Annotated in this window: 79 protein-coding genes, 1 tRNA gene and 1 pseudogene (2 of these 81 running past the window's edge); 50 read left to right on the top strand and 31 right to left on the bottom strand. The window is 41.8% G+C overall.

All coding sequences use genetic code 11. The features are described from left to right. Positions 1-551: the 3' portion of a hypothetical protein gene (locus F2B13_RS11670; protein ID WP_149304278.1), read on the top strand. The gene continues 76 nt to the left of window position 1, outside the view; the window shows 551 of its 627 coding nt (coding positions 77-627); its start codon lies off the left edge, out of view; it ends in the stop codon at positions 549-551. 38 nt (positions 552-589) lie between these two features. After that, a complete protein-coding gene (locus tag F2B13_RS11665) occupies positions 590-1,249 on the top strand; it encodes a lipoprotein signal peptidase (protein WP_149273221.1) in 660 nt (219 codons plus the stop codon). Here F2B13_RS11665 and F2B13_RS11660 read toward each other — a convergent pair. Next, positions 1,237-1,797, bottom strand: a complete 561-nt coding sequence (locus F2B13_RS11660; protein ID WP_149304277.1) for a 5-formyltetrahydrofolate cyclo-ligase — start codon at positions 1,795-1,797, stop codon at positions 1,237-1,239. The two genes, F2B13_RS11665 and F2B13_RS11660, sit on opposite strands and share 13 nt — an antisense overlap. Before the next feature lie 494 nt (positions 1,798-2,291). Here F2B13_RS11660 and uvrC point away from each other — a divergent pair, with 494 nt between their 5' ends. From uvrC to F2B13_RS11615, 9 genes are all read left to right on the top strand, one after another. Beyond that, positions 2,292-4,079: an excinuclease ABC subunit UvrC gene (uvrC, locus tag F2B13_RS11655; protein ID WP_149304276.1), complete on the top strand. Its 1,788-nt coding sequence runs from the start codon at positions 2,292-2,294 to the stop codon at positions 4,077-4,079. A gap of 164 nt (positions 4,080-4,243) precedes the next feature. Continuing rightward, positions 4,244-6,511 (top strand): patatin-like phospholipase family protein, encoded by a 2,268-nt coding sequence (locus F2B13_RS11650; protein WP_149304275.1) that lies wholly within the window; start codon positions 4,244-4,246, stop codon positions 6,509-6,511. A gap of 852 nt (positions 6,512-7,363) precedes the next feature. Continuing rightward, positions 7,364-8,143 (top strand): DUF3108 domain-containing protein, encoded by a 780-nt coding sequence (locus tag F2B13_RS11645; protein WP_149273213.1) that lies wholly within the window; start codon positions 7,364-7,366, stop codon positions 8,141-8,143. A 7-nt stretch (positions 8,144-8,150) separates the two neighbouring features. Continuing rightward, a complete protein-coding gene (locus F2B13_RS11640) occupies positions 8,151-9,122 on the top strand; it encodes a tryptophan 2,3-dioxygenase family protein (RefSeq protein WP_149304274.1) in 972 nt (323 codons plus the stop codon). A 1-nt stretch (position 9,123) separates the two neighbouring features. Further along, positions 9,124-10,422: a M23 family metallopeptidase gene (locus F2B13_RS11635; protein WP_149304273.1), complete on the top strand. Its 1,299-nt coding sequence runs from the start codon at positions 9,124-9,126 to the stop codon at positions 10,420-10,422. Positions 10,423-10,584: 162 nt separating this feature from the next. Next, the gene (gene pgi / locus F2B13_RS11630; protein WP_149304272.1) at positions 10,585-12,222 is read left to right on the top strand and encodes a glucose-6-phosphate isomerase; all 1,638 of its coding nucleotides are present in this window, start codon (positions 10,585-10,587) and stop codon (positions 12,220-12,222) included. A 171-nt stretch (positions 12,223-12,393) separates the two neighbouring features. Next, complete coding sequence (locus F2B13_RS11625) at positions 12,394-15,102, top strand: TonB-dependent receptor (RefSeq protein ID WP_149273205.1); 2,709 nt, start codon at positions 12,394-12,396, stop codon at positions 15,100-15,102. 90 nt (positions 15,103-15,192) lie between these two features. Then, a complete protein-coding gene (locus F2B13_RS11620; protein ID WP_149273203.1) occupies positions 15,193-15,633 on the top strand; it encodes a hypothetical protein in 441 nt (146 codons plus the stop codon). A 72-nt stretch (positions 15,634-15,705) separates the two neighbouring features. Next, positions 15,706-16,296 (top strand): 3-keto-disaccharide hydrolase, encoded by a 591-nt coding sequence (locus F2B13_RS11615; protein WP_149273201.1) that lies wholly within the window; start codon positions 15,706-15,708, stop codon positions 16,294-16,296. 11 nt (positions 16,297-16,307) lie between these two features. On the opposite strand, the gene F2B13_RS11610 is transcribed toward F2B13_RS11615, so the two are convergent. Continuing rightward, entirely contained in the window at positions 16,308-17,369 is a 1,062-nt protein-coding gene (locus F2B13_RS11610; protein ID WP_149273199.1) for an endonuclease/exonuclease/phosphatase family protein, read from the bottom strand. A 109-nt stretch (positions 17,370-17,478) separates the two neighbouring features. Between F2B13_RS11610 and F2B13_RS11605 the strand changes: the two genes are divergently transcribed. Next, positions 17,479-20,208, top strand: coding sequence for a TonB-dependent receptor (locus F2B13_RS11605; RefSeq protein ID WP_149304271.1), 2,730 nt, complete (start codon positions 17,479-17,481; stop codon positions 20,206-20,208). A gap of 51 nt (positions 20,209-20,259) precedes the next feature. Continuing rightward, entirely contained in the window at positions 20,260-21,624 is a 1,365-nt protein-coding gene (locus F2B13_RS11600) for a DUF5689 domain-containing protein (RefSeq protein ID WP_149304270.1), read from the top strand. 18 nt (positions 21,625-21,642) lie between these two features. On the opposite strand, the gene F2B13_RS11595 is transcribed toward F2B13_RS11600, so the two are convergent. Together F2B13_RS11595 and F2B13_RS11590 are read right to left on the bottom strand one after the other, a co-directional pair. Further along, positions 21,643-22,035, bottom strand: a complete 393-nt coding sequence (locus F2B13_RS11595; RefSeq protein ID WP_149304269.1) for a response regulator — start codon at positions 22,033-22,035, stop codon at positions 21,643-21,645. Between the two features lie 293 nt (positions 22,036-22,328). Then, positions 22,329-25,286, bottom strand: a complete 2,958-nt coding sequence (locus F2B13_RS11590; protein ID WP_149304268.1) for a PAS domain S-box protein — start codon at positions 25,284-25,286, stop codon at positions 22,329-22,331. A 312-nt stretch (positions 25,287-25,598) separates the two neighbouring features. On the opposite strand from F2B13_RS11590, the gene katG reads away from it, so the two are divergent. The 4 genes from katG to F2B13_RS11570 all read left to right on the top strand — a co-directional run bounded on the left by katG (position 25,599) and on the right by F2B13_RS11570 (position 29,807). After that, positions 25,599-27,842 carry a catalase/peroxidase HPI gene (katG, locus tag F2B13_RS11585; RefSeq protein WP_149304267.1) on the top strand — a complete coding sequence of 748 codons (2,244 nt, stop codon included), beginning with the start codon at positions 25,599-25,601 and terminating at the stop codon, positions 27,840-27,842. A 75-nt stretch (positions 27,843-27,917) separates the two neighbouring features. Continuing rightward, on the top strand, positions 27,918-28,391 hold the full coding sequence (locus F2B13_RS11580; protein WP_149273187.1) for an ankyrin repeat domain-containing protein: 474 nt from the start codon (positions 27,918-27,920) through the stop codon (positions 28,389-28,391). A 7-nt stretch (positions 28,392-28,398) separates the two neighbouring features. Then, positions 28,399-29,022 carry an NUDIX hydrolase gene (locus F2B13_RS11575; RefSeq protein WP_149273185.1) on the top strand — a complete coding sequence of 208 codons (624 nt, stop codon included), beginning with the start codon at positions 28,399-28,401 and terminating at the stop codon, positions 29,020-29,022. A gap of 8 nt (positions 29,023-29,030) precedes the next feature. After that, positions 29,031-29,807 carry an amidohydrolase gene (locus tag F2B13_RS11570; RefSeq protein ID WP_149304266.1) on the top strand — a complete coding sequence of 259 codons (777 nt, stop codon included), beginning with the start codon at positions 29,031-29,033 and terminating at the stop codon, positions 29,805-29,807. On the opposite strand, the gene F2B13_RS11565 is transcribed toward F2B13_RS11570, so the two are convergent. Both F2B13_RS11565 and F2B13_RS11560 read right to left on the bottom strand, forming a co-directional pair. Beyond that, on the bottom strand, positions 29,791-31,386 hold the full coding sequence (locus F2B13_RS11565; protein WP_232625224.1) for an Ig-like domain-containing protein: 1,596 nt from the start codon (positions 31,384-31,386) through the stop codon (positions 29,791-29,793). The genes F2B13_RS11570 and F2B13_RS11565 overlap by 17 nt on opposite strands. 54 nt (positions 31,387-31,440) lie before the next feature. After that, a complete protein-coding gene (locus F2B13_RS11560) occupies positions 31,441-32,160 on the bottom strand; it encodes a ComF family protein (protein ID WP_149304264.1) in 720 nt (239 codons plus the stop codon). A gap of 42 nt (positions 32,161-32,202) precedes the next feature. Here F2B13_RS11560 and F2B13_RS11555 point away from each other — a divergent pair, with 42 nt between their 5' ends. Together F2B13_RS11555 and F2B13_RS11550 are read left to right on the top strand one after the other, a co-directional pair. Next, on the top strand, positions 32,203-33,099 hold the full coding sequence (locus F2B13_RS11555; protein WP_149273176.1) for a hypothetical protein: 897 nt from the start codon (positions 32,203-32,205) through the stop codon (positions 33,097-33,099). 38 nt (positions 33,100-33,137) lie between these two features. After that, complete coding sequence (locus F2B13_RS11550) at positions 33,138-34,697, top strand: glycine--tRNA ligase (RefSeq protein WP_149304263.1); 1,560 nt, start codon at positions 33,138-33,140, stop codon at positions 34,695-34,697. Here F2B13_RS11550 and F2B13_RS11545 read toward each other — a convergent pair. Then, on the bottom strand, positions 34,694-36,184 hold the full coding sequence (locus tag F2B13_RS11545; RefSeq protein WP_149304262.1) for an aminotransferase-like domain-containing protein: 1,491 nt from the start codon (positions 36,182-36,184) through the stop codon (positions 34,694-34,696). The genes F2B13_RS11550 and F2B13_RS11545 overlap by 4 nt on opposite strands. 83 nt (positions 36,185-36,267) lie before the next feature. On the opposite strand from F2B13_RS11545, the gene F2B13_RS11540 reads away from it, so the two are divergent. Next, on the top strand, positions 36,268-36,942 hold the full coding sequence (locus F2B13_RS11540; protein WP_149304261.1) for a pyridoxamine 5'-phosphate oxidase family protein: 675 nt from the start codon (positions 36,268-36,270) through the stop codon (positions 36,940-36,942). A 78-nt stretch (positions 36,943-37,020) separates the two neighbouring features. On the opposite strand, the gene F2B13_RS11535 is transcribed toward F2B13_RS11540, so the two are convergent. Continuing rightward, on the bottom strand, positions 37,021-39,099 hold the full coding sequence (locus F2B13_RS11535; RefSeq protein WP_149304260.1) for a TonB-dependent receptor family protein: 2,079 nt from the start codon (positions 39,097-39,099) through the stop codon (positions 37,021-37,023). A gap of 402 nt (positions 39,100-39,501) precedes the next feature. Between F2B13_RS11535 and F2B13_RS11530 the strand changes: the two genes are divergently transcribed. Beyond that, entirely contained in the window at positions 39,502-40,266 is a 765-nt protein-coding gene (locus F2B13_RS11530) for an exodeoxyribonuclease III (RefSeq protein ID WP_149304259.1), read from the top strand. A gap of 62 nt (positions 40,267-40,328) precedes the next feature. Here F2B13_RS11530 and F2B13_RS11525 read toward each other — a convergent pair whose 3' ends face one another. Then, positions 40,329-41,048, bottom strand: a complete 720-nt coding sequence (locus F2B13_RS11525; RefSeq protein WP_149304258.1) for a hypothetical protein — start codon at positions 41,046-41,048, stop codon at positions 40,329-40,331. 331 nt (positions 41,049-41,379) lie between these two features. Between F2B13_RS11525 and F2B13_RS11520 the strand changes: the two genes are divergently transcribed. After that, positions 41,380-42,420, top strand: coding sequence for an NADP(H)-dependent aldo-keto reductase (locus tag F2B13_RS11520; RefSeq protein WP_149304257.1), 1,041 nt, complete (start codon positions 41,380-41,382; stop codon positions 42,418-42,420). Between the two features lie 103 nt (positions 42,421-42,523). Here the strand turns inward: F2B13_RS11520 and radA are convergent, their stop codons facing one another. From radA to panC, 6 genes are all read right to left on the bottom strand, one after another. After that, the gene (radA, locus tag F2B13_RS11515; protein WP_149304256.1) at positions 42,524-43,885 is read right to left on the bottom strand and encodes a DNA repair protein RadA; all 1,362 of its coding nucleotides are present in this window, start codon (positions 43,883-43,885) and stop codon (positions 42,524-42,526) included. Between the two features lie 100 nt (positions 43,886-43,985). Continuing rightward, complete coding sequence (locus F2B13_RS11510; protein ID WP_149304255.1) at positions 43,986-46,214, bottom strand: polysaccharide lyase family 8 super-sandwich domain-containing protein; 2,229 nt, start codon at positions 46,212-46,214, stop codon at positions 43,986-43,988. A gap of 236 nt (positions 46,215-46,450) precedes the next feature. After that, positions 46,451-47,593 carry an alpha/beta hydrolase gene (locus F2B13_RS11505; protein ID WP_149273155.1) on the bottom strand — a complete coding sequence of 381 codons (1,143 nt, stop codon included), beginning with the start codon at positions 47,591-47,593 and terminating at the stop codon, positions 46,451-46,453. A gap of 27 nt (positions 47,594-47,620) precedes the next feature. Continuing rightward, positions 47,621-48,586 (bottom strand): lysylphosphatidylglycerol synthase transmembrane domain-containing protein, encoded by a 966-nt coding sequence (locus tag F2B13_RS11500; RefSeq protein WP_149304254.1) that lies wholly within the window; start codon positions 48,584-48,586, stop codon positions 47,621-47,623. 2 nt (positions 48,587-48,588) lie between these two features. Continuing rightward, entirely contained in the window at positions 48,589-48,939 is a 351-nt protein-coding gene (gene panD, locus F2B13_RS11495; RefSeq protein ID WP_149304253.1) for an aspartate 1-decarboxylase, read from the bottom strand. Between the two features lie 17 nt (positions 48,940-48,956). After that, the gene (panC, locus tag F2B13_RS11490) at positions 48,957-49,799 is read right to left on the bottom strand and encodes a pantoate--beta-alanine ligase (protein WP_149304252.1); all 843 of its coding nucleotides are present in this window, start codon (positions 49,797-49,799) and stop codon (positions 48,957-48,959) included. A 102-nt stretch (positions 49,800-49,901) separates the two neighbouring features. Here panC and F2B13_RS11485 point away from each other — a divergent pair, with 102 nt between their 5' ends. From F2B13_RS11485 to F2B13_RS11460, 6 genes are all read left to right on the top strand, one after another. Beyond that, complete coding sequence (locus F2B13_RS11485) at positions 49,902-50,711, top strand: glycogen/starch synthase (protein ID WP_149273146.1); 810 nt, start codon at positions 49,902-49,904, stop codon at positions 50,709-50,711. 14 nt (positions 50,712-50,725) lie between these two features. Further along, positions 50,726-52,564 carry a DUF4270 domain-containing protein gene (locus F2B13_RS11480; RefSeq protein WP_232625223.1) on the top strand — a complete coding sequence of 613 codons (1,839 nt, stop codon included), beginning with the start codon at positions 50,726-50,728 and terminating at the stop codon, positions 52,562-52,564. A gap of 159 nt (positions 52,565-52,723) precedes the next feature. Continuing rightward, positions 52,724-54,571, top strand: a complete 1,848-nt coding sequence (gene glmS / locus F2B13_RS11475) for a glutamine--fructose-6-phosphate transaminase (isomerizing) (protein WP_149304250.1) — start codon at positions 52,724-52,726, stop codon at positions 54,569-54,571. Between the two features lie 196 nt (positions 54,572-54,767). Beyond that, on the top strand, positions 54,768-57,554 hold the full coding sequence (locus F2B13_RS11470; protein ID WP_149304249.1) for a TonB-dependent receptor: 2,787 nt from the start codon (positions 54,768-54,770) through the stop codon (positions 57,552-57,554). Positions 57,555-57,738: 184 nt separating this feature from the next. Further along, positions 57,739-59,247, top strand: coding sequence for a F0F1 ATP synthase subunit beta (atpD, locus tag F2B13_RS11465; protein WP_149304248.1), 1,509 nt, complete (start codon positions 57,739-57,741; stop codon positions 59,245-59,247). Positions 59,248-59,318: 71 nt separating this feature from the next. Next, positions 59,319-59,597 carry a F0F1 ATP synthase subunit epsilon gene (locus F2B13_RS11460; protein ID WP_149273136.1) on the top strand — a complete coding sequence of 93 codons (279 nt, stop codon included), beginning with the start codon at positions 59,319-59,321 and terminating at the stop codon, positions 59,595-59,597. Between the two features lie 130 nt (positions 59,598-59,727). On the opposite strand, the gene F2B13_RS11455 is transcribed toward F2B13_RS11460, so the two are convergent. The 4 genes from F2B13_RS11455 to F2B13_RS11440 all read right to left on the bottom strand — a co-directional run bounded on the left by F2B13_RS11455 (position 59,728) and on the right by F2B13_RS11440 (position 65,512). Next, a complete protein-coding gene (locus tag F2B13_RS11455) occupies positions 59,728-60,897 on the bottom strand; it encodes an FG-GAP repeat domain-containing protein (RefSeq protein ID WP_149304247.1) in 1,170 nt (389 codons plus the stop codon). Position 60,898: 1 nt separating this feature from the next. Then, a complete protein-coding gene (locus tag F2B13_RS11450) occupies positions 60,899-63,793 on the bottom strand; it encodes a PVC-type heme-binding CxxCH protein (RefSeq protein WP_149304246.1) in 2,895 nt (964 codons plus the stop codon). Between the two features lie 40 nt (positions 63,794-63,833). Continuing rightward, positions 63,834-64,451: a 3-keto-disaccharide hydrolase gene (locus F2B13_RS11445; RefSeq protein ID WP_149273129.1), complete on the bottom strand. Its 618-nt coding sequence runs from the start codon at positions 64,449-64,451 to the stop codon at positions 63,834-63,836. 251 nt (positions 64,452-64,702) lie between these two features. Continuing rightward, the gene (locus F2B13_RS11440; RefSeq protein ID WP_149273126.1) at positions 64,703-65,512 is read right to left on the bottom strand and encodes a hypothetical protein; all 810 of its coding nucleotides are present in this window, start codon (positions 65,510-65,512) and stop codon (positions 64,703-64,705) included. Between the two features lie 255 nt (positions 65,513-65,767). On the opposite strand from F2B13_RS11440, the gene F2B13_RS11435 reads away from it, so the two are divergent. The 4 genes from F2B13_RS11435 (at position 65,768) to F2B13_RS11425 (ending at position 71,821) form a co-directional block, all read left to right on the top strand. Next, positions 65,768-66,703 carry a pyridoxal-phosphate dependent enzyme gene (locus F2B13_RS11435; protein WP_149304245.1) on the top strand — a complete coding sequence of 312 codons (936 nt, stop codon included), beginning with the start codon at positions 65,768-65,770 and terminating at the stop codon, positions 66,701-66,703. Positions 66,704-66,963: 260 nt separating this feature from the next. Then, the gene (locus F2B13_RS20445) at positions 66,964-67,134 is read left to right on the top strand and encodes a DUF6747 family protein (RefSeq protein ID WP_198439679.1); all 171 of its coding nucleotides are present in this window, start codon (positions 66,964-66,966) and stop codon (positions 67,132-67,134) included. 379 nt (positions 67,135-67,513) lie between these two features. Further along, a complete protein-coding gene (gene dinB / locus F2B13_RS11430; RefSeq protein ID WP_149273122.1) occupies positions 67,514-68,728 on the top strand; it encodes a DNA polymerase IV in 1,215 nt (404 codons plus the stop codon). An 81-nt stretch (positions 68,729-68,809) separates the two neighbouring features. Beyond that, complete coding sequence (locus F2B13_RS11425; protein ID WP_149304244.1) at positions 68,810-71,821, top strand: DNA polymerase III subunit alpha; 3,012 nt, start codon at positions 68,810-68,812, stop codon at positions 71,819-71,821. 123 nt (positions 71,822-71,944) lie between these two features. Here the strand turns inward: F2B13_RS11425 and F2B13_RS11420 are convergent, their stop codons facing one another. Next, positions 71,945-72,520, bottom strand: coding sequence for an RNA polymerase sigma factor (locus tag F2B13_RS11420; RefSeq protein WP_149304243.1), 576 nt, complete (start codon positions 72,518-72,520; stop codon positions 71,945-71,947). Positions 72,521-72,881: 361 nt separating this feature from the next. On the opposite strand from F2B13_RS11420, the gene F2B13_RS11415 reads away from it, so the two are divergent. From F2B13_RS11415 to F2B13_RS11370, 10 genes are all read left to right on the top strand, one after another. Beyond that, positions 72,882-74,051, top strand: coding sequence for a FecR family protein (locus F2B13_RS11415; RefSeq protein ID WP_149304242.1), 1,170 nt, complete (start codon positions 72,882-72,884; stop codon positions 74,049-74,051). 123 nt (positions 74,052-74,174) lie between these two features. Then, positions 74,175-77,579, top strand: coding sequence for a TonB-dependent receptor (locus tag F2B13_RS11410; protein WP_149304241.1), 3,405 nt, complete (start codon positions 74,175-74,177; stop codon positions 77,577-77,579). Positions 77,580-77,597: 18 nt separating this feature from the next. Next, complete coding sequence (locus F2B13_RS11405) at positions 77,598-79,106, top strand: RagB/SusD family nutrient uptake outer membrane protein (RefSeq protein ID WP_149304240.1); 1,509 nt, start codon at positions 77,598-77,600, stop codon at positions 79,104-79,106. Between the two features lie 131 nt (positions 79,107-79,237). Further along, positions 79,238-82,072 carry a DUF1549 domain-containing protein gene (locus tag F2B13_RS11400; RefSeq protein ID WP_149304239.1) on the top strand — a complete coding sequence of 945 codons (2,835 nt, stop codon included), beginning with the start codon at positions 79,238-79,240 and terminating at the stop codon, positions 82,070-82,072. 59 nt (positions 82,073-82,131) lie between these two features. Continuing rightward, a complete protein-coding gene (locus tag F2B13_RS11395) occupies positions 82,132-83,592 on the top strand; it encodes a DUF1501 domain-containing protein (RefSeq protein WP_149304238.1) in 1,461 nt (486 codons plus the stop codon). A 20-nt stretch (positions 83,593-83,612) separates the two neighbouring features. Continuing rightward, positions 83,613-86,384 carry a DUF1553 domain-containing protein gene (locus tag F2B13_RS11390; RefSeq protein ID WP_149304237.1) on the top strand — a complete coding sequence of 924 codons (2,772 nt, stop codon included), beginning with the start codon at positions 83,613-83,615 and terminating at the stop codon, positions 86,382-86,384. 3 nt (positions 86,385-86,387) lie between these two features. Then, a complete protein-coding gene (locus F2B13_RS11385; RefSeq protein WP_149304236.1) occupies positions 86,388-87,845 on the top strand; it encodes a DUF1501 domain-containing protein in 1,458 nt (485 codons plus the stop codon). Positions 87,846-87,975: 130 nt separating this feature from the next. Then, entirely contained in the window at positions 87,976-89,070 is a 1,095-nt protein-coding gene (locus tag F2B13_RS11380) for a 6-bladed beta-propeller (RefSeq protein WP_149304235.1), read from the top strand. A 285-nt stretch (positions 89,071-89,355) separates the two neighbouring features. After that, a complete protein-coding gene (locus F2B13_RS11375) occupies positions 89,356-89,823 on the top strand; it encodes a (2Fe-2S)-binding protein (RefSeq protein ID WP_149273098.1) in 468 nt (155 codons plus the stop codon). Positions 89,824-89,826: 3 nt separating this feature from the next. Further along, positions 89,827-92,016: a xanthine dehydrogenase family protein molybdopterin-binding subunit gene (locus tag F2B13_RS11370; protein WP_149304234.1), complete on the top strand. Its 2,190-nt coding sequence runs from the start codon at positions 89,827-89,829 to the stop codon at positions 92,014-92,016. Between the two features lie 350 nt (positions 92,017-92,366). Here F2B13_RS11370 and F2B13_RS11365 read toward each other — a convergent pair whose 3' ends face one another. Continuing rightward, on the bottom strand, positions 92,367-93,545 hold the full coding sequence (locus F2B13_RS11365; RefSeq protein ID WP_149304233.1) for an acyl-CoA dehydrogenase family protein: 1,179 nt from the start codon (positions 93,543-93,545) through the stop codon (positions 92,367-92,369). Between the two features lie 164 nt (positions 93,546-93,709). Here F2B13_RS11365 and F2B13_RS11360 point away from each other — a divergent pair, with 164 nt between their 5' ends. Continuing rightward, positions 93,710-94,216, top strand: a complete 507-nt coding sequence (locus F2B13_RS11360; RefSeq protein WP_149304232.1) for a hypothetical protein — start codon at positions 93,710-93,712, stop codon at positions 94,214-94,216. A gap of 3 nt (positions 94,217-94,219) precedes the next feature. Here the strand turns inward: F2B13_RS11360 and F2B13_RS11355 are convergent, their stop codons facing one another. After that, positions 94,220-94,918, bottom strand: a complete 699-nt coding sequence (locus F2B13_RS11355; protein WP_394348969.1) for a tRNA1(Val) (adenine(37)-N6)-methyltransferase — start codon at positions 94,916-94,918, stop codon at positions 94,220-94,222. Positions 94,919-95,037: 119 nt separating this feature from the next. After that, positions 95,038-96,474, bottom strand: a complete 1,437-nt coding sequence (locus tag F2B13_RS11350; protein WP_149304230.1) for a sulfatase family protein — start codon at positions 96,472-96,474, stop codon at positions 95,038-95,040. Positions 96,475-96,577: 103 nt separating this feature from the next. Here F2B13_RS11350 and F2B13_RS11345 point away from each other — a divergent pair, with 103 nt between their 5' ends. After that, a complete protein-coding gene (locus F2B13_RS11345; protein WP_149304229.1) occupies positions 96,578-97,615 on the top strand; it encodes a sugar phosphate isomerase/epimerase family protein in 1,038 nt (345 codons plus the stop codon). Positions 97,616-97,645: 30 nt separating this feature from the next. On the opposite strand, the gene rimM is transcribed toward F2B13_RS11345, so the two are convergent. The 3 genes and pseudogenes from rimM to F2B13_RS11330 form a co-directional block, all read right to left on the bottom strand. Then, the gene (gene rimM / locus F2B13_RS11340) at positions 97,646-98,176 is read right to left on the bottom strand and encodes a ribosome maturation factor RimM (protein ID WP_149304228.1); all 531 of its coding nucleotides are present in this window, start codon (positions 98,174-98,176) and stop codon (positions 97,646-97,648) included. Between the two features lie 164 nt (positions 98,177-98,340). Further along, a pseudogene (locus F2B13_RS11335) lies at positions 98,341-98,949 on the bottom strand (30S ribosomal protein S16); the annotation flags it as partial. A gap of 153 nt (positions 98,950-99,102) precedes the next feature. Further along, positions 99,103-100,527: a sulfatase family protein gene (locus F2B13_RS11330; RefSeq protein ID WP_149304226.1), complete on the bottom strand. Its 1,425-nt coding sequence runs from the start codon at positions 100,525-100,527 to the stop codon at positions 99,103-99,105. 231 nt (positions 100,528-100,758) lie between these two features. On the opposite strand from F2B13_RS11330, the gene dnaE reads away from it, so the two are divergent. The 5 genes from dnaE (at position 100,759) to F2B13_RS11305 (ending at position 108,315) form a co-directional block, all read left to right on the top strand. Then, on the top strand, positions 100,759-105,144 hold the full coding sequence (dnaE, locus tag F2B13_RS11325) for a DNA polymerase III subunit alpha (protein ID WP_149304457.1): 4,386 nt from the start codon (positions 100,759-100,761) through the stop codon (positions 105,142-105,144). 156 nt (positions 105,145-105,300) lie between these two features. Next, positions 105,301-105,618 (top strand): thioredoxin, encoded by a 318-nt coding sequence (gene trxA, locus F2B13_RS11320; RefSeq protein WP_149273074.1) that lies wholly within the window; start codon positions 105,301-105,303, stop codon positions 105,616-105,618. Positions 105,619-105,746: 128 nt separating this feature from the next. Continuing rightward, positions 105,747-106,676, top strand: a complete 930-nt coding sequence (locus tag F2B13_RS11315; RefSeq protein WP_149304225.1) for a DUF58 domain-containing protein — start codon at positions 105,747-105,749, stop codon at positions 106,674-106,676. Positions 106,677-106,752: 76 nt separating this feature from the next. Further along, a tRNA-Asp gene (locus tag F2B13_RS11310) sits at positions 106,753-106,826 on the top strand. Between the two features lie 253 nt (positions 106,827-107,079). Beyond that, positions 107,080-108,315, top strand: coding sequence for a site-specific integrase (locus tag F2B13_RS11305; protein ID WP_149304224.1), 1,236 nt, complete (start codon positions 107,080-107,082; stop codon positions 108,313-108,315). Between the two features lie 141 nt (positions 108,316-108,456). Here F2B13_RS11305 and F2B13_RS11300 read toward each other — a convergent pair whose 3' ends face one another. The 5 genes from F2B13_RS11300 to F2B13_RS11280 form a co-directional block, all read right to left on the bottom strand. Continuing rightward, the gene (locus F2B13_RS11300) at positions 108,457-109,476 is read right to left on the bottom strand and encodes a reverse transcriptase domain-containing protein (protein ID WP_149304223.1); all 1,020 of its coding nucleotides are present in this window, start codon (positions 109,474-109,476) and stop codon (positions 108,457-108,459) included. A gap of 171 nt (positions 109,477-109,647) precedes the next feature. Further along, entirely contained in the window at positions 109,648-109,962 is a 315-nt protein-coding gene (locus F2B13_RS11295; RefSeq protein ID WP_149304222.1) for a hypothetical protein, read from the bottom strand. Then, positions 109,959-110,813 carry a phosphoribosyltransferase-like protein gene (locus F2B13_RS11290; RefSeq protein WP_149304221.1) on the bottom strand — a complete coding sequence of 285 codons (855 nt, stop codon included), beginning with the start codon at positions 110,811-110,813 and terminating at the stop codon, positions 109,959-109,961. The genes F2B13_RS11295 and F2B13_RS11290 overlap by 4 nt, the downstream gene beginning before the upstream one ends. A 19-nt stretch (positions 110,814-110,832) precedes the next feature. Further along, a complete protein-coding gene (locus F2B13_RS11285) occupies positions 110,833-111,702 on the bottom strand; it encodes a hypothetical protein (RefSeq protein ID WP_149304220.1) in 870 nt (289 codons plus the stop codon). A gap of 273 nt (positions 111,703-111,975) precedes the next feature. Beyond that, positions 111,976-112,344 carry a helix-turn-helix transcriptional regulator gene (locus F2B13_RS11280; RefSeq protein WP_149304219.1) on the bottom strand — a complete coding sequence of 123 codons (369 nt, stop codon included), beginning with the start codon at positions 112,342-112,344 and terminating at the stop codon, positions 111,976-111,978. Positions 112,345-113,126: 782 nt separating this feature from the next. On the opposite strand from F2B13_RS11280, the gene F2B13_RS11275 reads away from it, so the two are divergent. Next, on the top strand, positions 113,127-115,343 hold the 5' portion of the coding sequence (locus F2B13_RS11275) for a SusC/RagA family TonB-linked outer membrane protein (RefSeq protein ID WP_149304218.1). 816 nt of this gene lie beyond the right edge of the window; 2,217 of the gene's 3,033 nt are visible here — the first part of the coding sequence; its start codon is at positions 113,127-113,129; its stop codon lies off the right edge, out of view.

The following is a 115,343-nucleotide window of genomic DNA, read 5'->3' as shown; positions in this document are numbered from 1 at the left end:
AAACCTATGTCAATCCAGAAATCAGCGCAGTAAATATCGACGCAGCGCAATTTTTCGAACTTTCGGTAGAAACAAGTGCGGGCGACGAAATGATCATTGAGGCCACTATAGATGGCGAATATAGAAAAGATTTGCTCCTGAGGGTGACGGAAGAAGGTCATACGATCTTTGTCGGCAGTGACTTTCAACCCAATTTCAGTAACCCGAACGATAAACTGTCCGCTCATAAGGTGATATCCATTCAAGTTCGAATGGTATTACCTCGATATAAAGATGTCGTGATTTATGGCCAAAGTTGTAATGTTAAGGTTCAAGGTATCTATAGTGATCTTTCGGTATCCTTGAATGATGGTCAGTGTATTTTATATGAGGTTTCGGAATCGGCAAGCGTTCAAACCCAGAGCGGAAATATTTTTGTGCACACTTCAAAAGCTAAAATCAGGTCGATCAATAAATACGGAAAGATTTTCAAAGATGATATTCAAGCAGGGGATGACCACTTTTTGCTCAACACCGTTACGGGCAATATCTTCCTAAGGAAAACCGAATAATATACCTATTTTTGCCCATTCAAAACAGTAGTAAAAACATGACCTTAAAGAAATCATTGTTGATTATCGTGGTGGTTTTATTAGTAGATCAACTAAGTAAGATTTACATAAAGACCCATTTTGTCCTTGGAGACTCCATTGATGTTTTGAGTTGGTTTAAAATACTTTTTATTGAAAATTCAGGTGCCGCTTGGGGTGCAAAACTTAGTGATTTTTTACCCATATCAGAGCCCGTCGGTAAACTGATTCTCACAGTTTTTAGGCTTTTTGCCGTTGGAGGGATCGGATATTGGCTCTACGATACCATAAAGAAGAATTCTACTAGAACTTTGATCTTGGCAGTTTCCCTAATCTTTGCCGGTGCTGTTGGAAATATTATTGATTCGGTTTTCTATGGTGTCATTTTCAGTGATAGCTATCAAGAGGTGGCCACCGCATTTTCATCAGAGCCTTACGGAGGTTTTTTTCATGGAAAAGTAGTAGATATGCTTTACTTTCCTATTATAGATACGAGATGGCCCGATTGGGTCCCCTATCTTGGAGGCTCTACCTTTAGATTTTTCGAACCTGTTTTTAATATCGCCGATATGGCGATAAGTACTGGAGTTGGAATCTTAATCGTTTTTAATAAAAAGGCATTCGGTAAAAAGGAAGACCATGCTATTGAAGAGGAGTATCAGACCAATCAGAAAGAGTAAATGTTATTGGGGGTGATACAATAATCCAACGGAATATCGTTCTCGCTGACATCGGTAATAGCTTCTTCCGCTTCGAAGAGAGAAAGACCTATTTTCTTTACATCTGCACGACATTCACTTAAGAACCGGTCATAGAATCCTTTGCCATATCCCACGCGATTTCCTAAACGGTCAAAGGCGATAAGAGGTACGAAGACGATGTCGATTTTACTCAAAGCTACTTCGCAACCTTTCACAGGCTCGGGAACATTCCATCGATTTTTTTGCAATATGGTCGAGTTGGTGAGCAAATAGTGCTTTAGAATCCCTTTGCCAACGACCTTAGGAACTACAATATTTTTGTTTTTCCCCTGTAGGATGGATAGGATGAAGGAAGTATTTATTTCCTTTTGCTCTGAAATAGTAAGAAACAAATGATAATATTGGTGTGACCATATGGGAAGTTTTAAAGAGGCCTTTGCGATGCTCAAGCTTGAACTCAGGAGTGCGATATCGGAGATGGAAGCTCTACGAAGTTTATAGTGCGATCTTAAATCTTTTTTTAGCATGGATTCATTGATCAAACACCGATAAGAAAAAGGCCAAGGCTCGTCTAATCTTTAGCGTAGACGGTATAATATATCTTGAAAGAAATCATCAAGATCAGGTACAAACCTAAGGTAATTATGTATTTATCCATGTGGTAAATGATTTTGACCTTTTAAAAATAATTAAAAAAACATTAATTAAACTTTAAAAAACAACTTTTTATCGACGAACTGCATCTTTTAGTCTTTTTTTAACAATATATAAGATGTATATCACAAATTTAACGATTGTACATAGGTGCAATAAGTACTTGATACCGACCATAAAGTAGTACAAACCAATACAGCATTTAAAGCGCGTTAGGTTATTTAGGCTCTCGTCTCTGGGAAAAAGAGACTATTCGCCTTGCAACGTTAAAAATAAAATAAAAGCCCATTGCCTTTTAGTAAAACATAGTAATTTAACTTATCAAAAGAATTGCCGCCGAGGTCTAATTTGATTAATGTCCTACTGAATGTCCCACATTCCCGTTGAATTACAGTTGAGTACGTTGCCCAGTAATCCTGGGGTGTACCAATTCTATGATTCTGATGACAAAATGCTATACGTAGGCAAGGCAAAAGATTTAAAGAAACGTGTAGCCTCTTATTTTAACAAAAAACATGAACATGGCAAAACCCGTGTCATGGTAAAAAAGATAAGCCGAATCAAACACATTGTTGTTCCAACGGAGTCGGATGCCCTTCTATTGGAAAATAACCTGATCAAAAAGTATCGACCTAGGTACAACGTGTTGCTAAAAGACGATAAGTCCTATCCATGGATTTGTATAAAAAACGAACGTTTCCCCAGAATTTTCCCTACTCGAAAATTAGTCAAGGATGGTTCTGAATACTACGGCCCCTACACAAGTATGAAAACGGTCAGAACCTTACTGGATTTGATCAAAAGTGTATATCCGTTGCGAACTTGCAATTATGACCTATCTCAAGACAAAATAGATGCTGAAAAGTATAAGGTTTGCCTTGAATATCATTTAGGGAATTGTAGGGCCCCCTGTGAAGGAATGCAGACCGCGGAAAATTATCATGCGCAAATCGAAGATATTCGTCAAATCATCAAGGGCAACTTCAAATCTTCATTGCATTATTTTAAGGCGCAAATGAAATATTTGGCCTCCCAAATGCAATTTGAGGAAGCTCAACGAATGAAGGAAAAAATTGAAGTTTTAGAAAACTATCAAGCGAAATCTACTATTGTCAATCCTAAGATTAATAATGTTGATGTATTTACCATAGTTTCTGATGAGTCCCATGCTTATGTGAATTTTTTGCAGTTGTCGCACGGATCTATTGTTCGATCACATACGCTTGAAATAAAAAAGAAGCTAGATGAAACGGATCAACACCTTTTGTCTTTGGCCATTTTGGAAATACGGGAACGGTTCAATTCACAATCCAGAGAATTATACTTGCCTTTTGAGATTGCGATTTTCCCAGATTTAAAGATAACGGTACCGAAATTAGGAGATAAAAGAAAGATTCTCGACTTATCGGAACGAAATGCAAAATTCTACCGACAAGAACGGTTTAAACAAATAAAAATTATTGACCCTGACCGACATACTAACCGTATTATGGCACAAATGAAGAAGGACTTAAGATTGCAAGAAGAACCTCGCCATATCGAATGCTTCGACAATAGTAATATTCAGGGGAGCAATCCAGTAGCGGCCTGTGTCGTGTTCAAAAATGGCAAACCCGCTAAAAAAGAATATCGTCATTTTAATATTAAAACGGTTGATGGCCCTGACGATTTCGCATCAATGGAAGAGGTCGTATTTCGACGGTATAAGCGACTTGTGGCCGAAGGGGAGCCGTTACCCCAATTGATTGTCATCGACGGCGGCAAGGGTCAGTTGTCTTCTGCGCTGAAGAGCCTCGATATTCTAGGTCTTCGTCGTAAAATTGCAATCATTGGTATTGCCAAACGGTTGGAGGAGATTTATTTTCCGGAAGATCCAATACCATTGTACCTTGACAAGAAGTCCGAAAGCCTTAAAATTATACAGCAGCTACGCAATGAGGCCCATCGCTTTGGAATTACGTTCCATCGTAATAAAAGGAGTAAGGCTGCAATAAACTCCGAGCTGCAAAGTATTGAAGGTATAGGAGATAAGACCGCTGAAGAGCTTCTAAAAAGTTTTAAATCGGTAAAAAGAATTAAGGAGGCGTCCATTGAAACCTTGGCGAAGGCCATCGGTATTTCAAAGGCCAAGAAAATTTATGAGACATTTCACTGACCTCTAATTATCACGCGATGATCCAGTTTGAATTGATTTTTGTATGATTTGGTCGGTTAAAAGGAATTGAGAAAGTAATTGGAATCCCAAATGCGACGAAAGATGAAGAAACGAAGAATAAAGACCTTGACAGAAGTCGACAGGTAAGCTAATTGGCAAAGAGGATGCAAAAACTGGTCGTTATCTTGTTATTTTTATTTGTGGGAGCCTTCTCGATGGCACAAAACCAAGGTCTGGAAAATAAGGACCTCAAGGTAGGTTTGGTCCTAAGCGGAGGAGGAGCAAAGGGTATGGCTCATATAGGTGCTTTGAAAGTCATCGAGAAAGCCGGTATCGAAATCGATTATATAGGTGGTACAAGTATGGGAGCCATTGTAGGTGCACTCTATGCTTCTGGCTTTTCCGCATTTGAGCTTGATTCCATTTTTAAGAATACCGACTTTACAGACTTGATTGAAGATACACTTCCAAGAGGAGCAAAAACCTTTTATGAAAAGGAAAATTCTGAGCGCTATGCCATAACCCTGCCGTTCAAGAAATTCCAGGTTTCAGTACCTCAAGCGTATTCTGGAGGACAGAATGTATATAATGAACTCGTTCGTTTATTATACCCGGTTAGAGATGTAAAAGACTTTAAGAATTTGCCCATTCCTTTTCTATGCATTGCCACGGATATCGAATCGGGTGCAGAAGTATTACTTGATAAAGGGTACCTGCCAGAAGCGGTCATGGCCAGTGGGGCATTGCCTTCTCTATTTGATCCTGCCATTGTTGATGGTCGAGTACTTATTGATGGTGGGGTGGTAAACAATTATCCCGTTGAAGAGGTACGGGCGATGGGTGCCGATGTCATTATCGGCGTCGATGTTCAGCACGGCTTAAGAGACCGAGAGGCCCTATCATCGGCGACGGAAATCTTACTTCAAATAAATAATTATAGAACCGCATTGGATATGGAAAGGAAGTCTGAGCGTACCGATATCTATATAAAACCCGATATGAGCGAGTACAGTGTCATTGATTTTAATCTTTATGAGGCCATTATTGCGAGTGGGGAAAATGCTGCGATGCAAAAATATGAAGAGCTAGAGCGGCTTGCACCACATAGTGAACTTAAAAGGAGTAAATCGATTCGAAAGGTACAGACTCAAGATTCGCTTACCATAAACAAAATGGTGATTACAGATGCGGAAAATTATACCCGTGGCTATGTCAAGGGTAAGTTGAGGTTTGAACTCGACGAACCGACCACATTTGGTAAGCTGCAACAGGGAATCAGCAATCTATCCGCCACCGGCAATTTTCAGACGATACGATATAGGTTGTCTACCAGAAACAATGAGGAAGAGTTGACCTTGAAGCTGATAGAAAACCAGAATAAGACTTTCATCCGTTTAGGCGCTCATTATGATAATCTTTACAAAACTGCGGGAATCATCAATTTGACCCAGAAGAACTTTCTTATGCGCGATGATGTTACATCCTTTGATTTTATCATTGGCGACAACATTCGTTATAACTTTCAATATTATGTGGATAAAGGGTCCTACTGGAGCTTCGGTATCAGCTCACGTTTTAATGAGTTTGGAAAAGATATCAACTTTGACTTGATACGGAGTAATTTTGAAATACCTTTTGGCGCAAATATCAATACGATAAATCTCGATGTGAAGGACTTTACGAATCAAATGTACGTACAGACTGTATTACGTGAAGAGTTTGCATATAGAATGGGTATAGAATACAAATTTTTAAAGTACAGTACAAAGACGCTAAGGCAAAACGGCGAAGACGATTTTCTAGGCCTCACCATCGAGGATGACCGAACCCTTTTTGAGAAAAGCAATTTTTATAGTGCTTTTGGGCAACTTACATTGGATACGTACGACGACCGATATTTTCCTTCCAAAGGCTTATTTTTTGATGGGGATTTTCATTTTTATGTGCTGTCATCTGACTTTAACGATAATTTCAAGGAATTTTCTATTGCGAAAGCCCGAATGGGCACAGCTTTTCCTTTGTTTTCGAATTTATCAATGAATATTGAGACGGAAGGAGGCTTTAAACTGGGCACCTCGAATGTGACTTCCTTCGATTTTGTATTGGGAGGCCTTGGTGCCGACTTGATAAATAATTTTACCCCATTTTTAGGATATGATTTTTTAAGCTTGCCAGGAAATAGTTTCGTCAAAGCCTATGGTAGGTTGGATTTTGAATTTATACCTAAAAATCATTTTATGTTTTCGGCGAACTATGCCAATGTCGACGATGACCTTTTTAGAACGGGGGATTGGTTTACGAGCCCTGATTTTTCAGGGTATGGTGTCGGTTATGGATGGGAATCATTTTTGGGTCCTTTACAAGTGCATTATACGTGGTCTCCAGAAGGCAAGTCCAGTAATTTCTTTTTTAGCCTCGGATACTGGTTTTGATAGAAAAGAACCAGTTTTCCTTTTTCCGAATATTTGTAATACTGATGTTCAATGAATGAAGAGACATAACGGCCATTCTTTGGGCCATATAGTAAAACGCTAGACCATTCGTTTCATTCTTTTGGAGAATTCACTACACAGCAAGATCCAAGAATAAAATTTAAATTCAAGAAATAACTCCTTCTTTTTTATGACGTTCAAAAGCTAATGGATATCATGTCGAATTTAGATAATTGCTCATTATCAATACCCAATGTGGTTCCCAATACTATTTTAAATTCAGGAATCAAAAGATGAACAAGGCGAAATGGTGCTGTCGGGTGTCTTATCTTAGGGCGAAACCATTTTATACAACTAAATATGTTTATTGAAATTATTCGGGAAGTGAAATTTTAAGGCTTTGTTTGAATCTATTGAATGGGAACTGTAATCACTAGGAACGCTTCATGAAAAAAATGAAATTGGATTGACGATCTGCCTCTGAAATAAGGTTCATCTAGTCGGTTCTACCGTTTTCTCTTAACAAATTGCCAATTTTTTTCTTGTAAGTAAAAAGAACTGTTAATGTAATAGTTAAAGTAAGTTAAAACCGTTTGCTATGAAAAAGTATGGTTTAAATTTGTTGGTGTAAGGGGTGGTTCCCTTACAACTTTAAGTATTGGTTTTTCATAATTTAAAGTTTGGTTGGTTATTTAGGAAAAGCCTTGACAACATTGTCAAGGCTTTTTTTTATTTGCCCTCTTTTATAGGTATGTCATAGGCATACAATACTTTGGAATAAATTTTGTTTAAGTAATGTACTTTAAATCATGTTTAGACAGGCATTTTGTAATTTTGCTCTAACGTATCGCTATGAAAAAAGTCGTAACGCTATTATTATTACTATCTCTCTTTTCCTCGTTAGCGCAAGGAGGTGATTCGGCCTTTGAGCCTGGCGAATGGCTAAAATTCCGTATGCATTATGGAATTTTAAACGCTAGCTATGCTACTTTACATGTAAAATCGGCCAGTATAGATGGCGTACCTGTGTATCATGTGGTTGGCAAAGGGCGCACAACAGGTTTCGCAAGTGTTTTTTTTAAGGTAGATGACACCTATGAAAGCTATTTCGGAATGGAAGATGGCAAGCCCTATAAATTCATTCGGAAGATTAACGAAGGTGGCTATACCAAAGATTATGACATTCGTTTTGATCATAAAAAAGATGAGGCGATTTTAAATGATAAAAAACACAATAAGAAGTATAATTTCGAACTACAGGATAGTATTCAAGACTTATTATCCGCGTTCTATTATCTAAGAAATAATTACGACCCTGATGATTTGATCAAAGGGGAGGCGATTACACTTAAGATGTTGTACGATGATGATGGTATTTTCAATTTTAAGCTAAAATATTTGGGCACTGAAATTTTGAAAACGAAGTTTGGTAAAGTAGAATGTTATAAATTTAGGCCTTACGTGCAATCGGGCCGGGTTTTTAAAGAGCAAGAGAGCCTTTCCCTTTGGGTGTCTGCCGACGACAATAAAATCCCCGTACGTATTCAGGCCGATTTAGCGGTCGGATCGATCAAGGCCGACCTGGATGGTTACAACGGTTTGAAGCATCAATTTAAAATTATAATGGACTAGGTCTAGAATGAACGACAAAGAGCGTATTGATTCCCAAATATCCAGGCTTGAAGAGAAATATAAAGACTCAGGCCAAGATCTGAGCTCTTATTTAGATGGTTTGCTGTACCAGAGATATCTTACCTACTGGGATTACATACACCTTGATACCTTGCTGAGCCTTCAAGTGCCACGTACATACTTTCCCGATGAGGAAATTTTTATCATGTACCATCAGATCACCGAGCTATATTTTAAGCTCATACTCCATGAGCAAAAGCAATTGGTTGACGATAAATCACAAAACCTTGATTTCTTTATTGAGAAAACCAGACGGATCAACAGTTACTATAAGGCTTTGATCTCATCTTTCAGTATCATGATCAAAGGCATGGAGAAGGAACAATTTTTACAATATAGGATGGCCTTACTTCCTGCAAGCGGATTTCAGTCTGCACAGTTTAGAATGATAGAACTTTACGCTACACCATTGGAAAACTTGGTGCACGAAAGTGAAAGGCATCATTATTCATCGAAAAACAGTATTGAAGAACTCTACGAGAATATCTACTGGAAAAAGGGCGCTACCGACTTATCTACCGGTGAAAAAACATTGACCTTAAAGCAATTTGAATATCGGTATACCCCTCGTTTAATACGTATTGCGAAGCAGGTTCAAAATAATACGATTTACCATAAATATCTACGCTTAGAAGCACATAAAAAAAATAATAAAGAGCTGATCGGTGCGTTAAAGAAGTTAGACATAAACGCAAACGTGAACTGGCCTTTGATGCATATGGGCTCTGCACATCGTTATCTTGGAAAGGATAAAGATCAAGTAGAGGCAACCGGGGGTACTAATTGGAAAGAATATTTGCCGCCAAGTTTTCAGAAAATCGTTTTTTTTCCGGAAATTTATTCGAAACAAGAGTTAAATAATTGGGGAAAGCAATGGGTAGACCATATCTTTAACCCCGACAAAACAACAGGAGATTAAAATGCAAAAATACTGGGGCCTAATTTTAATGCTATTTCTTTCACTTTCCTGCAAAGACGGAAAAACCGTGAATCAGGAACTCTCCAAAAAGAAGATTGCGTCAATTGTGCCCATAAAAAAGCCTATCGTAAAACAATTTGGTTTTAATCTCGACGAGTTTACAGTCAAACAGGATACTGTTAAACGGGGAGACAGTTTTGGTGAATTAATGTTACAGCACAAGGTGGAATATCCTAAAATTGCAAAGATAACTGAAGAGTTCAGAGATACTTTTGATGTACGGAGAATACGTGTTGGAAAACCGTATCTGATTTTAAAATCAAAAGATACTACGGAAACGGCACAAGTTTTTATTTATGAAAATGACCCTATCAATTATACGGTTGTTGATTTGAGGGACAGTGTGGTGGCCTATAAAGAGAAGAAAGAAGTCAAATATAAGGAGCGCGAGGCTTCGGGGGTTATAGAAACTTCACTTTCCGAGGCTATTTTAGACCAAGGTATAGACTATAACGTAACGAATAACCTATCGGAAATTTATGCTTGGACGATTGATTTCTTTAGATTGCAAAAAGGTGACAAGTTCAAGGTTATCTACAAAGAAAAATATATCAACGATTCGATATACGCGGGTGCAGGACCTATAGAGGCGGCCTATTTCGAACACGAAGGACGACCCATTTATGCCTTTGCATATGAAAACGATTCCCTTAAAAGTATCGTAGATTATTTCGATGAGGAAGCCAATAATCTAAGGAGGACCTTTTTAAGGGCCCCGGTTCAATTTAGCCGTATTTCATCCCGATACAATTTGAAAAGAAGAATTCGATATTACGGCAATAAAGTTAGACCACATAAGGGAACCGACTATGCCGCTCCTTTGGGCACCCCCATTATGGCTACTGCAGACGGAACGGTTACCGAATCTACACGGCGTGGAGGAAACGGAAAATATGTTAAAATACGACATAATGGTACCTACTCGACCCAATATCTGCATATGAAAAAGCAGAACGTAAAGAGGGGAGATTACGTCCGGCAAGGCGATATCATCGGTTGGATAGGGATGACTGGTAATACAAGTGGCCCTCATGTATGTTATCGGTTTTGGAAGAATGGTAGACAAGTAGACCCTCTTCGTGAAGAATTACCGAAGGCCGAACCCTTGGCCGAAAGCCTTCAACCCGCCTATTTTGAGTATATCACACCAAAAAAGGATCAGCTTGACTGCATACTGTATCCTGAAATGCCTGTAGAAGAAGACTTTCCTTCGGAGGATATGGTTTCTTTGAACAAGTGAATACTTGTTCGTTTGGGGGCAATTCTACTTTCTAGAAAGGGATAATTATGGTGGTGGCCCAAATTGAATTTCTTAACCTTCATTTTTTAATGCAGCTTGCTATTAGACCGTTTATGGTTTAAATTCGCCATTCAATTAGTCGAATCGCTATAAATAATCAAAATGGCATTGCAACATACAAACCCCACAACTACCCAGGCTTGGAAAAAACTGAGCCAACACTTCGAAGAAAATAAAAATGCCCATTTAAAAGATCTTTTTAAGTCGGACGGTGACCGAGCTAATAAATTTTCCTTACAATGGAACGATTTTTTGGTTGATTTTTCAAAGAACCGAATATCTGAAAAGACCCTTCAGTTGCTCTTAGAACTAGCCAATGAGGTAGGGTTGGGTGATGCAATTCAAAAACAGTTCGACGGCGATCTTATTAATCAGACTGAAGGGAGGGCAGTACTCCATACGGCCTTGCGGGCTAAAGAAGATGACGTAATTCGGGTCGATGGGAAAAATGTAGTGCCAGAGGTGTATGAAGTTAAGGCGCATATGAAGAAGTTTTGCGATTCCGTTATTTCCGGAAATAAGAAAGGATTTACGGGAAAGGCCTTTACCGATGTGGTCAATATTGGTATTGGGGGCTCTGATTTAGGTCCGGCAATGGTCACTGAGGCTCTGAAATTCTATAAGAATCGGCTAAAGGCCCATTTTGTCAGTAATGTCGATGGCGACCATGTTCATGAGATACTAAAGGAACTTAATCCTGAGACTACTCTTTTCGTGGTGGTGTCTAAAACCTTTACCACCCAAGAAACTTTAAGTAATGCGACCACTATAAAAAAATGGTTTTTGAAGCATGCCACGCAAAAGGATATCGCTTTGCACTTTGCGGCAGTTTCGACAAATACACAGGCCATATCCGATTTTGGTATTTCGGCGGAAAATGTTTTTCCTATGTGGGACTGGGTCGGGGGAAGGTTTTCATTATGGAGTGCCGTAGGGCTCTCGATAGCTCTAGCAGTCGGGTTTGAAAACTTCGATGCCTTGCTGGATGGGGCCCGGGCTATGGACCAACATTTCAAGTCTGCCGAATTTGCTGACAATATACCTGTAATGCTTGCACTTTTGAGCGTGTGGTACAATAATTTTTATGGTGCCGAAACGGAGGCGATTATTCCCTACACCCAGTATTTGAGCCGATTTTCGGCGTATCTACAGCAGGGTATAATGGAGAGTAACGGTAAAAGTGTCGATCGAAATGGAGACCGAGTGAATTACCAAACAGGAACAATTATATGGGGAGAGCCCGGCACCAATTCTCAGCACGCTTTCTTTCAGTTAATACATCAAGGGACTAAACTAATTCCTGTAGATTTTATAGGGTTCAAGAGTTCGTTACATGGCGATTTAGATCATCATCATAAATTAATGGCCAACTTTTTTGCACAGACCGAAGCGTTGATGAACGGAAAAACGGCGACAGAGGTACGAAGCGAACTCGAAGAGAAAGGTATGAATGAAGCTAAAATTCAAAAGTTGTTGCCATTTAAAATATTTGAGGGCAATCGGCCAACCAATACAATATTGATAGACAGGCTTACCCCCAGCAGTTTGGGTAGTCTTATAGCCCTCTATGAACACAAAATATTTGTGCAAGGTGTTATCTGGAATATTTTCAGTTATGACCAATGGGGCGTAGAATTGGGCAAACAATTGGCAGGCACGATACTAGAGGATATCAAAGGTTCTGAAATTGCCAATCATGATGCTTCTACACTGCAACTTCTTCAATCTTTTAAGAGTTGAAATAGTAATTTGTCAATTCTTGATAATATTTCATAACTCCTTGTCCGCCAGTCCTTGTTTTCACAATTTTAGGTTAATTTTGACATCGACTAATTTAACGTTGTCTTAATATTCGGGTGCCAAAAATAAGGCACTTTTGCGGCAACATCGAAAACGAAAAACACTCAAAAAATGAAAAATCTATACCTATTTGGGGTCGCCTTCTTTATGGCGGCCTTGGCCTTTTCTCAAGGAACGATTTCTGGAACTATAATTGACGAACAAATTGACCAGCCGTTAGCCGGTGCCAATATTTTGGTTAAAGGAACTACTAATGGGGTTTCGACCGATTTCGACGGTAATTTTTCAATCGAGGTTTCCGAAGCATCGGGTACATTGGTCATTTCCTATATTGGCTACATCAGAAAAGAGGTTCCTTTCAATGGTCCGGGCGAGCTTGGGCAAATTACATTGCTTGAAGATGCGGAAAGTTTGGATGAGGTCATTGTGACTGGGGTACAAGATATTGCTAGGGATCGGAAAACGCCAGTTGCCGTCTCTACCATTAAAGCAGCAGAGATCCAGGAAAAGTTGGGTTCTCAAGAATTCCCTGAAATTCTAAATACTACACCATCTATTTACGCTACCAAGACCGGTGGTGGTTTTGGTGACTCCCGTATCAATATTCGTGGTTTTGATACCAACAATTCGGCCGTAATGATAAACGGTGTACCCGTTAATGATATGGAAAATGGCCAAGTCTATTGGAGCAACTGGGCCGGCTTGGCCGATGTAACCTCTGCAATACAAGTGCAACGCGGTCTTGGGTCTTCTAAACTGGCCGTTTCCTCTGTAGGTGGTACAATCAACGTAGTAACGAGAAGTGCCACAAATGTAGAAGGTGGTACGATAGCCGGAACAGTAGGTAACGATGGTTATGTAAAGACCTTGGCGTCGTATTCTACGGGATTGTTAGACAATGGCTTTTCAACTTCCTTGTTACTGAGTAGAACCGGGGGTAATATGTATGCTGATGGAACTAAATTTGAAGGATACAATTTTTTCTTGGCTTTAGGCTACACCACGACGAACCATAGTTTGGAATTCACCGTTACTGGGGCTCCCCAGTGGCACCATCAGAGGGATTTTGCTCCCTCCATCGAAGATTATCTGGAGTATGGAGAGAATGGAGAACCAAACAGACGTTACAACAGTGATTGGGGATATTTAAACGGTAAAGAATTTAGTTTTCGCAGAAACTTTTATCATAAACCGGTAATTAGTCTGAACTGGGCTTGGACTATTAATGATGTTTCTACCCTAGAAACTTCTACCTATGCCTCCTTTGGTCGTGGTGGAGGAACCGGCGAAATTGGCGAAATCAATGGCCAAAGACAGTTCCAGTTACCCAGGTCTTCAGATGGTCTTGTACGTATAGATGATATCTTTGCCTACAATAGCGGGCAGTTGGTGCCAGATTTCAGTCCAACTCCTAGGGAACAGATAGATGGGCTGTATTTAAATAACAGTGATACAAATCCTAACGAGAACAATACCAATGGCATTACTCGAAGGGCATCGGTCAACTCCCACAACTGGTATGGTATTCTTGCTAATTTGAACAATCGGATAAGCGATAAATTGGTTGTCGATTTCGGGATAGACTTGAGAACTTACAAAGGTTTTCATTATAGAAGGGTCAACAATCGACTTGGAGGCGATGCCTATCTGCAGACCGATAATCGAAATAACGACCCCAATCCCATATTTTTTGAGACCTACGAAGCTAACCAACCATGGTGGGTATTTGGAAACATCGATGATGAAGAGAAAATAGATTACTACAATACAGGAATTGTAAACTGGCTGGGCGTATTTGGTCAAATAGAGTATAACTTTACCGATGATGTGACGACTTTTATTCAGGGAGCCCTTTCGAACCAAGGTTTTGCAAGAGAAGAATTTTTTGGGGAAACCCCTCCTGAAAAAACTGATTTTGAGAATATTCTTGGTGGTAATATAAAGGGCGGTATTAACTGGAACATCAATGCTAACCACAATATTTTTGCCAATGCTGGCTATTATTCCAAACAACCACTTTTTGATGCCGTTTACCTAAATTTTGGCAACAACCTCAATCCTAATCTGACCAATGAAAAGATTGTTGGTTTCGAATTGGGTTATGGATATAGAAGTGCTTCCTTTAGAGCGAATGTGAACCTATATCGTACAAGTTGGAAAGATAGGTTTGAAAGCGTCAATGCAACTTTTAATGCGGATACTCCTGAGGAAATACGGGGCAATGCTAACCTTTTGGGGATTACGCAAGTACATACCGGTATTGAGTTCGATGGACGCTTACAGGTAAACAATCGTCTGGCATTTACTGGGATGTTATCTATAGGTAATTGGGAATATCAAGATGATGTGAGCGCTACTTTCTTCGATAACGATCAAGAGCCTATTATCGTTGATGGACAGCCCCAACAGGAGATATTGCCTTTAGATGGTGTTAAAGTGGGCGATGCGGCGCAGTTTACGGCATTCATAGGAACCGATATTGGAATCATAGAAAATTTGAGTATTGATGCTGGATACCGTTTTGCCGATAACCTCTATGCCGACTTCGATGCCACCGACGTTACCGATCAGGGTGCTTTGAAATTACCCTCTTTTGGTCTCGCTAACGCCGGTCTGTCATACGGATTACCATTGGGTGAGAACCTGCTCAGCTTTCGGATAAATGTCAATAACGTATTCGATACTATTTACATTGCAGAATCAGATACTAATGATTTCGTCGAACCAGGTGATGTCACCTACGATGGTATCAATGTGAGTAACCGGGTTTTCTTTGGTTTCGGAAGAACTTGGAATGCTAGTGTTCGATTCAACTTTTAAAAATGTAATATTTTGTACATTAGCCCTGACTTTGAATCAGGGCTTTTTTATGCTCAAAAATCAGTACATTTAGAAGCTAAAATCAACATTATGTACGAAATCATTCAGACCGTTCATTCCTATTTGGCTTATATCGTATTGGCACTTCTGTTTTTTGCCGTCGCCAACGCAATAATTGGGTGGATCGGAAATAAAATGTTTACCATGCAGAAAGATTTGCGGCTCAGTCTATTTACACTGATACTGGCCCATATCCAATTGTTGGTAGGCCTTGTCTTGTTTTTTATTTCTCCAAGTGGCCTGCAGGCCATACAGACCCTCGGAATGGGAGGGCTCAATTCGGCATCCCGTTTGTTGGCTGTAGAACATCCGTTTATCAATATAATTGCTATAGTACTGATTACCATAGGTTGGTCTAGGCACAAGAAATTTGTCGAGGGAGATAAGAAGTTCAAGAGTATAGCTATTTTTTATGGGCTGGGTCTTGTCTTGATTTTAAGTAGAATACCTTGGGGCCAATGGTTTAATTAGGGCCTTTTCTTATTTTGAGTAATGGTCTAATCTAGAGATACGAGTATATTATTAATAACAAAAATTTGCTAAATGAAGTACATTTTAATCTTGGGGATTGTCTTACTGACAACTACAACTTATGCACAAAAAAAAGACCTTTTTAATGGCCGAAATCTTGATGGCTGGTCTATTTACGGCACTGAAAAGTGGTATGTAGAAGACGGTCTTCTTATTTGTGAGAGTGGGCCTGACAAGGGCTATGGCTATTTAGCAACAGACGCCGAATACAAAGACTTTGAACTCACTTTGGAGTTCAAACAAGAAGCCAATGGAAATAGCGGCGTATTTATTCGTTCAACTATTGAAGGCACGAAAATTAGTGGATGGCAGGTAGAAGTAGCCCCACCAGGGCATGATACCGGAGGTGTTTATGAATCGTATGGGAGGGGATGGTTGATCAAACCAGACCCTAAGAAAGATAAATATCTTAAAATGGGAGATTGGAATACAATGAAAATAAGGGTGAAAGGTGATAAAATTACCTCTTGGCTGAATGGAAAGAAAATGATCAGCTTGGTCGATGAAAAAATTGGACAAGGAGAAGGCTCAGTGGCCCTACAGATTCATGATGGGGGCGGAATAAAGGTTAAATGGCGAAATATCGAAATCAAAGAGCTATAGAGCCACCAAAATTACTCCCCCTTTCCGTGCTGAATCGGGGAGTTTCTTATTAAATAGATGAAGACTGGAAAATGGTCGGAATAACCTCCGGCGTAGCTACCTCCTGAATAGGTTCGAAAAGGATATCCCTTGTATTTTCCTTTTTTAGAAACTAAATAGTGCTTATTGAACACTTTTGCTTTCCAAAAGCGATAGCTGGTTAAAGGTGCTTCTAAAACATTCTCGGTAAAATAGATTTGGTCGAACAGGTTCCAACTGTCGCGATAGGCCAATGATCCGATTCCTTTTCTAAAGAGTTTTTCCATCGGGTTATATAGATCCCCTGTTTCAAGATTATTTTCTTTTCCGACGGTCTTAAGTACTTTTTTAAAGCTGTCGTTAATTGGGTCGTCGTTGAAATCGCCCATGCTGATAATACGGGCATCTACGTCTAATGATCGAATTGAATCAATGAGATGCTGATTCAATTTGGCAGCTGCGATTCTGTTAGGTCTACTTCGCGCTTCGCCACCGCTTCGAGAAGGCCAATGGTTGACGATAAAATAGAACTTTTCGTTGTCTAAAAGACCTGCAACTATCAGTTGGTCTCGAGTATAATTTCTAACCCCATCCTCATCGAAAAGCAATAACCGACGGCTGGCAAAGGAAATAGGTAAAAAGATGTTTTTCTTAAAAAGTAGGGCTACATCTATGCCTCGCTCATCAGGAGATTCGAAATGTACAATACCATAGTTTTTACCCTTTAAATTTTCACTATGCACCAAATCTTCGATTACGCGTAGGTTCTCAACTTCACAAAGGCCTAAGATATCTGGAGATGTTCCGGTAAGGGTCGAACCAATCTCGGAAAGTACCTTAGAAATGTTGTCGATTTTCTTTCTGTAGCGTTCGGGACTCCAATGATCCTTTCCCTCAGGCGTTCGGTCGTCGTCGAAAGTGAGTGAATCGTCTTTTGTATCAAAAAGATTTTCCACATTATAAAAGGCTATCGTTCGTATTTCATAATTTTTCTCCTTTTGGGCATTACATGTGAGTATTGCAAAAATGAGTATGCTCAAAAGACAGGTTCTCATATCAACGAATGGTACTCCAATTAACACTTTATAAAGATTTTACGTTAAAAAATAGTAAGATAATACTTATTATTTATATTTTGCAAAGCACTGCCCCACACCCTATGACATGCGATTTTTTTTCGTACTTATGAGTATTTACGTCCTACACCCTAGTCTTAAGGCTCAGAATCGCATTCAGGTTGCAGGAACGATATTTGACGCGGCGACCAAAGAACCCCTAAAGGAGGCGAAAGTTTCTATTGAAGGATTAAAAATTGTCGCCTATACCGAATTGAATGGAAATTTTCAGGTGGAGCGCCCGACCCAAGGAGAATATATTCTTCAGGTTTCCCAAAACGATTTTAATACCAAACGTATCCCAATTTCTGGCGGGGCAACTTTGTTGAACCTTGGTATTATTTATCTGGAACGTGATATTACTCTTGAACAAACCAACAATTTAGTGACGCTAACAGATGCTCAGTTGCTCGATGATGAAGTAAGTTCAAATTCTTTAGCTCTGCTTCAAGCTACCCGGGATGTTTTTCTTAATCGTGCCGCCTTTGATTTTGGCCAGACTTTTTTTCGGGTTCGAGGGTATGATTCACAAAACAGTACCGTGTCCATTAATGGTATCCCTATGAATAAATTTCATGATGGGCGACCCCAATGGAATAATTGGGGCGGGCTCAATGATGTGACCAGAAACCAGCAGTTTACGAACGGTCTTGAAGCTTCTGATTTTACTTTTGGTGGAATTATGGGAAATACCAATATAGATACCCGCCCTTCTGGATTAAGAAGTGGAACGAGGCTTTCTGCTTCCGTTTCGAATCGAACATATGCTGGTCGCCTTATGGCCACTTATAATTCAGGGCTACAAAAAAATAGGCTTGCCTATGCAGTCTCAGGTTCTAGAAGATGGGCGGAACACGGTTATATTGATGGTACTTTATATGATGCTTTTTCACTTTTCGGAGCAATAGAATATAAGCTGAACAAAAACCATGGCATCAACCTTACGGGGCTAATTGCATCGAATAGAAGAGGACGTTCCTCGGCAATTTCTGAGGAAGTGGTTGAAATGGTAGGGAAAAGATACAATCCGTACTGGGGTGAACAAGATGGAAAGGTTAGAAACGCCAGGGAACGTACCATCGAAGAACCCTTTATTACGTTCAACCATTATTACAAGACCGATCGATTTCGTTTGAATACAGGTATCGCCTATCAGTTCGGAAATTTCTACAAAAGCCGTTTGGGCTATTATAATGCGCCTAATCCCGATCCAACGTACTATCGCTATTTGCCCAGCTTCTATATTAACAGTCCTATTGGAGCCAATTTCATGAGTGCTGTGTCATCGTCTGAAGGTTTTAGAGACGATCCCCAATTAAAATGGGCAAATATATATCGGGCTAATAGCGGGGTCGAGGCGGCTTATGTATTAAGTGATGATAGAACCGATGATCGCCAGATCACTTTGAACACCATCGGAAACTTTTACGTGAACCATAATTTTCAGATAGATTTCGGTTTGACCTTTAGAAGCTTGCGATCCGATAATTTCTCAAAAATCGAAGATTTGTTTGGGGCAGATTACCATTCCGATGTCGATCCGTTTTCCGATACCTTGAACGATCTTAAAGGGCCGATTAATAAGAAGGAGGGAGAAATGTTCAATTATTACTATCGATTAGAAACTTCAGCTACCACAGGTTTTGTACAACTTCGATACGACCGTTCAAATTTTAATGTCTTTGTTTCCGGAGCGCTGGCCGAAACGGAATATGGCCGGAATGGAAAATTTCAAAATGAACGTTTTCTGAAAACCTCTTATGGTAAAAGCGAAAAATTACGTTTTTTAGACTACGGAGTGAAATCGGGCTTCACGTATATGTTGACCGGGAGGCACTGGCTAAAAGGTCACGGTGCTATCCTTACAAGACCGCCTGTATTACAGAATGTATTTATCAATCCAAGAGAAAATAATCTGGTCGTACCTGAGATCGAAAGCGAGAGGATTACCTCATTTGATTTCAATTATTTCCTGAGACTCCCAAAATTAACAGGCAGATTTACCGGTTATTATACGCGCTTTCAACGTATGACCGATGTCAATTTCTTTTTTGTCGATTCAGGAGTAGGCTCTGATTTTGTACAAGAGGTTTTAACTGATTTGGACAAGTTGCATAAAGGTCTTGAAATTGGGCTCGAATATCAACTGTCTTCAATGGTAAAGTTGAATGTCGTAGCTGGTGTTGGCAAGTATCTTTACGCCAGTGACCCCCATGTCATTATTAATTTCGACACCGTCGATGCCGAAGAAGACTTGATAAATCTTGAAGGCAACATCGACTTGGGCCCTGCCAAAATAAAGGATTATAAGCTTGGCCAAGGTCCACAGCAGGCATATGCCTTAGGAATTGAATATCGCGACCCAAAGTATTGGTGGGTAGCAATGACTACTAATTATCTGACGGATAATTATGCGAATATTTCTACTATAAAGAGAACAGAAAGCTTTCTAATAGACCCTGAGACTGGCACTTTTTTTCCGGATGCCACCGATGAATATGTAAATCAATTATTAAAACAGCAACCGCTGGAAAGTTTCTATCTATTGAATCTGGTAGGGGGCAAATCGTGGCTCCGCAAGGGTAAATATATGAGCATCTTTCTCAGCATCAATAATCTTTTTGATGAAACGTTCAGAACAGGAGGCTATGAACAGAGCAGAACCGGAAACTTCGGACAGTTAAGACATGACAACTTGAGTGGTAAGCCTTCTTTCGCTCCAAAATATTGGTATGGATATGGGCGAACTTTTTTTGTAAACGTTGCTTATAGCTTTTAAGCCTTTTGCTCGACAGTAACCATATTTACTAACCCTCAAAGGCCTATATAGATGATCAATGCATTATATAAGTTTCTTTTTTTCACACTGACATTTTTCTTGGGTGCGTGCGTGACCGATAGGGAATACGATCTTTTGAAAAACCAATGCAACATGAATTTGGTGGCCAATAGTACCTACGCTGAAGTAAAAATGCGCTTTCAGGGGGAGACCGTTCAAATTTTAGAAGATTTGATTATTGAGGGCTATGTAACATCTTCCGATAAGTTCGGAAATTTTTTCAATGTGCTTTACTTTCAAAATAGGCCTACGAATCCTACAGACGGCTTTCAAATAGAATTAGAATTAAGAGATTCTCATTTATTTTATCCGGTCGGAAGCAGAATACTTATAAAATTAAAGGGGCTATATCTAGGCAAATCGAAAGGTCAATTTAAGCTCGGCGGTACCTTTACTTCTTTTGGTAATGTCTCTGTCGGAAGGCTGCCGGCTGCTGTTCTTGATCAGCATATTTCAGTATCCTGTGATGAAAGTACAGCTATCGAGCCCACCCTGATTACCATCGAAGAAGTTGGGAAAAACCTTACGAATACCTTGGTAAGGTTGGCCCGTATGGAAATTTCAGAAGAAGAATTGGGCCAAACTTATGCCGTTCAGGGGGAGGAAACACAAAGAACGTTGGTCGATTGTGAAGACCGTGAAATAACGCTTTTGAATAGTGGCTTTTCTGATTTTCAGGAAGAATTGCTTCCAAATGGTAGCGGTGCCGTAGTTGGGGTTTTAATTCAAGAGGATGATAATTTTAGTTTGGTAGTACGCAGTGCCAAAGATCTTCAGTTTACCAACGAACGATGTGAAGACGTCATCGATGAATTCACATCGAGGCAGATATTTATCTCTGAATTGGCGGATCCGGATAATAATGTCGGGGCACGATTTGTGGAACTTTATAATTCAGCTTCAATGCCGCTCTCTCTTAAAGGCTGGCGGTTGAATAGATTTACAAACGAAAAAACGGAAGTAAGTTCTACTATTGATTTAAGCGGGCTCAATATAGCGGGGCTAAGTACCTTGGTCATCTCACCAAATGGTGATGAATTTGAAAACGTATATGGGTTTTCACCGGATTTAAGTGTCGGAACCAATAGTCCGGCCGATTCGAACGGCGACGACAATCTTGAACTTGTAGACCCCTTTGGGGAGACCATTGACATTTTTGGAATAATTGGAGAGGATGGAACCGCAACCAACCATGAATTTGAAGATGGCAGGGCTGTTCGCAAAACTTCGGTTACCGAAGGAAGCGCCAACTACAATTTTGAAGAATGGACGATTTACAATGATTCAGGTAATTTGGGGACTATCGATCAGCCTCAAAATGCACCTCATGATTTCAGTCCGGGAGTAAGAGATTGACCCTAATACATATAGAGGTCAAGAAAAAACAGCTTCTAAAACTTCAGCCCCCACAGGTTTCTCAAGATAATTTTGGGATAGACCATATGTCCTCGCCTTGGCCATGTCCTCTGGATTAATGGATGATGTCATTATAAAAATATGAGAATGGCTCATATAAGATGGATAGGCCTTAGTAAAGTCCTCAAGAAAAGACCATCCGTCCATAATGGGCATGTTCAAATCGACAAAGATGTGCGAAGGCAACCTATCTCCTTTTTTTGCCCGTTCTTCAAAATCTTCCAAAGCGTCAAGGCCATTTTCAAAAACAGTTAGATTATTTTGTAAACCTATGGCTTTCATTCCTCTTTTTAGTCCAAAAACGGCAATAGCGTCATCGTCGATAATACAGATTTCTAGTAATTCTCTCATATTGGTAACGATTGTATTGTATAGCAATATAAAATCACGTCATTTTCAATAGATAGAAAATGAGACCTGAAGCCAAACCTTTGCTGCACTTGTTCAAGCACATCATTTAAATCTTGAAGCGAAAGCGGTTTAAGACTATAGTTGTATATTACTTCATAATCTTTAAATACGCCGAAGGTTTCCTGAATTGATAAAAGAACTTTTGATAAAGCCCTACCTAACTTGTTCATTTTATAAATACAGGGTCATCATCTTTGATGCAAGTACTCGTTATTTTAATCGTTAAAAATGTGCTACTGTTCTTTAAAATAGAGCCTAAAGGTAGTACCGATGTTCACTTCACTTTCCACTTCGATCTTACCGTTCATGGCTTCTATTTGGTTTCTTGTGATGAAAAGACCGATACCCTTGGCGTCTTTATTGCGATGAAAGGTCTTATACATGCCAAAAAGCTTGTCACCATGCCTATTAAGGTCTATACCAAGGCCGTTATCGGCAAATGTCAATACTACAAAGTTATTCCTTCTTTCTATGCCTATTCTAATTTCAGGGGAACGACCTGGGGAACTGTACTTAATACTATTTGTAAATAAATTTAAGAAAATACTGTCTAAATAGGCAGGAATTGCGAAGACGAACAAGTCTTTCGGGATATCGATATAACAGGTAGTGTTTTTTTCCTGTAACAAGAGACTAAGATTCTTCTCTACACCACTGATTGTTTTTAGTAGATTAACCCGCTTTAACCTTTCAGCGACTCCGACCTTGACTTGTACCACCTCGTTGAGATGTACTACGGTTTCGTTCAAGCTCTCCGAAGCATCGACAAGCATATTCGCCAAACCTTCTTTTTCTTCTTCGTCCTTTTCATCTTTCAAGAATCCTGTAAGCATCGAAAGGTTACTGGAATGCGATCTAAGGTTATGTGATACGATATGGGCAAAGTTCATAAGACTGTCGTTTTGGCTTCGAGTTACCTCGACTAATTCGTTTAGACTTTTTTCGGCTTCTATTCTAGTGTTGATATCTAAAACCTGCGAAATAAAACGGGTCGTCTGGCCGTTCTCGTTGCGTACAGCGGTGACCGTAAGGATGACGTGAACAGGATATCCTTTTTTGTGATAATACCGTTTTTGCATCTGATAACTTTTCCGTTTTCCGGAAATAAGTTCGAAATGCAGTTCTATTTCTTTGTCGACATCCTCTTTATGGGTGATATCCCTATAGGAAAAGGAAAGTAATTCTTCACTGGTATATCCCAAGCTTCTGCAAAGACTATCATTAACACGAACCCACCTACCATCAAGATTCTTGATGGCCATACCGATATTTGAATGTTCAAAGGCTGCATTTAAAGATTCTTCGCTTTGAAGTAGCTCCTTTTGGGTATTCACAAGTTCTGTAATGTCAAAATTGGCTCCTATGATATTCGAAACTTTACCGTGAATATCATATTGAGCTTCTCCAAAAGCCATGATATGAATGATTTCGCCATTCGATTTGATACCCCTGAACTGGGTATTGAACGGTTTTTCACCGGATATGGTTTTTTGAAGTTCATGCCTGACATTGTCGATGTCATCGATATGGATCCTATTGGTCCAACCGTCCATAGCGTTGGCGACATTTCTAGGGATTTGGTACATTTTATACATATTATCATTGCAGACAACACTTTTGTCTTCAAGTCTGTAATCCCAAACTCCAATATTGGCTACTCTGGTAGCGACATTAAGTCGCTCGGAAACTTCCTTGTACTTAAGTTCCGTCTCGATACGTTGTGAAATATCCATTACCTGAGAAATGAAATGGGATAGTTCACCTTCAATATTATTTACTGCGGTTACCGTTAGAATGGCATAGACGATATCCCCATTTTTATGCAAGTACCTTTTTTCAATCTGATAACTTTCCTGTTGCCCCTCAATTACTTTTGCCAAGAGGGCTAAATCTTTATCAAGATCTTCTGGATGTGTAAGATCTTGAAATGTCGTTTGCATAAGTTCGCTCTTGGTATATCCTAAACTTTTACAAAGACTTTGGTTCACTTCGATCCATTGCCCTTGTAACCCTACCAACGCCATACCGATATTTGAATTTTCAAAAGCGCCTTGAAAAGATTCTTCACTCTTTTTGAGTTTCAATTGGGTCGTTTTAAGTTCGGTAATGTCCCAGTTCGTTCCTATTATTTTAAGGGCTTTACCTTCAGAATCACGTTGTATGCTGCCCGCAGCCTTTATGCGGCGAATTTCCCCGTTCGGCCAGATAATCCGAAATTCCGTATTAAATTCTTTCGATCCTGAAATGGCCATTTCGAGCTCTTCCTCAGCACGTTTACGATCATCGGGGTGCAAAGCCGAACACCACGCATCATACTCCTTATTAAAATCATCCTCTTTAATTCCGTAAAGGCGGTACATATGTTCGTCCCAAACCAAATTATTAAGGCTTATGTCGTAGTCCCAAATACCGATGTTCGCTCCTTTGGTAGCAATTTCCAGTCGTTGCGAAACTTTATTATAGGCCAATTCGCGCTTTTTTTTCTTGTCGATATCTTGAAAAGTTCCAAAAAGGCGGACACATTTACCACCTATGAATTCTGCTTCTCCTTTGGCACGTACCCATAATTCTTTTCCTTTGGCGGTGACCAGAATTAGCTCGGTATCCCAAGGGGTACCTTCCGATATTGCTTCGGTAATCAATTCGGTAATGGTGTCTCGATGCTTCCCCTTTTTATAAAAATTGATACCCGTTTCCAAATTGGGTTCAAAATCATGGGCAACTTCATGAATCTCTTTGGTCTGGGGACTCCAATATATTTTGTTGCCGAGCAGATCTACTTCCCAGGAACCGGTTCGAGAAACTTTTTCCGCTTTAAAGAGCAGCTCTTTTTCGATATATTCTGCGGTAACATCTTCGAGCAAAATAGTAACGCCCCCGATGGTGTCCTCTTCGTCTTTCCATGCCTTGATATGCCATTTGAAGTATTGAATTTGACCATCAATGCGTATGAATTTACACGCTTCATTAAATTGGGCTTTTCCGCACAAGGCTTTTTTTAGAGCTTGATTTAGAGCTTCTGGAATTTCAGAAAGCACTTCAAAAAAGTTTTTACCAATCAGTTCGTGATGTCTACCCCCAAATTGTTTAAGCCATTTATCGGAATACCTTAAAAATTTTAAATTTTCATCTAAAATGGCAAGGGCAGAAGGAGAGTCTTTAAGAATGAGGTCGATAGATAATGTTTGCAATTGTAAGTAGTTTTGGTTAGTGTCATAGATTACAATTGTTTTAACAACGTAAGAGTGAGGCTAAAATTGTGGAGTTAAGTTTACTAAAAACCTTTCTGCATAAGTTTGTGTTTCTAAATACCGTGATTTTTTAATCCTTGATTTTTTAAAAAACGATAGTTTTTAAGGTTCACTGTTCGGTGCTTATTTCTCTATGAATTACAAGCTATAAGACTTAAAAATTAACCATAGGTAATATCTATGGGATTTCGGTTCGGTTAACCTCACATTTTTGGTAATTTTATGGGAACACTCTAAAAAACAAAACGTATTATGAATAGCAATGAAAACCCTCAAGGAGAAGCTTGGGATGTAAACGAATCGAGCGCGAAATGCCCGTTTCTTAATGGGGAACTAAACCAAGCTGCGGGTGGCGGCACCACAAACCGTGATTGGTGGCCTAATCAATTAAACCTTAATATTTTAAGACAGCATTCTTCACTTGCTGATCCTATGGATAAAGATTTTGATTATGCAGAGGCCTTTAAGTCTTTAGACTTGCAAGAGGTTAAGAACGATCTTTATGAGTTGATGACAGATTCACAAGATTGGTGGCCTGCCGATTATGGTCACTACGGCCCATTTTTTATCAGAATGGCATGGCATAGTGCTGGAACGTATCGAATTGCGGATGGTAGAGGCGGCGCAGGTTCCGGATCGCAGCGTTTCGCACCATTGAATAGCTGGCCGGATAATGCAAATTTAGATAAGGCCAGACTATTGCTATGGCCCATAAAAAAGAAATATGGAAAGAAGCTTTCTTGGGCTGACTTAATGATTTTGGCAGGCAACTGTGCCCATGAATCCATGGGTTTAAAAATGTTCGGTTTCGCGGGTGGCCGTGAAGATATTTGGCAACCTGAAGAAGATATTTATTGGGGTTCTGAAGGGGAATGGCTTGGTAACCAAGAGCGCTATACAAAAGAAAATCAATTGGAGAATCCTTTGGGGGCTGCCCATATGGGGTTGATTTATGTTAATCCTGAAGGACATAACGCAAATCCTGACCCCGTTGAAGCCGCACATTATATTAGGGAAACTTTTGGTCGTATGGCCATGAACGATTATGAAACTGTTGCACTTATTGCAGGGGGCCATACCTTTGGAAAGACGCACGGTGCTGCAGATCCAACTGAGTATGTGGAAGCGGAGCCTGCGGCAGCTGGAATTACCGAGCAAGGGTTGGGATGGAAAAATAATTTTGGAGATGGAAAAGGAGAGTATACCATCACCAGTGGCCTGGAAGGTGCCTGGACGGATACCCCTACCAAGTGGAGCCATACCTATCTTAAAAACTTATTCGGTTATGAATGGGAATTGACCAAAAGCCCAGGTGGTGCTTGGCAATATAAGCCCAAGGGAGATGCCGGAGCCGGTACGGTACCCGATGCACATAATCCAGAGAAAAAGCATGCTCCTTTCATGCTGGTCACCGATATGTCATTACGAATGGATCCGGATTATGAAAAAATTTCACGGCACTTTTTGGAAAACCCAGACGAGTTTGCCGATGCCTATGCCCGGGCTTGGTTCAAGTTGACCCATCGTGATATGGGACCTGTAGATCGTTACTTGGGTCCAGAGGTACCTAATGAGGAATTGATATGGCAAGATCCTGTACCTGCCGTTGATCATGAGTTGATTGAGGAGTCGGATGCTTTAGAGCTAAAGAAAAGAATTTTGGCTTCAGGGCTATCTGTATCTGAATTGGTCTCTACAGCCTGGGCTTCGGCTTCTACTTTCAGAGGATCCGATAAAAGAGGAGGGGCAAACGGCGCAAGAATACGGTTGGCTCCTCAAAAAGATTGGGAAGTCAACAATCCCGACCAACTGGCAAAGGTTTTAAAGACACTTGAGGGGATTCAGAAAGAATTCAATGATGCACAGTCTGGAGATAAGAAGGTGTCACTGGCGGATTTGATAGTGCTTGCCGGCTCCGCCGCAGTGGAAGAAGCGGCCCAAAATGCAGGTCATCAAGTATCAGTTCCTTTTTCGCCGGGCCGTACCGATGCGACGGCTGAACAGACCGATGCCGAGGCATTCGACGCCTTGGAACCAAGGGCCGATGGCTTTCGAAACTATGTAAAAGGTAACTACGGTGCTTCTGCGGAAGAACTTTTGATAGACAAGGCCCAACTTATGGGATTAACGGCCCCTGAGATGACGGTTTTGATTGGAGGAATGCGTGTGTTGAACACGAATTTTGACGGATCTGATTTAGGCATGTTTACAAGTCGTAAAGGGGTTCTGACCAATGATTTCTTCAACAATCTTTTAGATATGGGAGTTTCTTGGAAGTCTACGTCTGATACTGAAGATGTTTTTGAAGGAACCGACCGTAGAACCGGGGAAGTAAAATGGAATGCGACACGGGTAGATTTGATTTTTGGATCGAATTCAGAACTTCGTGCCATTGCTGAAGTATATGCGTGTGAAGACGGTAAGGAAAAATTTGTGAACGATTTCATAGCGGCTTGGACCAAAGTAATGAACGCGGATCGTTTTGATTTGAAGTAATCTTATAATCTTAATTGATAAAACAAGGCCACAACATCATACCTTGGTTGTTGTGGCCTTTTATATTTTTGTGAAATGAAAGAGACAACTACTTTTTTCGATGCCATACGAAATGGGGATAGTATTAGGGTTTCAAAAATGATTTCCGAAGATCCGACCTTACTTGGTTCTAGAGATCAAAGAGGTTCAACACCTTTGATTTTGGCTACTTATTATGGCCAGGAAGCCATTGTCGACTTGTTATTGAATAGTGGCGCATCCGTCGATGAAAAGGATGCTTCGGGAAATACTGCCTTGATGGGCGTGTGTTTTAAAGGTTTTACGAATCTAGTGGAAAGACTGATCAAGGAAGGAGCTAACGTAAACCGACGAAATACTATGGGGGGTACCTGCCTGATTTATGCGGTTACCTTTAACCATCCGCAAATTGTAAAGGTACTCCTTGAAAACGGTGCCGATATTTCTATAAAAGATAATAGGGGCAACACCGCCTTAGACCATGCGAAGATGAAGGGGGTCGAAGAACTGATAAATTTGTTGAAAAGTTGATACTGAAATGGCTATCAGTCCAGATTTAGAACTTATTAAGCGCATTAAGGCTATTGCGGATACGGGATTGGTTTTCGCCGAGAGTGGTTACGATCTTGAACGCTATGAAGAACTTAAGGAAATCAGTCTGAATTTGCTGGCCTCGATGGCAGATAGGCCCTTGAAAGATATTAGAAATTCATTTCTCCCAGTAACTGAATACCCCACCCCGAAAGTAGATGTACGTGCCTTGGTTTTGAACGAATCACAAGAAATCTTAATGGTAAGGGAAAGTGCGGATGGCAAGTGGACCCTTCCAGGAGGTTGGGCAGACATCGGATACTCACCTGCGGAGTCTGTTCTCAAGGAGGTTAGAGAGGAAACAGGTCTACAATGTAAGGTGATTAGACTTCTCACTTTGTACGACAAACAACGTCATCCTCATCCCCCTCAGCCATTGTACATCTATAAATTGAATTTTCTTTGTGAGATTATTGGGGGACAACTACAGAAGGGATTCGATATGAAAGGCGCAGGCTTTTTCAATATCGATCAATTGCCCGAACTATCTGAAGATAGAATTTTGGCGGGTCAGATAAAGCAGCTTTATCGTATGACCATAGAAAATGATTATAAAGTATATTTTGACTAATTTGTACTATGGACAAAAAGTTACATACGGCACTGGTACAAACGACACTGTACTGGGAAGATCCAGCAAGAAATAGAGCACATTTCGCAAAAAAAATCGATCAAATTTCTATGGATGTCGATTTGATTGTGTTTCCGGAAATGTTTACGACAGGGTTTACAATGGCTCCTTATAATATGGATTCTTCCGAGGGCGAAAAAACTTTGGAGTGGATGCGCAGTAAGTCTCGAGAAAAGAATGTGGCAATGATGGGCAGTATCTCTTTTCATGAGCATGGAAGCTATGCCAACCGACTCTTTTTTGTGCAGCCGAATGGTAAAGTCTCGTGGTATGATAAGCGCCATACATTTACCTTGGCAGGAGAGGACCAGGTATATGTGTCAGGAAAGAAAAAGGTTTTGATCGAATACAAAGGGTTCAATATTTGTCCTATGATTTGTTATGACCTTCGATTTCCAGTTTGGGCTAGAAATACGATCAATTATGACGTGATTGTTTATGTAGCCAATTGGCCCGAGCCTAGAATCCTGGCTTGGGATACATTGCTTAGGGCACGTGCAATCGAAAATATGGCCTATTGTGTCGGGGTTAACCGAATCGGAGAGGATGAGTCCGGACATCGTTATTGTGGGCATTCGGGAATCTACGATACTTTGGGGGCAGAAGTTGCATTTTCCGATAAAGAGGAAATCGTTTATGCCACATTGTCCAAGCAACATATAATGGAGACCCGAAAAAAATTAAGGTTTTTGGACGACCGTGATACTTTTAATCTGCTATTGTGAAAGTTTCTATTTTCTCCCAATTTGCCCTAATTTCTATGCGGTCTGGATAATAGCTAATTCGTTCGGGCTGTCTCTTCTCCAAGTAGTCCCCAGTGTCCCATTTTCCATTACCGTTGCTGTCAAATATGACTCGCACGAGATAAGTGGAAGGTTCGATGTTGTTAAATTCGAAAGCTTGGGGTTCTGTCGCTATGATTTCTTGAAACACTTTTCCTTGTTCATCGGTTAGTTGAACGATGACAGGGTAGGTGGCTTCTTCTAGGTTAAAGGTCAAATTGCCAAAGTCTGCATAGCTTTGGGTCGAAAGTCCATAATCTAAGGTGTCATTGGTTTCACCGAAAAAATCGGTAATAGCTCCTGGTAAAAAATTCATTCGATAGTTTTGATTGGGCTCAATACTGAAATCAAGATCCACCCTGTTCTCTAAAGTGTCTAGCTTTGCCGTATAAGGTATGGCTAGCGAATCTTGGTCGACCATGGTTATTTTAGTAGTGTCAATTTCGGTTAGTGGGGTATTTGCCTCAATATAAAAGGGCTCATTAAAACTGAGAGAACCCCTTTGATTGGGGTTGAGGCGTAATGAGTCTATTCCCACCTTACGACTTTTCACAGTAAACGTATCTACTACTTTTAGGGTTTCGTTCGTTACTTTAAAAACAATGGAGTCCATTTCGAACGGTGTTAGCCAATAATTCAATGAATCTTTATCTCCGTCCCTTAATATTTTGGTTCGTACTGTATCCGGCAAATTGGTAATCGGGGCTATCGATACATCTTTCAATGACCCATAAAACCCAAATATAATTTTGTTTTTTGCAGCAAAACTGGGCACTACGGCACTATAGTTGGGCACTTCCTTAAAAAGTGTCAGCACATAGGTCGAATCAGTGGGCAAGCTGATTGTATCTTGAAGAAACGCAATTTTATCTACGTTTTGGTCAAATACATTGTTTTTGGCTTCATCCTTAAGGGCAAAGAGGGTATAATTTCCTTCCTTTAGATTCCTTAAATTAAAAATAACCGTACTGTCTAGTGTGTTTGTAATATAATTCGGAGGTTTTTTAAAGATGGTCGAGTCGGTGTAAGCCGTATCGATTTCGTAAAGCATAACACTAATAAATTCGTCCGCTTTCTTTTTATATGCATCTCTGACCGCCCCAGATAATTCTAAGGAATCAATATAATCGCCTGTGGAAAAAACATAGGTTAAAAAACTACTAGGGTTTCCTTCATTGTTGTCTTGAACGCTTTGGCCAAAATTCAAGGTATATGTCGTATTTTCCTTAAGGGTGTCCTTGAATTTGAACTCTACATATTTACTTGCTCCACCCTGGGGTTTGATCTCCGGTTGGTATTTTAACGGGGGAGAAACTATAAGCTGATCTTGAATGTCTTGAAGTTTAATGAATTCATCGAAATAAAGCCGGATTCGACTGGCCTTAAAATTGGTGGTCATACTATCCGGTTCGGTTCTTAATAGCGTCGGAGGTGATATATCTTTAGGGCCTCCGGAAGGGCTTCCCCTTCGTGCACAATGCCAAAGTGCATTGACCGCAACGAACAAAAACAAAAATGCCATAAATCGACGAAACATACCCGAAAAATATAAGGCACAAAGAAACAACTAATTTATTCAATTCCATAATTGGGGTACTACGGCCATACTTGCCAAATAGAGGGTGGTTCCCTTAGCTTTAGAGATTGCTTTCGCGCATATTTCCATGGTCGCCCCGGTAGTAATTATATCATCTACCAGAAGAATTTTTTTGTTTTTGATTCTATCGCTATCCATCAAGGTGTAAAGAACTGTATTTCCCTGCCATCTGCCCAAGCGTCCTTTTTTTGTTTGGGTCTTGGTATTTGCCGTTTTGACCAAAATGTCATCTACATATTCGGCATTCAAATGGTAAGCCAGTCTTTCAGCAAAACCGGCAACTTGGTTATATCCTCTTTGTCGTAGTTTTTTTCGGTGCAATGGTACAGGAACGACTATGTCAACGGCCCCATAAAGCTCTCCTGATTCTTTAAGGAGTTGACCGTACCAATCGCCTAAAAAGTTCGAAATACCTTCTTGATTTTTATACTTAAGTTGGTGAATTAAACGTTGTACAGAACTATTTTCACTAAAAAACAGGAAAGAACTGGCTTTTTTTATGTTAATTCTGCCATAAAATATACGGTCAACTGGGTTTTCTTCGTTAAAAGAATAATCGGTGAGGGGCAAATCATTTCGGCAAGTGGTACAAAGGTGGTCCTCTCCTCTAATTAAATGGGCATTACATCCAAAACAGACCTTTGGCACTAAGACCCTATTGATATCATTTAGTATATTTGTTAACTTTTGATTTAACATAATTCAAGTCTCAGTCAGCCTACTTAAACCCCACACGTTCCAATGGACGGTCAAGATACTAAATTCAACTACAAGATAATTTTTGCCGCCCTTGTTGCTGTGATTATTGGTATTCTCATTGCTTTTTATTACAGTTACGCACAATCGAGAAGCCAAATTGCTTTTTTAGAAATGGAAAAGCAAGTACTTGTCGAAGACCTTACGGTAATGAAGGCCGACGTCGATCGTCTTTCTGCGCTCAATGAAGTTTATGAAATCGAATTAGAAAGCTCTAAATATCGGGTACAAGAATTACTCGATTCCATAGGGCGTTTGAATTTCACCGTCGAGAAATTACGGGAATTCAAGTCGGAGTTACGAAGACTTGAAGCCAAGAACGATAGTTTAAAACTGAAGAACAATTTCTTGAGGTATAACAATATGCTTCTTAATGATAAGTATGAGGAGACACGTAAGAAAATTGAAGAATTAAGGGGTAAGAGTAGTTCTTTGGCGGAGGCCGAAGCGTTACAGCGTGAAAAAATCAGAGAGCTTAATAAAGAACTAAAATCCAAAAGCTACCTCACAATGAAAAATATTGAGGGTAGTGGTTTTCGACTGCGCAGCAGTAAACCTATTAAAACGAATAAAGCTTCGATTATCGAAAAATTAAGAGGCTGCGTTACAATTAATGAAGACCTTGCCGAAATGAACACGGAGAAGGTTATTTATTTTCAGTTTTTAGGACCGGACATGCACGTTATTGAAGATAATGCCAATACGATAAGCGTCAATGGCAACGTTTACAGCAAGCGTGTAGAGTTTTTATTTTCAGGGGAAGAGACCAATGTTTGTGATTTCATTACCATTCCCCAAGGTTCGCTGCCAGAAGGCACGTACAGGCTTAATGTTTTTGAAAATCAAAAATTAATCTCTTCGGCAGAATTTCTTCTAAAATAAATTTTCTGTCAGTCTATTAAAAATTCTATTTTTGCCGAATGGCAAAACAAGATGACGATTTTAGGAAAGTAATTTCCCATGCAAAGGAATACGGGTATGTGTTTCAGTCTAGCGAGATATACGATGGATTGAGCGCTGTATACGACTACGCCCAAAACGGGGCCGAACTCAAGAAGAATATTCGAGATTACTGGTGGAGTGCTATGGTGCAGCTCAATGAGAATATAGTAGGTATCGATGCAGCTATCTTTATGCATCCGACCACTTGGAAAGCTTCCGGGCACGTTGATGCCTTCAACGACCCCCTCATAGACAATAAAGACTCAAAAAAAAGATATCGAGCGGACGTTCTGGTGGAAGATTACGTCGCCAAAATAGAGGCTAAAATCGAGAAGGAAGTCGCTAAGGCGGCGAAGCGCTTCGGTGATGCATTCGATAAAGAACAGTTTTTATCTACCAATCAGCGGGTCGTCGAATATCAAGAGCAGGCAAAAACGATACTTGAGCGATTGGGAAAGTCGCTTGAAAAGGAAGATTTAGCCGATGTCAAAAAATTAATTGAAGAACTCGATATAGCGTGCCCCATGTCGGGCTCAAAAAATTGGACCGAGGTCAAGCAATTCAATCTTATGTTCGGCACCAAATTAGGGGCCTCGGCCGATAGTGCAATGGACCTCTATTTAAGACCTGAAACCGCCCAAGGTATTTTTGTCAATTTTTTAAATGTACAAAAGACCGGGCGAATGAAAATACCTTTCGGAATTGCCCAAACGGGCAAAGCATTCAGAAATGAAATCGTCGCACGTCAGTTCATCTTTAGAATGCGGGAATTCGAACAGATGGAAATGCAGTTTTTTATCAAACCGGGTACGCAACAAGAATGGTATGAAAAATGGAAGGAAACCCGCATGAAATGGCACCTATCATTAGGAATGGGATCGGAAAACTATCGTTTTCACGACCACCAGAAATTGGCGCACTATGCCGATGCCGCTGCCGACATAGAGTTTCGCTTTCCATTTGGTTTTAAAGAACTTGAAGGTATACATTCACGTACGGACTTTGACCTTGGCAGCCATGAAAAATATTCGGGCAAAAAGTTGCAGTATTTTGACCCTGAAACTCGTGAGAGCTATGTGCCTTACGTTATAGAAACCTCCATCGGACTCGATAGAATGTTCTTGTCCGTATTCTCGAATGCCCTTCAGGAAGAAGAACTCGAAAATGGAACATTTAGAACGGTGTTAAGACTTCCTGCGGTCTTGGCTCCAACTAAGGCGGCTGTTTTTCCTTTGGTGAAAAAGGACGGTCTTCCTGAAATTGCCCGGAATATTATTGATGACTTAAAATGGGATTTCAATGTGCTCTATGATGAGAAGGATGCGGTGGGTCGTCGCTATCGGAGACAGGATGCCAACGGAACACCATTCTGTATCACGGTAGACCACCAAACCGTGGAAGATCACACCGTGACCATACGCCATAGGGATTCCATGGAACAGAAAAGGGTTGACATTTCCGAACTTCGAGGTATTATTCACGCTGAGGTCGACATGAAGACTTGGTTGCAGAGAATGTATTATGTATCGGAAAATTAGTTAAAGGTCTTCGGATAGCATTCTTCAAAGGCCGCTCTTAATTTTTGGAATAGCAAAGCCATTTCACTTTCGGTGTAAGCGGCGAACCCAAACCTTATTCCGTTATGTCCCGTATGTGCCATATCGTAGCGCTGCCAGTCTCCAATAATCAAGCCTTTATTCGCACAGGCACGGGATAGCGTGTCCCAACTGTAGGCCTTATCTAAAAGAGCCCATACCGCCATGCCGCCTTTTGGGATTTCGAAGGTTATGATATCTCCCATATTTTGCTCCAATAAACTGCAGAACATATTTCGCCTATGGTGGTAGACTTTAAGTACTTTTTTTATATGACGGTCGAGGTCTCCGTTTTGAATAAAACGGGCAAAGGCCTTTTCCAACAGCGCATCGCCTTGTCTATCGATAAACCTACGAAGTTTGGCACATTGGTTTACGAAGTCTTTGGGTGCTATTAAATATCCGATGCGGTAAACGGGTGCTACCGTTTTACAGACAGAACCGATATAGATGACATTTCCGTTTCCGTCGTGGCTGGCCAGTGGAAGGATGGGAGCATGGTCATAATGGAAATCATAGTCGTAGTCATCTTCTATAATGGCAAAACCGTAGGTCTGGGCCAAATTCAAAAGGTGTAATCTTCGTTGGGCGCTGAGTGTCACCGTGGTAGGGTGATGATGGTGCGAAGTGATATATACCGCCTTAATGGCATATTCTCTACATAGCTTTTCTACTACTGCGGTAGACAGGCCATCGTTATCTACCGGAACTCTCAAAAGTTTGGCACCGACGTACTGAAAAGTAAGATCAGCGGCAATATAATTGGTTTCACCGACAAGCACATATTCTTTTGGCGTAAAGAGAACCCTTGAAGCCAAGTATAAGGCCATTTGGCTTCCTCGGTTGATGAGTATTTGGTCGGTACCGATATGAAGCCCTCTAGTTTGATTCAAATACTGCGCTAACATTTCCCGAAGTTGATAATTACCATAGGTGCTTCCATATCCTAAATCGAACACACTTTTTCTTTCATAGGCAAGACTTCGATATTCTTTGGCAATTTGGGGCATTGGGGTGAGTCGCACATCGGAGACCCCATCGTTTAAATAGAGGTGGCCGGACTTTTTCTCAGGGGGAGGGCGTTCTAACCTGATATCTTTTTGAAATGAAAATCCAGATGCTTGCAAACGAGGTTTTGACGTGCTTCCAGATATAGGACGCTGCTGTAGTAGTGGGAGGTTTTTATGAACGAACATCCCTTTTTTGGGAATTCCAATTATCCAACCTTGAAGCAAAAGTTCTTCATAAGCCCCGATTACGGTCTTTCGATGCACTCCTAATAATTCGGCCATGGTACGACTACCGGGTAATTTGGCGCCGGGAAGCAGTACCCGCCTTTTTATTAATTGTACCAGTTGATTCGAAATTTGCAGATATAGAGGAGACTGGCTATTTCTGTCTAGTACAATACTGGTCTTGTAGGGAATCATAACTGGACTACTTAATAACTCATTTCTGGACCTTTTGAACCACCCATAAATCTATTACATTTGATTTTATAAATCGAATTTCGATGCGAGAATTTGAAAAACAAGAGATAAATACGGTGCGTAGAGGCGGTAAAAGGGCCCAATACGATATCGAAACGATCAATACTATTTTAGATGTCGGATTCGTGGGTTATATCGCTTATGTATTTGAAGGTACGGCCATTTCGATTCCAATGGCATATGGACGTTCAGATAACCAGCTATATTTTCACGGTTCCCTCAAAAATCGAATGCTGAACTCACTTTTGGAAAGTAGTAAAATAAGCATGACCGTGATGCATCTAGACGCCTTGGTACTGGCACGGTCCGGACTACATCATTCGGTAAATTACCGGTCAGCTACGGTATTCGGTAGTGTGGCTAAAGTCGTCAATACGTCTGAAAAGGAAATGGCCTTAAAGTGTATTGTTGATCATATGATCGACGGACGTTGGGAAAGTCTTCGGCCCATGCTGCCCAAAGAGCTCGATGCTACCCTTGTTTTGAAAATGAAAATAGAAACCGCTTCGGCAAAAATTAGGGATGTAGGGGTTCAAGATGAAAAAGCCGATATGACCCTTCCGATTTGGGCGGGTCTTGTTCCTTTAAAACAATTTGCAGAAAAACCGATCAGCGATGACCTGCTTCCACCAGGCACAAAGGTTCCCGAACATGTAAATGCGTACTATGAGAACAATAAATCTAACTTGGGTATTTGATGGTCATATGATACTACTCGGTAGATGCGTATCTATATAACTTCAAAGGAGTATTGGCCCAATGAGGTTTGCGAGTAGCTAAAGACGGTATCCCAATCTTAAACTGCCATAGTAGTTTCTAGGATTACCCGGATAGTAATATCGGGGTTCGCCTCCGAAACTTCCGGCATTGATGAGCACTGATTCGGCATAGGATTCATTAGCGATGTTATTGATACCAAAATCGGCCCCTAGAGTAAATTTATCCGTTAATTTCTTTTGATAGCCTAAGCGTGTGGTGAAGACCGTAAAAGCTTCGCTCGATAAGGTATTACTATCTGTTAAAGGTATTTCCGATACATGCCTATGGGAAATGTTCCAGTAAAAGTTATTAAAGATCCGTAGCTGTACACCTGCAGTTCTACGTTGCTTGGGAACGCCGGTAAGTGGATTCCCTGAATAGCTTTCTCCTTCATCTACGAAGTCTATGAATTTATGATCGTTGAGCGTATAGCTCAAAAAGGGGGATAATTGAAAATTAGGATTAATATCCCATAGGTAATCAATAGTCAGTTCAATGCCTCGATGTTTGGTTTTACCTGCATTTTTACCAATAAATTGATCTTCGGCGACTCGCTCCGCTACCAACAGATTGCGTACATCCATTTGGTAGGCCACAAGAGTGATATGAAGTCGGCGTTGATCGAAATACATTTCAGTTCCCAATTCATAGTTCGTCCCCGTTTCTTGGGCTATATCAGGGTTGATGACCCCATCGGGGGTCAGCGTTTGTTCTACGGTAGGATTTGAGTATCCGCGACTCACATTGCCCACAAGGCGTATTTCTTCAGAAAGTTCATAGGCTAGGTTGAGGCTCGGTAAGAGTATGGCCTTAAAAGTACGGTCGGCACTTTTATTATTGATACCCGTATTGAACAGATCTTGAAAATCGTATTGTGTTTTATTGATGGTGAGGCCCAGTTGCACCTCAAAAGCTTCGGTAATCGGTAACAACAAAGTACCAAAGGTGTTTACCTGACTTCTCGATTCACTATTGTCGGCAAACTCATTTCCTTGTAAACTTCCATTTTCCGGTTGCTGAAGCGTTTCGAACAATGACCAATTATAGTGATCTTTATACCATTCGAAACCGGCGGTATACTTAGCCGAACGATTTAGAAAGTCAAAATTTCTTATAAAACGAGATCTGATCCCGTAACCATTTGTAAACTCATCAAGAAAGCCCAAAGGTCGAGGGCGTTGTTCAAAATGGTCTAAGTAGGTATAAAATATGCTAGTTGAATTTTCAAGTTTTTTCCCAAAGTTATGTCTGTAATTAATGCCCAGAATGGTGTATTTGTTAGACTCATATCCCTCAACCCCTGCCCAGTTCGCTGCGGCCTGTTTTGGGTTTTCCGTAAAAGCGGTTATCCCTAGGGAACTAGCTATATGTGCCTTATAATCAACATGGTTCACTAAGAGTCCGATACGGTTGTTCTGGTTTATCATATAGGTGGCATTGAGCAATAGACCATCACGGTTAAAATCACTGTTCTCACGATATCCATCGGTTTCGAGATGGCCATATTGAACACCCACTCTCACTTTTCCATCAAAATGGTTGAAGGAAAGGTTGTTTTTAAGTAGGCCGAACGAACCGACGGTAAAATTATTGGAAAGATTGGTAGATACCCCGAGGGCTTCTTTGGGAGTCAAAATAATTGCACCGCCCAAGTTCGCCCCAAAAGCGGAGCCTTTCGGACCTTTAATGACCTCAATCTGGCTTATGTTTTCCAAATCAAAGGCCTCTATGGTAGAAAAGCCAGAACCATCGGTCACGGGAATATCGTTATAATAAAGTCTTAGCTTATCCGTGCCGAACGCCGTACGCGAACCTATTCCGCGTATGGTAATGCGATTGGTATTAAGTGCACCCGACAGTACATATACCCCAGGAATTTGATTAATGGCAGAGACCATTTCGACAGGACTGTAATTTTGGAAGACTTTTGCCGCGATTACATCCGATTTGGTGATGCCCGTCGCATTTTTGGTTTTAAGGGCATCAAGCAAAATGACCTCATCGAGCTGGGTAATGCTATCATTTTTGACGGAATCTTGATCTTGGGCACGGCATAGTAAGCACGAGCATAGAAACAATAAAAAAAGGGGTCTCATAATACATAAAATGAGGCGCTAAAATAAGATTTATAATCGAAACCCATAGGATTATCAGGAGGGGAAGCCCCAGGAATTTTAAACCTCCTTAAATTAGTTTTACCTTGATTGTACATGATAATGTGGTAGGCCGGCCCTGACGATAGCCCTGTTAAATAAAATCTATACCAAAGCCAAGCTTTACATAAGTGCTTTTTAAATGAAAACAGGTTTGGCCAGATGTCTGAAGCATGAAGCTTTGCTAAATCTTGGTTAACCCCTTTTAGGTCCTATCGCAAGCTAACCCTTAAAATCAACGTTTGGATCATCACCAGGAGATTGTGCTAATTTTAAGTCATTTTGTATTCCAAATTTGCCAAATGCCCAGAACAATTCTTTATTTTCGGGCCAAAATCAGCCCAGATGAAAATAGTTTCCTATAATGTTAACGGCATACGTGCCGCCCTTAAAAAAGGATTTATAGAATGGTTGCAAACGGTCGATCCAGATGTAGTTTGTTTGCAGGAAATAAAGGCGATGAGCGCGCAATTGAACCTCTCTGTCTTTGAAAAGGCCGGTTACACGCATAACTATTGGTTCAGTGCTCAAAAAAAAGGATATAGTGGTGTCGCCATACTCTCTAAAACGCAACCAGATCATATAGAGGTTGGTACGGGCATCGACTATATGGATTTTGAAGGGAGGAATCTAAGGGCCGACTATGGCGATCTTTCCATAATGAGCTTATACCTGCCGTCTGGTACTAATTTGGCACGCTTGGAACATAAGCTCACTTATATGGCAGATTTTCAAAAATATACTGACCAATTACGCAAAACACATCCGAATCTTGTTGTTCTGGGCGATTATAATATATGCCACAAGGCTATAGATATTCATGACCCCGTACGGAATAAAAATGTTTCCGGCTTTCTTCCGATAGAACGTGAATGGATCGGCAATTTTATAGACAGCGGGTTCATCGATAGTTTTCGATTATTTAATGAAGAGCCTCATAACTACACTTGGTGGAGCTATCGAGCAAATGCCAGAAATAATAATAAGGGATGGCGCCTTGATTATGGCATGGTGGCCGAGCCCTTAAAAGATCGTTTGAAACGCTCGGTAATCCTTTCCGAAGCGAAGCATAGTGACCATTGCCCTATTTTGTTGGAAATCGATGCCTAACTTTATAACACATTAAAAGGCCTTCTCTAAAATCGTGAAGGCCTTTATTCTCTTCTTTTGCACTAATCGAAATTTGTTCTGCCCGTTCCTACATAACCAGTATAGTAGTAATCCCATCCGGTGGAAGTAGTATTGTCCAACCATATTTCGGGGTTTGAAAGAACGCGGGAGTTGCCCGTGGCGCTTGAAAACTGTTTGTACCCCCATACCCGTATATCAAAATATTTTATGTGCCACCCATCAGTACCTTGAAGGGCCGCAGTGGCGCTTTTGGCCTCCAACCAACTTATCGAAGAAGCATGTGCCCCAAAATAATAGAAGTCCCAAGCCCCGTTTTGTCGGTCGTCTCCTGCATTGTTCAATCGAGCCCAGGGTAGGTTTAAAGAGCCTTTATCGGTCAAGAAATTGAACCGGGCCCAAACATTGCCGTCGGTTTGGCTATGTGCGATATTGCTGGTTCTTGTCCACACTTCGAACTTAATATAACTTGCTCTTTGGGTCAGTGAATTTTCTTTTTCGAATCTATTGATTGCCTCATGAAAGAGGGCCCCTGCTTCTTCTTTACTCATAGACGCATCGTAACGTTTGTGTAGTAAAGGAACCAGGATTTCAGAGGTTGTCTCGATTATGGAATCGGCGTGGTCCGTTTTGCTCAGAAAACCTTCTTCTTGATTTTTCTCGATATATTCTTCCGGCTCATATTCCGATTTTTCGCAGGATACGGTAAGAACGACACATGCGAAAATGAATACCAAGCTTATGTACGAATTTATTTTTTTCATTTTCTAAAATTTAATGATTGAAAATAGATTTTTTCCTTTGAACAGCTCATCTACAATCTGCTAGCAAGATTTGTCAATCTGGTCAAATGGTTATGGTAAATGTCATTGTCAATGCATAAAACACAAAATGAAATTGTATAATCGGTCGGTTTGCATGTGTTGATTGACATTACGAACAAACGAAAGCTTTACGAAAATTGCTGAACGCGGCTAAACGGTTAGGAGTTTCTGTAAAGTCCTCCTTTGGGCACTCGGTCTTTTCGCTTTTTGCCATTCCGCATCGTATATAATTTGTAAATTTGGCGCTTCGGATAGAAATACCCCTCTCTACATGAAATATACCAACCTTCCACACACCAATATAGAAGTAAGTAAAATATGCCTAGGAACAATGACCTGGGGCAAACAGAATACCGAAGCCGAAGGACATCAGCAAATGGACTATGCCGTTGACCAGGGCATTAACTTTTTTGATACCGCAGAATTGTACCCTATTCCGGCTCATCCTGACCGTCATTCGGTTACTGAAAAAATTATCGGTAGTTGGTTTAGCAAGAATGGAAATAGGGACAAGATTATCTTGGCATCCAAAATTGCTGGAAAGGCCGAGATGACCAAATTTATTCGAACCACAGGTTTTAGCCGAGAATCTATAGTCGAGGCCGTAGAAGGTAGTTTAGTACGTTTACAGACCGATTATATAGACCTCTATCAACTGCACTGGCCAGAGCGTAATACCAATTATTTTGGGCAGAGAGGATACCAACATGATGTTTCGGATCATTGGGAGGATAACATCCACCAAGTGCTGGAAACGCTTCGAGACCTTGTGCGTGAGGGTAAAATTCGGCATGTAGGTATTTCCAATGAAACTCCTTGGGGTGCCATGCGCTTTTTAATGGAAAGCAAGGTACATGCCAATCTGCCTCGTACGATTACTATACAAAATCCATATAATCTGTTAAACCGGCTCTTTGAAGTTGGACTTTCAGAAATTTCGATACGTGAGAAATTGGGCCTTTTGGCGTATTCTCCCTTAGGTTTTGGAACCTTGTCCGGCAAGTACTTGGGCGGCATGCGACCGGCAACTTCCCGAGTTACCCTTTTTCCACAATATACGCGGTATTCGAACGAACAAGCAGTAAAGGCTACCGAAAAATATCATAAACTGGCACAGGACCACAACCTTTCCATGGCCCAAATGGCCCTTGCCTTTGTAAATTCAAGGCCTTTTGTGACCAGCAATATAATCGGAGCGACATCAATGCGCCAATTGGAAGAGAATATTGACAGTATTAATGTGAAATTGAACAACGAAGTGTTACAAGGTATTGAGGCTATTCATAATGAAATTCCCAATCCCGCACCATAAATAAAAATATGATTGCACTACAAATAGGCTTTTGGCAGGGGATAGTGGTCGGTGTCGTTATCGTAATTTTTTTCGTTTTTGCTAGAATTATGAGAGATAAGCGCTAGCCGAAAAGAGCGCTTACTACGTCTTCGATTTTAGACACGAGATAAATTTCTATTTTCGATGTTTTCAACCCAATTTTATTGTTTTTCGAAACATAAATACCCTGAAAACCTAGTTTTTCCGCTTCTAAGATACGCTGATCGACCCGTTGTACTGGACGTATTTCACCGGCAAGACCTACTTCGGCAGCGAAACATATACCTTTTTCGATGGGAATATCTTCATTACTTGACAAGATGGCCGCAACTACCGCTAAATCTATGGCCGGGTCATCTACGGAAATACCTCCTGTAATATTTAAAAAAACATCTTTGGCCGCAAGCTTGAAACCGGCTCTTTTTTCAAGGACCGCCAGTAACATGTTCAGGCGTTTCGCATTATATCCTGTCGTAGAGCGTTGCGGGGTTCCATATACAGCCGTGCTGACCAAGGCCTGAATCTCGATAAGCAAGGGTCGCATACCCTCAACGGTCGAAGCAACGGCTGTGCCACTAAGACCTTCTTCATTCTTAGAGATTAGTATTTCCGAAGGATTGTTTACCTGCCTTAGACCGGCACCCTGCATTTCATAAATGCCCAGCTCTGCAGTAGAACCAAAACGGTTTTTTAAGGCGCGAAGAATGCGGTAGACGTAATTGCGGTCGCCCTCAAACTGCAAAACGGTGTCTACCATATGCTCTAAAATTTTAGGTCCCGCAATTGAACCGTCTTTGGTAATATGCCCAATGAGAATGACCGGCGTGTTCGTCTCTTTTGCAAATTTTATGAGTTCGCCGGTACATTCCCGTATTTGTGAGATACTTCCTGCCGCCGACTCTATGTAATCGGAGTGTAAGGTTTGAATTGAATCGATTACAACGATATCGGGCCTAATGGCTTCGACTTGATGGAAAATATTTTGGGTTTTCGTTTCTGTAAGAATAAAACAGCTTTCGCTATCGCGATGTATGCGGTCTGCCCGCATTTTAATCTGCTTTTGGCTTTCTTCACCAGAAACATAAAGTGTTTTATAAGGAAGCTTTAACGCAATCTGTAAGAGCAAGGTGCTTTTACCCACACCAGGCTCACCACCCAAAAGCACCAATGAGCCAGGCACGAGGCCACCTCCCAAAACTCGATTAAATTCAAGGTCAAAAGTATTCAGACGGAGTTCTTTGTCAGTATTGATTTCGTTGACGAGAAGAGGCTTGGCAATTTTTTTGTTGGCTATAGTGTTGGTTTTCCATGGAGATTTCTCCGATTTTTGTACCACCTCTTCCACTACCGTATTCCAGGCCTTACATGCTGAGCATTGGCCTACCCATTTGGCATATTGAGTACCACAGTTCTGGCAGAAAAAAGCGGTTTTTGTTTTGGCCATTTAAAGCGTTTTTGTGCACTTCAAAGGTAGCAAGAACTTTATGAATCTTATCGCTTTCTCTAATTTTGAACATAAAAATGAAGGTGTTAAAACAACTTGCTCAAAAGAGAATAGTAACGCTTTTTCCTGCCTCGACACCACTGGGCATTTCTATGGATAAAGTGGAGATGCCTTTTTCCTTATCCCATAGTGTGCCATACGTTCCCCCCTTTTTTTTAATCTTGGCCGATAAGGATAGGTGCATTTTGCCCAATTCGCGGTTCGGATCGGCCACCGATATTTCTTTGATATCCCGACCATTGGTTTTTAGCATAACGATTCCTGGGGTGTCTGACCTCAGTGTAAGGTGATCCGTTAATCGAATTTCACCCGCTTTATAGAAGATTATTTGGCAGATGCCTAGGGTGTTGTGCCGTACCGCTTGAAGATATGGGGTGTTCGATAGAACGGTAAGCGTTTTGGTAATATTTGTACGTTCTAGTTTTTCGACTGATGTAGCTGGCACGACGATGTATTCATAAGATGCATCTTTTGGCTGAACTCCGTGGTCAAGCCATAAGGAGAAAACATCTAGGGTTACCTTGGTTTTTGGGGAGTTGGCCTGTTTGTTGATTCGCCACCATGAACCTGACTCTGGTCGGTTCCTAATATAAATAGTGGTCGGTTTTGTAAAGAGGTAACCCACCTTATCTTGAAAAACCCAATCGACATTTTCGAAGACTTTTTCCCCTTTGTCGATTTCTTTGGTTATGTTGTTTTGGGAAAGGGTTACTTTGGTGCGTAACAGGGATTGATTCAATGTAGTCGCGACTGACGATTTTTCTTTGTCGCTAGAGATGCCCGCCCCAAGGCATAGATACTCATGGTCGAAGAGGAACCACGATTTTCTAGCGGCCAGCGTATCGACTTGGTTCTTAAAGTCGAAGGCGACGGCACCATACTTGCCATCTGTTACGGCACCCACAAAATCAGTGATTCCCAATTTTGCGATTTTTTCGGGGACAGGCATTTTGGCGCTCTGTACGGTTGTCGTACCTGGTATTTTCCTATAGTCATAAACGGGCCAGATGTTATAATATTCATCGCCGTTTACTGAAATATGATTGGCACCATCACCCCTATAGTGGTTTAACAAGCCTTCACTATTATAGGGAACTTCCATATTGTGCGTACGGGTCGAATACATACGTACAGACGTAAAAAAATCCGGACGTTGAAAAGTAAAATGTTCCGAATGGCGAAAGAATGTGGCATGGGCGGTAGTTGGTCTCTTCTTGTTCTTTCGAATATCGATTATTTCCTGTAGCTCCTTTTTCCTGTACGTGGAAATACGAAACAGTTTTTGTGCCATGGTCGCACTGTATGGTTTGAGGGCATTTGGCCGGCTAATGCTTCTATTTTTTGCGCCAGGGTCTGGGTATTGGCCATAGATGGCCGTTTTACAGATACCATCTAAAAAATAATCGATCAATTCTTCAAGCTTTTGATTTGAAAAGGCATACTGGGTGTCGGCCACATAACATGCCCATTCGATAAAGGCATCTGCATACCCTAGACCGTAAGAAAGCGTATTGTTCACCCCATCGCCACGATGGTGAAAACTATAGTCATATTGAATGCCCCGACCCCCTACTTTGCGGCTATTGAAACCACCTTCTTGGTCGCGAAAACCATATCCGTAGGTCATACCGATCCATGCTACTTTTTTTATCTCTTCTTCTATAACTTTGATCAAGGTGTCGAACCTTTCTCGATTCTCGAGAAAAAGCATGTTTTTTGCCTCTATCCCGGCGATTTTAATGCGATCTCCACCGGGTCGTGCCCCTTGTGCCTGAATATTGGCCTTTTGGATGATTGGCTGCGCTTTTTCTATCAGGTCCTCAGGCAATTCTTCTCCAATTACTAACATTAGGGAAACCAAGCTGTTCGGTATACCGATCTGGTTATACCACCAATTATCGCTGATATAGACATGGCTTACCCAATTGGTCAAAGCCAGCTCAATACTTTTTTTGACCGAACCGTCATTATAAAATTTTGAATGCTCAGTTTTGTAGGCTCTCGCCAGCAATAACATATTGTTGGCGTGAATACGATGAAGAAAACCCTCACGTGAAAAATCTTGATAATCAATACCCGGCCAGGTACCATCTTCCTTTATAGTAGCTACTAAAATTTCGATTTGACCGTCATTTACCGGCTTCATCAATTCATTGACTACTCTTTGCTTTACAATATCTATATCTGTTTGGATAGCAAAAACTGGTACGGAGACCATGAGCACAACTAGAACTAGGGTTAAGAGTACTTTTTCTCTGACTTTTTTCATACCATCTATAGTCTAATTGTAAGGAATTAGACCTTTAATGTCGTACATATTTGCCAGAATCCCAATTATAGATTAAGAACGGCTAGAAATGCGAAAGGTCAAAGGTTTTTAATCATAGGGGCAAATAGCCCAATAGGTTCTTTTTAGCCCAGAACTTTTCTAAATGGGAAAAAACGGAAAGTTGGATTAAGGCGCAAATAAAAAAATCTCAATTCCATTAAATGAAAAGCCATGACTTAATAACCGAAATCCGCTTTGAGTGCATCGATTTTCTCTAAGGCCATTTCTTTGGTCAAGAAATCGATTTCTTCCATGGCAAATGCTTTTTCAAAAGTCTTGAATGCTTTTTTGGGCTCTCCAAGTTGTTCGTAGTATTCGCCTTCGAAATAAAAGCCCATCATGGTCTCTGGAAATGCTTTTTTGCAAAGGTCTGAAAGAGGTTTTAACGATTCCACATCTTCCTTTTTACGGGTTGCGGCGTAGATGGCCATTATATCGTTTAACTCAACGGGCTTCTCAAATCCGAATAGGTCTTCTATGCTTTGGTATTTGCTTTCCAAATATTGAAAGACCGGGTTTTCGGAGGTTAAAATTTGTTCTTTATATTCTTTCGGACTGATGGGCTTGAACATTCCGAAGATGTTGTCAAATGCTTTTCCTATACCATAGGAGGCTATTGAAATAGGGTCGGCTCCCTCGTATTGCTCGAAGGCATAATGAAGTGATTCCTTGTCAATTGCCTTAATGGCCCTGTCCATCGCTAAAATTTTCGCAGTATCATCATTTTTCTCCCCCTCAACAATAAGCTGATAAAATATTTGTTTATCAAAGGCCGATAAACGAGCCGGTACTCGTGTTTCCATTTCAGGCGCAAGTGTTGGTGATATGCTGATATAGGCGTTAAACAACGAGTTTTCCTTAAAAAGCCAATAGTTCATAAAATTGGCTGTGATATCATACCCTACTATCATTTTAAAGGGGGCGGTGCTGTAATTCAAATCGAGATAGGGAATTATTTCCATCCCTATGAACTCAAAGAAATGCTTTCCTTTTTCCGATGGAAGGCCCGTATCGGGTTCAAAGGCGCAATCGTCGAACCGGATGCTTTGTTTGCTTTGGTCGATACCCACCACAATACTTGGGGGCATACCGTGAAATCTATGGTAGAATTTTGCATTGGCCACTACCTGATCGAATAGGTACTCTGCGTCTAATACGACGATTAATGGATATTTTTTCTCCTTATCGTAGTCTTCCGGGAAATAATACCTGACGTCTCGGCGCTCTTGCAATTTGAAGGATTCAAAAATTTCTTGAGTAACTTGCGCGTTCAGGTTTACGCACAGAAAAATTATGAAAAATGTAAGTTTCCGTAACATGGTCTAGTTTTTGGGACTATAAAACCTCTAGCGGTTTCTGTTCAATAACGGTAAGACCAGAAAAGATATTGCACCAAAAACTACAATAAGAAGCGTTTGTGATATCCACATGATCCATCCGAAAGCATCTCCGGAAACTTTACTGATTCCAAAAACCGACAGCGCGCTACTTACTGCAATGGGGTAAAGCCCTATACCCCCGTTTGTGGTGGTCATGGCAAAAGATCCGGCTATAAATGCCACCATTAGTTGGCCGAAGGATAGGCCAATGGTTTCAGGAACGGTATATTTGATAACCCAAAGCATGCCGATATAACATGCCCAAATAAAGAAGGTGTGAAAAACAAATGCCCATTTGTTTCTCATTTTGAAAATACTCAATACCCCATCCATAAGACCTTTGACGAATCTTTTGATTTTGATGGCGATAGAATGCGACGATTTTTTAATAAAAACTAGAAAAATGACCATGGCCACAGCCCCTAAAGTTAACATAGCCAAGATGCCGTTGAGGTTGAAACCCCTATTTTCTAGAAAGGCGAGGATGCTGTCGGTCTGGAGGACAAGGGTTAGACCGATAAGGGCTAATAGCACTATGATATCGACTACACGTTCGGTTACGATAGTTCCAAATCCTTTTTCGAAAGGCACCCCTTCGTACGTAGAAAGAGCTGTTGCCCTTAAAATTTCGCCCGTTCGTGGAATGCCAAGATTGGTTAGGTAGGCCATCAATATTATTAGGATGTTATTGGTAAGTCGAGGTTTGTAACCCAAAGGTTCAAGCAAGTAATTCCATCGAATGGCACGCGAAAGATGGCTCAAAATGGCCAGTATTACGGAGAGACCTACCCAGAAGAGATCGGCATCCTTGATGTAGAAAAGAATTTGCGACCTATCTTCTGGCGAAGTCTTATGATAAGAGTACCAAACTAAAAAAACTCCCAAAAGAATTGGGAGTACGGTCTTCAAGGTTTTTTTCAGGTTGTCTTTCAAAGTTAGTTCAACAAGTTGTTCTCTTCATTCGGAAATACCAAAGCTGGATTGAACTTTTTGGCTTCTTCGATATCCATCCTAGCATAGGTGATTAGAATGAGAACGTCACCGACCGCCACTTTACGTGCTGCAGCCCCGTTCAGGGTCAGTTCACCGCTTTTTCGCGGACCTGGTATCGCGTACGTTTCTAAACGCTCGCCATTGTTATTGTTTACGATTTGCACCTTCTCACCGCGAATAATATTGGCAGCGTCCATAAGGTCTTCATCAATGGTAATACTGCCTATATAGTTTAGGTCGGCACCAGTGACTTTTACTCGGTGTATCTTCGATTTTACAACTTCTATTTGCATGGTACAAAGATAGTAAATTACAGGGCCACGTTATCGATCAGTCGAATCTTACCGGCGTAAACGGCGATAAAGGCCCGATATTTTAAATTTTGTTTCTTTTTTTGAATGGGCGTTAAGGTTTCAGCATCCGTTATTTCAAAATATTCCAGTTTAAAATGGGGATTTTTTTCGAATTGTTCTTCGACCCAAACCTTCACATCATTAGCACTTTTCGTGCCAAACTTTGATTTGGCGGTATTCAAGGTCTGATAGATAAAAGAGGCTTTCTCATGTTGTGTCTTTGTAAGTCTTTTGTTACGTGAGCTCAGGGCAAGGCCATGAGGTTCCCTGACAATCGGACAGCCAACAACCTTCACCGGCAATTCTAACTTCTTGACCAGTTTCTTGATAATCTGTAATTGTTGGAAGTCTTTCTCACCAAAATAGGCCCTATCTGGTCTTACCAATAAAAATAAGAGTTCGACAATAGTGCCTACACCGTTGAAATGATCTTCTCTAAAAGCTCCTTCCATCACTTTGTCAAGGCCTTCAAAATCATAGGTTTTTGGTTTTACGTTATGGTCGTATATTTCGTCGATCGAAGGGGCAAAAACCAAAATATCATCCGAAATACCGTGTAAAAGATCAAGGTCGGCGTCCAAGGTTTTCGGATATTTTTTAAGATCATCTTGATTGTCAAATTGGGTAGGATTGACAAAAATACTTACCACGACTACTGTATTTTCATCCTTGGCACGTTCTACCAGCGACTTGTGGCCATCATGTAGTGCGCCCATGGTAGGCACCAATGCGAGATTACCTTTAATGTTTGTAGAAAACAAGTATTTGGTGAGCTCTTCTTTGGTATGAAAGATCTTCATATTTTTTACTTATAAGCGAGCAAACTTACTATAATTACGGCTAATCTGCATAATTTTTGTAATTTTGCAGCCACGCTCGCTTAATTAACAAAATACAGCTTTATGAATGGTAAAAAGATATTGTTTGTTTCTTCGGAACTGGTGCCATACCTTCCGGAAAACGAAGTTTCCCTGATGTCTTACGAAACCCCTCGAATGGTTAACAGCAACGGTGGTCAGATTCGTATTTTCATGCCCCGTTATGGGAATATCAACGAGCGCAGGCACCAACTTCATGAGGTAATTCGATTATCTGGAATGAATTTGGTCATCAATGACATGGATATGCCTTTGATTATCAAGGTCGCCTCTATACCCCGAGAGCGTATACAAGTATATTTTATTGACAACGATGAATATTTTAAGCGTAAGGCTACATTTACCGATGTTCAAGGAAATCTTTTCCCTGATAATGATCAAAGAGCCATTTTCTTTGCCAAGGGCGTAGTTGAAACAGTCAAAAAATTGAATTGGTCTCCTGATATTATTCACGTTCATGGATGGATGGCTTCTCTATTGCCATTATATCTTAAAAAATACTATGCAGACGAGCCTTTATTCGATACGAGTAAAATTGTCATTTCGGTTTATGGTAAGTCTTTTGAGGGTGAACTTGACAAGAGCATGATTAAGAAAATAGCTTTTGATGGTATTTCCGAAGAGAGTATTGCACCCTTGGAAACCCCTACCTATAATAATTTGTTAAAAGTTGCCGTAGATCATTGCGATGCGGTTATTTTAGCGGCCGAAGAAATTCCTGAAGATTTACAAAGCCATATTTCCAACCTTCAAAAACCTGTGTTGCCGTACGTGTCCCTACAAGAATTTGAGGATGCCTATGCTAATTTTTATAACACTGAAGTTTTAAAATAGCCCGAATGACTTTTATGAAAAGATTCATAATTCCTGCGGTCGCAGTAGTACTGCTGGTTGCTGCCCTCGTCTCTTGTGAAAAAGACCCGACAACCATCGGAGCAGGTGTGGTAGGGGGAGAGCCTTTCGATACGGGTTCGGCCATATACGATGTTTTTGCCTACAATAAGAAAATCGAGGCGGTAAGAACGAACAAACTTCCTGTGTATCAATTAGGAACCTTTGACCATCCTGTCTACGGAAAAACGGAAGCTTCGGTTACCAGTCAGATTTTGCTGCCTAACGGCAACCCCACGTTTGGAGCATATAGTCAAGCCGTAGAAGATAACCCAAGTTCTTCCGTGCCACAACAAATTGTGGAAAACGAGACGGTGGATTCCGTTTATCTCTATATTCCCTTCCTGACGAATCCTATGGACGATTCCGATGCGGATGGGGTAAGTAATGATCTTGACGCCGATCCAGACGATCCGAATAGCAATAGTGACTCAGATACCCTAACCGATAGCCAAGAAAAGTCTCGTGGGACCGATCCTCTTAACGACGACACCGACGGAGATGGCATTAGTGATGATGTAGACGACGATTTTGTGCAAAATCAGTACAAGAAGAATTTCGACCTCGATAGCATTTACGTTAATGGTGAAATATTCGATCGAGGGAAAGAGGCTTCCATTCACTTGAAGGTGGAGCGGTCAAACTTCTTCTTACGTGATTTAGATCCGAATGCAAACTTTCAAGAGACCCAATCCTATTTTTCTAACCAACAATTTTCACCGACTTTTGTCGATGAGGTGGTTTTTGATGGGATCGTTCCCATTAGCCACGAGCAGATTCCTTTGAAGAGAAGGGATGATCCAGCTACAGAAGATGAAGATGAATCTACCCAGAATACATATTTAGACCCAGGTATTCGGGTCGCGCTTGATGTAGACTTTTTTCAACAACACATTCTTGATATGGAAGGTAGTCCAGAACTTGCTACTCAGGCCAATTTTAATGAGTTTTTAAGAGGTTTACATTTTTCGTTAGTTTCGGATACTGACGAAATTATGTTTTTGTTCGATTTAAAAGCAGCGAATATCACGGTTTCATATAGTTATGATAGTGCCGATACATCTGGCGCGGTAACCGAACAAGGTCAAAGCCGAGATTTCAGGCTTAGTTTTTTACAAGCCCTAACCAACAGTCAAGGACAAGCTACTGGAGCTATACGCAACAATGCAGTAAATACAATAATCAATGAGACTTTTCCAAGTGAAATTTCTGAGAATCTCGACACCGGTGAGAATGCCTCTAGAATATACCTTAAAGGTGGGCCGGGAGCCTATGCTGAAATCAAACTTTTTGATGAAGTGAACGGAAAAGCCGCCATTAATCAAATAAAGGCCAATAATTGGATTGTTAATGAAGCCAATCTTGTGTTTTACGTAGACAAAGAAGCGGGGGTAATCGAGCCGCCAAGATTGTATTTGTTCAATTCCGAAACATATCTTCCACTTGTCGGGGCCAACGATTCTTTTAGCGCATCCAGCTCATTGGGCAGCTACCCCTTCTATGATGGTATTCTTGTAGAGGATGGTTCTAGCTTTAAGTATACAGTTAAAATAACGGACTACATCAACGATATGGTCATTCGTAACAACGAGAATGTTACGTTGGGTTTAACGATTACCTCTGATCTTCGACAATTCGGGGTGTCCAATGCCATACTTCAAGATAATGAAGAGAAGAGATTACCTGTATATGCCACGGTATCACCTTTGGGTACCGTACTTTATGGAAGTAATGTTGATGCTGCAAATGCAGATAAAAAGTTGAAGTTGGAAATTTTTTATACTGAAACCAACTGATTGTCTAGAAAGAAATCGGATCTCCGCCAAAAAAGCATCTACCGATTTATACTTTATTTTAATTTTTACGTTTAATAAGATTTTGGTTCAGTGGAACCAAACGCTTCAAAAAGAATTTATTCGTAAATTGAAGGTATCCCCAGCTTAAATAAATCGCTTATGTGTGGAATTGTCGGTTATATAGGTCATCGAGATGCCTATCCAATTATAATAAAAGGTTTACAGCGCCTAGAATATAGGGGCTATGACAGTGCTGGTATCGCGTTGTTCGATGGTTCCGACATCAATCTTTCCAAGACCAAGGGTAAAGTAGAACATCTAAAGAAAAAAGCTGAAGAGAGCATGTCCCTCAAGGGTGGTTTGGGAATAGGACATACTCGATGGGCCACCCATGGTATTCCCAACGATGAAAATTCACATCCCCATATTTCAAATTCCGGAGATTTGGTAATTGTCCATAATGGGATCATTGAGAATTATGAGTCCATTAAAAAAGAACTTACGAAAAGGGGGTATAATTTTCATTCGGATACTGATACCGAGGTGTTGGTTAACTTAATAGAAGAGGTTAAAAAAAAGGAGGACGTCAAATTGGGCCATGCCGTTCAGATTGCTTTGAGTGAGGTCGTCGGAGCTTATGCTATTGCCATCATCGACCGAAATAAACCTGATGAGATCGTGGTCGCAAAACTTGGAAGCCCACTGGCAATAGGGGTCGGAGAGAACGAGTTCTTTATTGCCTCCGATGCTTCACCTTTTATAGAGTACACCAATAACGCTGTTTATCTGGCAGATGAAGAAATGGCGATAGTTCGTCTTGGCAAGGAAATTAAACTTCGAAAAATCAAAGACGATGCCATAGCCTATCCTAATATAATGGAGCTCAAATTAAATATCGAAGAAATTGAAAAGGGCGGCTACGATCATTTTATGTTGAAGGAAATCTATGAACAACCCCGCGCTATATTGGATACCTATCGAGGGCGACTGAATGTGGATCAGGGATTGATCAAAATGGCGGGAATAGATGATAATCTCGAAAGGTTTATGAATGCCGATCGCATCATCATTGTTGCCTGCGGTACTTCATGGCACGCAGGTCTGGTGGCCGAATATATTTTTGAAGACTTGGCCCGTATACCCGTAGAGGTCGAATATGCCTCTGAGTTTCGGTATCGAAATCCGGTAATTACCGACAAAGATGTGGTCATCGCTATATCCCAGTCCGGGGAAACGGCCGATACCTTGGCAGCCATCAAGTTGGCCAAAGCGAACGGAGCCTTTGTTTTCGGTGTCTGCAATGTGGTAGGTTCTTCAATAGCAAGGGAGACTGATGCAGGGGCCTATACCCATGCAGGTCCTGAAATAGGTGTCGCGTCCACCAAGGCGTTTACGACCCAGATTACGGTGTTAACATTGGTGGCCCTGAAATTGGCCAAGGAGAAAGGTGTATTTCCGGAATCAAAATACCATGAGTTTTTGATTGAATTGGAATCTATTCCTTCGAAGGTCGAGCGGGCCTTGGAGTCAAATGCGCTGGTCGAGATTATTGCCGAGGTGCACAAAAATGCAACGAACTGCCTTTACCTCGGGAGGGGATATAATTTTCCGGTAGCTTTGGAAGGAGCTCTTAAACTAAAGGAAATCAGCTATATTCATGCGGAAGGATATCCGGCGGCCGAAATGAAGCACGGGCCGATTGCCCTGATAGACCAGCAAATGCCTGTCTTTGTAATCGCGACCAAGAAGGGTCATTATGATAAAGTCGTCAGTAATATTCAGGAAATAAAATCACGCAAAGGTAAGATTATAGCCATTGTTACCGAAGGCGATAGCCAAGTCAAAGAACTCGCCGATCATGTGATAGAAGTTCCTGAAACTATAGAGAGCCTTACTCCGCTTTTAACTACAATTCCTTTACAATTATTGTCTTACCATATTGCAGTAATGCGCGGATGTAATGTAGATCAACCTAGGAATTTGGCAAAATCCGTAACGGTAGAATAGGACTCTTTCTTTCAAAAATACCCTAATTGATATATAGCCAGGCACGTTCAATGGCTTTTGCATTTGAGGATTTTGTAATCTGGGGTTCCATTTTTGCGAAAAATATACTATGCATGCATAATTTTTTCCATTTTATGAATTTCAATATGAAAAATAATGTAACTTGCCCTACAAACAAATCCAATGCAATTTTGATATGAAAACAGTTCTATTTATAGGTTTGCTTTTAATAGGCAACTTGGCGTTTTCACAGACAACATTAGATGGTACGGTAGTTGATCAAAGTGGCGAGCCCGTACCGGGAGCCAATATTATCATCCAAGGGAAAGCCATAGGTACCACCACGGATTTTGATGGAAATTTTGTTCTTGAAACTTCCGAGGCTACCCCGTTTACCTTAAAAATAACCAGTCTTGGTTATGCCGATAAAACACAAGAAGTAACCGAAAGCAACCAAAGTTTTACGATTGTTCTTACAGAAACTCAGACTTTCCTAGACGAAGTGGTGATATCGGCATCTAGAACACCAGAACGTATTTTTGAATCTCCGGTGTCGGTAGAACGTTTTGGACTCAAAGAAATAAAGAATACTTCCTCCGAATCATTTTATAGCGGACTCCAGAATTTGAAGGGTGTTGATATCAATACCAACAGTTTGACTTTTCAATCAGTCAATACAAGAGGCTTTGCCACTTTTGCCAACGAAAGGTTTTTACAACTTGTCGATGGAATGGATAATTCTGCCCCTGGCCTCAATTTTGTCTTGGGTAATTTGGTAGGTATGTCCGAGCTCGAGGTTCAGAGTGTCGAGATACTACCGGGAGCCTCTTCCGCCTTGTATGGTGCGGGAGCCTTCAACGGTATTTTGTTTATGACCAGTAAGAGTCCTTTCGATTTTCAAGGAATCAGCTCCTATTTCAAGACCGGGTTTACGAACCAAGATGCAGCCGGAACCAATCCCTACTATGATTTCGGTATTAGGGCAGCCCACGCTTTTAATGATAAGTTGGCAGTGAAGACGAATTTTTCTTATATGAGCGGGGAAGATTGGCATGCGAATAATCGTATTGATTTGGGAAATCCGGGTGCTGACCGTACCGACCCTGCCTATAACGGATTAAACGTGTATGGTGATGATTTTACCAACCTATTCAACTTTGACGAGTTGGCTGGGCTGCCCTCCGGAACTTTGGGCTCTGCAAGGGTTTCTAGAACAGGATATGATGAGTCGGATTTGCTGAATTACGGGGCCGAAAGCGTCAAGGCTGATTTTTCGTTACATTACAGACCCTTTGCCGACGATTTAGAGATTGTATACAATGGGAGAGTAGGTCGTGGGAACACCATTTATCAGGGTGCGAGTCGATATGCCATTCGTGATTTTATCATGCAACAGCACAAAATTGAGGTACGTAACGATCATTTTTTCTTGAGAGGGTATATTACTTCCGAGAATGCCGGTAATTCATATGATACGCGTTTCACCGCATTGAATATTAATCGAAGATGGAAATCCGATTTAGATTGGTTTACTCAATACGCCCAGACATACATTGGTGCAAAATTAGGTATCGGAACGGGGGTTCAATTATCTGACGAGCAGGCCCACGCCGCTGCAAGGCAGGTTGCCGATTCAGGTAGGTTCTTGCCTGGAACCCCAGAATTTCAAACTGCCTTTGATGCCGTAACCTCTGATGGTGATTTAACCAAGGGGTCTAAGTTCATTGACAACACCAAACTTCGGCATGTAAACGGCAACTATAATTTAGCACACCTGATCGATGATTGGGCCGATATTCAGGTTGGAGGCTCTTTTAGAGAATATGAGCTAAATTCTGGGGGCACCATATTTACTGATATAGACGGGCCTATCACTTACAATGAATATGGAGCCTACGTGCAGTTACAAAAAGAATTTTTCGATGAAAGGGTGAAATTCACAGGCTCTGCAAGGTATGATAAAAATGAGTTTTTCGATGGGTTCGTATCTCCTCGGATTTCTTTGGCGTATACCGCCGGTGAAAAGAAGAACCACAATTTTAGGGTCTCTGCGCAACAAGGCTTTAGAAACCCCACCACACAGGATCTTTTTATTGGTTTGGATGCAGGAATTGGCATTTTAGTAGGTTCGGCACCCACGAACCTTGACCGTGATGTTAGAACATTTAACCTGAGCCAGCAGGGTCAAGATCTTTTGGGCCAAGAAACGGTGCAAGTCATAGGCCGACAGGCTTATGAAAATGCATTCACTGCTACCTCTGTTCAGCAGTTCGCCGCTTCTGCCGCTAGTGGGAGTCCCAATCCTGCTTTATTGGAAAGGGCAACCCCAGGGCTGGTACAACCTGAAGAGGTCACGGCTTTTGAGGCAGGCTACAGGGCCCAGTTCGGAAAGCTGGCCATAGACCTGAGCGGTTATTACAATAGCTACAAAAACTTTATCTCTGAACTATCGGTAGCTGTACCTTTTTATGGTCAGGTAGGCGATAACGCCGCATCTATTCAAGCAGTAGCGAACGGAGACGTTCAAGGTTACCAAACGTACACCAATTCAGAAGTGGACATTAATTCCTATGGGGCTACGATAGGTGTTGACACCAAGATAATGGGTAATTTTGATTTGGGGGTCAACTATACCTATGCGGATTTTGATTTTGACCAGACTGCCAACCCAGATTTTCAACCAGCGTTCAACACGCCCAAACATAAGGTGAAGGCCTCTTTTGGCAATACCGAATTATTCAAAAACTTCGGTTTTAACGTGAACTACCGTTGGAGTGATGCTTTTCTTTGGCAGGCATCCTTTGCCAACGGGGATGTTCCTGCATACACGGTGCTCGACGCCCAGATGAACTATTCTATTCCAAGTATTAAATCTACTATTAAGGTTGGGGCATCTAATTTGTTGGGAGATGAATACTTTCAAGCCGTTGGTACAGGCCTTATAGGTTCGATCTATTACATTTCATGGGGTGTAAACCTCTAAAATTACACCTGTTATAACAAGAGAGCGCCTTTTTAAGGCGCTCTCTTTTATTAATAAAAAAGAATAAAAAGTAGTTTTCAATTCAAGTGTAATGAACTATATTTGCAGCCTGAAAAACAAGATCAATAGGCTCTTTTTTACTTGTATAATACCTTAGGGCCTGGATAATATAAACACAGAGGTAATGTCAAAAGTTACAGGTAAGGTTTCCCAAATCATTGGGCCGGTAGTCGATGTAGAGTTTCAATCAGGAGATGAGCTTCCAAGAATTTACGATTCACTGGAAATCTCAAAGCAAGACGGCTCCATATTGGTATTGGAGGTGCAATCGCATATCGGCGAGAATACCGTGCGAACAATTTCGATGGATTCTACGGATGGTCTAAGTAGGGGAACTGATGTGTTGTCCACCGGCAATCCTATCCAAATGCCTATCGGAGATGACATATACGGACGGTTGTTCAATGTAATAGGAGATGCGATCGATGGGCTTGGTAATTTGCCAAAAGCGGGAAAGAACGGTCTGCCTATTCACAGGGAAGCCCCAAAATTTGAAGACCTTTCCACTTCTACCGAGGTTTTGTTTACTGGTATAAAGGTCATCGATTTGATCGAGCCTTACGCCAAAGGAGGTAAAATCGGTCTTTTCGGTGGTGCCGGTGTCGGGAAGACGGTATTGATACAAGAATTGATCAACAATATCGCTAAAGGTCACGGTGGACTTTCGGTATTTGCAGGTGTTGGTGAACGTACTCGTGAAGGAAACGATTTGCTACGAGAGATGTTGGAATCGGGTATCATCAAATATGGTGAAGATTTCATACACTCTATGGAAGAAGGAGGTTGGGACCTGAGTAAGGTCGATAAAAAGGCTATGAAAGAATCAAAGGCGACCTTCGTTTTTGGTCAGATGAACGAGCCTCCCGGGGCACGTGCCCGTGTAGCACTTTCAGGATTGACTATCGCTGAATATTTTCGTGATGGTTCTGGGGAAGGGCAAGGCAAAGATGTTCTTTTCTTCGTAGACAATATTTTCCGTTTTACCCAAGCAGGTTCAGAGGTGTCTGCACTCTTGGGACGTATGCCTTCGGCTGTGGGTTACCAGCCCACTTTAGCTACTGAAATGGGAGCCATGCAAGAGCGTATCACATCGACGAAAAGAGGTTCTATTACTTCCGTACAGGCGGTGTATGTACCAGCGGATGACCTTACCGATCCGGCACCGGCGACGACATTCGCCCACTTGGATGCCAATACAGTATTGTCCCGTAAAATCGCCGAGTTGGGTATTTATCCTGCGGTAGATCCCTTGGATTCTACCTCTCGAATCTTAACCGCGGAAATTTTGGGTAAAGACCATTATAACTGTGCACAACGGGTTAAAGAGTTATTGCAACGCTATAAGGAATTACAGGATATTATCGCAATTTTGGGGATGGAAGAGCTTTCTGAGGAAGACAAATTGGCGGTCGGCCGAGCCCGGCGTGTTCAGCGTTTCTTGTCTCAGCCTTTCCATGTAGCGGAGCAGTTCACCGGTATCCCAGGAGTGTTGGTTGATATTAAGGATGCAATTAAGGGCTTCAATATGATTATGGATGGTGAGCTCGACCACCTTCCCGAATCAGCATTCAACTTGAAGGGTACGATTGAGGAAGCTATTGAAGCCGGAGAAAAAATGCTAGCGGAGGCATAGAAAAATTAGCAGTCACTAAAGATTGTATGTAATACAACTTTTGGTAACTGTCAACTGCAAACCAAATACATATGTACTTAGAAATTGTTTCCCCAGAGGCTACATTGTTTGCTGGAGAGGTCAGTTCGGTCACCGTACCGGGTGTTGATGGAGAGTTTCAAATGTTGAACGATCATGCACCGATTGTTTCCTTACTACAAGAAGGTAACGTGAAGGTAGATGGCAATGTAGTTATTGATGAAGCCCATGCTTCAAAATTTTCTCAAGACACTAGTGGTAAGACCATTCTTCCCATTACTAGCGGAACGGTCGAAATGAAAGATAATAAAGTTATTGTACTAGCGGACTAAACAAAATAAGCGTACGAAATAAAAAGCTTCAAAAAGGAATACTTTTTGAAGCTTTTTTTATGCCTTTAGCTCTTGTCTTAAATAAAAACGAATCTTTTCAATAAGTCCTTTACATAAAAAGCGTTTGTGATTATTTTTTTAGGTAATTCTCGAAAAGAAAAACACCATTTTTATTGGCAATGACGATATCAGGTCTGTCATCGTCATTTATGTCGGCAATGGCAATATTGAGCCCGGCCCCGGAATCGGAATCGATGAGGTGTTCTTTGAAATAAGGTGCCTGATCCGGGGTGAATTCGATAAAGAAGAGATAAGGCGTGTCCGCATCGCCTGCGTCGTTGCCATTATGGGCTAAATAGCGTTTCCCGGTAATATATTCGTCACTTCCATCACCATTGAGGTCTGCCATAATTGAAGAATGGGTCTGGGCCGTAGTGGTACTTATAACATGGGTAGTAAAATTATTATTTTCTCCTTGTTCGTGCCACCACACTCCCAATCTGTGTGCAGAGGCACTGACTACGTCGTTCTTTCCATCCCCATTGACATCGAGTACTTGCATGTGGGAACAAGGTTCTCCCAAGTCTGCTTTTTGAAAGGCCCAATCCCCAGCTTTGAGATTACCGGTACCTTTGAACCAACCCTCTTTGATAACAACGTCTCCAAAACCATCTCCGTCGACATCTCCATAGCCTATACCGTGCGAGAATTCCTCGGTTCCAGGTACGTTTTCCGAACTCAGGGGAAAACGTTTCCATTGGGTTTCGCCTTTGTTCTTTGGCGCTTGTAGCCACACAATTTGTTTTTTTTCCAAATCGCCACAGAGAATGTCAAGTCTACCATCGCCGTCTATATCGATGAAGCCTGGAGATTCGTTGGAGATACCCATCGAATCGGCGATAAAGTGTTTTGTCCAAGGCCCCGAGGCATTTTTCGGGTTTTCGAACCAAAAGCCCGCCTTTCCCGGAAAGTCGATGATCACCACGTCGTCCCATCCATCGAGATTAACGTCCATGCCCAAGTTGAGAAAAGATTCGCTATATCCGTCACGGGGGTCGAAGGTTTTTGATGGGGCCATCTCGTGGCGATTCCAATTGGGTGCTTCGAACCAGTAGTAGCCTGCGACGATATCCAACTTTCCATCTTTGTTCAAATCGGCGGTCGCCACTCCCTCGGAAATGAAATCACGGGTAAGCACCGTTTTTTTGAAATCAGGTGATGTGTCCGACTGACTGTAGAGCATTTGTGATAGGGCAATACACGATACGCCCAAGAGGCTTAAATATGTTTTCAAGTACATCCTATAATAGTTTTTCTTTCTTTGTTAATATGGAGTCGATAAGCTGTCGATGGGCTATCATTTCTTCTTCACTACTATCCCCCAGTCTTTTCTGAACGGCTTCCAGCGCTTTTTTTGCGACTTGGCTATCGATTTCGCCTACCCGACGAATCATATACGGTAGCAAAATTGAATTTTCGGCTTTTTCCGCCATTCTTAGGGCACGGTCTGGGTCTAACTCCGACAAGGGTTCCGAAGCATACCATAACATGAGGGGCATATTGTGGTCGTTGGCATCTTCGGCCCTACGGACCAACCTTTCCAAGGAGTTCCACCGCTGATCGGGATCCAGGCGAAGTAATCCTGAAACCAAATAAAGGCGTACCAATGGAGAAGTGTCGTTTTGGGCCATGGCTTCAAATTGTTGGAGTGTTTTTGGTGATACCTTCTTTGTTTCGGTGAGAAGCTGTATGGCCCAGCCTCTAATATTTTCATCGGAATGGTTCAATAATTCCTGAAGCTCTACTTCGGAAAGGCCTTCGGTAGCGTGAAGGGTCCAAAGTGCCCGTAGTTTTCGGGTCACATCGGGGTTGTCGGTCAAGATCTTTTTAAGGGCGGCATGCACCTCCGGACTTCCACCGCGCTCCTGCAACAAGGTACGTGCCTGGCGCACGTACCATTCGTTTTCGTTCAGATGATAATCGACCAGCTCTTGATCTGAGGCTTCGTAGAGGTTTACCTGTACCCATTTATCATCTTTGTGCGTAATCTTAAAAATACGGCCCAAAGTTTTATCGTGAACATCGGGGTTCGGACTATGACATTGGTTTTGATCGTACCAATCGATGGCAAATACGGAACCGCTAGGGTCGTATTTAAAGTTCAGCCATTGTGACCAAGAATCGTTCATCACCAAAAAATCGTCCCTATGAGAAGCGGTATATCCCGAACCCGAGCGTGTTAATTGATCGTTATTTAACCGTGCCCCATTAATATTGTTCATGAATATGGTATTATGGTACTCCTCGGGCCAGGTTGCACCCCCTAGGTAAATCATTGCCCCGGCATGGGCATGCCCCCCTCCAGCCGCTGCAGATCGAAAATTACCAGCATGTGGGCCTCGATCTCCGAGATAGTGTACATGATCGGCTATCGTTTTAATGTCATCATAGGTATATGGGTTAAAATGCTTTCCTCCCTGTCGCTGATAACGAGCGCCTTGGATTACGTGGTACATATGAGGTATAACGCAAACCGTAATAAATGGATGGCCATAGTCATTGAAGTCAATGCCCCAAGGGTTGCTGGTGCCTTCGGAAAAAATCTCGAACTCATGTCGGGTCGGATGGTATCGCCAAACGGCGGCATTTAGTTTGGTACGTTCTTCGTCAGGGGCACCGGGTTTCCCGACATTCGAATGGGTAAATACACCGTGTACGCCATAGAGCCATCCATCCGGCCCCCATCTCAAATTATTCAGTACTTCGTGTGTGTCGTCAAGCCCCCATCCGTCCAATAGAATTTCTGGGGGGCCTGCGGGCTTATCGTTTTCGACGTCTATTGGAATAAAAAGCAAATAGGGTGCGGCCCCGACCCAAACACCTCCCATGCCCACTTCAATGCCGCTTCCCATATTGATGCCCTCTGTGAAAACCTTTCTTTTATCTAAAGAACCGTCGCCATCGGTATCTTCGAAGATGAGAATACGGTCTTTGCCCTTTCCTTCTTCCGCCGGAACGGGATAAGTATGTCCCTCTAATACCCAAAGGCGGCCCCGTGCATCGATGGTAAAACTAATAGGGCGCACCACGTCGGGTTCATCCGCGGCCAGCGTAATTTTGAAATCTTTTGGAAGGGTCATGGCTTCTGCTGCTTTTTTACCGGATAGGCCCGAATTAATCACAGGATCTAAAGGAGGCATTACAATAATGTCTTCTTGATTAAGCTCATTCGGAAAACTAGGTCGACTTGGATAAAAAAGGAAGTCATCAAAACTTATATGGGCCCATGTATCATCGCTGATGTAAGGTATAGGTGATGTGCCGGTTTCATTGTCTACAATACGGATATAGATTTCTTTGTTCAAGTAATCGCTCAAATCAACAACTACGGGTTGCATAGTCACCCTGCCCTGCCCGGTAGATTTGAAGATGACCTTATCGGTATCGGCCAAAACGATTTCGGCCCGAGTATCGGCCAATGCACCTCCCGAAATTCGAAAAGAGGCAAATGGGTATTCGACTTCGAAGGGCACTGAAGTGAGGGTACCCTTTAATTTATAATCTTTGGTGCCGCCACTGCTTAAAAAATAATCGCCGTCAAAACCTATTTTGGCGTCTTTGTCATGCACAGGAGCCAAGCGGGTAAAAAGTGGGTTTTTGAAAGCCTCGCCTTCGGACCTCCAGTCACTAAGGTTTCCCCTTTCAAAACCGACGTTCAGAGGCTTTCCGTTCTTCATGGGTACAATGCCCGCCATAACGGATGTTGATATTTTGCCCTCGACAATTTGAAATTTTCCGACCATTCCGGCAGCACGATGTCCCGGAACCGTACAATAGTAGGTATCGTCATTTTCGGCCCAAAACGTAATGCTTGCCGTTGAGCCCTCTTCGAGAAGGGTGTTGCTCTTGATACCCAGTTTTTCCATGGCGATATCATGGGTCATTGTTTCACCGTTAGTTATTGTAATACGAACCCGATCTCCCTTGTTTGCCTTTAAAACGGGATTTCTTGTGCCGTCAGGAGCAAAATAACCTAACATACTAGCTTCAAGGGCATATTCTCGGTCAATAATCGTAGAATCGCGCCGTTGATTTTCAACGACCTCTTCTTTTTTTTCTGAACGGCAACCAATGGACAAGGTTACCAGAAATAGCAACAAAGATGATGTAATAGATGCGTGGTATATACTTCGCATGGCGTTTTGAATTTAGAATTTGGCGGTTGTAGGCATGATTTTATTTAAGTTCTTCAAGGTAGATATCTTTGAAAGCGACTTTTGCCTTACCGCCCCCGTGAATTTGAAAGCCGATAAGGCCGGTTTGGGGAATGCTAGTATCGGGCTCGGTATAATCTACTGTTTGATGGCCGTTGATATACAAACGTATTCGCCGACCTTCAGCATGCACCTCATAATCGTTCCAGCCGTCTTTATTAATCCATTCCAGCACTTTTAAAGAGTCTGGAGCGGCCAAGGTCTTGTTCCTGCGCGATTCGTCATAGAGACTCGCCCAATATGCTTTGCCCCAGTCCGCTTGATATCCTTTCATTTCATAGGCTGGTTCGGCTAGACGTTCACTTCTAAATTGAATTCCTGAATTGATGAAACCTTCATCTCCGGTCAATTTAATTTTGAGTTTTAAGATAAAATCGCCGTAGGTAAGCTCCGTACATAAAAAATCGTTATGCGGTACGGTTTTTTGTAAAGAACCGCCAACTATCATTCCATTTTCGATATACCAAGTTGTAAGTGTATCTCCTTCCCATCCCGAAAAGGTCTGCCCATCAAAAAGGGCGTTTGAGCGCCTTTCATGGTCTTTACATGAGAAAGTTGCAGCCAATAGCAGTACGCCCATTATATAAGGGTAGTGTTTTTTTAATGCAGGAGCAAGGGACGATACAAATGACCCACATGAAATCAAACCCATAATTAAATAGAAGATTTTTTAATATTCCTTAAGACTGTCGACTTGTACGTACAAGATAGTCATTTTTTGGTCTCATAGGAATACCAAAGTCATTGATTTGTAACTATAGTCCTTTCAAAGGGAAAGAAAGGAGATTACCTAGACCTTATCCTCTCGATAAAACGCTTTAGGGGTAATCGTTACTTTTTTACGTTGATGAGAACTGCCTCACAACTTTTAAGGTCTGAGTTTAAGATCATATTTTCAGAAGAGTTCCCATCGGTAATTTCAATGGAAACTGTGTTTGGGGGAGAGTTCCCCAAATTATGTGCGTATAGAAATAGGTCATTTGACTTATCTGGATCCAATTCGATGGCTATTTTCTTTTTTCGATAGGTTAGACTGTGCTTGGCAATGATGGTTTCCCCGTTTAAATAGATCGAAACGATATCACCGTCTTGTCGCCCGTGGTCCCAAATGGCTACCTTCAGATTTTTGCTCGCAAAGGTCAATTCTTTTGTATAGGAAATTTTTCTTCCTTCGAAAACCTCTCTGGTAGGCGATACCGATTCTGTATTCTGGGGGTATACGTTACCGTTTCTTTGGGCTTTTCTCGCATCGGAAGCGGCATTACGAATCGAAAAATAGGGAGTTGCGAATTTGGCTACTTGAAACTTGTTATCGGGAAAGAGTTCTATACCTACTACTTGATACGCATCCCCTGAACCGATATTCTTGGCCAATTTTATTCCATTGGCGACCGAATTGTTCACAAAAGTGCCTAATTCTTGAACTACCATATCATTTCGGGCCAGAAAAAAACGGATGTTTTTTGCGGGGTCGATATTCGAAGTTTTCCATTCTATTTTAGCGGGCCCTGGAATATTCCAAATCGTTGAGGCATTAGGGGAGATAATTTCTATGGATGACTTTTGTCCTGTCTGAAATACATTGGCTTGTCCCAAAAAACATATACAACTACAAAATGATATTAAAAAATGAACTTTCATTTGTGCTAAGTGGTTGGTGTTTAGCTATTAATATATTGGTAAAACGAATGTTCGGTCAAAATGTTGGATATGCAGAAGACTTTTTCATGTATTTATCCGAGACAGATAGCCATGAATTTTCGGCCAGGATTAGATTAATCATTGAGTAGGTGTTTTTTATCCATTATACAGTATACCTATGAAGGTACTAAAAACCATTTTCTTCGTAGCTTTAAGCAATTACGGTATATCGACATAACCTTTCAATCTTTAAGAATGAACCAAAAACATCTGCTTGCCTGTCACGAGCGAATACTTCCCTATATACACAGAACTCCGGTGCTGACTTCTCGATGGATCAACGAACGGGCCGGGACAGAAGTATTTTTTAAGTGCGAGAATTTTCAAAGAGGGGGAGCGTATAAGGCCAGGGGCGCCACAAACGCTGTTCTTCAATTGACCGATACACAAAAGAAAAATGGAGTGGTTACCCACTCATCGGGTAATTTTGCACAAGCGCTTTCTATTGCGGCCAAAAATGTTGGGGCCAAAGCATTTATCGTGATGCCCTTGACAGCTCCGAAAGTAAAGAAAGATGCTGTCAAGGCATATGGTGGAAACATCATCGAATGTGAACCCACTTTGAAAGCAAGGGAGGCGATGGCCGAGAAAATAGTACGTGAAAAAGAGGCAACTTTTATTCATCCTTCTAATGATGAGCAAGTGATTATGGGTCAGGGTACGGCTTGTATGGAATTGCTTGAGGAAAGACCTGGCCTTAGTGCCATACTGATACCTGTAGGAGGTGGCGGACTCGCTGCGGGCACTTCTCTGGCCGCATATTTCTTCGGAACGCATTGTGAAGTTTGGGGAGCGGAACCCTTTTCGGTCGATGATGCCTATCGTTCTTTTAAGAGTGGAAAAATAGAATCAAATGCTTCGACCGAGACCATTGCAGATGGGCTCAGGACACAATTGGGCGACCGAAGTTTCCCTATCATGAAAAAATACATGAAAGGAATCATTCGGGTAGAGGAGGCCGAAATCGTTGAAACGATGCGGTTTGTTTGGGAACGCATGAAAATAATCATCGAACCTTCAAGTGCGGTTGCTTTAGCGGCCGTATTTCGCGAAAAGGACAAATTTAGGAACAAACATATAGGGGTCATCATATCTGGCGGTAATGTCGATTTGAACAACCTGCCTTTATAGTGTAACTTCTTTCATGTCGGTATTTCCTTCTATATGAGCGACAATAGCGATATCAATCGTAAATCTTCGTTAAAATGATGGAATCAATTGATGAAGCACCTCTCCTAAAAAAATATAAAAATCTATGAAATACGAAATATGATGCTATATGGTACACTCCTTGCAGTTTATCGATGAACCCTCCTATTTAGCCAAAAACAACTCTTCTTAACAGACTCAAAAGTAAATTTGTAGGCATAACAATTATAAATTATCAGCTTATGAAGACAATTTTACTTTTGAGGGAAATCTATATAGAAGGATTTCGAAATATTGGGAGTTTTCTCGTAAGAAACTATTTTAAGGCATTTGCCTGGTTTAGTTTTGTGATGCTAATTGTGGTATTGTATGCCTTTGTTTTTAGGGTGGCTACCGGATTTGCATTTGATTAAATATCCCCAAGCATGCACTACGGTAATGTGTAGTGTAACCTGACATCTGCTTTGCCAATGGATTCACTAAAAAACAGTTAAGTATGGATTCTAAAACGCAAAGTTTTGAGAGCTTGGCAAAAAGACGGAATATTGATTATATGCGGGTAGGAATCATTTGCTATTTTGTAGTATCGGTTGTGTTTCTATATGTGTATTTGAATGGATAAATTCCTCTTTTGCGAGTAATCTTTATATGAATATTGAAATGCGCTCTGTGAACAACAGGGCGTTTTTTTGATGTTAAAATAGGAAATATTCCAAAAAATAGGAAATATTCCATATATTAGTGGTCCTTTAATAATACAAAAAACAAAACTATTTCTTTCTAAGGATTGCCATGCAAAAGACCATTCTTCATCTCGACCTTGATACATTCTTTGTATCGGTAGAACGACGACTTGACAATAAATTGCGCAACAAGCCCATTTTAGTGGGTGGATTGAGTGACCGTGGTGTGGTGGCTGCCTGTAGTTATGAAACCCGAGGTTATGGTATACATTCGGGAATGCCTATGAAAATGGCTCGCGAACTATGTCCGGAAGCGATTACGATCAAAGGTAATGCGGGCACCTATAGTCAGTTTTCCGATGTGGTCACGGAAATCATCAAAGAGCAGGTACCGCTTTTCGAAAAGTCGAGCATTGACGAGTTTTATGCAGACCTTACCGGGATGGACCGGTTTTTTGGGTCGTACAAATATGCTTCCGAACTACGCCAACGCATCATTCGAGAAACAGACCTGCCCATATCGTTCGGGCTTTCGGTCAATAAGGTAGTTTCGAAGGTGGCCACCAACGAGGCGAAACCCAACAACCAGCTGAAAATCGATTTCGGTCTGGAAAAATCCTTTTTGGCACCCTTATCCATCAAAAAGATACCTATGGTAGGTGATAAGACCTATCAGACGCTTCGCAATCTTGGGCTGAGGCAGGTACGTACTATTCAAGAGATGCCCATGGATGTCATGCAGCGTGTGTTGGGTAAAAACGGAACCGTTATTTGGAAGCGGGCCAATGGTATAGACCATACCCCTGTAATTCCTTTTTGGGAACGTAAATCGATTTCTACAGAGCGCACCTTTGATCAAGATACCATAGACGTGGTAAAACTGAGAGGTATTCTCATCGCCATGACCGAGAACTTGGCATATCAATTAAGACGAGGGCAAAAGTTAACGGCCTGTATAGCGGTGAAAATTCGATATTCCGATTTCAACACCTATTCTAAACAACTGCGAATACCCTACACTAGTGCCGATCATATTCTGATTCCAAAAATTTTAGACCTGTTCAAAACCCTATACCATCGCAGATTATTGGTACGCTTGATAGGTATTCGTTTCAGTCATCTGGTATCAGGTAATTACCAAATTAATCTTTTTGACGATACCGAAGAAATATTGAATCTGTACCATGCCATGGATCATATTCGCAAACGATATGGTGACAAAAGTGTGATACGTGCATCGGCCATGGGAAAGAATACTATTGGACGTATGCACAACCCCTTCAACGGACAACCACCGATTGTTTTGGCACATAGAAAGCAGTAAATAGAGTTTATCGTTCATACTCAATAAAGTGGACGCCCAAAAATCAGATGTTAACCATTTTTTGGGGTGTCGTCTGATACTATGTATTTAAACTGCCATACATACTACAGTCTTCGCTACGGAACTTTTTCCGAGAAGGAACTTTTGCGTCTGGCCCAAGAAAATAAGGTGACCCAGTTGGCGCTTACCGATATTAACAACACCTCGGCATGTCTCAATTTTGTTCGAAAGGCCCAAGAATGTGATATTAGACCTATACTGGGCATCGATTTCAGAAATGGCATCGAGCCTTGTTTTTTGGGTATTGCCAAGAACAACATGGGTTACTTAGAGTTGAACGATTTTCTTTCAAAGCACTTATATGCCGAAGAGGCATTGCCTTCAACAGCCCCAAAGTTCGAAAACGCTTATGTTGTGTACCCTTTCGAACAGGTGCTGCGCAACGATATGCATACGTTTTCTGACCATGAGTTTATTGGGATATCGATTGCCGATTTACGACGTTTACCGTTTTCAAGGGTGTTACGGTTAAAAGATAGATTGGTAGTACAACAACCGGTCACTTTTCGGAACAAGCGTGATTTCAACGCACACCGATTACTGAGGGCCATCGACAGAAATGTGGTATTGAGCAAACTGGAGAAAGCCGAGGAAGCCCACGAAGGTGAAAAAATGTTTCCCATCGAAAACCTAGTGGCCGCTTTTTCCGAATACACTTTTATTCTTGAGAATACCGAACGCTTGTTGAATTCCTGCTCCATTCATTTCGATTTTTCCAAAGAACGAAAGTCCCAAAACCTTCGAACTTATACGGATAGTCGGGAAGGAGATGAGAAAATGATCGAGCGGTTATGCCAAGAAGGGTTGCCTTACCGATATCCGAACGGGGGAGAAGGAATTGCCGAACGCCTTAGTAAAGAACTGCATCTGATCAAAGGCATGGGGTTCGTCTCCTATTTTCTCATTAATTGGGATATCGTTTCCGAAGCCAGACGACGCAGATTTTTTTATGTCGGTCGCGGTAGCGGGGCGAATAGTATTGTGGCCTATTTGCTTCGTATTACCGATGTCGATCCCATGGAACTTGATCTTTATTTTGAGCGTTTTATCAACCTCTACCGTGCCAACCCCCCTGATTTTGATATTGATTTTTCACATCGTGACCGGCCGAAAATGACCCAATACATTTTTGAACGTTTCGAGCATGTAGCTCTTTTAGGCACCTATGTGACCTTTAAGGAAAAAGGCGTGGTTCGTGAACTTGGAAAGGTCTTCGGACTGCCTAAAAGTGAAATCGATTTCCTTTCTGAAGGAAGGTATGATAGTTCGCAACTTGATGAGGTCTCACGGTTAGTATTGAAGTATGGTCGTCTGATTATGGGTATGCCGAACTACCTGAGTATACATGCTGGAGGTATTCTGATCAGTGAAAAACCCCTGCATTGGTTTGCGGCTACCCATTTGCCGCCCAAGGGTTTTCCGACGACACAGTTTGATATGGTTATTGCCGAGGATGTAGGGCTATACAAATTTGATATTCTTGGTCAACGTGGACTGGCAAAGATCAAGGATACCTTGGAAATCATCGGGTACAACCGGTCAAATAGTTCCGATGATTTTGATATACACGATGTCAATACTTTCAAAAGGGACCCCAAAATCAATAATTTGATTAAAACGGCCCAATGTATGGGGTGTTTTTACGTAGAATCGCCCGCGATGCGCATGCTGCTGAAAAAACTGGAGGTCGATAATTATATGGGGTTGGTGGCCGCCAGTTCCATCATTAGACCGGGGGTGGCCAAAAGTGGTATGATGAGAGAGTACATTCTGAGACATCGTGAGCCGGGCAGGGCGGAGAAGAAGGCACATCCTGTAATGCTTGACATCATGCCAGACACCTACGGGGTAATGGTCTACCAAGAAGATGTCATTAAGGTAGCCCACCATTTTGCCGGTCTCGATTTGGGGGAAGCCGATGTATTGCGCCGTGGTATGAGCGGAAAATTCAGGTCTCGTGAAGAGTTTGAAAAGGTACGTTTGAAGTTTATCGACAATTGTAGAAAAAAAGGGGAGCCCGATCATATTATTTTTGAGGTCTGGGGCCAGATTGCCAGTTTTGCGGGCTATGCCTTTGCCAAGGGCCATTCGGCTTCCTATGCCGTTGAAAGTTATCAGACCTTGTTCTTAAGGACTTACTATCCGTTGGAATATATGGTGGCCGTTCTGAATAATGGGGGCGGCTTCTATCGCTCGGAGTTCTATGTACACGAGGCTCGAATGTTGGGGGCGACCATACACCCCCCTTGCATCAACAGAAGCCATCAGGGCAATGTCATTTATGGGAAGGATATTTTTTTGGGATTCGGTTATCTGCGTGAAATGGAAGACCGGGTATCGCAGCGCATATTAAAGGAACGGTTGCAAAATGGAAATTTTACCTCTTTGGAAGATTTTTTAGACCGCGTATTTATATCCATAGAGCAAGTAAGTATCTTCATTCAAATTGACGCCTTTCGGTTTACCGGGGTGAATAAACATCGCTTGCTTTGGAAAGCCCATTTGTTCCTCAACAAAAATGAAAAGGTTGACCACCCCAAGTTATTTCCGCCCAAACACCAAGACTTTAAAATCCCACCATTGCACACTACCGATCTTGAAACGGCATTTGCCCAGATCGAGCTATTGGGGTTTTGTTTGTGTAGTCCGTTCGAGTTATTGGCCGAACCGCCCAAAAATAATCGATGCGCGAAAGATTTAGGGCGTTTCCTCGACCGCCATATCGATATATATGGTTATTTGGTGACCGTCAAGAACACCAGTACACACCATGGCAGGCGTATGCATTTTGCAACCTTGGTAGACCAAGACGGAAAGGTGTTCGATACGGTCTTGTTTCCGCCCGTAGCCTCAAAATACTTTTTTCGGGGCAAAGGCATATATCGCTTTTATGGTAAGGTGGTGAGCGAGTTCGGTTTTTTGAGCATCGAGGTCATCAAAATGCAAAAGCAAGATTACATACAAGACCCTCGTTATGCCGATATGAAAATGAGTACCAAGGTGTTTGAAGAAAAAAGGAAAAATAGTGTATAAGAAGTCAAGAATTTCAATGTCTTAGTTAGCCATTTATACAAAGAACAACTATTATACAGTAGTAAGTGATCTTCAATCTATGGAACGCTCTCCTCTCAAGCCATATCATCCTACACTTTTTAGTTAAAATGTCCTCTTTCCTAAGAAGACAAGAAGAACTAGATTGGCCTTTTTGAACCCAAGACGTATTTTCTTAAATGCAATGCTCATTTGAGATTCTACCGTCTTTAAGGAAATTCCTAGTTTTTCGGCAATCTCCTTATTTTTATAGCCTTCCCTTTTGCTTAAGAGCAATATCTCTTTACAACGGTCAGGCAGTGCGTCGACCAAACATTTGATTCTTTCTATGCGCTGGGGTAAAAGGGTACTATCTTCCTCGACCTGTTCCTGTAAAATTTGCCATTTCAACAGCTCCAATGATTTTTCGATTTTCTTTTCCTTCCTCTTATTCTGCATGCAGGTATTAAAAACCGATTTGTAGAGATAAGCTTTTAAAGAAGTCTGAATATGAATTTCATTGCGTTTTGACCATAGGGTAATGAACACCCCCTGAACAAAATCTTCGGCATCGGGCAACGATTTTGAAAATTGTAGCGCATAGATACATAAAGGCTTATAGTACCGGTCAAATAGTACCTTTAAGGCAGCATCGTCATCTTCCTTGATTCGTTCCCATATAACAAAATCTTCTTTGTTCATCTATTTGCCTATTGAATAAATATGCACTGTCCGCTTTGACCGAAATGATCAAAATGCTCTAAGTATCTCTATTTCCCGTGGTTCTTCACATTATGGTTACTTACTATTAAAAACGATCGGCTTTTTGAAAATAAAGAGAATGTTCACAATGAAAAGAAGAGTAACCTATCAGAAATAGCGGCATTTTAATCTTTAAAATGTGTTCATTTTGGTTAGTGGGAATATACTTTATAGTAAAGACTAAAATTGGGAAAAAAGCCCGTAAAAACAAAGAATTTTAAAAAAAGGCATATTTATTTTAGGGGTATAATATAATTTTTGCATCCTTATTGATAATGTAACAAATAAATATCGAACGGATTTGGAAAACTTAGTACACAAATTTTTGGGCGATACCATAACAGAGGATGAGCTTCAGATGCTAAAAAAATGGTTGGAGGATCCTAAAAACAAAGAGTATCTCAAAAAAGTTCTAACAACCAACTATGAGCTCGATTCCGCATATAGAAAAATCGATGCCGAAAATGCGTATCAGCGTATTGTTGAGGCAACCTCCGCGGCAACAAAGCAGGTCATAAAATTACGGCGTAAGCCCCGTACTTTTCTTAATTATGCTGCGGCTATTTTAGTAGTATTGGGTGTAGCCAGCATCTTTTACTTATCTAAAGAAGATAAGGCTCAAGCCGTGCCGTTCGAGGAGTCAAAGCAAGTTACGCTTCAATTGGAGGATGGTAGCTTTACTGCCTTGGAAGAAGAGTCCAGCGGAATGATTACCAACAAAAAGGGTGAGCATGTAGTTCGGCAAGAACGGAATACATTGGTATATACCCCGCTGAAAGAGACAAGAGAAAAGCTTGTTTACAATATCCTTCGGGTGCCCTATGGCAAACGCTTTAAAATTCAACTGGCCGATAGTACGTTGGTCGTTCTTAATGCCGGAACCACGCTGCGGTATCCAAAGAGTTTCAATAATCCAGAAAGCAGGGAGGTCTTCTTGAGCGGAGAGGCATATTTCACCGTATCGGATCATGCCGACCAACCCTTCATCGTTCGTACCGACAATATGAACATAAGGGTGTTGGGTACCCAATTTAACGTTTCCAGTTACAAGAATGAGAAAGCAAGCTCGACAGTTTTGGTCGAGGGTAAGGTCGAAGTCTATAAGGGGGAAGAAAAGAAGATCTCCGAAAGCATTTCAATTTCTCCGGGGGAAATGGCCAGTGCCATTGATGGTGGTTTTGAAGTTATGGAGGTTGATGTAATGAAACATATAGCTTGGGTTGACGGCACCTTGTTTTTTACCAATGATCCCTTTGAAAATATAATGAAAGAGTTGGAACGCCATTACGATATTACAATCATTAACCGAAACAGGCAACTGGACCAGGTTAGATATACCGGAACCTTTCGGGCCGAAACCATATTCCATATTCTTCAAGTATTCCAGAGGAACACCGAGTTTGAATTTGAAGTAAAAAATGATACCATAATACTAGATACACCTAACACGCAAAATCAAAAGCAGTCATAATAAAACCAAGAGCCTATGAACTAAATCTTATTTGGAAATCAAAAATCGGGAAATGCTGCAACATTCCCCGATCATAAATCGATTTTGAGCCTAAGAATAACTAACTAAAAATCACACAAAATTATGAAAAAAACGAGCATAAAGGACAGGCTTGCAAAAACCGGTCTTAAACTTGATTTGAAAATGAAAATCACCTTTCTATTTCTCATTTTTACCCTTTTTCAGATTAAAGCCAATACTGGATATGGTCAGCTTAAAAAGATCAATCTTGATCTGGAAGAGGTTACCTTAAAGGAAGCTTTTGTTGAAATTGAAAAGAAGACCGAGTTCAGGTTCTTCTATAAAAACCAAGACCTTGATTTAAATCGCCGCGTTACCTTAAGGGCCAAAAATGAGAATATCGATGAGGTGGTCAAAAAATTGCTCAAGGAAGATGAGGTCACCTTCGAAGTTTTCAAAAAGCAAATCGTAATCAAGAAACAAAAGAGGTCTGAACCCACGACAAATGTTCCTGTCGAAAAGATTACACTGGTGCAGGCTCAGGTAAATGGTACGGTGAGCGATAGCCAAGGGGTTCCTTTAGCAGGTGCAAATATTGTTGAAAAAGGTACGACTAATGGCGTGACGGCCGATTTTGACGGCAATTTCTCAATTCAGTTATCTGATGACGAAGCCGTTCTGATCGTATCCTATATTGGTTTTGCAACTAAAGAAGTACCAGTGAACGGGCAAGACACTCTTTCAATAGAATTGGAAGAGAGCGCATCGGGCTTGGAAGAGGTGGTCATCGTTGGGTATGGTACGAAAAGAAAGAAAGATATTATTTCCGCTGTTTCCGTAGTAGACCTAGAAGAGGTTAAAGACGTTCCGGCCGCAAGTGTGGAAAGGATGTTGTTGGGGCAAGCTCCTGGGGTGAATGTACTGTCCAATTCTGGCCGTCCTGGCCAAGATCTGGATATCTCCATTAGAGGAATGGGTTCATTAGGGGCTGGTAATGACCCGCTCTATGTCGTTGATGGATTTCCACTTCAATCTTCAGCAGGTTTGAACCCAAATGAAATCGAGTCTATTTCTATATTAAAAGATGCAGCTTCAACTGCAATATATGGAGCTAGAGGCTCAAATGGAGTGGTTCTTATAACCACTAAACAAGGAAAAGAAGGTAAGGTCAGTGTCACTTTGGATGTAAATACGGGTATTCAAAATGTGCCTAATAACCGTCGCTACGATATGATGAATGCCGTAGAATTTGGTGAGTTTCAAAGAACAAGCTGGATCGATAAATATATTGCGGCCAACGGTTCGGAACCTGCTGAAAGTGAAATTCCGATAGGTATTCGCAATCCAGAGAACAATACGATTTCCACCGATTGGATGGATGAAATATTGGCCAATGCCCCTTTATTCAAAAAATATGACCTTTCTATCGCCGCCGGTAATGAAAAGACAAAGTCCTTAATTACCTTGGGCTATATGGACCAAGACGGGGTCGTAATTAAAACGAATTTTGAACGCTTCAATATTAGGGCCAAAGTAGACACTAAAATTACGGATAAGATTACCGTCGGGTTGAACGTATCGGGATCAAAGACCAACGAAAGAATTATTGGAGAAGATAGCAGACATCAACCGGTCGGGTTAGCCTTATGGGTAGACCCAAGGGAGCCTGTGTATAATCCAGATGGAAGTTTCAATGACTATTTGGGAGATAATGATACACCGGGCGATTTGATTTTTAATAGCGCGAATCCCGTTCAAATTTTGCACGAACAAAAAACTACCCTCAATACGGGCAGATTAATAGCCAATGGGTATGCAGAAATTAAATTTTTGAATGACTTTACCTTCAAGTCAACCCTCAATGGTATTTTGGTCAATACAAGGTACAATCAGTTTACACCTTCTACCCTGTCCGGCTTTTCATGGAATGCGCCGGCACCGAACGATGCCGTTCTGAACGAGTCGTATTCGGAAACTTTCAATTGGTCGTCAGATCAACTGCTTTCTTATGATAAGGTGTTTAAAGAAGTACATAGCTTAAATGTCTTGTTGGGGTATAGTGCACAGGAAGCTACGGTAAGATCTATTAATGGAAATGGATTGAAATTTCCTGATGATGAGATTCGATTCTTGCAACAAGCAGAATCGTTGACCGCGACATCGGCCGAATCTAGTTGGAGCCTATTGGCCTATTTTGCTCGATTAAACTATGATTATGATAACAAATATTTAGTGTCGGCTACCTATCGTAGGGAAGGAAGTTCACGATTTGGTTCTAATACCAAGTGGGGTGATTTTCCGGCGGTTTCCTTGGGTTGGAGAGTCTCTGAAGAGGGTTCTTTGCAGAATATCGCATGGCTCGATGACCTTAAGTTAAGGGCAAGTTTTGGTGTAACGGGCAACAACGATATTGGTAATTACACGAGCCTTTCGACCCTCGGAACGGCAAATTACATCCTTGGTGGAAGTTTTGCGCCGGGCAAGATACTGAGCTCACTATCCAATGCCAATCTAGGGTGGGAAGAGTCCAACCAATTTGATTATGGTATCGATTTAACGATGTTCAAAAACCGCCTCACTTTTGTTGCGGAATATTATAAAAGAACAACGGAAGACATGCTTTTGGCGGTGAATATACCAGTAATAACCGGTTTTGAGACCACCTTTACGAACATAGGTAAAGTAGAGAATTCAGGCGTTGAATTTGGGTTGAATTATAAAACAAATATTACAGACAACTTAAAGTTCCGTAGTAATTTCAACATTTCGTTCAATAAAAACAAAGTACTCGAAATAGATGGTGATAATGATGAGATCAGAACGCAATCTTTTTATGGTGCGACCAGTGTTTCTAAAGTAGGTAGGCCCATCGGTATGTTTCATGGGTATAGAAACCTTGGAACGTTTAGCTCTCAAGAAGAAATTGACGCCTCACCAACCCAAGATGGTGCGGTACTGGGGTCGTTCATTTATGAAGATACGAATGGAGATGGCGAGGTTTCATATGATACGCAAGACTGGGTCGAAATAGGGAACCCGCATCCAGAATTCATATGGGCATTCAATATGGGCCTCGATTATAAGGCCTTTGATTTTAATATTGTTTTTACCGGGGCGCAAAACTATGACGTTTTTAGCCAAATTGAGTCCACTACCATGAACATGGATGGGGTCTTTAACGTAGAGACAAGGGCAGCGAATAGATTCAGGTATACCACAAGGGATCCTAATGCAACGATACCTACCAGCAATTTTTGGAAATGGGAACGCGAAGCGAACAGTTGGTATGTGCATGATGCAAGCCATGTTTGGTTGAGAAATGTATCCTTGGGCTATACGATCCCTGTTGATCAAATCGCTTTTCTTGACAACGTCAGAGTGTTCTTCAATGGCGATAATCTATTCCTCTTCACGGACTATGTAGGCAATCCTCAAGTGAACGCACGCGGCGGTATAAGGCCCGGAATAGATGATGCGCCTTATCCGTTACCATCTACGATGAGCCTTGGGGCAACCTTCCAATTTTAATATTAAAAAAACTAAAGAATGAAAAATTCAATAAAGATTTTTATAAGTCTATCGATAGTTTTGTCCTTGGTTTCGTGCAGCGATGATTTTCTGGACAAACAAAACCCTAATCAATTGGGTGAAGAAAGTTTTTTCGCTACCGAAAAACAAGTGAATCAAGCCGTCATTGGTGTTTATGGGCAACTGCAAGGCATCACAGGGAACCAATGGCTTTTTACCGAGATGATTACAGATAATACAACAGTTCATTTTGATGAAGGAAATAGGGGAAATGCACCCGGTATAGAAACGTTCGAATATTGGCAGGTAAATGCCAATACCGGAAATATATATGGTCTGTATAGGGACATTTACAATACCTTGGGGAGTATAAACCTAACCATAGCCAAATTAGAGGGTGCAGATATAAATGATGCTGCGAAGTCGCGGTTTGAAGGAGAATTGCGATTTTTTAGGGCGTATTACTATTTTCTTTTGACCCAATATTTTGGTGATGTCATATTGGTGACCGAACCTTTTAGTGATCCTTCGGAAGCATTTGAGCTGGAACGTTCCCCAATAACAGAGGTGTATTCCCAAATCGAGAATGATCTCGATGTGGCCATAGCCTTGTTACCCAATACTGTTGCCGATTCAGAAGCGGGAAGATTGACCAAAGGGGCAGCACTTACATTGGCTGGCAAATTTTGGTTGACAAGAAAAGAATATACAAGGGCACAGGCGGCCCTAGAACAAGTCACAGGATTGGGTTATAATTTATTGCCAAATTACGAAGACGTATTTGACCCCAATAACAAAAACAATAACGAATCAATTTTTGAAGTACAATTTCAGGGGGGCAATGATCTTGGTGAATCAAGTAGTTTTATATACCAGTTCTATCCGAAGTTCACCAATGGGGAGGTTACAGGTTTCCCTGGAATCAGCGGAGGTGGCTGGAATATACCAACTTTGGATATCATTGGAGATTATGAGGATGGTGATATACGCAAAGATATTTCTTTGAGCGAAGGATATACCGACATGGTTACCGGTGAGTTTGTTCCGGTTCCTTTCATCGAAAAGTTTCGGTATGAACATGCCATTCAAGGCCGCCCCGATAATAATTGGCCTGTCTATAGATATGCCGATGTCTTATTAATGCTTGCAGAGACCATCAACGAGCAATCGGGACCAAATGCGGAGGCCTATGGTTATCTTAACCAAGTAAGGGCCAGAGCAGGGTTACCCCCCGTGTCAGGACTTTCCCAAGATGAGTTCAGAGCTGTTTTGTTGCATGAACGAAGAGTTGAACTGGCTTTTGAGAATCATCGTTGGTTCGACCTTAGACGTACCTTGAGCACTTCAGAACTCATTTCATTGTTTGAAGCCCATGCAGCTCAAGAAATGGCCAACCCGACTACTCCAAGGGGAATAGTACCGTTCTCGGCAGGAGATTACGAGTTTGACGGATATGAGATCTTATTTCCCATTCCGGATAGAGAGTTGCTAGTAAATCCGAAATTAAGTCAAAATGAAGGCTATTAACTCTTAATTATACTTGTAAATTAGTATTTTAATGAATTTAGTTGCCCTAAGGACCTTATTGTAGAAATAGGTCTAATTATGTTGGTTTGGGCAATGGAGATAGATGATGATAGAAAAATTTGCTAAATAATATGGAAGACTTTGATTGGATATTTCAATTTTTAGGGCGTCTGCATCCTTTGTTGGTACACTTCCCCATTGGTTTGTTGGTGGTCGCATTCTTTATGGAAATGTTGACGCTGGGAGGCAGACGGCAGGGGCTGCGCGAGGGAATTCGTTGGATGGTGTACCTAGGTACAATTTCGGCGATTCTTTCCGCCCTCTTAGGATGGCTACTACGCACCCAAGATGAGTATAGCGGCAATCTGGTAGACAACCATCAATATGTAGGAATAGCTACGGCTGTTTTAGCAATCATTACCGTTTTGCTCCTCCAACGTACCCTGAAAGGAAAATTGTCGGACTTTCGTGGATATAGGGCGGCACTTACGATAACGGTAGTATTACTTACCATTGCAGGTCATCTCGGTGCCAACCTTACGCATGGAGAAGATTTCTTGACTAGTGTCTTACCCGGCAATTCCGAGGGTTATGACGATAGCAAGGGGGCTGCTCTTTTGGCTGAACTCAAGAATTCAGATTCGATTTCGAACGTCCAAAAAGACCAATTGAATTTGCAGGTTAGGGCCATTTTTGCCCATAATTGCTATCAATGTCATAGTGAGAACAAAAAGAAGGGTGAACTTGTACTCGAGAATAAGGAAGGGGTCTTTAAAGGAGGAGAGTCCGGAGAGGTCATTATCCCAGGAAACCCGGAAGAAAGTGAACTCTACAAGCGAATAACCCTTTCCCCAAACCATGATGACGTGATGCCAAAGAAAGGGAAAGTCCTTAAGAAGAGTGAAATATCCCTTATCAAAATGTGGATCAAAGATGGGGCACATTGGTCGGATCAGGCGTTAAAAGTGTTTCCCGAGGCCGAGTTGACCTTGGTCAGGCCCGAATTGCCGGAGTCGGAAGAAAAGCACCCGGTCGACAAGCTAATCGATACCTACTTTAAAGATCAAGACATCGATTGGCCGGAAGTTGTAGACGACAGAACATTCATACGGCGTGCCTATTTAGATGTAGTTGGACTTTTGCCCCAGCCCGAGGCCATTTCCGATTTTATTGATGATTCGCGACCTGATAAAAGAACGGCACTTATCGACACCCTTTTGGCCGACGACCATAACTATACACAGCATTGGCTTAGCTTTTGGAACGATTTGTTGAGAAACGATTATAGCGGAACGGGGTTCATTACCGGAGGGAGAAAGCAAATTACCGATTGGCTCTATACCTCCCTGTTGAATAATAAGAGTTATGACCGTATCGTCAGTGAACTTGTCAATCCGGACGAGAGCTCCGAAGGCTTTATAAAAGGGATTGAATGGCGCGGGGTGGTGAATGCCAGTCAGCGTACCGAAATGCAAGCGGCACAAAACATCGGGCAATCATTGCTAGGGGTAAATGTCAAATGCGCCTCATGTCATAACAGTTTTGTAAGCAATCTTACACTGGAACAGTCGTATGGTTTTGCTTCTATTTTTGCCGATTCGGTACTAGAATTAAATCGCTGTGATAAGCCCTTGGGTAAAATGGCCAAAGTGAATTTTTTGTATCCTGAGTTGGGTGTAGTTGATGGTTCAACTATCGAAGAACGCCTTTCAAAGCTTTCGGAAATTATGGTAAAACCTGAAAATGGAAGGTTATATCGTACCATAACCAATCGTTTTTGGGATCGTTTAATGGGCCGTGGCATCATCGAACCCTTGGATGAGATGGACAATACCCCCTGGGATGCCGATTTACTGGATTGGGTAGCCTCTGATTTCATAGAGTCCGGGCGCGACCTCAAACATCTTATTCGGCGCATTATGACTTCAAAAGCATATCAATTGCCAACGGCTCATTACGAGAAACAAGAAGAGGTCAAGGCCAACTATGTGTTCGAAGGTCCATTGTTGCGACGTTTGAGCGCGGAGCAGTTCTCGGATGCTGTGAGCCAAGTAGTCTTTCCCGTCTATCAGGCCGTAGAATATAATCCTGAGGGCGAAAAACAATCTGCACAACGTATTTGGCACCGAGAAATCAAGTTCGATCGTGATGTACTGCCAGAACCAGGCAAACGCTATTTTAGAAAATCCATCGTTCTTCCGGCCATGAATATTGAAGAGGCCAACGCCTTGATTTCGGTCGACCATGCATATGTCATGTATCTCAATGGAGAAAGAATAGCGGATGGTGAAGATTGGAAACGGGTAGGTAAGCTTGATGTGAAGCGGTTTTTGAAGAGAGGAGAGAACGTTATTGCCATTGAAGGTGTAAATGAAGGAACCATTGCCAATCCGGCCGGGATTCTGTTTTCAATGAAAATCGATTTTGAAAATGGTGATCAATTGATGGTAGATTCCGATACAACCTGGAAAAGTACTGCGGAAGCCCCCGATGAAGCTTGGACCAATACTATCTTTGACGATACGGCATGGAGCAATGTCAGAAATTATGGTACGTCGAACTGGGGAAAATTGGTCGACTTTACGTTCAAAGATCGAAATGGTGGGTTTGCCAGGGCCAGCCTTGTAAAACAACACCCTTTTATGAAAGCCCTTGGCAGGCCGACTCGTGAAAATGTGGCGACTTCACGTGATGAACAGGCGACCTTATTGCAGGCCTTGGAGTTGACCAATGGCGAATTCTTCAATGGGGTTCTAGAAGAAGGGGCTGCACTTTGGTTAGACCGGTATAAGCATGATAGCCAAGAAATAGTGATAAATTTGTATCAAAAATCATTGGGGCGAAATCCCTCGGAGGGGGAAAAGGAATTGTTGTTGGGTGTTTTAGGGGATAACCCTCAAAAGGAAAGCCTACAAGATATTTTTTGGTCAACATTGATTTTACCGGAATTCCAGTTTATAAATTGAGCTTGGATTAAACTAAAAATAAAACGACGCGCCATACATTATAATGCAATATAAAAGCTATGGAAACACATAACCCACGAAGGGATTTTATTAAAAAAATGACGGCGGCCAGTTTGGCGGCTTCGGCTACCACCATTCCAATGGCGAGCTTCTTGAGCTCGTGTTCGAAGTCGGTTCCGAAGATTCCCTCTACGGCCGATACTGTAATTTTATTATGGATGGCCGGGGGAATGGCCCATACCGAGACCTTCGACCCTAAAGCCTATGTGCCTTATGAAAAGGGGGTGGAAAGTAAAAGGGTACTGAGTACCTTTCCAAAAATACCTACTGCTGTTGACGGCCTTTATTTTTCAAAAGGTCTGGAATCGATGGCGGGAGTGATGGACAAGGGAGCCATCATCCGTTCCTACAAATCGGCTGATCTAGGACATATTTTACATACGCGACATCAATATCACTGGCATACCTGTTATGAACCTCCTCAATCTGTTCAAGCACCGCACATAGGGGCATGGATCTCCAAAGAACTTGGCCCGGCCAATCCGGTAATTCCCCCATTTATTGCCATGGGACAACGGTTTACCGTAGGTGAGGCGGAGGAGCTAAAAGCTTTTCATTCCGCAGGATTTTTGGGAACGGAGTACGGTCCTTTTTTGATACCCGACCCTTCCGGTGGATTGGAAAGCGTACGTCCACCTCAAGGTATGTCCCTTGAACGATTTGAAGCCCGATACAAACTGTATAAAGAGTTGGCCAACAAGAGTAAAATGATGGAAGAGGGTAGCGATTATCAGCGCGAGTCTTTGATGCGCTCCATGGAACAATCATATCGGCTGTTAAACTCTCCTGAAGCAAAAGTGTTCGATCTATCCCAAGAACCAAAGGAGGTCTATGACACGTATAATACCGGTCGCTTTGGTTTGGGATGCCTTTTGGCCAAAAGATTGGCCATGAACGGGGGACGGTTTATTAGCGTTTCCACGGAATATGAACCCTTTTTAGGATGGGATACCCATGAAAACGGACATACACGTCTGGTCAAGATGAAAGAACTTATTGATCGCCCAATTGCTCAATTGGTAAAAGATTTGGATGAGAGCGGCCATTTAGATCGCACATTGATTATTTTAGCCAGTGAGTTTAGTAGAGATGCCATAATGGAAGGGCGGCCTGGCGAACAGGTCAAAGATCAGGTGGCGCAACCCGATGTCATTGAAGACGAAAAATTTTATGGAATGCATCGGCATTTTACCGATGGCAGTTCGATACTCATGTGGGGAGGCGGTGTTGAAAAAGGGTTGGTATATGGTAAAACAGCGGATGAAAGGCCTTGTTCCTCTATTGAAAACCCTGTGGTAATCGATCAGGTACATCAGTCGATATACCATGCATTGGGCATCCATCCCGAAACACATTACACCATAGAGGGAAGACCTTTCTATACCACTCCTGATGGTCATGGCAAACCTATTCTTGATTTATTCGGCAAGACAGCTACTATACAGACGGCCTCTTCATAGAAGTAAAACACAAGCTTACCATGAGCTTTAAACTAACAGTCGTTGTACTATGTTTGATGTGGTTGGGTTCTTGTCAAGAATCAACCTCCGACATAATAAGCTATAACCGAGATGTTCGCCCAATTTTGAATGCCAAGTGCTTACGGTGCCATGGTGGCGTGAAAGCGAATGGGGGTTTTAGCCTTCTTTTTGAAGAGGATGCCTTTGCCCGTACAGAATCTGGCAAGCAGGCTATTGTTCGGGGTAAGGCAGAAAGCAGCGAACTCTACAAACGTTTGGTGCATGAAGATGCGGAGTTGCGCATGCCGCAAGATGCCGCTCCCCTTTCATCCGCAGAGATAGATATTGTCAAAAGATGGATAGACCAAGGCGCCAAATGGGAGAAACATTGGGCGTATATCCCTCCAAAAAGGAACATCGACCCTCCTGTCATAGATAGCCTGTCTTGGCCTAAAAACGAGATCGACCAATTCGTTTATGCGAAAATGAGGGAGAAAGAATTGTACCCTTCCCCTGAGGCCGATAAAGCCACCTTGTTGAGAAGACTTTACCTTGATCTTATCGGAATACCTCCGACTTTGGAAGAAGTTGAGACCTATATGGAAAACAGGGCTGCGGATGCCTATGAAAAAGAAGTGGATAAATTATTGGCCTCACCACATTTTGGTGAGCGTTGGGCGGCGATGTGGATGGATTTGGCCCGATATGCTGATTCCAAAGGCTATGAGAAAGATTCCAATCGTGAGATATGGAAATTCAGGGATTATGTAATCAATGCTTTTAATGATGACATGCCATTTGATCAGTTTTCTATTGAACAATTGGCCGGAGATCTTTTGCCTAATCCTACCGAACAACAATTGATTGCTACGGCGTTCCATAGAAATACTTTGGCCAATGATGAGGGAGGTACCGATAATGAGGAGTTTCGTATAGCCGCCGTAGTCGAAAGAGTGGCGACCACCTACGAAGTTTGGCAAGGTACCACGATGTCATGTGTGCAATGCCATAGCCATCCTTATGATCCATTTCGACATGAAGAGTTTTACCAATCCATGGCATTTTTCAATAATGCCAAAGACAATGATTCCTATTTTGAGGAGCCTAAAATTTTTACATATTCCGAAGAAAATAAAAAAGAAGTAGAATCACTTCTGACTTATATTGATGCCGAACTTTTACCCGAAGATATAGCACCAAAATCGTCGTATCTGTACGAGGAAAAGGAAGCGGTGCTAACCCGGCTCGGTTACCGAATACATGAGGCAGAGTCTTTTTATGAGTCGAGTCCGTTTATTGAATTGGATGAAAGTTTGAGTTTGCTATGGCAGGTACAAGACAGTTCTTGGGTCAAGTACGATCAGATTGACCTCAAAAATGTCGATGAAATCGGCTTTTTTGCCTCGGCGACTATTGGCTATGCAGGTGATATTGCGGTCCACCTAGATTCATTGAACGGGAAAAAAATAGGTGCAGTAAAGATTACTAAAACGGGTGGCTCCCAAAAGGGTGTCGATCATAAAAATAATACCCGTGAATTTAAGGCAGCCATTGCTGCCACCGAGGGCAAACATGATATATACTTGAGATTTTTTAAAGGAGAACGGTATGATGGCCATCTTTTTTATTTAGATAAGATGAGGTTTTACGAAAGAGAACCTCGAATGGAATTATATAGTACTGCTTTTAATCAAAAGCTTAAGAGATTGGCTGAAATTCCTGCCACTTCTACACCCATTATTCAAGAATTACCAGTGACCGAAGCTCGTAAGACGCATTTGTTCGAACGTGGTAGTTGGTTGACTTTGGGGAACGAAGTGGAGCGTGGTATTCCCAACATATATGGGTATCCTGAAGCAGAAGAGCCAAACGACCGTTTGGCATTTGCCCAATGGATGCTTAGTGCTAAAAACCCGTTGGCCGCAAGGGTAGCGGTCAACCGTTTTTGGGAACAGCTTTTTGGCTTCGGATTGGTCGAGTCCATGGAAGAATTCGGTACGCAAGGTGAAAAACCGACCCATCCTGAATTGTTGGACTGGATGGCGGTTCGGTTTGAAAAGACCCATGATTGGCATGTAAAGCCGCTACTTCGTGAATTGGTGCTTTCGGCAACGTACCGACAATCATCAGATGCAGACATTGAAAAAATCGAAAATGATCCTCGAAACCAATGGCTTTCCCGAGGGTTCAGAACACGCTTATCGGCCGAGCAGATACGAGATCAAGTTTTGACCGTAAGCGGGTTGTTAAATCCTTTAGTGGGTGGCCCAAGTGTCATTAATAGTAGTGTTGATGGAGGATGGACGGGAGTTCCCGATTGGGCGGTCAAAGGTGATTCTGCGAAATACCGGCGTTCGCTCTACACCTTATGGAAGCGGGTGACACCACCTAATGAAATGATTACCTTTGATAGTCCGGACCGATCAGTTTGTACATCGCGCCGTATTCGTACCAATACCCCGTTGCAGGCCCTAAACCTATTGAACGACGAAACGTTTTTTGAAGCATCGAATGCGTTGGCGTTACAAATGATGGAAGCCGATCCGGACTATGAAAAACAATTGATATTTGGGTATGCCAAGGTAATGGGGCGAAAGATAAGCGATGAAAAACTCTTGTTATTGAAAGAACTCTATCAAGAGGCCCAAGAACATTTTATGCAACAGGAGAAGGAGGCGGACTTTCCAAAAGCTGCAATTGAAAGAATGGGCGAGGAAAAGTATAAATTGGCGGCACTTGCCATTGTTGCCAATACCTTGTTGAACTTAGATGAATTTATCGTAAAAGGGTAACCCATGGATATTTTAAACGAAGCACATTTTAGGCAAAGCGAATACAACACCCGAAGGCATTTTCTAAAAAAATGTGTGACCGGAATGGGAGCCGTTACACTGGGTTCGATGATGGGCGGGGCAGACCTTTTCGCTAAAAATTCATGGTCTTCACAAGGGGGCTCCGGAATGCCACATTTTGTACCGAAGGCAAAACATGTGATTTATTTGCATATGGCCGGGGCCCCTTCACAGTTGGAACTTTTTGATTACAAACCGGAGCTTCAAAAGATGAACGGGCAGTCTTGTCCGCCTTCGTTGCTCGAGGGTAAACGCTTCGCATTTATTAGGGGCGTACCTCAAATGTTAGGTCCACAAAGCACTTTTAAACAATTTGGGGAATCGCGTACCTGGGTATCCGATTATTTGCCCCAATTTGCCGAAGTTGTGGATGAGGTTACTTTTCTAAAATCGGTACACACCGATGAGTTCAACCATGCACCCGCCCAGTTTTTAATGCAGACCGGATCGCCGAGAACAGGGCGGCCCAGTTTGGGCGGGTGGGTTACTTACGGCCTCGGGTCTCCGAACGAGAATCTGCCTGGTTTTGTGGTTTTGCTTTCCGCCGGAGGTCCCACAGGAGGCAAACGCCTCTGGGGGAGTGGTTTCTTACCCACCGTACATCAGGGCGTTCAATGCCAATCAACGGGTACGCCAGTACAGAATCTTAAGAATCCTAATGGGGTGGATAGTAAGATGCGGAAAAAATCCGTAGATATTATCAATAAAATTAATGAGCTGGAATATCAAGAAGCCCAGGACCCGGAAATTTTGACGCGAATTTCACAATATGAAATGGCCTTTAAGATGCAGACTTCCGTTCCGAAAGTGATGAATATCGATAGCGAACCCGGTTATATACAAGACATGTACGGGGTCACACCCGGCAAAAATTCATTTGCGAACAATTGCCTCTTGGCACGTCGATTGGTAGAAAATGGAGTTCGTTTTGTACAACTATACGATAATGGTTGGGACATGCACGGAGCTGGACCTGGCGGTGGCGTAGGAGAAGGTCTAAGAAGAAAATGTATGCAAGTAGATCGACCTATGGCGGCCCTTCTGAAAGATTTGAAGCAACGTGGTATGCTTGAAGATACCCTGGTTATTTGGGGGGGTGAATTTGGTCGTACCCCCATGATGGAAGCGCGGACCGGTCAGAGTTTTTTAGGACGAGATCATCATAGCGAAGCCTTCACTATTTGGATGGCCGGTGGAGGTATAAAAAAGGGATTTACCTATGGAGAAACAGACGAAATCGGTTATTCAGGTACAAAGGGCAGGGTTCATGTTCACGATATTCAGGCTACGATTCTCAACCAATTGGGCCTTGACCATGAGCGTTTGACCTATAGATTTCAAGGCCGTGATTTTCGATTGACCGATGTTCATGGCCGGGTCGTCAACGATATTTTGATTTGAAATAAACTTGGAGCGCCCCACCTGTTCCGCTTTTAAAAATAGTTGTATATTCAAGAGTTGTTAGACAAGGGTTCAATCCCTATTGAACCTCTTATGATTAATAATTCATTTAGGGTAAAAGTAAGTAGTAATGAAAGAGAGTATCAATAGAAGAAATTTTATGGAAAAAACAGCCATGGCCACCACGGGAATAGTAATGACCCCTCATTTTTTTATTGGAAAATCAAAACCTGTGCTTGGTGAACAAATTATTGGGCAAGGTGATTTCAAGTATAAAGTGCATAAAGAATGGGGCAATCTTGACCCGAGTAGGACTCCGGTCAATAATTGCCACGAAATGGTAATGGATTCTAAAGGGCGTCTGGTGATGGTTGGCGACGACACGCATAACAATGTATTGATATATGACAAGTCGGGCAAGCTATTAGATTCATGGGGTATTCGCTATAAAGGAGGGCACGGTCTTTCTCTCTGGAACGATGGCGAGAAAGATTTTTTATTCATTTGCGACACTGATGGTTCGGTGATTAAAACCACATTGGATGGGCGCGAATTGATGCTGCTTGGTCACCCTTCCGAGTACGGGGCATATGCAAAAGAAGATTCCTTTAAGCCCACGGAAACCACGATAGGCCCCAATGGAGATATTTATGTGGCCGATGGATATGGCTCCCAATATGTGCTTCAGTTTACTAAAGAAGGTGAATTCATTCGTAAAATCGGAAACGGCCGGGGAACTGCCAATGAACAGTTTCAAACGGCTCATGGTGTCTGTATTGATGACAGGAAAGGGGACGACCCCACATTATTGGTGACTTCTAGGGCCAGTAATTGCTTCAAAAGATTTACGTTAGATGGTAATTACCTCGAAGAAATCTATTTGCCCGGGGCTTTTGTATGCCGTCCTGTTATACATAACGATAACTTATATGCGGGAGTATGTTGGTCTTCAAAAATTGATTTTGCGGAAGGCGTTAAAAATTCCCATCCGAGTCAGAACAATCCTGATTCTGGTTTTGTGACGATATTGGACAAAGACAACAACGTAGTTTCCAATCCCGGGGGAACACCCCCTGAATATAAAAAAGGCGAATTGCAGCGTATGTTACAGCAAGAAGCTGTTTTTCACCATTGCCATGATGTATGTATTGATGATGATGAGAACGTATATGTATGTCAGTGGAATGCGAACAAGACCTATCCTATAAAACTGGAACGGGTATAACACTTCATCGGAGATCAACCGATTCTAAAGAAAAAATTGGTATAAACTAAAAAGAGCCTTGTCGAATTCGACAGGGCTCTTTTACGAGAACACTATATGAAAATGAAAAAATTTATTTCTGAATGATTACATGACAAACATACGATCTGTTTGCTGAGAGCCCAACATTATGATGTGTAACCTATAGATTCTGTTGTGAATTCTATGTTTTTCGATATCAAAGAAATCACAAGGTATTTTTTTTGTAGCTTATGCTATAGAATTCTTCTGATTTAAATATGTAGTATGGCAAATCCCATAAAATTACAGATTAATGGTAAGGAGTATGAAACAACGGCTCGCCCTGATACTCCACTACTTTATGTGTTACGAAATGAACTTGAACTCAACGGCCCCAAATTTGGTTGTGGACTTCAACAATGTGGTGCCTGTATGGTTTTAAGGGACGGGGAAGCGATTCCCTCCTGCCGTCTACCGATAAGCGCATTGACAAGATCCAAAATCCGGACGCTGGAAGGTCTGATAGATGAAGACGGTAATTTGCATAGCGTACAACAGGCGTTTATTGACGAGCAGGCGGCTCAATGTGGGTACTGCCTTAATGGTATGGTCATGGCCGCGGTGGCGTTGTTGGAAAAAAATCAGAAACCCAGCGATGAAGACATTCGCGAAAAGCTCACTATTAATATTTGTCGTTGTGGGGTCCATTCGAGAGTGATAAAGGCCATCAAAAAAGCAGCTTTAAATTCATAGGGTATGAAGAATACGCGCCGTGACTTTCTCAAACAAATAGGCTATGTGAGTATTGGGTTTTCTTTGGTCGGGCCGTTCGGATTTGCCGCAGGTGGAGAATATGGGCAGCCCCTTCAAAGAACTCTTGATAAGAACAAAGTGGATGCTTGGTTACAGCTACTGGAAGATGGCCGGATCCGTATCTATACCGGTAAAATAGAATTAGGCCAAGGAATTACCATTGCAGTCAAACAAATGGCGGCGGAAGAATTAGATACCGATCTATCCCTTATCGAAGTGGCGATTGCCGAAACGGGGGTGACACCCAATGAAGGATTTACCGCTGGAAGTCAATCTATAGAATCAAGTGCGATGGCCATACGGAATGCCGCTGCTTTCGCAAGGGAGGCCGTTCTTCAGATAGCATCAGAGAAATGGAGTATTCCGACTACGCAATTGAAACTGAAAAATGCTAAGATTTTCGGTCCTGATAAGGAGGTATCCCTTTATCAACTTCTGGAAGGCCGCCAGATAGAGAAGACAATCCATGAGGTACAACAGTACAGAGGTAAATCGATACGAAAATATGTGGGACGGCCGATTCCCCGAGAAGATATCGAGGCGATGGTTAGGGGGCGGCAGGTATTCGTTCAAGACCTGCGTTTTAAGAACATGTTGCATGCCAGGGTCGTTCATCCACCAAGTTATAGGTCTACTCTTGTTTATTTCGATAGTTCGGAAATCAAGAAACTACCAGGTCTCATAAAATTAATTCGTAAAGGGAATTTTTTAGGGGTATTGGCAGCGCAAGAATATGAAGCTATACGAATCATGGAACAGGTTAAGGGCTTCGTTCGATGGGATTCTTCTAGAGGGGATCAATTGCCCGCTGGCAAAGACTTGGAAGAGTATATTAAGATGCTTCCGGTCGAAACGGAAACTAATGAAAATATAGGTAGTCCAGAGACGGTGCTGCAGCAATCCACATCAAAAGTAAAGGCTTCTTTTTTCAAGCCGTACCTTATGCATGCGGCCAACGGCCCTTCTTGTGCCATTGCCCTTTTTGAAGAGGGAAAACTACATGTATGGTCGCATTGTCAAGGTGCTTATCCCTTAAGGGGAACTTTGGCAAAACTTTTAGGGATGCCCGAGGAATCGGTGCATGTCAAAGGGGTGCCAGGCGCCGGATGCTTTGGTCATAACGGGGCCAATGATGTCGCTGCCGAAGCTGCCCTTATGGCTCTAGAATATCCGGGCAGGCACATTCGCCTACAATGGATGCGTGACGATGAAAACGGATGGGAACCCTATGGAACCGCCATGGCCGTTGAGCTTGAGGCCGCTCTCGATAATAGTGGTACTATAGCGGCTTGGCAATGCGATGTTTGGTCTGATGGACATAGCAATCGGCCGAACGGAAATCCGAATACCCTTCTGCCCGCATATTTTTTAGAGGAAGAATATGGACATCCGGGGATAGGATATCGTGGCGGTGCTTATCGAAATACAGTGCCATACTATAAAATCCCGAATATAACCGTCCGTTCCCATATGTTTCAAGGCCCCTTAAGAGCGTCTTCCTTAAGAAGTTTGGGTACGTATACGAATATTTTTGCCATTGAATCTTTGATGGATGAGCTGGCTGAAAAAGCCCAAAAAAATCCTTTGGAATTTCGGTTGTCGCATGCATTAGACCAAAGGTCGGTTGATTGTATGCAGCAATTGAAGACTATGGTCAAAGGGGTTTCCAAGGAAAGGGACGAGGGCCTAGGATTTGCTTTTTCTCGTTATAAAAATTCAGCCTCTTATTGTGCTATGGCGGCCTTGATTTCGGTAAATACGGATTCTGGAAAGGTACGCGTCAAAAAAATGTGGGCTGTCGTAGATTCGGGCGAAACCATTAATCCCGATGGTCTAAAGAACCAAACGGAAGGAGGCATGATTCAATCGGCCAGTTGGGCGCTGAAGGAAGAAGTGAAGTTCGACGCCGAGCACATTACCAGCCTCGATTGGAATTCGTACCCTATTCTTCGGTTTCCCGATACGCCTGAGGTGCAGGTAGAGGTTATCGATAGGGTCGATCAACCTCCTGTGGGAGCTGGGGAGGCTACCCAGGCTCCGGCCACGGCTGCCATCGTAAATGCAATTTTTGATGCTACCGGTATACGTATACGAAGACTACCGGTAGATCCTGAACTGTTGAAAGCTAGATAGTGATAAGTAGAAAGGTGTTTTGAGAACATATGCCTTTCTTAAGGTATATGTTCAAACTAAAAAGAGCCTTGTCGAATTCGACAGGGCTCTTTTACGAGAACACTATATGAAAATGAAAAAATTTACTTCTAAAAGAATTACAAGGTAAACGTACATGTAGAACTCAAGAATTAAAAATATATGATGTGAACTATACCCATCTTGTGGTGAGATGACTTATTTGAGGGGTCAACGATGCGATCTATCACTTCGTGACCGATTAATTACTTAGCTTGGTCGATGAGCCTGGTATTGCGATAATGAATTAGTGCGTACCTATAGACCTTGAATTCGCTGTGGTGAAAAACCGTCTACTGAAATGCAGCTATTCCTGTGATGTCGGCACCGGTTATCAACAGATGAATGTCATGCGTACCTTCATACGTGATGACACTTTCAAGGTTCATCATATGGCGCATAATACTGTATTCCCCGGTAATGCCCATGCCTCCCAATATTTGGCGGGCCTCCCTGGCAACTTGAAGGGCCATTTCGACATTGTTTCTTTTCGCCATGGAGATTTGGGCGCTGGTGGCCTTCCCTTGATTTTTTAATTGCCCCAAGCGGAAGGCCAGTAACTGGGCTTTCGTTATTTCGGTAATCATTTCGGCGAGTTTTTTTTGCTGTAGTTGAAAGGCGGCAATAGGTTTACCGAACTGCTCGCGTTCCTTGGCATAACGAAGTGCCGTGTCGTAACAGTCCATAGCCGCGCCTATGGCGCCCCATGCAATTCCGTATCTTGCCGAATCGAGGCAGCCCAAGGGAGCGCCCAGTCCCGATTTATTCGGCAAGAGGTTTTCTTTGGGCACTTTCACATTGTCAAAAATGAGCTCACCGGTGGCCGAAGCACGCAATGACCATTTGTTATGGGTCTCGGGTGTTGTAAATCCTTCCATGCCACGTTCTATGATGAGACCATGAATCCTGCCATCCTCGTTTTTTGCCCAAACGATCGCTATATCAGCGAAAGGAGCGTTTGATATCCATAATTTAGCGCCATTCAATAAAAAATGATCTCCCATATCCTTAAACTTGGTTTCCATACCTCCAGGATTGGAACCATGGTTAGGTTCTGTCAAACCAAAACATCCCATCAAATCTCCTGTGGCGAGTTTAGCAAGATATTTTTTTCGTTGTTCCTCCGTACCATAACTATATATAGGGTACATGACCAATGAAGATTGTACGGAAGCCGTGGAACGTACCCCACTATCTCCACGTTCGATTTCTTGCATAATAAGGCCATAACTGATTTGGTCTAGGCCGGCACCACCATATTCCTCTGGAATATAGGGTCCGAATGCACCTATTTCAGCAAGACCTTTCAAAATTTGTTTTGGAAATTCAGCTTTCTGGGCATAGGTCTCTATGATAGGCGAAACATCGCGCTTTACCCATTGCCGTGCAGCATCCCTAACCAGTTTATGCTCATCGGAAAACAGTTCGTCAAGATGGTAATAATCCGGGGCTTCAAATAAATCGGTTTTCATAATTTTGTGTTGCTATATATCGGCCAATGGGGTGATGACCGGATAGGTTCTGGAGTGTCTATTAACTTCTTAAAAGTATTCTCGAAATATAACATTAATAATACAAATTGATGTGCATATAATTGCACTGATAGCACGACATGATTAATTTTGAAAGAAAAACTATGAAAAGATTACTGTTTGGTGGTATTGCCTTTCTGTGCTTCGCCTGTGCAAATGACAACGGAACTATCGACTGTGCTACGAGTACCGATTTGTCTGACAACCTAAATTTCACCTCAAAATCTGCTGAAAGTATTGCTAACGAGCAATTGCTTCTAAACTTTGTTGATGAAGAGGGCCAAAATATTTATGAAACCGGGACGGATAATCCCGAAAAGACTACTATCCTCTATAATGGCCAGACCTATTCCGATGTGGTAGATCAGTATAATGAGGAAACTAAATATTTGATTTGGATCAATGGTTTTTCTGAAGGAAAGAATGTCTACACTATTAGTATTGACCCTGTCGATTCAAAAATATACAGCCTTACCGTGTATACGACGTTGACCGATTTTAGCGTTTGCACCGGGCCTGCCTTTGCCATCGATTCAGTGTTGTATGACACTGAAAAACAAGTTTTGGAAAAGACCTCCGATAGACTCAAAAAATTGACTATCGTTAAATAGAGCTCACATTTTTAAATAGAAATCTTTTGTCAACCCTATATATTCCGGAGTGTAGAGGTGTCTCTTGATTTCTATGGTCAACTCATCTGTTTGTACTTGACCGTCAAAGCGACCGAATTCCAAAAGACTTCTTTTAATCTTGGTCGAAGCATTCCCCCTCACCCATGTTCTGCGTTGGGGGTAAAGCTTGCAACGTTTTGCTAGGGCTATAAATTGTTTTTCTTCCACAAATGGAACGATAGTAGAGAACCTACCGTCTTTGGTAAGCAACTTGGAAACTCCGAATAGTAATGTTTCAAAAGATAATGTTTCCCTGATACGCGCCCGTTTTCTACCAAGGCCTACCTTTTGGTGGTCATTGGAATCGGAGGAAGTGCTCGGTTCTATATTCGACATAGGGCTAAAAAAAGGAGGATTGGAAACAATCAAGTCATAGGGGTCTTCAATCTCGTCATAGAACTCCTTGAAACCGGCGTGATAGCAAAAAAGCCTGTCGCTCCAAGGGGAAGCCTCAAAGTTCTCGACACATTGCTCGTAGGCGTTTTCATCGATTTCTAAGGCGTCGATTTCCTCTGCCTGGCTTCTTTGGGCAAGCATCAGGGAGATTATACCCGTACCTGAACCGATGTCCAAAATTTTGGCAGTCTCGTTTTTCAGGGCCGTCCAGGCCCCTAAAAGCACCCCGTCCGTGCCGATTTTCATGCCACAGCGGTCTTGATGAACCGTAAATTGTTTGAATTGGAAAGGTTTCATTTAAAAATCCGAGGGTCCGATTGATAGTCTATTCCACATGGCGTTCGATACGCCTACCGGGCAAGCGCTCATTCTATTTTTCCAGCTTCGCGGTTTTCGGAGCCGGTTATGTCCGTCAGTGAGTCCCCTAGACGTGCGCGCATTTCATCGGCCAATTCTTTGATTTTTGCTATAATTTCAGGGTGCTCATCCGCCACGTCTTTGGTTTCCCTAATGTCCGCTTCTAGGTCGTATAGTTCGATTTCTTCCATATCAACCATCCGGTATTCCCCAGGAAGGCCGTCTTTTCCTGGTTCTTGGCCGTTCATGGTTCGGTAGCGATGCGGGAAGTACAACTTCCATTTTCCATAGCGAACACTCATTAATTCATTCACCCTATAATAGTAGAAGTAGGCTTCCTGAGGACTTTCATCGGCTACTCCAGTGAGTACTTCCCAGACACTTTTACCGTCAATGGTTCTTTCGGGTAGTTTCGAGTCGGTAATTTCGGCTATCGTTGGAAGGATATCTATGGCCATTACCGGTATATCGATCACTTGGCCGGCTTTCAATTTTTGGGGATATTTGGCAATAAAGGGTTCGCGTTGACCCCCTTCCCAAGTGGTACCTTTGCCCTCACGAAGTGGAAAGGCGCTTCCGGCATGATTACCGTAGGATAGCCATGGACCGTTATCGGAGGTGAATATGACCATAGTGTTATCCGTTAGATTATTTTCTTCCAAAGCTTCTAAAATCTGACCGACCGACCAATCAATTTCCATGATTACGTCTCCATAGAGCCCGCGATTCGATTTCCCCTTGAATTTATCCGACACGTACAACGGAACATGTGGCTGGGGATGTGGCACGTAAAGAAAGAAGGGCGTATCCTTATTCTTATTGATGAAAGCAACGCTTCTTTCCGTCAACCTTGTGGTGAGCTGGGTTTGGTCATTTAACGTGTCGATTACGGTCTCATTTTCATAGAGTGGGAGAGGCGGAAAATTGAAAACGGTACCTTGCCATGGATGGTTTGGCCACATATCGTTCGAATAGGGAATACCGAACCATTCATCAAACCCATGTCTTGTGGGCAAAAATTGCTTGTCATCGCCCAAATGCCATTTTCCAAAAATACCGGTAGCGTAACCGTTGGCCTTCAACATTTCGGCCAAGGTAGTCTCCGAAGCATTAATGCCTACAGGGCTACCGGGGCCCAATGCATTGTGAATACCTATACGATTGGGGTAGCACCCGGTTAAAATACCTGCCCGCGAAGCCGAACAAATGGGTTGGGCGGAATAGTAGCTGGTCAACCTTATCCCATCATCGGCCATTTTGTCCAAATTTGGGGTGGCAATATCGTCGGCACCAAAGACACCTACATCGTGGTATCCCTGATCATCGGTAAATATCAGTACAATATTGGGAGGGGTTAGCGCTTTTGGGCTTTCTTTGGATGCTGTTTTAGGTTTGCAAGAGGCAATCAGGGCGAGTGCGAGGAGCACATAAATTTTACGGGACATGAATTCTATTTTAGGTTGTAGCTTAAAAGCCAAAAATAAGGAAACCATCCTAGGTTTTGCTAAAATTAGTTATCTTGAAATACTTTAAAAAATTCAACAGCACATGAAAACGAGGAAACTATCGAGACGTAAATTTTTAGGTACTTCAGCAATGGCTACCGCTGGCCTTTCATTGGCAGGACCTTCGCTTTTCGGGGCGCCTTCCATCATTTCTTCTTGGAACAAACCTAATTCCTTGATTAATGGCGTACAGATAGGTACGATTACCTATTCATTTAGAAGTATGCCCGATCAAAGTGCCGAGGCGACTTTGCAATATGTTGTCGATAGTGGAATCAGTGCGATCGAGTTGATGGGCGATCCAGCGGAATCTTTTGTTGGAAAACCGGAGAATCCGGTCGACCGTCGTGCTTTCTACGGTCTTATGCGGGCTAAAGGAGATGGGGAGCTTAGTGCCGACCAGCAAAAAGAACTGGCCGATTTACAGTCGCAAATGGATTCTTATAATAAGCAATTAGCTGAATGGCGAAGAAAAATGTCTATGAATGGCTTTACAAAGCTCAAAAAGATGTACAATGATGCCGGGGTACACATCTATGCGTTCAAATCCAGTGCCTTTAGACCCGATAATACAGACGATGAGATAGAATGGGGCATGAAAGCGGCCAAACTTTTGGGAGCAAGTCATGTAACTGTCGAACACCCCAGCGATGACGCCCAGACCCTAAGATTGGGCAATTTGGCGAAAAAGAATAAGATTTATATGGCATACCATGGTCACGAGCAACAGACGCCTACGCTATGGGACACCGCTTTGAAACAATCCGATTACAATGCCCTAAACCTGGACTTAGGGCATTATGTGGCCGCAGGGAATACCGACCCTCTGGGCATTATAAAAGAAAAGCATCACCATATCAAGAGTATGCACCTTAAAGATCGTCAGACTCCTGACAACGGTAAGGGCAATTTACCATGGGGAAAAGGAGATACGCCTATAAAGGAAGCTTTACATCTGATGCACAACAGGAAATACAAGTTTCCTGGAACGATAGAGCTGGAATATGAAATTCCTGAGGGTTCAAATGCGGTCGAAGAGGTAAAAAAGTGCTTGGCGTATTGTGAAAAAGTTTTGGCGTAGCTGCTGGACCGCTCTTTTAGCTCACTCGATTTATCCGAAGTACAGTTCGATTAGCCCATCGGGGGTGTTAACATGTACGGTTTTGGTCTCTCGATCGACCTTCCCGAGTATTTCATCGGTTATCGGGATCAACAGTTGCTTTTCGTCTTTTTCTACCTCCAAAATGGCCTGTGAAGTGGTATCATTGACTCCGGTTACAATTCCCACGTTACCATGTTCGGCATCTTGAACGGTAAAGCCGATTATTTCGTGAAAATAGAATTTGTCGCCTTCCAGTTTAGGTAAGAATGAAAGCGGTAGGTAGAGCTCATGGCGCAAAATACGGTCAGCTGCGGCCTCATCTTTAACTTCCTCAAAATCGATGCGCAATAAGTTGGATTTGTGCAAACGACAGCGGTCAATAAAAAATGGAACCAGCGTACCGCCTTTCATGGCGATAAAAACTGATTCCATATTTTCGTAAAGTTCGGGTTCATCGGTATCGAGTTTCGCGAGTACCTCACCCTTATAACTATATTTTGAAACGATTTTACCGAGGTAGAAACAATCTTCCTTGCGCATCGTTTACTGTTCTTGATGGGTTAAGCTTCTTCCGAAGAAGGCTTGGGCTTATCGTCATCTTTCTTTTCAAAATCTTCGTCTGAAACGACCTCTTGAACACTAGGAGCTTCTTCTTTTGAATCGTCTGCTTTGACTTCCTCCTTTTCGACTACAGGTGCAACAGGGGTAGTATCGGCATTTTTAGTATCGGGTTCAGGAACTTCAGGAGTTTCAACAACTTCTTCCGTTGCGGCCTCAACCTCAGCTTTGGGCTCTGGCGCAGTTTCGGTTACCGCCTCCACTTCTTCAGAGGCATCTACACCTTCCGGCGTTTCAGGTAATTCTGCTTCAGCTGCTGCTTGTGCCCTTTTTTCGTTTACTTCTTTTTCTGCCTTTAAGGCCTCTGCCCGGGCCTTCTCTTTTTCTTTGTCAAGCCCACTTTTCTTAGCGTCTATCTTACCTTCTTTTTCTTCAAGCCAAGCATTGAATTTTTCTTCGACCTGTTCTTCGGTCAAGGCGCCTTTTCTTAAGCCACCTAATAGATGATGTTTTAAAAGCACTCCTTTATAAGAGAGAATGGCACGTGCTGTATCGGTAGGTTGAGCCCCGTGCTGTAGCCATTTTACAGAACCGTCAATATCAAGCTCGATAGTAGCGGGATTGGTGTTTGGATTGTAAATACCCAACTTTTCCAAAAATTTACCATCTCTTTTTGCACGGCTATCGGCGGCAACGACCCAATAAAATGGTTTTCCTTTTTTTCCGTGTCTTTGTAATCTGATTTTTACTGGCATTTCACATTAATTTAGTGGGGTGCCCGACCCCTGTTATTAATTCTTGTTTTTTATAATTTCCGGAAAGGACCGGCAGTCTTTCCGTTTGCTTTTCTACAAAGCGGGTGCAAATATACTTCATTTCCCGAATTGTACAATATGTTTTTCGGTTTTCTACTCGCGATCAGCCAGTTGATCTTTTCCCCGTACCAATTTCTTTTGGTGTTCCGACACCAGCGTATTGATCTTTGCTATAATTTCGGGATGTTTTTCTGCAACATCGAATTGTTCCGAAGGGTCTTTCTCAAGATCGTACAAAATCGGTGTCTCATGTTTTTCCTTAGCACCGAATTGGCCATAGGCCCCTTGGGTAACGAAATGTGCTTTGTAATTGTTGAGCCGAACCGCGTAGAGATCGGTGCCTCGGTAATAGAACATATTCTTTCGCGGACTTTCCCGTTCCTCAAAGAGGGTGGGGCTCAGATTCACACCATCAATCTCTCTGTCTTTCGGTAAGGGCACCCCGGCCAGACTACTGAATGTCGTAAAGAGATCCATAGTCGAGCCCAGTTCTGAGATTACGGCAGGCTTTATTTTCGCTGGAGACCAAAAAATGGTAGGTTCACGCATGCCTCCCTCCCAGGTCGTGCCTTTTCCCGCACGCAATAGCCCTGCACTTCCACCATTCAATCCGAAGGGCAGCCAAGGACCGTTGTCGGAAGTGAATACCACAATGGTGTTGTCGGCGATACCTTCCTCTTTTAACGCGCGAAGAATTTTACCCACCCCGTCGTCGATTTCCTGTACTACATCACCGTACAAACCGCGTCCACTGGTGCCCAAAAACGCCTCCGAGGCGAAAAGGGGAATATGTGGTAGGTTATGGGCCAAGTACACTAAAAAAGGCCCCTCCTTGTTTTTCCTGATATAGGAAACGGCCTCGTCGGAGTAGCGGGTGGTAATCGTATTCTGGTTGGCGGGGCGTTCGACAATTTCAGTATTGCGAAATAGGGGTACATTAAAATGTTCGGTTTTTATACTATCGTTCGGCCGTTGCCAGTAGTTTTTGTACTCATCTCCCTGAAGTCTATCCATGTCGTTGGAATACGGAATGCCAAAATAATAATCGAAACCGTTGTTGGTCGGTAGGTATTGCTTTTTATGGCCCAGATGCCATTTGCCTATGCAAGCCGTTGCATACCCCGCTTTTTTCAACTGTTCTGCCAAGGTGACTTCCTCGGCAGGTAAGCCGTTTTTCGAGTCCGGAAAGAGCACCCGATGGGTGTTGCTGGCCATACCGCTGCGAATGGGAAGCCTTCCAGTTAACAATGCGGCCCTGCTCGGCGTACATACACTGGCGCCTACATAAAAGTTCGTCCATTTCTGGCCTTCGTACGCCATACGGTCCAAATTGGGGGTTTTGATGGTCGGATGTCCAAACACTCCCAGGTCCCCGTATCCCAGATCATCGGCAAAAATAATGACAAAGTTGGGCTTATCGGGACCAGTGCGCTGACCGAACAGCATTGAAGAAGTAGCGAAAAATAGCAGAAAGAGCAAATAGCCCATTACATGATGTCGAGATTGTTGAAAGCTCATGGTATCAGTTTTTAAAGCCTTTGAAGATAATGAAATATTGGCAAAGGGTGTGTTCAATACCGGAAACCTATTGAAGTTGATAACTCATAACAACTCGCTTTTTTGAAGCAATCCCTTTTCGTTAATTTTACAGTTGCTTTTTAGAAAGCAAAATACAAGTACAGATTCCAAGTGGGGGTGATGCTCACCTTGATATTTGGTATTGAAACCTTAATTCGAAACCTCGTTCCGATGTATCTGATTTTCGACACAGAAACCACGGGTCTTCCTAAACGGTGGGATGCCCCTATAACCGATTCCGATAACTGGCCCCGCTGTATACAGATTGCCTGGCAGTTGCACGATGCCATGGGCCGTCTCATCGAGCATCAAGATTTCTTGGTCAGGCCTGACGGGTTCAATATTCCCTATGACGCGGAACAAATACATGGTATCTCTACGGAACTGGCGGAGCAACAGGGTGTTCCTTTAGACGAAGTTCTATGGCGTTTCAACGAAGCCATGGAAAAGACCAAGTTCATTGTGGGCCAAAACGTAGGTTTTGATCTCAATATCATGGGGGCGGAGTTTCATCGGATGGAAATCGATAATGCGCTACAGGAGTTACCGGTTCTAGATACTTGTACCGAAGAGACTGCGGTCTTGTGTCAAATTCCAGGAGGTCGGGGCGGTAAGTTCAAGCTTCCGACCTTGACCGAACTTCATGAATATCTTTTTAGAGAGCCCTTCGCGGAAGCCCATAATGCAACGGCCGATGTGGAGGCGACGACACGATGTTTTCTAGAACTGGTACGGCGTCGTCACTATACAATAGCACAGCTGGATGTATCTCCGGACTATTTTGAGCGCTTCTCCGAGGCCAATCCCCAAGAAATACAAAGCGTAGGTCTAAAACATATCAATCTTAAAGAAGCTTCGAAAAAAATTGCCGATGCGCTTTGGGAAAAGGATACCGGAGGTGTTTCCCAAGAGGAAATTAAAGAAAATATCAAGACTTTACAGGACGTTTCCTTCGTGCATCTGCATAATCACTCCCAGTTTTCGGTCTTACAGTCGACGATTACGATAAAGGGACTGGTCGAAGCGGCAGCAGCGAATCAAATGCCGGCAGTGGCACTTACCGATCATGCCAATATGATGGGAGCATTCCATTTTGTGAAGGAAATTAAGGCCCATAATGCAGAGGTAAAGAAGAGGAACGAGAAAGCCTTGGAAGAAAATTCCGGGAAGGTCGAGCAAGAGATCGTGCCGCTTATTGGCTGTGAATTTTTTGTATGTGAAGACCGCACGAACAAGAGCGTTAAAGACTATGGCTACCAGGTGGTATTATTGGCCAAGAATAAAAGAGGGTACCACAATCTGGCCAAAATGTCATCTATAGCCTATACGGAAGGATTTTATTATGTGCCACGAATAGATAGGGAAACTATACAAAAGTACAAGCAGGATATTATTGTCTTGACCGGAAACTTGTATGGCGAAGTGCCCGGGAAAATTTTGAATGTTGGGGAGAATCAAGCGGAGGAAGCCTTGCTATGGTGGAAGCGGGAGTTCAAAGACGACCTCTATATCGAACTCATGCGTCACGGACAGGAAGACGAAGACCGTGTAAATTTAGTGTTGCTGCAGTTTGCCCAAAAGCACAATGTAAAATTGGTGGCTACCAACAATACGTATTATAGTGCGAAGGAAGATGCCAAGGCACATGACATTCTATTATGTGTAAAAGATGGCGAAAAGCAGGCGACCCCTATCGGAAGGGGAAGGGGGTATCGCTATGGGTTGCCGAATCAAGAATATTACTTCAAGTCTCAAGACGAAATGAAGGAACTCTTCAAAGACGTGCCCGAAGCCATTTTGAACGTTCAAGAAATCGTCGATAAGATCGAGCCTTATGATCTTGCCCGCGATGTGTTGCTTCCCAAGTTTGGTATACCCGATGAGTTCAAAGTAGCCGAAGATGCGGAAGATGGGGGTAAACGTGGGGAGAATGCCTATCTGAGACACATTACCTACGAAGGGGCAAAGAAGCGCTACGGAGAGCTCACTCAGGCTATTCGTGAACGTATAGATTTTGAATTGGAGACGATCAAGAACTCGGGGTACCCGGGCTATTTTCTGATTGTCGAGGATTTTATCCGTGAAGCCAGAAATATGGATGTATCCGTAGGTCCGGGAAGGGGATCTGCAGCAGGCTCGGTGGTGGCCTACTGTCTGAAGATTACCAATATCGACCCTTTAAAATACGATCTGCTTTTTGAGCGATTTTTGAACCCCGATCGGGTTTCGATGCCCGATATCGATATTGATTTTGATGATGAGGGCCGGGGTAGGGTGATGGACTATGTTATCAAAAAGTATGGAGCGAATCAAGTGGCCCAGATCATTACCTATGGCACCATGGCCGCGAAGTCTTCCATTCGTGATACGGCCCGAGTTTTGGATCTTCCATTGGGCGATGCCGACCGTATCGCCAAATTGATTCCGAATATGTCGAAATTGCGGAAAATTTTCGGCGTCCCCGAAGCCGAACTAAGGAAAAAGTTCCGCTCCGACGATTTCGAAAAGGTCAATGAGCTATTGAATATTTCCGAGGGCGATGATCTCGAAGGCCAGACCTTGAAGATGGCGCAAGTGCTCGAGGGTTCGGTACGTAATACCGGAATACATGCCTGTGGGGTCATCATTACCCCTGACGATATTACGAATTTCGTTCCTGTGGCCACGGCAAAGGATTCCGACCTTTACGTCACCCAATTCGACAACTCGGTGGTGGAGAGTGCCGGTCTGTTAAAAATGGATTTCTTAGGTCTGAAAACGTTGACTTTGATCAAGGATACCGTAAAAATCGTGAAGGCGAAACACGGTATCGAATTGATTCCCGACGATTTTCCATTAGACGATGAAAAGACCTATGAGCTCTTTCAACGAGGGGATACCGTCGGTATTTTCCAGTATGAATCCCCAGGAATGCAAAAACACATGAAAGACCTAAAACCTTCGGTCTTTGATGATCTTATTGCCATGAACGCCTTATACAGACCAGGCCCCATGGAATACATTCCAAGCTTTATTGCCCGTAAGCACGGTACGGAAGAGATTTCATACGACCTTCCGGAAATGGAAGAGTATTTAAAGGAAACCTATGGTATCACCGTTTATCAAGAGCAGGTAATGTTACTTTCCCAAAAATTGGCGGGTTTTTCCAAAGGTGACGCCGATGTACTTCGCAAAGCCATGGGTAAAAAGATTTTCGCATTGCTGCAAAAGCTAAAACCACAATTTTTGGACGGGGGAGAAAAGAACGGACATCCAAGGGAGGTGTTGGAAAAAATATGGAAAGACTGGGAGGCGTTCGCGGCATATGCCTTCAACAAGAGCCATTCTACCTGTTATGCGTACATTGCCTATCAAACAGCCTATTTAAAGGCCCATTATCCTGCAGAGTATATGGCCGCCGTGTTGAGCAACAACATGAACGACATCAAGCAGGTTACCTTCTTTATGGAAGAATGTAAACGAATGGGGCTCGAAGTGCTGGGTCCCGATGTGAACGAATCGTATTATAAATTTGCGGTCAATAAAGATGGGGCCGTTCGTTTTGGTATGGGAGCCATTAAAGGGGTGGGGCGTTCTGCGGTACAGACCATTGTGGAAAACAGAAAAAAGGAAGGTTCTTTCAAATCGGTTTTTGATTTGGCCAAACGTGTCGATCTCAGGTCCGCCAATAAAAAGGCCTTTGAAAATCTTGCCGTGGCGGGGGGATTCGATTCTTTTGGAACCACACACAGGGCCCAATATTTTCATGAGGAGGGCGACGGGGTCACCTTTTTGGAGAAAGTGATCAAATCGGCGGCAAAGTTTCAAGAAAACAAAAATTCATCCCAGATGGATATGTTCGGGGGAATCAGCGAGGCACAGATACCGGAGCCGGTGGTACCACCCTGTGAAGAATGGGGAACCATGGAAAAACTTCGTCGCGAAAAGGAAGTCGTCGGAATCTATATTTCAGGACACCCCCTAGACGATTTCAAGACCGAGATCAAGGCTTTCTGTAACTCCAGCATTACCGCCATGAACGAACTCGAAACCTATGTAAACCGGGAGCTTTCTTTTGCAGGGGTCATTACCGATGTGCAACATCGTACCTCAAAAAATGGTAAGGGATGGGCCGCCTTTATGATGGAAGACTATACCGATTCTTTTGAGTTTCGCATTTTTGGAGAGGATTATTTGAAATTCAGGCATTTTCTGATGATCAACTCCTTTGTTCACGTCAAGGTTTTTGTTCGCGAAGGATGGGTCAATCGCGACACCGGCAAGAAAGGTGATCCTAGAATACAGTATAACAGCTTTATGCAATTGCAGGACGTCATGGAAGCCTATGCCAAAAAATTGACCATCAAGCTAAATATAGACGAACTAAGGGAAGAAGACGTTCACCAACTAAAGGATACCTTGGTGTCGCATAAAGGTAACCACGCGCTGAATTTTGTAATCTATGAAATGGAAGCCGAAATCAAGGTGAATTTATCGAGTAGAAAACAAAAGGTGCAAATATCAAGCGAGCTTCTTTCCCATTTGGAGGAACAGCAGGTACATTATAAACTAAATTGAGAGGATAGTTTCGGTGTCCAAAAACGGACTCTCAGGGAGATACATACCTAATTCTATAAATTCAAGTAATAGCGCTATAACCAAAATGAATGTATATTCTGTAAGAAAAGCGTTGAATTATTGACTAAATTTGCATAATCAATAAAAGGAAATAACATGGCATTAGAAATTACAGACGCAACTTTTGACGAAGTTGTCTTAAAAAGTGATAAACCCGTTGTTGTAGATTTTTGGGCGGCTTGGTGTGGCCCATGTCGCATGGTCGGTCCGGTGATAGAAGAAGTAAGCGACGAATACGAAGGCAAAGCCGTCGTAGGAAAAGTCGATGTAGACGCAAATCAAGAATATGCGGCGAAATATGGGGTACGGAACATCCCCACGGTACTCGTATTTAAAAATGGCGAAATCGTAGATAGAAAAGTAGGTGTTTCTCCGAAAAAAGCCTATACGGACGCGATTGACGCAGTATTGTAGTCCAGTCATACGTAGCGATACGAATTTCTAAAGGCCCGACGAAAGTCGGGCCTTTTATTTTTGAGCCATTTTTAAAACATACTCTTTTCCCCTATCCCTTAACCTCAATTTATCGCTATCTTAGTACTATGGACCTACAATCGGAATTAAACCGGGCCTCTCTTTTTAAGAACCTTGAACTTTTGGCCAATCAGGTGGTCGAAGGCTTCATTAGTGGTATACATAAAAGTCCATTTCATGGATTTTCAGCGGAATTTGCCGAACATAAAATCTATAATGCTGGGGAAAGTACAAAGCATATCGACTGGAAACTGTTTGCAAAGACCGATAAGCTGTATACAAAACGGTATGAAGAAGAAACCAATCTGCGATGTCATATGATTTTAGATAGCTCGGCATCGATGTACTATCCCGAAGTAAAGCATTTAGATATCGAACATTTGAACAAGATTGGCTTTGGTGTATTGGCGATTGCCGCGCTCATGAACATTCTTAAAAGGCAGCGTGATGCTGTTGGACTCAGTGTTTATTCGAATTCGTATCACGATTATTACCCGGAAAAGGGCAGTGAACGTCACCATCAGATGTTATTGGCCAAGCTCAGTGAAATAAGTCGTGACAGCGAACCGGACCGCGATACGGATACGTACACCAATTTGCACTTGATTGCCGAAAAGATAAAAAGAAGAAGCCTGATCTTTCTTTTTACCGATATGTTCCAGACCAAGACAGACGATCAAAAACTGTTTGAGGCCTTACGACATTTGAAGTACAATAAGCACGAAGTTGTTCTGTTCCATCTAATGGACAAAGCCACGGAATTACATTTTGATTTTGAAAATACGCCCAAACGTTTCATCGATGTGGAAACAGGGGAGCATATCGATTTATATTCCGATGCGGTCAAAGAGAACTACGAGAAAGGGATAACAGAGTATTTGGAGACCTTAAAACTTAAGTGTATCCAGTATCGAATAAAGTATGTGAATGTAGATATCAGCTCCAATTTTGCTAAGGTCTTGAATACTTTTATGACCGAGCGTCAGAAATTTCTATGAGGTGTCCATGTAATTTTGGAAAAAATTGTTTGCGGAATTGGAATAGCGGTGTATATTTGCACACGCTAAACGCCACGGTCTGGTAGTTCAGTTGGTTAGAATACCTGCCTGTCACGCAGGGGGTCGCGGGTTCGAGTCCCGTCCAGACCGCTTGGAATATTTCCAAATTTATGCAAAAGCCTGTAAATGAAATGTTTACAGGCTTTTTTCATTTCCATTGGCACCAAAGAATAGCAAAAAACGCCATATAAAAGGTGAGCAATTCGGTGCGCATTCCATCTCCAAAAAAATGCTCACCGACATCACTGTAATTGTCTGTTTTATAATTTATTGCAAGGATTTGTTAACATTTATTTAAGACCTCTTTTTGTACCTTCAAAGTGTTAAATCAAAACCTTTTGCCATGTTCAGTACAATCAATGTCATTTTTTATCCAAAAAAAAGAAAATCAAGCAACAATAAATTAGTGCCCATCTATGCCCGAATTACATTGGACAGCAAGCGTTCAGAGTTCAGCACAGGCAAACAGGTCGACCCCTTGAAGTGGGATGTCAACACTGGTCGATTACGAGGAAAAACCCCAGAAACACTGGTACTGAACCGATTTTTCGACACATTGAAAAACAAATGTGTAACCATCTATGATGAGCTGGTTCGCAACGAAGAATATGTGGATGCAGAAACCGTTAAGAACATCTTTTTGGGCAAGGGGCAGAAACAGTATATGATCTTGGAAATATTCCAAGATCACAATGATGAAATGGAAAGTTTGGTGGGCAAGGAATATTCCGCTGGAACACTTCAACGATATAAAGCCGCCAAATCGCATATCTTCGATTACATAGTATACAAGTACCAAAAAAGGGATTTTCCTCTTAAAAAGCTCGATTATGAGTTTATAACGGGTTTTGATTACTTTTTGAAGAGCAAAAAAAATTGCTCCCACAATACAGCGACCAAATATATTGTCAATTTCAAGAAAATTGTACGTATCGCCTATGCCAATCAATGGATTGACAGGGACCCGTTCTTCCACTGGTCCGCCAGTTGGAAACAAAAAGAACGGGAGTTTTTGACGCATGAGGAACTGGAGGCCATGCTAAAACAAGAATTTGAATTCGAAAGACTAGATACGGTTCGGGATATGTTCTTGTTCTGCTGTTACACCGGATTGGCCTTTGCCGATATAGAAAAGCTGACCAAGGACGATCTGGTCAAGGACATCAAGGGAAATAAGTGGATCAAGACCAAAAGGAAGAAAACCAAGGTATTGAGCAGCATTCCACTATTGAGCATCCCAGAGGCCATCATAGAAAAGTACAAAGAACATCCCAGGGTAATCGAAAAAAAGACATTGCTCCCCGTTTACACCAATCAACGCACCAATTCTTATCTGAAGGAAATTGCCACGGCATGCAAGATCAAAAAAACATTGACCACTCATTTGGCCAGACATACCTTTGCAACCACAGTGACACTTTCCAATGGAGTGCCAATCGAGTCAGTAAGCAAAATGCTTGGTCACACCTCTTTGAAAACAACCCAAATCTACGCTAAGGTTTTGGACTGTAAAATTTCTGACGATATGGAAAAACTGAAGAATGACCCTGCTTTATTAGAATTTGCCAAATCTATTTGAAACTATTCTTGAACTGTCCTATTTGGTGGAAGGTAGATATGAATTTATGTTTGTAAACCTGCTCGCGATAACTAAATTCAAGTGGCAAAAACTAGCCCAAAAGAACATACTTTTAACCCAACATTTAATTGCCTTCCGACTTTATCTCAATTCGTGTAAATACTTTTTATATTCAATGAACTCTTCATCTCTTGGATTAATTTGTAAAACATAGTTAATTCTACCCATAAGATGTTTCAAGTAATTAGGCTTTTTTTGGTTGGTTCGTTCAAGATGATCAGTAAGTCCAAATTTTTTGATATAGTAAATTTCATTTCTCAATGAATTACGGACCTTCTTTGGTAACTGAGGTTTTTTATTAACTATGATACCAGAAATCAATTGTGGTTGATTTGGCTTCATCAACCTTCTTTTTTCATCATTTAGTACTAGCCCAATTTTAGACAATTCGTCTTTAACTAATTTTTCAATTTCTTCAGCATTCAAATTACCAGAGAATGCCAAATCATCAGCATATCTCGTAAATTTCACTTCGTTTTTAATACAATAACCAGAAATTGCATTATCAAAATCTTTTAATATTAAGTTTGAAATACACGGACTCGTTGGGGCTCCTTGTGGCAGTTCATTTTCTCGAAAACAAAGTTTTGTGAACAAATTTGACATTTTTTCCGAGTACCCAATATTCCTAAAAAGAGATTCTACAGATTCAAATTTTATAGATTTAAAGAATTCCTTAATATCTAAGGTAAGTACAAATGGTTCGTCAGTATGATACATCGTATGCTCTTTAATACTCCTTTTTGGCACATATGCTTTTGCATATCTACTGACTTTAAGCTTATATAGAATTTCATCTAAAATCCATAATTGGATTTCCTTAAGACTGGGTAAAGGCTCATATAATGTTCTTTTTTGTTCATTACGTTTTTCAATTTGAAACTCGCGATAGAAATATTTTTGAAATTTTACTGCGCGTTTTAGATAGGAAACACTGTAGCCTACTAAACCACTTAAGTGATTGATATTATATACAACTGGAAGATTTTTTTCCAATAGTGGGTTGGCATATGACAAACACTTTTTTATATAATCAGAAGAAAAGCCATTTTCAGATGCTTTTTCAGTAAACTTTCTGACATATAATTGTTGGTTGTTCATATTTCATTTTGGAAGATCTGCCCTTAAGTCCTTAAGAACAGGGGACTACTCAGAGCCCCTGTTCGGAATAAGAATTTTGAAAAGGGAAATATCTCCGATTTTGCCTTTTCAAAATTCGCTAGCTTGAAAGAATGTTCACTATTTGGAATGGTGACTTCACCAACCAATTCTTTAAAAATCAAGCTCTGTTTGGTTTGGTAAATATATAAAATTCCTTTCGTGTTTTTTAACTCTACTTTTGTTTTCTGGTTGTATCCAATTCTCTTTGTTAGTTTCCTTTATTAGGAGTTTGTTTTGATCCAGAACTACTTTGCCTTTTTCGGTTAGAATAATCCTCTTTTCATAATAGGAAAGCAATTCATCTTGAACTAGTTTATTTGTAATATCTGAAATTTCCCTATAAGATAAACCTTCCCTCAACAGTCTTTTAACATTGCCCAAATTCTCAACCATATTGAGTACTAAAATTTCTTTCCTTTTTGTCATATTTCAAATGTTTCTTCTCTTGAAAAAGGGGCGTCAAAATATTTTTTTCCAATCCTATGTTTCATCCAAAAAATAGGGAAAGTATTATCTGGTGTTCTAGCTAAGGTTATTAAAGCTTCGCATCCATTATAGCCCAAACTAAAGTGGCTACCACCAGGAATTAGCTTTTCAATTTCTAGCATTAAGGCAATTTTTTCTTCACGAATAGGCGAATCATTAAAATCACTTAATCCTTTGGGTGAAAAATAACCGGCATAAATGGAGATTCCCTCCTTACTAATCAAATCTGATGTATGTTGTTGGATGGCTATAGCAATAATATTTAATTTATCATTTGTAATGTTCTTATTTTTCCTTAATTCCTCTAAACAATCATTTAAAGTTTCACCAGAGCCAATATAATCATCGATTAGGTAAAGTGTTTCATTATCTTTAAGTTCGAATTGAGCATCGGTCAAGTATTCAAATTTTGTGACATATTTAAATTCGACTTTCGAGTATTTTTTTAAAAATTTTTTAAATGCTTTTATTTGATACATTAAGAATGTACCACTTTTAACCTTTCCCTCATCTTCGAATTTAATTATCGGAAAAAGGTAAACTGTTTTTAATTTCTCTATTTTTTCATCTTCTACACTTTCTAAAGTCGAAAGAATTTTTTCTTGGTATTCCAATGATGTAATCCATTGATATCGTTCAACCAATTCAATTATTAGTTCCCGTTCCCTTTCATTTAAGTTATCTAGAAGAGTGCAGAAATTATCAAATACATACTCGTCAATGTCCCTATCAGTCCATTTTTTAGCTTTGAATACTTTGTTTAAATATGTAATTGATTCTACTATTGTCATTTTTGTACAACTAATTTCATTAGTTTAAGTCTAATTTAAATTCATTTAAATAAAAATCTATTCTCTCTTGCGGTTGCATAATATTGTCGCTCCAAAGAATTTCATTTTTTTCAAAGTCAAATTCCTTACAGTCTGTCAATCCGTATTGTAAAAGTCCGCCACCACCATCTGAAGGGTCTTTAAATACTATTGAGTCTTTGACTTCATCCAATTTATAATACTTGTCAAATATTTCTGCTTTCAATGCTACATTTTCAAATGATAGTTTTTCTTTTACACTTGGATAATAAATTCCCTCAATTGTCCCATCATCTAATTCATTTAATAGTTTGTTAGCAAAAAATGCACTGAAAATATAATCTCTATCATTTTCTGGATTAACTGGTTTACTAAATTGAAAAGCAATAAATTTTGTTAAGTTGATTACCGCTTCTCGATTGTTGCCCTTAAAATTTTTATTGATTTCTTTATAGAAACTTTGTTGCATTTCAAAGGTTCTCGGATTAAAAGTTCCATTTGTTGGCTGGATATGGAAAATCGGACAAACTTTAAAAGTATGCTCTTCTTTTAATCTCCATATTGATTTTGTAATTAAATCTCCAACTTTTGGGCGCATTTCTGATAATGCAGTAGTTATCAAAGGTGCTCCGTAAAATATGCTTTCTCCTTTTAAATTACATCTTCCATATTTTTTTACTTTATCAGCTGGTGGGTATTTTAGAAAATCAATGTTTCTAATTCGTTTGTTAGTTCCTAAAATCCGTTTATTAATTGTAATACGTTCCAGTTTGTCAAAATGTAAAAAGGCAATAAGATGTGTAAATAGAGGTAAAAATTTTGACATATTTTCTAAAATCCACTTTTCCCAATTTTCGTCAATTCCACGCATCGAAATTTGATTGCAAGTATTCAGCAATAAATTGAATTCGTTTATTTCGATTTGCGTTAATTCTCTCAAATGTTGCACAACTTGTTTATATACCCAACTATATTCAGCATTTACCACCAATTTCGTTGACTATGCATAACTTTTGCAATTAAATGCAAAGCATAGTTTTCTTAAAATTCAATAAATCTATGGGGGGAGTGTGAGAATTAAATATAAGAAAATTCTAGTATAAAATATACTTGGGGAAATATATGCGAGTGGTTAATTTGAATTTTATTCCCTATTAAAGTCACTATAAGTTTTCTCAATTTTTATTTTAAGAGAATCATAGAATTCCCTCTTCTCTTGAGTAAGTTTATTCTCCAATTGAAACGCTTCATCAACAATTGATAGCAAAACATCCTTTTTCTTTAATTCAAAAAGATCGTAAAAGTTAACATCTAATTGTTTACTTAACATGAAAATTTTTTCCCAACTTGTTTTGCCCTCCGCTCTTTCAATTCTACCCACAAGGGTTGAATTCGAATCTATTTGGTGTCCCAAATCAAGCTGAGAAAGCCCTTTTCTCAATCTGGCCAATCTTATAAGACAGCCAATTTGAATATTAATTAATTCTATTTCAACATCGCTGTATTTCCTCATTCAGCAAAAATTTAGAAATGAGGAATATTTATTCGATACATATTTGTATCGAATAAAGTAATTTGGTATCTTGCCCAAGAAATACATAATTTGCGATTCTTCGTTTAGAACATATTTGAAGCTTTCGCTTGGAGTCTCGACTAGAAAACTGGTAATTTTATGTGTACGAGACCATAAGCAGATTGCTCACGACCCGGGCGTGGGCTTGCTTATCGTACACAGGTATACCAGTACCCTCTAGTCGATAAGTTAAGTTCCGCGCCTTTTTGGTTTTGGTTTATTACAACTTTCTTCATAGCGTTTGGTTTCTTTATCATTTTGAGGCATCGCCCAACCAAAGGGTTATGGGAAACAAAAGGCTTATTTTTTTAGTAGAGTATTCATCTTCGGTCGGTTCTAGTTTTAGAGCGGGCCTGACCCTATTTGATATTCTCTTTAAAAAAAAGCCCAAGAATCCAATTTAACCCTAAGACTAGAGCTATGGGATATACGCAACATTTTTCCGGTTCACGATATCACTTTTCCCATAACTGACGCAAACACTTTCAAGGCAACCGGCCCAATCACGAAATCTTAGTCATTTTCCATCTAGGAATCCTATTTCCAACGGTCTTTACTGCTTGGACAGGGTGGCCTATATCCGAACCTAAACGCCCCTAGGGAAGTTACGACTTTGTCTTGACTTTTCGGGCAGTGTGGCTAAAACCCTTTGGGCAGTCCAACAATTGCCCTATGGGAAATAAAATTCCAATAAACTCTTTTAATCAAACGAACTCAACATAATGAAGAAATCACCAATACGTTTAGGCAGGGATAAGCTTTTCTTGCTCTTATATATCCTTATATCTCCCCTACTGGCCCAACAAATGCAAGCGGGCAATATCTTGGAGCCACCACAGTCCACCATTTCCGGCACCGTGACCGATAGCACAGGAGAACCCCTTGCTGGAGTCAATATTGTAGTAGAGTCCACGAATAGAGGCACCATTTCCGACATGGACGGCACCTATAACATTCAAGCAAATCCAAATGACATACTGGTTTTTTCCATAGTGGGCTTCGAATCTCTAAATGTCCGTATGGATGGAAGAAGCGTTATCAATGTACAACTGGAAGAAGATGTCACCCAATTGGGAGAAGTGGTGCTCAATGCAGGCTATTATAGTGTTTCCGAAAAGGAACGCACTGGGAACATTGCCACCATCAAAGCGGGCATCATAGAAAAACAACCCGTGGCCAATCCCTTGGCGGCCATGCAGGGACATTTGTCGGGAGTGAATATTGTCCAAGATACTGGAGTGCCTGGAGGAGGATTCTCCATTGAGATCCGAGGCAGGAACTTCCTCAATGGGGCTGCAAATCCACTATTCATAGTAGACGGGGTGTCCTTTAGTTCCCAATCTATGGGAGTCGCACGTTTGTCAAACCAGATTGTCGGGGGCAACATCAGTCCCTTGAATGCCATAAATCCCAATGATATTGAGAGCATCGAGGTCCTGAAGGATGCCGATGCCACTGCCATTTATGGTTCCCGCGGAGCCAATGGTGTAGTCCTTATCACCACTAAAAAAGGCAAGGCGGGAAAGACCAGATTCGATGCCCAATTGAGTACATCCCTAGGTCAAGTGTCCCATTTTCTGGACCTGATGAAAACAAAGGAATATTTAGAGCTTCGAAGGGAAGGAATCATAAATGATGGAGTGGACAATTTATTGGGCAATCCAGGGTTGGACTTCTTTTGGCCTGATGTGACCCTATGGGACCAAGACAGGTATACCGATTGGCAAAAAGAACTGATAGGTGGTACAGCCTACAGGAACAATGCCCAATTTTCCGTATCGGGTGGGAGTGAACGAACCCAATTTTTGATCAGCGGGGCCTATCAAAAAGAGACAACAGTATTCCCTGGGGATTTTAGATACAAAGGAGCGAGTTTGAACAGTAGCTTGAACCATCATTCCAAAGATGGAAAGTTTAGTGTCAATCTAACAACTTCCTATACCAAAGAAGACAATTTTTTACCCAGCACGGACTTTAGTCCTAAGGCATATTCATTGGAACCCAATGCTCCTGCTCTATATGATGCGGAAGGAAATATCAACTGGGAAGGTAATACATGGGAAAACCCCATGGCTGCACTGGAGGAGAAATATATGGTACTATCCAATACCCTTATATCCAATGCAGTGGTATCCTATAAAGTCTTTAACAACTTGGAATTTAAATCCAGTATGGGCTTTACCAGCTATCGGCTGGATGCCCAACGGGCCATGCCTTCCTCGGCAAGAAATCCACAATATGGTCTTACCCCCCAAAACTACTCCTACCTTATGACCAATACTTCCAAGCGGGAATCATGGATTGTGGAACCACAACTCAACTGGAACAAACAATGGAGCCCATTTTCCTTGGATATTCTTTTGGGCGCGACCTTTCAACAGGAGACCACGGAACAGCTCGCTTTGCGGGGGCGCGGCTTTCCTAACAATGAACTGATCTTTAACATTGGGGCCGCCGAAAATTTGGATATCCTTTCCAATGCGGACAGTGAATACAACTACAACGCTGTGTTTGGACGGGTAAACCTTAAATTCTTGGATAAGTATTTCATTAACCTGACGGGACGTCGGGATGGGTCATCCAGGTTTGGACCGGGCAAACAGTTTGGAAACTTTTGTGCCGTCGGGATAGCGTGGCTTTTTTCAGAGGAACACTTTATGGGCGACGGTTCTGTATTGAGCTATGGTAAATTGAGGACAAGCTACGGAACAACAGGGAGTGACAATATTGGTGATTATCGGTTCTTGGACACCTATTCCGTTACAGGGAACGATTATAATGGAGTAACCATCATAGAACCCACAGGGCTTTTCAATCCCTTGTTCGGATGGGAAGAGAACAGGAAATTGGAGGCGGCCTTGGAGCTAGGCTTCTTCAAGGACAAATTATTGCTCAATGCCTCTTGGTACCGCAACCGCTCATCCAATCAATTGGTGGGA

It is taken from the genome of Pareuzebyella sediminis (assembly GCF_008367235.1).
GTDB lineage: Bacteria > Bacteroidota > Bacteroidia > Flavobacteriales > Flavobacteriaceae > Pareuzebyella > Pareuzebyella sediminis.
This window is presented reverse-complemented; position numbering and strand designations above follow the sequence as displayed.

Bases quoted from the DNA above. Each gene is read 5' to 3' on its own strand.
- F2B13_RS11665 (WP_149273221.1), top strand. From the start codon at position 590: ATGACCTTAAAGAAATCATTGTTGATTATCGTGGTGGTTTTATTAGTA.
- F2B13_RS11660 (WP_149304277.1), bottom strand. From the start codon at position 1,797: ATGCTAAAAAAAGATTTAAGATCGCACTATAAACTTCGTAGAGCTTCC.
- uvrC (WP_149304276.1), top strand. From the start codon at position 2,292: ATGTCCCACATTCCCGTTGAATTACAGTTGAGTACGTTGCCCAGTAAT.
- F2B13_RS11650 (WP_149304275.1), top strand. From the start codon at position 4,244: ATGCAAAAACTGGTCGTTATCTTGTTATTTTTATTTGTGGGAGCCTTC.
- F2B13_RS11645 (WP_149273213.1), top strand. From the start codon at position 7,364: ATGAAAAAAGTCGTAACGCTATTATTATTACTATCTCTCTTTTCCTCG.
- F2B13_RS11640 (WP_149304274.1), top strand. From the start codon at position 8,151: ATGAACGACAAAGAGCGTATTGATTCCCAAATATCCAGGCTTGAAGAG.
- F2B13_RS11635 (WP_149304273.1), top strand. From the start codon at position 9,124: ATGCAAAAATACTGGGGCCTAATTTTAATGCTATTTCTTTCACTTTCC.
- pgi (WP_149304272.1), top strand. From the start codon at position 10,585: ATGGCATTGCAACATACAAACCCCACAACTACCCAGGCTTGGAAAAAA.
- F2B13_RS11625 (WP_149273205.1), top strand. From the start codon at position 12,394: ATGAAAAATCTATACCTATTTGGGGTCGCCTTCTTTATGGCGGCCTTG.
- F2B13_RS11620 (WP_149273203.1), top strand. From the start codon at position 15,193: ATGTACGAAATCATTCAGACCGTTCATTCCTATTTGGCTTATATCGTA.
- F2B13_RS11615 (WP_149273201.1), top strand. From the start codon at position 15,706: ATGAAGTACATTTTAATCTTGGGGATTGTCTTACTGACAACTACAACT.
- F2B13_RS11610 (WP_149273199.1), bottom strand. From the start codon at position 17,369: ATGAGAACCTGTCTTTTGAGCATACTCATTTTTGCAATACTCACATGT.
- F2B13_RS11605 (WP_149304271.1), top strand. From the start codon at position 17,479: ATGCGATTTTTTTTCGTACTTATGAGTATTTACGTCCTACACCCTAGT.
- F2B13_RS11600 (WP_149304270.1), top strand. From the start codon at position 20,260: ATGATCAATGCATTATATAAGTTTCTTTTTTTCACACTGACATTTTTC.
- F2B13_RS11595 (WP_149304269.1), bottom strand. From the start codon at position 22,035: ATGAGAGAATTACTAGAAATCTGTATTATCGACGATGACGCTATTGCC.
- katG (WP_149304267.1), top strand. From the start codon at position 25,599: ATGAATAGCAATGAAAACCCTCAAGGAGAAGCTTGGGATGTAAACGAA.
- F2B13_RS11580 (WP_149273187.1), top strand. From the start codon at position 27,918: ATGAAAGAGACAACTACTTTTTTCGATGCCATACGAAATGGGGATAGT.
- F2B13_RS11575 (WP_149273185.1), top strand. From the start codon at position 28,399: ATGGCTATCAGTCCAGATTTAGAACTTATTAAGCGCATTAAGGCTATT.
- F2B13_RS11570 (WP_149304266.1), top strand. From the start codon at position 29,031: ATGGACAAAAAGTTACATACGGCACTGGTACAAACGACACTGTACTGG.
- F2B13_RS11565 (WP_232625224.1), bottom strand. From the start codon at position 31,386: ATGGCATTTTTGTTTTTGTTCGTTGCGGTCAATGCACTTTGGCATTGT.
- F2B13_RS11560 (WP_149304264.1), bottom strand. From the start codon at position 32,160: ATGTTAAATCAAAAGTTAACAAATATACTAAATGATATCAATAGGGTC.
- F2B13_RS11555 (WP_149273176.1), top strand. From the start codon at position 32,203: ATGGACGGTCAAGATACTAAATTCAACTACAAGATAATTTTTGCCGCC.
- F2B13_RS11550 (WP_149304263.1), top strand. From the start codon at position 33,138: ATGGCAAAACAAGATGACGATTTTAGGAAAGTAATTTCCCATGCAAAG.
- F2B13_RS11545 (WP_149304262.1), bottom strand. From the start codon at position 36,184: ATGATTCCCTACAAGACCAGTATTGTACTAGACAGAAATAGCCAGTCT.
- F2B13_RS11540 (WP_149304261.1), top strand. From the start codon at position 36,268: ATGCGAGAATTTGAAAAACAAGAGATAAATACGGTGCGTAGAGGCGGT.
- F2B13_RS11535 (WP_149304260.1), bottom strand. From the start codon at position 39,099: ATGAGACCCCTTTTTTTATTGTTTCTATGCTCGTGCTTACTATGCCGT.
- F2B13_RS11530 (WP_149304259.1), top strand. From the start codon at position 39,502: ATGAAAATAGTTTCCTATAATGTTAACGGCATACGTGCCGCCCTTAAA.
- F2B13_RS11525 (WP_149304258.1), bottom strand. From the start codon at position 41,048: ATGAAAAAAATAAATTCGTACATAAGCTTGGTATTCATTTTCGCATGT.
- F2B13_RS11520 (WP_149304257.1), top strand. From the start codon at position 41,380: ATGAAATATACCAACCTTCCACACACCAATATAGAAGTAAGTAAAATA.
- radA (WP_149304256.1), bottom strand. From the start codon at position 43,885: ATGGCCAAAACAAAAACCGCTTTTTTCTGCCAGAACTGTGGTACTCAA.
- F2B13_RS11510 (WP_149304255.1), bottom strand. From the start codon at position 46,214: ATGAAAAAAGTCAGAGAAAAAGTACTCTTAACCCTAGTTCTAGTTGTG.
- F2B13_RS11505 (WP_149273155.1), bottom strand. From the start codon at position 47,593: ATGTTACGGAAACTTACATTTTTCATAATTTTTCTGTGCGTAAACCTG.
- panD (WP_149304253.1), bottom strand. From the start codon at position 48,939: ATGCAAATAGAAGTTGTAAAATCGAAGATACACCGAGTAAAAGTCACT.
- panC (WP_149304252.1), bottom strand. From the start codon at position 49,799: ATGAAGATCTTTCATACCAAAGAAGAGCTCACCAAATACTTGTTTTCT.
- F2B13_RS11485 (WP_149273146.1), top strand. From the start codon at position 49,902: ATGAATGGTAAAAAGATATTGTTTGTTTCTTCGGAACTGGTGCCATAC.
- F2B13_RS11480 (WP_232625223.1), top strand. From the start codon at position 50,726: ATGAAAAGATTCATAATTCCTGCGGTCGCAGTAGTACTGCTGGTTGCT.
- glmS (WP_149304250.1), top strand. From the start codon at position 52,724: ATGTGTGGAATTGTCGGTTATATAGGTCATCGAGATGCCTATCCAATT.
- F2B13_RS11470 (WP_149304249.1), top strand. From the start codon at position 54,768: ATGAAAACAGTTCTATTTATAGGTTTGCTTTTAATAGGCAACTTGGCG.
- atpD (WP_149304248.1), top strand. From the start codon at position 57,739: ATGTCAAAAGTTACAGGTAAGGTTTCCCAAATCATTGGGCCGGTAGTC.
- F2B13_RS11460 (WP_149273136.1), top strand. From the start codon at position 59,319: ATGTACTTAGAAATTGTTTCCCCAGAGGCTACATTGTTTGCTGGAGAG.
- F2B13_RS11455 (WP_149304247.1), bottom strand. From the start codon at position 60,897: ATGTACTTGAAAACATATTTAAGCCTCTTGGGCGTATCGTGTATTGCC.
- F2B13_RS11450 (WP_149304246.1), bottom strand. From the start codon at position 63,793: ATGCGAAGTATATACCACGCATCTATTACATCATCTTTGTTGCTATTT.
- F2B13_RS11445 (WP_149273129.1), bottom strand. From the start codon at position 64,451: ATGGGCGTACTGCTATTGGCTGCAACTTTCTCATGTAAAGACCATGAA.
- F2B13_RS11440 (WP_149273126.1), bottom strand. From the start codon at position 65,512: ATGAAAGTTCATTTTTTAATATCATTTTGTAGTTGTATATGTTTTTTG.
- F2B13_RS11435 (WP_149304245.1), top strand. From the start codon at position 65,768: ATGAACCAAAAACATCTGCTTGCCTGTCACGAGCGAATACTTCCCTAT.
- F2B13_RS20445 (WP_198439679.1), top strand. From the start codon at position 66,964: ATGAAGACAATTTTACTTTTGAGGGAAATCTATATAGAAGGATTTCGA.
- dinB (WP_149273122.1), top strand. From the start codon at position 67,514: ATGCAAAAGACCATTCTTCATCTCGACCTTGATACATTCTTTGTATCG.
- F2B13_RS11425 (WP_149304244.1), top strand. From the start codon at position 68,810: ATGTATTTAAACTGCCATACATACTACAGTCTTCGCTACGGAACTTTT.
- F2B13_RS11420 (WP_149304243.1), bottom strand. From the start codon at position 72,520: ATGAACAAAGAAGATTTTGTTATATGGGAACGAATCAAGGAAGATGAC.
- F2B13_RS11410 (WP_149304241.1), top strand. From the start codon at position 74,175: ATGAAAAAAACGAGCATAAAGGACAGGCTTGCAAAAACCGGTCTTAAA.
- F2B13_RS11405 (WP_149304240.1), top strand. From the start codon at position 77,598: ATGAAAAATTCAATAAAGATTTTTATAAGTCTATCGATAGTTTTGTCC.
- F2B13_RS11400 (WP_149304239.1), top strand. From the start codon at position 79,238: ATGGAAGACTTTGATTGGATATTTCAATTTTTAGGGCGTCTGCATCCT.
- F2B13_RS11395 (WP_149304238.1), top strand. From the start codon at position 82,132: ATGGAAACACATAACCCACGAAGGGATTTTATTAAAAAAATGACGGCG.
- F2B13_RS11390 (WP_149304237.1), top strand. From the start codon at position 83,613: ATGAGCTTTAAACTAACAGTCGTTGTACTATGTTTGATGTGGTTGGGT.
- F2B13_RS11385 (WP_149304236.1), top strand. From the start codon at position 86,388: ATGGATATTTTAAACGAAGCACATTTTAGGCAAAGCGAATACAACACC.
- F2B13_RS11380 (WP_149304235.1), top strand. From the start codon at position 87,976: ATGAAAGAGAGTATCAATAGAAGAAATTTTATGGAAAAAACAGCCATG.
- F2B13_RS11375 (WP_149273098.1), top strand. From the start codon at position 89,356: ATGGCAAATCCCATAAAATTACAGATTAATGGTAAGGAGTATGAAACA.
- F2B13_RS11370 (WP_149304234.1), top strand. From the start codon at position 89,827: ATGAAGAATACGCGCCGTGACTTTCTCAAACAAATAGGCTATGTGAGT.
- F2B13_RS11365 (WP_149304233.1), bottom strand. From the start codon at position 93,545: ATGAAAACCGATTTATTTGAAGCCCCGGATTATTACCATCTTGACGAA.
- F2B13_RS11360 (WP_149304232.1), top strand. From the start codon at position 93,710: ATGAAAAGATTACTGTTTGGTGGTATTGCCTTTCTGTGCTTCGCCTGT.
- F2B13_RS11355 (WP_394348969.1), bottom strand. From the start codon at position 94,918: ATGAAAATCGGCACGGACGGGGTGCTTTTAGGGGCCTGGACGGCCCTG.
- F2B13_RS11350 (WP_149304230.1), bottom strand. From the start codon at position 96,474: ATGTCCCGTAAAATTTATGTGCTCCTCGCACTCGCCCTGATTGCCTCT.
- F2B13_RS11345 (WP_149304229.1), top strand. From the start codon at position 96,578: ATGAAAACGAGGAAACTATCGAGACGTAAATTTTTAGGTACTTCAGCA.
- rimM (WP_149304228.1), bottom strand. From the start codon at position 98,176: ATGCGCAAGGAAGATTGTTTCTACCTCGGTAAAATCGTTTCAAAATAT.
- F2B13_RS11330 (WP_149304226.1), bottom strand. From the start codon at position 100,527: ATGAGCTTTCAACAATCTCGACATCATGTAATGGGCTATTTGCTCTTT.
- dnaE (WP_149304457.1), top strand. From the start codon at position 100,759: ATGTATCTGATTTTCGACACAGAAACCACGGGTCTTCCTAAACGGTGG.
- trxA (WP_149273074.1), top strand. From the start codon at position 105,301: ATGGCATTAGAAATTACAGACGCAACTTTTGACGAAGTTGTCTTAAAA.
- F2B13_RS11315 (WP_149304225.1), top strand. From the start codon at position 105,747: ATGGACCTACAATCGGAATTAAACCGGGCCTCTCTTTTTAAGAACCTT.
- F2B13_RS11305 (WP_149304224.1), top strand. From the start codon at position 107,080: ATGTTCAGTACAATCAATGTCATTTTTTATCCAAAAAAAAGAAAATCA.
- F2B13_RS11300 (WP_149304223.1), bottom strand. From the start codon at position 109,476: ATGAACAACCAACAATTATATGTCAGAAAGTTTACTGAAAAAGCATCT.
- F2B13_RS11295 (WP_149304222.1), bottom strand. From the start codon at position 109,962: ATGACAAAAAGGAAAGAAATTTTAGTACTCAATATGGTTGAGAATTTG.
- F2B13_RS11290 (WP_149304221.1), bottom strand. From the start codon at position 110,813: ATGACAATAGTAGAATCAATTACATATTTAAACAAAGTATTCAAAGCT.
- F2B13_RS11285 (WP_149304220.1), bottom strand. From the start codon at position 111,702: ATGCGTGGAATTGACGAAAATTGGGAAAAGTGGATTTTAGAAAATATG.
- F2B13_RS11280 (WP_149304219.1), bottom strand. From the start codon at position 112,344: ATGAGGAAATACAGCGATGTTGAAATAGAATTAATTAATATTCAAATT.